Source organism: Paenibacillus sp. 01T424 (assembly GCF_056398745.1).
The window spans coordinates 1-115,343 of sequence record NZ_JBFTPZ010000027.1; the positions used below are offsets into that span (position 1 = coordinate 1).

Consider the following 115,343-nt stretch of genomic DNA (forward strand, 5'->3'; position numbering starts at 1 on the left):
GCCATAGAGCCAAGTTCACCACTTTCGATCTCTCCGATTATGGTAAGTTTCTCTGATGCGGAATATTTAACTTTAGACATGAAAATGCTCCCCTCATAGCAACAGGTTTTTTATTATTTCACCTGTCTACTATTTGGGGAGCATATCAACCTTGTGACAGCCTCTCTGCTATCTCGAATCGTTATGCTTCTTCTGCAGTGCGTGGTTTGCGTTTACGGTTCAAGAACTCATAAACGATAGGTACGATAATGAGCGTGAGCAGTGTTGAGCTCGTCAAGCCGCCAATTACGGTAACCGCCATACCTTTAGAAATCAAACCGCCTGATTCGAATCCAAATGCAAGCGGAAGCAATGCACCAACGGTTGCAATCGCCGTCATTAGAATCGGACGAAGACGTGTACCCGCTGCTTCAATAAGTGATTCGCGGACGGAAAGTCCTTCTCTCTCTTTTTGAATAACACGGTCAACAAGGACGATCGCATTCGTGACCACGATACCAATAAGCATCAGGGCACCGATCATTGCGGTAACGCTCAGTGTTTCTCCTGCAATTAACAGTGCTACTAGTGCACCGATAATCGTAAACGGAAGGGAGAACAGAATTGCGAATGGTGTAAGTCCTCCACCAAATGTAATGACAAGCACAAGATAAACGACAGCAATCGCTGCAAGCATTGCTAAGCCTAGCTGCATAAATGACTCATTGATCTGCTCCGTTACTCCGCCCATTTCGATATCGACGCCAGCAGGAAGATCAGTCTCATCAATCATTTTCTGCAATTCTGCCGAAACCTTGCCGACGTCAGATGAAGTTGCATCTGCTGAAATCTCAGCATACATACGACCATCACGTCTTGTTATCGTATTCGGCGATTCACCTTCTTCGATAGTCACGACATCTTTCAAAGCAACTTCAGTACCTAACTGAGTAGTCAATTTTACATTCTCTAGATCTGATTTATTCGTATAGGTTTTTGTATCAACCTTCACATAAACGTTAAATTCCTCGCCATCCACTTCTACTGTCGTCAGAACGGGACGCTCGCGAACCGGACTAAGTGCCATTGCAATCTGGCCTGCTGTTAATCCGTTTTGACTAAGCTTCTCTTGATTAGCTACAAGGCGATACTGCTCATACGTTTCTGATAAGCTGGAATCAATATTTTTCAAATCCTTATGATCTGCAAGCTTCTTCATAAGGTCATCCACGATAGGTTGAACCGTGTTCATATCCGGACCATACACAAGCATCGATATGCCCGATCCGCCAAGACCTCCGCCTCCGAAATCCTGCTGTTTCCATTCGCCTTTGCCGCCTAGCTCTTGCAGCATAGGTACAATTTTTTCTTTCTCAGCAGTAAAACCAGCATAATTCTCATCATAGCTCAAGTTAAACAACGCTTGTTTTGAAGCTCCTGGGCTAAATGGATTTTGGCTGCCGACTGCATATTGCACGACTGTAACACCTTCACGATCGAGCAATTTCTTTTCAGCTTCAAGAGCCATTTTCTCTACCTGTTCAAGTGTTTCTCCAGGTGCTGGATTATAGGAAACAATCATCATTTTCTGTTCGTCGCCAGCGATGAAGCTCGTTCCAATCACTGGGAGCAGGAACAAACTTCCGATAAGTAGAAGTGTTGCTAAACCAAAAGTAACCAATTTATGATCAAGCGACCAGCGAAGTGCACCTTTGTACCATTCCGCTAAGCGGCCCGGCTTATCGTGATGCGCCTTGCCAGCTTTCATCCCTTTGCGGAACATCATATGCGCCAGCATTGGTACAACCGTAATGGCAACAAGCAATGATGCTAGTAGAGCAAATACAATCGTTAATGCAAACGGCAGGAACATTTCACCAATCATGCCCGAAACAAGTCCAAGAGGCAAGAATACGGCTATCGTTACGATTGTGGAAGCCAAAATCGGTACGAACATTTCCTTCGTCGCATCAAGAATTAATTCCTTGCCCTTCATCTTCTCTGTAGGGAGCGCCATTCGACGATATACATTCTCGATAACGACAATCGAGTCATCGATTACCCGCCCAATCGCGACGGTCATCGCACCAAGTGTCATAATGTTCAGTGTAATATCCATCCGACTCAAAATCAGAAGAGCGATCAGGATGGAAAGTGGAATCGAAACAACAGCAATAATCGTGGAACGAATATCGCGCAAGAAAATCATAATGATAATGACAGCGAACAATGCGCCAATTACCGCCTTGCTTAACATCGTGTGAACGGAATCCTCGATCGGCTTGCCTTGATCAAGTGTCGTTACAATAGACAAACCATCATTATTGCCTTCAAGCTCTTTTATTTCTGCTTTTACATTATTAACAACGTCAACCGTATTGGAATCAGCCGCTTTGACTACGTTAAACCCAATGGAGTCTTTGCCATTCGTACGAGAAATAGACTCTGCTTTGCCTACGATGCTTAAATCAGCAACATCGCTAAGCTTAACACCTGGCACGATGACTAAGTTTTTCAAATCACTCTCTGTCGTTATGTTTCCATCAACGACCAGCGCCTTCTCTGTCTCGCCAAATTCATAAATACCTAGCGGTACAGAAATAGCTGACGCTTGGATGATGCCTTTCACCATCTCTTCGGTTAAGCCGATTTGCTTTAGCTTATCCGTTTTGAAGGATAGTTCACCTTCCTTAACATTTTGTCCAGAAACTTGAATGCTCGCTACACCTTCAATACCTTGAAAGCGCGGCAACACATTTTCTTCTATTTCCTTCGTAAGCTGCTCCAAATTCATCTTTTCATTGGAGATACTCATCGCAAGGACAGGGAATGCATTCAAGCTGATCCGTGAAACGGATGGGGTTTGCGTTCCTGTTGGAAGCTTAATCTCGGAGAGGATATTTTTAACTTCCGCTTCCGCCTTTTCCATATCTGTCTCATAGGAGTACTCAATAACGACAGATGAAGCATTCTCATAGGATGTTGAGCTAATGACTTTAACACCTTTAAGATTGCGAGTCCGCTGCTCAATCGGCTTCGTAATTTTCTCCATAACCTCTTCAGGTGCAGCACCCGGCAATACAGTTGTGACGCTTACGATTGGAACCGTAATATCGGGCAATGTTTCCATTTTCATATTCATTCCTGAATAAAGTCCAGCAAATAACACAAGCAGCGTCAAAATCCACAAAGCAAATTTGTTATTAAGCGAAAATCGGATGATGCTCTTCAATCTCTCCCACTCCTCATCTTCTATCTATACTTTAAAACGGTAGCCCACTCCCCAAATTGTTTCTATATATTGAGGTTTGGATGGGTCATGCTCAATTTTCTCACGCAGCCTCCGAATATGAACCGTAACCGTAGCTGCGTCTCCATTTGAATCAAGCCCCCAAATACGTTCAAACAACTCTTCTTTCTCAAACACGCGATTAGGGTGTGAAGCTAAAAGCAGCAGAAGCTCATATTCCTTTGAAGTAAGCATCGCTTCCTGCTCATGTATCATGACTCTTCGTGAAGGCTTATCGATAAACAATCCGCGTATGCGAATATGCTCGCCTCGCTCCCCTTTGTCAGCTGTCAAACGCTCGTAACGAGCCAAATGAGCTTTCACGCGTGCTACCAGCTCACTTGGACTGAAGGGCTTGGTCATATAATCGTCAGCGCCAAGTCCTAATCCTCGTATTTTATCAATATCCTCTTTTTTCGCGGTTACCATCAGCACTGGAATATTGATCGTTTGTCTAATTTGACGACAAATTTCAAAGCCGTCGATTTTAGGAAGCATTACATCTAATATGATAAGATCAAACTTTCCTTCGAGCGCTTTCTCAAGTCCTATATCACCTCTCCCTTCAATTTGAACGTTAAAACCGTAACTTTCCAAGTAATCTCGTTCCAGCTCGGCAATGGCTTTCTCATCTTCAATAATTAGTATGCTCTTCATGACCACCCACCGTTTTGACGGATACTGACTTAGGCAATTTTAGACAGAACAACGCACCTCCATGCTCTGCATTTTCCGCCCAGACCGTACCGCCGTGCCCTTCAATAATTTGTTTGACGATTGCAAGACCGAGACCACTTCCACCTGTCTCTAAATTGCGTGATTGCTCCGCGCGATAGAAACGATCGAAGATATAAGGCAAATCATCCTTCTCAATTCCGGGACCTGAATCCTCAATTTCAATCAGAGCGTGCTCCTCCAGTTCTGTTACTCGAACAACGATGTTATGTTTTTCGAGAACAGAAGATTGTCCCATATACTTGACACAATTGTTCAGTATATTAGTTAAAACACGGCTTAGCTTGTCAGGATCGGCTGCGATCATCAGCGGATCAGAACCATGCTCGATATATTGCAATCCTACCCCTGATTTTTCCAGATCAAATCGCTGCTCATCCAAAAAATATTCTAAGTAGCGTTTAATGTCCATCACTTTAAAATCAAAGGCAACCGTTTGAAGATCAAGCTTCGAGAATAGGAACAGCTCATCAATTAATTGATCCATATCTGTAGCTTTACGATAAATCGTCTCCATGTAGCGCTTCCGCTTTTCATCCGTGTTCGCGATACCGTCCATGATCCCTTCAACATACCCTTTAATCGCAGATATTGGCGTTTTCAAATCATGCGAGATATGAGACAGCAGCATTTTACGGTTTTCTTCATACTGAAGGCTTTGATCAATCGACTGCTTCAATCTTACCCTCATATCCTCAAACGCGATGCTAAGCTGTCCGATTTCACCTTTCGTCGTGGCCTCAACCTTGTGCGACAAATCGCCATCCTTAATTTGTAGAGCTGCGGCTTCTAGTTTCTTAATGGGACGAATGATGCTTCTTGATACAAAGTAAGTAAGCAGCAAGCTCGTTAATCCAATAAAAGCTAAACTGAAAGCTGTGCCGACCGGCCTCCAATAGATAGGAACCGTATCATTTCGCCGGAACAGAACAGCACGACCCTCTCCCCCATCAGGATAAATAAAATCGACGGTACTCGTTTCGAATCGAAATGAATTAAATGCAACCTTCGAAGGCGGCTCGTCCAATAATTGCTGCCAATCAGCATGAACAGCTGACTGCTCCAAGAAAGGCGCTACAGAAGTAATCTTTCCATCCCTGGAAATAAGAAGTCCTGCCCATAGCTTGCCTAACCGCTCTTGAATTTCGGCTACGTATTCCTTCTTCTCGAGCTCACCGGAATCATTGCGAAGCACATAGGATAATTCGCCATACACCAAGGCTTGAAGATAAGGCTCTCTGTTCTCATTTTCATAATAATGACGAACATCCTCAACTCCGCGAGCATAAAAGATAAATATCATAAAAGCACTCATTAATATGATCGGTACAAAAATCATCGCCAAGTATGACATATACAGCTTTACTCGAATGGACAATCCTGTTCACGCCTCGCTGCTGCTTTTTTGTTAAGTGTGTTTCTGTCGTTGTTTCTATGGTTAATCATAACGGCTATTTCTAAACGAATTTGTAACCATTTCTTACAAAAGTATTACGTTTGATGATTTTGTTTATTTAATTAATGACGTTTTTATTTAATGCTATAAAATAATTATTCGCTCAGTGTACCGAACTTAGGCAGCGGCCAAATACGGAATACGGCTTTGCCTTCGATGCTGGATCTAGCAATTGGACCAAGTTCACGGCTATCCATACTATGCTCACGATTGTCACCCATAACAAACAGCTGTCCTTCTTTAACTGTAAAAGGCACTAAAACACTGCCAGCTACTGTCTGACCCTTAACATATTGCTCTTCGATTTTTTCGCCATTCAAATATACTTCCCCGTTTTGTATATCAACCACGTCTCCAGGCAAGCCTACGACACGTTTAATTAAACGCAAATCGCTCTCTGGTCCGCTAATAATAACGATGTCGCCGTGACGAGGTTCATGAAGCCGGTAAGACCATTTGTCTTCGATTAATCGTTGTCCAGCGACAAGCGTATTTTGCATAGATACATTATGTACTTCCGATTGAGCATAGACATAGTTTTGGAAAAGCAGCGCTACAACGACGGCAATTCCAAGCGAGACGACCCATTCTCTTACTTCCTTCATCCAGCTTTTTGTTTTGCGTTTTTCTGTTTGCATGAACATTCTCCTCATCAGTAAGTGTTTTTTTCTTGTAAAAATAATAATAATTGTCTACCTAATACGTTCTTTGCTGTACAAAGTTTTCATTATAGCGCCCAAAATAGGAAGTGACAACCGAACCAGACTTGCGATAAAGTGAAAGCGAAGGGGGCTTCCACAACGATGAATCAAATCTCTGGAGCACAAAGATTGCTTTTTACCACTATAACCATTTTATATTGGACTTCCATGTATGTATATGTCCCTACGCTTTCACCTTACCTTAGTGATCGGGGATTGTCCTTGCCTTTTATCGGCATCGTGCTTGGAAGCTATGGTTTTGTCCAAATGTTCGTAAGATTTCCGCTCGGCATTTTGTCAGATCGTTTCGGAAAGCGCAAGCCTTTCATCCTATTAGGAATGTTAACCGCGGCAATAAGCTGCTTGCTGTTCCTCATCCCTGATTCATGGGTTTGGCCGCTTGCTGGCAGATTGATGGCAGGCGTTTGCGCATCTACTTGGGTCGCGTTCACCGTGCTTTACGCCAGCTATTTTGGAGCCGGGCAGACAGGTCGTGCAATGGGCAATATTAGCGTGATGACGGTATCCGGACAAATGATCGGCATGCTCTTTAGCGGATGGTTAACGGATGGTTTTAGCTCAAGTGCTCCATTTATTGTAGGCGCTGTCATTGCTGTCCTTGGTCTAGTGCTCGCTTTCATGCTGAAAGAGCCTCGCTCGGAGCTGAAGGAACAGCCAGGAATGTCGTTTGCCATGATCAAAAATGTGGTAAAAACTAAAACATTGCTGCAGGTTTCTTTGTTGTCCATCCTTGCTCATGGCATTCTTTTTATAACGATGTTCGGATTTACACCACTCAAAGCTCAAGAAATGGGTGCAGACGGTCTGAAGCTCACCTTGCTCGTATTTTCTTTTATGCTCCCCCATGCTTTTGCCTCACTCGTTACAGCGAGGTGGTTTACGCCTAAATTCGGCTATTGGGGTACTATTGGCGCTGGTTTTATATTGAGTACCATTTGCACAGGAGCAATGGTGTTTGCGGATTCTTTTGGCGTTCTTGTCGCAACGCAGGCGATTAATGGTTTTGCGCAAGGCTTACATATGCCGCTTCTGCTGGGACTGGCGATTCGAGATGTCGAGCTTCCTGGCCGTGCAACAGCAATGGGCTTATATCAAGCGCTATATGCCATTGGAATGTTCTCTGGACCATTCCTTGCTGGTTGGCTCAATGAAAGCTGGGGATTGAACGGAGGTTTCCTATTTGGCTCGCTGCTTGGAGCTGTCGCATTTGCACTTGTAATCAAGTGGGCGATGTCAGATCGCAAAGCTAAGTTTGTCGCGCGCACGAATCATGCAGAGGAGGTAAGCGGATGATTAAGCCGCAGCTCGTGCTAGATATTGGAGGCGTGCTGGCGACAAACCTGTCGCCGCTCTTCTGGCAGCTGCTAGCTGCGGAAGCGATCGTTTCTGAAGAACAACTTTACTCCGAATATAAGCAGCAAATTAGCGAGCGGCTATGGACAGGCCAAATAACAGAGAAACAATTTTGGAGCTGGATTGCTGAATATACGCCAAACTTAACTAGTGCGCTAGCCAGAAGTTTTATCGATAGATGCCTACTGCCGCTTCCTGCCCTTTTAGAAATCGGCAATTGGAATGCTGTTGCTGATATTCATGTGTTAAGCAATCATTTACCTGCATGGGTTGAACCCATCATTACTCCTATCAAGCCTTATTTGAAAAGTATCACGATCTCAAGTGAAGCAGCACTCCAAAAACCTCATCCAGCTATTTTTGACAAAGTAAATGAACAGCTGCCGCCTGACAGCTTTGTTTTATTTGTTGATGATCATCCTAAAAACACAAAGCAAGCAGCGCTGCACGGATGGCATACGCTGCTTGCTGATGAAGATGGACGTTGGATTTCGCAGGTTCTCCCTTTTTTAAAACAATACAGAAATAAGAATTAGCAATGAGCCTGCTGCTGCTGCAATGCTCATTAGACGAGCATCTGCTCGTCCGAAGCGAAGCCGAAAGCTATAAGTCGGCTTTCGCTTCGCATAACCAAAGCCGCGTGCTTCAAGCGCATCCGCCATTTGCTCCGCAAGACGCAATATTGAACGTACGTAGGGAATAAGAATCGGTAGAAGCCTTTTCATCGGTACCGTCTTAAGAGGCGTAACCGCCTTTCCTCTTGCATGAGCCAGCTTCGCAAACCGCTCCCATTCTCCTGTTAGTAAAGGAATAAACCGAAAAATAAGTGTGACGATGATTGCAAACGAATGAATGGGCACCTTCAGCTTCTCTAGGAAACCGAAGGTTTGCTCAAGCGAGCGTTGAAGTCGTAGAGGCGTCATCAGCTTTAGCATTGGGAGGCCTAAAAGCATAATCATCAAAAGCTTGCCTAATCGGATAACTATTGGCCAAACCTTGTCCAAATCAAAGGAAAGCGGACGAATGCCAATTCCTGCTATTACGCAAAAAATAATAATCATAATGGCATACGCGCGAATGACTCGTCTCCAAGGCCAAATGAGTGTACGAAACGGAATTAAAAGCAAAATCGTTGAAACAGCTGCGACCGTTAGCTCCAATGCTGTTTTTTGCGCAAAAATGCTCGCAGATAGAAATAAATAAACGAGTACAAGCGCACGAGGATCAAAATAATTTGAACGCAGCAGAACCGATGGTTTGGCGGCTCCTAATTGAGAAACCTCTGTTATCGTTTTTTCAGCGAGTTTACCTTTTGGTTCTTCTTTTGGTTCTTCTTTTGAAAACGTGTTTGGCTTGTTGTGCTCAGTATCTATGCTGCTTACTATACCATTTGCTATAACAACGGCTGCTGCTCCTGATTTCTGGACGGCTCGACTCGCGAGTGCAATGGAAATCGCCGCAGCTAGTTCTTGCGGCGCCGGCCAAGGCGCCTCATCCGCGTCTGCGTGCTGGATGAACTGCTCCAGCGGCATAGCCGCTTCCTCGCGCAGCGCCTCCAGCGCGCGAAGCGCCTGCGGCGCAGAGGCGGCATGCGCTATCGCCGCCGCCTTAGCCGCTGCGCGGACCGTGCCGCCGTCAACGACGGCGACCGCGTCCGCCAGCGGCAGCAGCGCGTCGAGGTCGTGCGTTGCCACGACCGCTCCGCGCCCAGCCGCCCTGTGCGCTTCCAGCACCGCGCACAAGCGGCGAATACCTCCGGCGTCTAACCCCGCCGTCGGCTCATCCAGCAGCAGCCAATCCGGCTCACACGCCAATAAGCAGGCGAGTGACAGCCGTCGCTGCTGACCGCCGCTGAGCGTCCATGGATCACGCTCCAACAGCTCCACTGGAAGCCCTACTCTCGCAAGAGCTTCCGCGATTCTCTCCTCGATTATGGATGAATCGAGCTTATATGGCTTGAGAGAATAAACCATTTCTTCTCGTACAGATGACGCAAACCACTGTGACTCCGCATTTTGCATCGATATGCCAAGCTTAAGCACCACTTCTGGATTTAGACGGCTGCGGCGGCCATTCTCCATCCATAGCTGATCGGTGCCCAGCTCAATATTTCCGCTTTGAATCGATCGTATGCCCGCCAATGTCTCAAGCAGCGTTGACTTCCCAGCACCATTTCGCCCGATTAAAAGTGTGATTTCACCTGCTTTAAAGGACGTATGTACTTCTTTTAGCAGCTGTTTTTCATTGTCATTCTCCGCGTGCACGCTAACGCCGTTTAACTGCCAGTCAGCGCCCATATTGCTTCACCGCCTCTGCCAGCATAGTTGCTGTGAACGGAAAAGGCGAAAGCTTCACACCCTGCTCCTCTAACTCCCATGCCACCTGAGCACAATAAGGAGCCTCCAAACCAAGCTGCTCACAAAAACTATCCCTTGCTCCCGCAGCCGATCTAGCAAACCAGGCTTCTACCCCGCCATCGTACATAATCGTACCGGCATTCATCGCAACGATTCGATCTCCCGCCTGCAGCTCCTCCAGCTTCTGCGTAATCCAAATGACCGTAATTCCGGCTTGCTGCAAACTTCTTGTTTGCTCCAGCACAGAGATTGCTGCTTCTGGATCCAGCATCGCTGTTACCTCATCAAGCACAAGCATGGGCGCTTTTAATGCCAAACACCCCGCAATCGCAACGAGCTGCTTCTGCCCTCCGGATAAGGTTTCAATCGGTTGATGCATTCTCTCACCCATGCCTACTCTTTGCAGCGCGTGCTCGGCTTCAGATCGAATACTGGCCGCTTCCTGCTCATTCTGCTCCAGCATGACAATAATATCCTCGAGCGGCGTTGCCCCGATCATCGCTGCCTCAGGTTGCTGCATAACAATTGGAATCGGCTTCCCCTTTGCAGCAGTATGAATGTTCCTTAAGACTTGACCGCTGACGCCTGCTACCCGAAAACCAGCAGCTACTTTCGCAACTGTGCTTTTCCCGCTTCCATTGCAGCCAAGCAGAGTAATCCATTCTCCCTCTTTTATAACAAACGAAATATCTTTTATTATTGGTTTCCGTTTTTGTCCTTCACCTATTGCCGGAGGCGTAACGGTAACCTGCTTCAATTGTACCTGATTGCTCTGATTCAAAAAATTTCACCCAACCTCTTCCCGAAAACGATAGGCTATGCTACAATTCGATTTGTTAACCTGTTTTAAATATAAATGGTTAACAATAATATCGCAAGTACATAAAGGAGACTAACATCATTATGCAAACCAGCAACATTCGCTCACTCGTCTTTATTTCTTTGTTCGCAGCTTTGTTTATCGTCATGAGCTCTTTGACAATTAAGTTCGGCGGCTCATTTGTCCCGATTACGCTTCAAACCTTGGCTGTTGGATTAGCCGGTCTCTTTCTGACGCCGCGCAACGCTTTCCTCAGCATATTCATCGTCATTTTGCTTGCTGCTATCGGTCTGCCCCTATTTAGTGGGCAAGGCGGTATCCCTCATCTAACAGGACCTACTGGCGGCTTTATATTCGCCTTCCCGTTCTGTTCGTTATTGGTTAGCCTAGCGATTGGCGGATTTCTACGCAGTAAAATGTCCAAGGGAAATAAAGCCTTAGCTTTTATTGTTTTTTTCATCATTTTCGAGCTATTCAGCTCCATCACCTCATACATTCCAGGCATTCCATGGCTTATGAGTTCTCTGGACCTTTCGTTCCAAAAATCGATGACGGTCGGATTCTATCCGTTTATTATCGGTGATGCACTTAAATCATTGGCAGGCGCTATTTTAGCAACCTCTTTAACACCTTACATTGTCCACATACGCTCGTCAACCGTAAGAAATAGCGAAGAGAAAACAACTTTTAATGTTTAAAACCGCTGTTCTATGAAAGCAAAAAACCGCTTTATCCGATTATGCATCTTGAATCGGAATATAGCGGTTTTTGTTTTAGACATCTACTTCGATATGCCTCGCGAGTTACTTTCCTAAAGTTCTTAAAATGTTCCCGCGATATTCAGTATCCTTTTCTTTCAATTCAAAAACCTTATTCTCTACCGATATATTCTTATATATTTCGCAATACAAATCAAGTTCATTATGATCATCGAAAAAGACCTTAAACTTAATATCTTCATTTGCAATGTTTCTAGGGTCACCCTCTAGTGCAAAACATGTAAATGAGATTTCATCATCACACTTTAATTCTCCCTCATAGCCATAAAGCTCCAACAAAGCCGTAATGAACGCATCTGATTCTTTACCAATTGATTTAAGAGTTATTCCCTCAAAATAAAATGCCTCTTGATTGATTTCTCCCTGATTCCATCCAGGAATCATATCCTTGTTTATTAGCACTTCAAAGCCAACAATTTCATTTCCATATTGACCATGAACAAGAAAATAATTTCGATGTTTTATCACATGACTTTCAATGATATCGAATTCTAAATCTTGAAAATCTTCTTCAGTGTTTTGGTTTATTTGTCTATATTTCATTTGGATTTATCCCTTCCGCCAGTTATGTTAATTTGAAAAAAGTTACAATTCATATGTAAAAATGAAAGCCGCATGTCTGCATCCCAAAAACGGAACTGCAATACATACGGCTTATAACGCTAGTCTAGCTTATTTTAGTCGCTGCACTCTTCAGGGGCTGGCTCTGACGCATCCTCAACGTTGATTTTCTCAGACACTGTATCACGGATGATCGAAATAACGAGCTGAAGCAAATAATTGATGTCGCTTTGACTTTGTTGGAACTCGGACACGATAGGAATGCCATCAAGCTCGTCCTGCAGCTCTTCCATTTCGCCTTCGATCTTTTTAACCATGTCTGCATTTTTGAAAGTAGTTTCGAAAGCAACAACTTCCTTTTGTTTTTTCTTAATTTTTGTAATCAACTGCTGCACACGCTCATTGCCGTTAATTTGCAGCTCTGCGCGGCGGTAGTGCTGTACTTCCTCTGAAGTAAAGATGAGATTTGCTAATTCTTTCGCTTTTTTCGAAATATCTTCTCGAACGATCAGATCGCGAGTATGGAAACTCGGAATTCCACAGCCTTCGCCATGCTCATGATCATGGTCACATTGCGCTGCTTGATTATCTGCTGTATGCTGCTCTGCCATTTGTCATCTCTCCTGTTTTACCGTTAGCTAACGGCTTCTTGTGCATCCTGTTCTATACTTTCGGCTTTGATATACCAAGTTTGTGCCTCGGTAACCTTAGCCATAATAAACTGGCCAACCCATTCCTTTGGACCTTCCAAATGCACTAATTTATTCGTACGCGTCCGTCCGGAAAGGACGTTAGCGTTGTTTTTGCTTTCGCCTTCAATGAGAACCTCGACAATTTCACCACGAAGCTGCTCATTCTTTTCTCTCGCATTTGCAGCAAGCTGTGCATTGAGACGCTGTAAACGAGCTTTTTTCACCTCTAGCGGAACATTATCTTCCATACTAGCGGCAGGTGTACCCTCACGCGGAGAGTAAAGGAACGTATAAGCCGAATCAAAGCCAACTTCTTTCACCAGCGTCATCGTATCCTCGAACTGCTCGTCTGTTTCACCAGGGAAACCGACGATTATATCTGAAGTGAGCATCGCGCCAGGTATTGCTTTTTTAATTTTAGCAACCAGCTCTAGATACATCTCGCGAGAATACTTGCGGCTCATTCGTTTCAATATTTCGGTGCTGCCGGACTGTACAGGCAAATGAATATGCTCAACCAAATTGCCGCCTGTTCCAAGCACCTCAATCAAATGATCGTCAAAATCACGCGGATGACTCGTCATAAAGCGAATACGCGGAATGTCAATTTTGGACATATCATGCATCAGATCGCCAAAGCGATAGTTGATGTCCTCAAAATCCTTGCCGTAAGCATTAACATTTTGCCCAAGCAATGTAATTTCTTTAAATCCTCGTCTAGCTAAGTCGCGCACTTCAGCAATGACATCTTCTGGACGTCTGCTGCGCTCTTTCCCGCGTGTATATGGCACGATGCAATACGTACAAAACTTATCGCATCCGTACATAATATTAACCCAAGCACGCATTCCTTCGCGTTTCTTAGGCATATTTTCGATAATATCGCCTTCCTTGGACCATACCTCAACGACCAGTTCTTTACTGAAATAAGCATTTTGCAGCAAGTACGGAAGTCTATGAATGTTATGCGTACCAAAGATCATATCTACAAACGAATGCTTTTGCAAAATACGTCCTACAACCGATTCTTCCTGTGACATACAGCCGCAAACACCTAACAGCAAATCCGGTTTCTCCGTCTTCAGCGCTTTCAAATGGCCAAGCTCTCCAAACACTTTATCTTCAGCATTCTCACGAATGGCACATGTATTAAGTAAGATCACATCTGCAAGATTTCGATCCTCCGTAGCTATATAACCCATTTCTTCGAACATGCCCTTCATGACTTCGGTGTCATGCTCGTTCATTTGGCAGCCATACGTTTGGATTAAATAAAACTTGCCTATACCCATCGATCGAAGCTCAGCAGGAATCGCAAAGTCATAATGCACCTCGATATCCTCTTTGCCCCGCTTCTTCTCATCCTTGTGATTGGGAGCAGAGTTGATTTGTATATTCCGACCTTTAATTCGAACGGTAGTCATGCCATCTTCTTCTCGTAAAATCTTTGCATCCGAAAAATCGAAATACTTGGAGTAGTCCTTAACACCCGTGCCAGATTTTAAGTCTGGTGTGCTTTTGGTCTCCTTCGTCATAGGGATTCACTTCCTTTATCTGCAATTTCCATAATCAATTATATTTATTCATTTGAACATATCAATTAGAAATTATATCATAACGCCCCCGCCTAATCCATCACAAGCAAATCAAAAAAAAGCTTATAGAAATGGTTTCTTTCTTTTACTATCATTTTTATTGATATGTATAGTCAAATGGCAGTCATACAAATGGACATTGATTAATGTTTTAGAACCCACATTGCAATGTCATAATTTACATGCTAAAGTTAATATATAGATTATTGATTAGAGTAACCTTATTCAAATGAAAAAGGAGTAGTTTTATGGCTGGAAAAAAGATTAAAATTGCTGTGCCCGACGAAGAAGGACAGGTTTCCATCATGTTTTCCCGTGGAGGACCTCGTGCTGGAGCCGGAAGAAAGGGATTTGGGGAGACTAAAAAAATTTCGTTAACGCTCACCAATGAGGTCTGGAGCGAGCTTGAAAATCGGTGCAAAACATCTGGTCTCTCCCGATCTGAAGTAATTCGCGGAATAATAGAGTCATCATTAAATACACACGACAAATTATTGTAAAGACGGGTGACAATCATGCTTGTTGAAGTGAGACAGCAATCGTTGCATATTGGACTTCAGCATATTGCTGCTGGTTTGGCATTAAGAGCAGTTTCCCCTATTCTTTCAGGCATTAAAATGCAAGCCGGAGCCCATGGTCTTTCTCTCACAGCCTGCAATACATCTATGACTCTTCAATATATTATCCCTTGTCATTGTGACCACCTTAAAATTGATAAAGAAGGAAGTACAGTTATCCCCGCTCGTCTTTTGCTCGATATTGTCCGCAGTTTTTCAACTGAAAGCAAAGTAAAGCTCGCAGAGTTAAAACATAATTTTATACATATTGAATCAGATCATTCTATTTACAGTCTGGCTACAATGGATGTTTCACAATTTCCAGATATGCGCAGCTTAGAGAATACAGCTAAATTTCAAATCGATAATATAGCGTTTAAAAAGATTGTGAAGCAAGTTTCGTTTGCAGCTTCCACTTCTGAAGTGAAACCGATATTGACAGGCATTTCTTGTCAAACCATTAATGGAAAGCTGAGGCTTTCTGCTACCGATGGCGTTCGGCTTGCTACAAGCACCTCAAATCTAAGTGAAAACAGCTCTGATTCAGTTCCGTTTGTTATTCCAGCAAAACATTTGTCCGATTATTCTAAAATGTTGTCAGATGGATCTAGCAAAACACAAATTACGATTTCAGACCAGGTCATTTCCTTCAACACATTAAATTTCAGTATGCAATCGCTGCTTATTCAAGGCACATTTCCTGTAGTTGAAAGATTGGTGCCACAAACCTTTTCAACCGAAATAACGATGAACACTGCCCCTTTTCTTCGGGCCGTCCAACGCGTCAGCTTGCTCGTTAGTGATACACATGCCATCGGGATGCGCATTTCATCTTGTGAAATCGAATTATTTGCAGCAGCAGCTGAGATAGGCGATGTCTCGGAAAAGTTCGCTATTAACCCTATTTTTGGTGAGCCGCTTATTGTTTTTTTCAATGGAAAATATATGAGAGATATTATGCAAGCGATTGACAGCACACAAGTGTTGTTGCGATTTACAGGAAAAAATAAACCGATCTTAGTTAGGCCGACCAACAACGAAGATACACTATACATTATTTCTCCAGTGCTGACTGCACATCAGCTATAATTTCAAGACAAATAAAAGAGAGGACAGCATATACGCTGTCCTCTCTTTTACATTACTAATCAATTATCGAAATAAAGGATCAATAAATGTCTTGCAAAACCGGTCCTGTATTTCTTCACAAGTGTAGCCCATCACGTACCGCAATTGCCTAAACGTATGCGGGGATTGAATGGATATAAAGGAATGAGCAGCATAACAAGGATCAATAGGCTTAATTTGCTCTTTCTCCATTGCTTCCTCAAACAAGCTGCGCAGGACAGTATGCAAATAAAGATAAGGGGGTGATTGGAAAAAATCACCTTTAGGATGTTCAAGTTCGATTTTATTAAAAGATTGCATCACGCCAAGCCATTTCGATTCCTTATCGATAAACGCTATAATTTTGCGCATAACTCCGCTCAATCGCTCATGTACGGACAGCATAGCCTCTTCTGTCAAATACGCGTCGATCTCATTGATGAAAATTTCAAAATTCTCTTTCATCATATCCATACACAAATCACCTTTGTTTGAATACCTCCGGTACAAGGTGCCTTGTCCAATACCGACTGATTTGGCGATTTGATGCATACTGACCGATTCTACCCCATGCTCCGTAAACAAGTGATTAGCCGTACGCAAAATCGCTTTGCTGAGCGCTTGTTTCGTTCTGCTGTTTTCTGGTGCAGTCATCGTTCCTATCTCCTTTTTCCGCGTTTACAAATCTTACGATTGACAATTGCCCCATTCGTCTTTATTATTCAGTAATGCGGACAATTGTCCGCTCATAGAAGCGGTCACCTTTTATTGTAGCCTGCTGGTACACAGAGGTCAACAATAGTTGGATAGACCCTCATATTTGGATAGGAGGAAATAAAATGGCTTCAGCTTCAAAAAAAGCAGCACCTGCTGGTGATCCGATGTCCATGCGCAATATTATTGCACCGCTGATTGCCATTATCGTCGGTATGTTCATGGTTATTTTGGACGGCACCGCAATGAATGTCGCTATGCCAGGTTTAATGGCCGACTTCAAAAGCTCGATGTCGCTTGTGCAGTGGACCATTACGGGTTATGCACTAGCACAGGCTGCTGTTATTCCGCTTGCGGGATGGATGTCAGATCGTTTTGGCGCCAAACAAGTCTTTTTGTTCTCAATCATTATGTTTACGATTGGTTCCGGTCTTTGTGCATTAGCAACAACCGCTGAACAGCTTATCGTATTCCGTATCATTCAAGGTCTTGGCGGCGGTATGGTTGCTCCAATCGCAATGGCCTTTACCTTTAGACTCAGCCCTCCTGGCAAACAAGGAGCAGTTATGGGTATGATCGGTATTCCAATGCTGTTAGCTCCCGCTCTTGGCCCTGTAGTAGCAGGCTGGCTCGTTGATTATGTATCTTGGCATTGGATATTTATTATCAATCTTCCAATTGGTGTCATTGCCGTTATCGTAGGGCTTCGCACCTTGCCAAAAATTGAACGCAAACATGTTCCTTCCCTAGACTTTTTAGGTATGATTTTCGCCCCACTTGCTTTTGCCAGTCTTGCTTATGGCGTAAGCTCTGCTGGCGGCGGTGAAGGCGGCGCAGGCAGCGGCTGGACCTCGCCTGAAGCTTTGATCGGTATGATAGTAGGCGGTATTTCGCTTATCCTCTTCATCATAATAGAACTGAAGCGCAAGGAGCCTTTGCTTGAGCTTCGCGTCTTTAAATCAAGCAATTTCACACGCGGCATTATTTTGCAGTGGATTGTTCAAATCGCATTATTCGGAACATTATTCTTAATTCCGATTTTCTTGCAAATCGCCAAAGGTTACTCCGCATTTGATACTGGACTTATTTTGCTTCCACAAGCTTTAGCAGCAGGTATTTTCATGCCGATCGGCGGCAAGCTGTTTGACCGCTTCGGAGCTCGTCCAATCGTCATTGCCGGTTTATCCATTGTTACGATTGCAGGCTTCATCCTTAGCCAGCTTTCAGCGGACACGACTCTTCTCACTCTTATGATTCCGATTGCTCTTCTCGGTGCAGGTATGGGCTTGTCGATGATGCCGCTTAACACACATATTATGCAATCCGCTCCTAAGGAGCTCGTTAGCCGCGTAACCTCGCTGACCGCAGCTGCGCAGCAGGTTATGACTTCCTTTGCAATCGCCGGCTTGTCGACGATTCTCGCTAGCAGAGTAGAGCATTACAGTGTAACTAACCCAGGACCAAATGTAGTGTACTCCTCTTACGGGGATACGTTCTTCATCTTGGCATCCATTTCAATCGTTGGCGCCCTCACAGCCTTCCTGCTTCGCAGACCGAAGCAAGAAGATGGCACCAATGCTGAGAATAAACCTGAAGTATCCATGATGATGGGACATTAATTCCATCTTTCCAAACAAAAAAAACAGCTTCCTCATCGTCTCTGACGACAGGGAAGCTGTTTTTTTTATTGACTAATCTATGATTTCAGCCATATCTCCGTTTTTCACGCCTGCTGCATTTGCTTCATCTGTATCAATATGCATATCAAGTGCGAATTGATCAGATACACGTGCAACAACATTTTCGAATACGACACCGCGCTCGCCAGCGAAACGAACCCGCAGCGACTGCTTGTCCGCAATACCAAACCGCTCAGCATCGCTTGTGTGGAAATGAATATGACGAGCCGCTACAATGACGCCCTCTTCGATTGTAACCTCTCCAGCAGGCCCTTGAAGCTTAATGCCTGCAGAGCCTTTTGTATTACCTGATTCCCGAACTGGCGGGTTAACGCCTAACGCAAATGCGTCCGTACGCGATACCTCGAGCTGCGTCTCTTTCCGTGCAGGTCCGAGAATTCTTACTTTTCCAAATGTTCCTTTTGGACCAACAACCGCTACCGTTTCATTCGCAGCGTATTGTCCTGGCTGAGACAATGGTTTCATTTCAGTTAACGCATAACCTGCCCCAAACAATATTTCAACATGCTCCTGTGATAAATGAATATGTCTTGCAGATACTCCGATTGGTACTCCTCTATGTATCATGTTGTCACTCTCCTGATTTAATTTTGTTGTTTTCCACAGAGTTGAAAGAAAAAGCATACGGCCTTTTGGCCGCATGCTTATCATACCACTTATTTAAATTCGGCAACAAGCTTATCGAATTCTTCTGGGGTGATTTTGATATTTTGCTTAGCTAGAGCCTCGGGCTTGAAGCCTGTAATCAAATCTTCATAGGCTTTTCGCGTTTTATTCTGATAGATTAGTCCTGTGAGCATGCCGTTTGTTTCCATAATCTTGTTCATCGCCTGCACGCGGTTTGTTGGATCGTAATCAGGGAATTGCTCCAAGTTCACGATATTTTCCTTAAACCAGTCGTACGTATTGATTTTGTTGAAGGTAACACATGGGCTGAACACGTTAATCAAGGAGAAACCTTCGTGGTTGATTCCCTCTTCGATTAATTTCGTCAGCTGCTTCAAATCACTCGAGAATGATTGAGCAATAAATGTTGCACCCGCAGATAACGCAATCTCAAGCGGTGACAGCGTCGACTCAATCGAGCCTTCCGGCGTCGATTTTGTTTTGAAGCCTTCCGCGCTGCGCGGTGAAGTTTGACCTTTGGTTAAGCCATAAATTTGGTTATCCATTACGATATAAGTCACATTCAGGTTGCGACGGATCGCGTGAACCGTGTGCCCCATACCAATAGCGAAGCCGTCTCCGTCTCCGCCTGAAGCGATTACGGTAAGCTCGCGATTAGCAAGCTTTACACCTTGTGCGATAGGCAGCACGCGGCCGTGTATGCCATGGAAGCCATAAGCGTTAATGTAGCCAGAGATCCGGCCTGAACATCCAATACCTGATATAACCGCTAGGTTCTCAGGTTCTAGTCCTACGTTAGCTGCTGCACGTTGAATCGCCGCTTGAATAGAAAAGTCTCCGCAGCCCGGGCACCAGTTAGGTTTTACATTATTTCTAAACTCTTTGAACGTTGCCATCTAAACTCAACTCCTTACATGCTTTGTGAACGTCGGAAGGTAAAAATGGGTTACCGTCGTATTTAAGCAAGCTATCGATTTTTTCTGCAAAACCAGCATGCATTTTAATTTGTCCTGCCAGCTGTCCGGTTGCATTATTTTCGATGACAATTACTTTTTTCGCATTTTGCAAGTAAGGAAGCAGAGGTTTAGTTGGGAACGGATGAATTTGACGAATCGTGATATGGTTCGTTTTCACGCCATCTAGAGTCAGCAAGCTTCTAGCTTCATCAATCGTGCCGCCAGTAGAACCCATACCGATAATAAGCAAATCAGGCGTTTCATGAGGCGCGTCAACACGAATAGCTTCACGAATGTACATATCATTCAGCTTATTCAATCGCTTATCCATCATGTGCTGACGGTTCATTGCATTCTCCGATGGACGTCCAGTTTCATCATGCTCTACGCCGGTCACATGATGCAGACCGCCCTTCTCGCCAGGCAATACACGAGGGGAAATGCCGTCTTCTGTTAGCTCATAGCGTTTAAACAAGTCGTGGCCTTCAAGGGCAGGCACATTCTCGACTAGTTTGCCGCGTTTGATTTCAATTTTGCTGTAATCAAGCTGATCACAGGATTGTTTGCCGAGCGACAGCTGCAAATCGGTCATCAGAATAACCGGTACTTGATATTCCTCAGCCAAATTGAACGATTCAATCGTATCGTAGAAGCAGTCTTCAATCGATGCAGGAGCAATGACGATTTTTGGAATCTCTCCATGTGTGCCATAAACCATTGCGTTCAAGTCCGATTGCTCTTGCTTCGTAGGTAGACCCGTTGAAGGACCGCCACGCTGCGTATTAACGATGACCAGCGGTGTTTCTGTCATGCCTGCAAGACCAATAGCCTCCATCATTAGGGACAGTCCAGGACCCGCAGAAGCGGTCATTGTGCGTACGCCAGCATAGTTTGCACCAATCGCCATCGTTACCGCTGCAATTTCATCCTCCGTTTGCACGACTGTTCCGCCGAATTTCGGAAGCTTTTTAATTAAATATTCCATAATCTCGGAAGCTGGTGTGATCGGGTAAGCCGCCATCAAACGGCAACCAGCTGCCAAAGAACCTAGACCGATTGCTTCATTGCCAATCATGAACAGCTTCTGCTGCCCATCCGCCTCATCTAGCTTAAATTCGTCAAGCGGTCCGCCCGCTTGCTCCAGCACAAACTCAGCGCCGCTTTTTACCGCTTCGATATTTTTCTCTACAACAGCTGCGCCTTTGCGTCCAAACTCTTCTTCAACCGCTTTATTGAATACTTCAAGCGGAAGACCAAGAAGCGCCCAAGAAGCGCCGGAGGCAACCATGTTTTTCATTAATGAAGTGCCTAGCTCCTCAGCCATCTTCGTAATCGGAACAGCAAACAGTCTAGCATCTATGCCTTCAGGAATCGTTGGGTTAAACTTTGCATCTGCAACGATAACGCCGCCTAGACGCAATTCCTTCGCATTCAAATCAATGCTTTCTTGGTCAAAAGCAACCAAAATATCCAAATCATCCGAAATAGCACGAATCGGCTTCGTGCTTATACGAATTTTGTTATTCGTATGTCCGCCTTTGATCCGCGAGGAGAAATGACGATATCCATATAAATAATAGCCTAAACGGTTTAGCGCCGTGGAAAAAATCCGGTCTGTACTTTCGACGCCTTCACCTTGTTGTCCCCCGATCTTCCAAGACAATTGACTAATCAAAATGCCCAACTCCTCTTTGTCTAAAACGTGCAATATTCTATTTCATCAAGTAATTATATAGTATAATTCATAACAGTCACAACAAGTTTAAAGCGCATATCTATAAAAATCAAGATGTAAACGCTTAATATAAGCATAGTTTGTTTCGATCAATCCCATACCGCAAATAGATCGAATTCATTTTAGTTAAAAGGAAGATTTTCCCGAAGGAAACGAAGAGCATTACCGGACATAAACTGTTCGGTTTGCTGCTCAGAATATCGTTTAAGAAGTGCCTCTTGAAGATTAACGAGTTCTCCAGGATGCGTTAATTGTTTCATATAACTATCAATTCCGTCAAAATCAGAGCCGAGCATAATATGCGATGCTCCGCCCAGCTCACAAATATGCTCAATATGACGCAATAAATCATCGATGACAACGACTTCCGCGCTGGATACAAACCAAGGCACAAAAGTAACCCCTACTACTCCTTGCATCTCAATTATTTTTTCAATTTGGGCATCCCTCAAATTTCGCGGATGATCGCAGATTGCTCTTGCATTTGAATGAGAAGCTAGGATCGGTTTCTTGGAAAGCTCAGCAACATCCCAGAACGCACGTTCAGATAAATGTGATACATCTATTAGTATATCCAAATTATTGCATTCTTCTACTAGCAATTTCCCTTTTGCGGTCAAGCCCCCGCCGCGCTGCTCCATCGCTCCGTCCGCAGCCCAATTCGCATGATTCCATGTCATTCCAGCTGCACGTATGCCTAATTGATGCATGATGCGAAGCAGTGACATTTGTCCTTGAAGACCATCAACACCTTCAAGCGACAGTAATGCTCCGATTTTTCCATCCTTAATACAAGAATCCAAGTCATGGGTTGTCCTTACCCACACCATGTCCTCGCAGCTTAATACCATCTGGTGGAAACGATCTACACTCTCCAAAATCGGCTCTAGTCGACCATTCATTGATTGTGGAATATAGATTGCAAAAGTTTGCAAGATCGTTCCTGCAGCCTTTAAACGCTCGTATGTAACATCTAATTTGCCGGGCTTATTGCCTTGAAAATATAAATTTTCATCAATCAACAGTTTGCATAGCACATCGCAATGGAAATCTACCACTTTCATAGACGCACCTCACCGTTTATAATTTGCAGCAAAAAAACCTGTCTACGACGTAAACAGGCGAACGATTGTTTTTTAATCCAATTGGCTTACATCTTAACGCCGCTTGGACTTGCTACCGAGGTTCAACAATCAATTTGATTGCTGTTCGATCCTCCCCATCGATAACAATGTCAGTAAAAGCCGGTATGCAAATTAAATCCACCCCGCTGGGAGCGACAAATCCACGAGCAATCGCAACTGCTTTGATCGCTTGATTTAACGCACCAGCACCAATGGCTTGCAGCTCCGCACCACCACGTTCACGAAGAACGCCAGCTAGCGCACCTGCAACGGAATTTGGATTGGACTTTGCTGAAACTTTTAATACATCCATAAAAAGAACCTCCCCTTGGACTGTTGGATGGATTCCACTTTTAAATAGTATTCGAGGGAGTTTAAAAAATTCCTGCTTTTATTCCGCATATTAACAAACTGTTCTGAATTGTCAGAACTTTCACTAGAATCATAGCATTACATCAGAAGCCATTCATCTTCCGTAAGACGAATTTTCTCAATTTTCCGTGCCTGTCCCGTCGCATCATCGATTTGAACAGATATCGCATGCAAATGCCACTTTCCTTCATCCACTACAAAACGAACCGGCAGCTGCGTAATAAATTTATGCAAAACGGCGTTTCGCTCCATGCCAAGCACCCCTTCTTTAGGGCCAACCATGCCAACATCTGTTATGTAAGCCGTGCCCCCAGGCAGGATCGTATCATCATTCGTTTGTACGTGCGTATGCGTGCCAAGCACGATAGAAGCTCTGCCATCGAGATGCCATCCCATTGCGATTTTCTCCGAGGTTGCTTCCGCATGAAAATCAACTAGGATATTGTTCGTTTGCTCTTTTGCCTCTTCGATCAATTCGTCTGCTTTGCGGAATGGACAATCGATTGGCGGTAAAAAGGTGCGGCCTTGCAAGTTAATAATAGCAAGCTGCTTTCCGCCAGCCTTAATAAAAGCCATGCCTTGTCCAGGAGCGCCTTCTGCATAATTTGCTGGGCGAACCAAGCGCGGCTCGTCGTCGATCCATTCAAAAATATCTTTATTATCCCACGTATGGTTGCCCATCGTTATGCCATGGATTCCCCATTCGAAAAATTCTTTAGCAATGGTTGCTGTAATCCCACGACCAGCAGCGGCATTCTCGCCATTCGCAATAATAATATGAGGGTTATATTTACTTTTAAGTGCTGGCAGTACTCGTTTTAACGCGCTTCTTCCTACATTGCCTACGATATCGCCGATAAATAATACGTTCATTCATTACACTTCCTTTTTTGTACGCCTGCAAACAGAAAAGTGGCTAACTAGCAGCCACTTTTCTGAAAAGCTTATATTTTTTTGTTTACTTACTTTGCATATTCAACCGCGCGTGTCTCACGAATAACCGTAACTTTAATATGTCCCGGATAATCAAGTTCGCTCTCGATTTTCTTCGTAATATCACGAGCGAGTCGGAATGCTTCTGTATCATCGATTTTCTCTGGCTGCACCATGACGCGCACTTCGCGGCCAGCTTGGATCGCGTATGATTTTTCAACGCCTTCAAACGATTCGGAAATGTCTTCAAGCTTCTCCAGACGTTTGATATACGTTTCAAGCGTTTCACGACGAGCTCCAGGGCGTGCAGCGGACAATGCATCTGCTGCTCCTACGAGCATCGCGATAACGGAAGTGGCATCCGTATCACCGTGATGGGAGGCAATACTGTTAATAACGACAGGATGCTCCTTGTATTTCTTAGCGAGCTCAACGCCGATCTCAACGTGTGATCCTTCAACTTCGTGGTCAAGTGCTTTACCGATATCATGCAGCAAGCCTGCACGCCTTGCGAGCGTAACATCTTGACCAAGCTCTGCTGCCATCAATCCAGTCAAGTAAGCGACCTCCATTGAGTGCTTCAGCACGTTTTGACCATAACTTGTCCGATATTTCAATCGACCTAAAATCTTGATTAAATCCGGATGCAAGCTATGAACGCCAACCTCGAAAGTAGCTTGCTCACCGTATTCACGGATACGCTCATCCACTTCTTTACGAGATTTTTCAACCATTTCTTCAATGCGGGCAGGATGGATACGACCGTCAGCCACAAGCTTTTCCAAAGAAGTGCGGGCAATTTCGCGTCTTATCGGGTCGAAACCAGATAAAATGACCGCTTCCGGTGTATCGTCGATAATAAGATCGATACCAGTCAATGTTTCCAAAGCACGGATATTACGGCCTTCACGCCCAATAATACGGCCTTTCATTTCTTCATTAGGCAAGGTTACGACGGAAACCGTCGTCTCAGCCACATGATCTGCCGCACAGCGCTGAATAGCTAGTGATATAATATCACGGGCTTTCTTATCGGCCTCTTCTTTCGCTTGCTGCTCGATCTCTTTAATCATCTGTGCTGTCTCATGTCGTACTTCCTGTTCAACATTGGATAAAATGATCGATTTCGCATCTTCCGTTGTCAGACTCGATATACGTTCCAATTCACTTAACTGTTGCTTGTAAATGGAGTCGATCTGCTCTTGCGTTTCTTCGATCCGTTTTTCTTTGTTGGCTACAGTTTCTTCTTTGCGTTCTAGCGCTTCTAACTTTTTATCCAGCGACTCCTCTTTTTGGAGCAAACGTCTTTCCTGACGTTGAGCCTCGTTGCGACGTTCACGAATGTCTCTCTCGGCTTCGGAACGAAGTTTGTGGACTTCATCTTTTGCCTCTAGCACAGTTTCTTTCTTCTGAGCTTCCGCTTCTTTTTTCGCATTTTCTACGATTACAATAGCAGCTTGCTCAGCACTTGAAATTTTGGCCTCGGCAATCGACTTTCGAATAAAATAACCAATCCCAAAGAATATTGCGCCAACAAAGAGACAGATCAAGATCCAAATGATCTCATTAGGCATCTTGTTCACCTCCTTGTTGCATACACCAAGGCACTGCTTGGGATGATATTAGGTTTTCAACCGGCTTCAAACCGTTTAAACATTTACTAATTTGACGAAAATAATCGTATTGAATCAACTTTTGGAAGGAAAATTGATTCAATAATGAAGGAATACAACCTCATTTTATCTTTTCGTAAAATCAATTGTCAAGCAAAAGCCCATCATCTTCCTCGAATGAGTCTTCTTCCCCATCCAGATCGATCGACTTTATCACGTCTTTCACGATATCTCCCGGAAAGCCGCTGCGCATTAAATACCCCATAAGCTTACGTTTTTTCTCAAATGGTTCGCCTTTTAAAGATCGCCATTTCTTCTCCGCAGCCTTCTTAGCAGATGCTAATTCCACTTTCTGGTCCAGTGAACCGATTGCTTCTGCTGCGGCTTCTTTCGACACGCCTCGCTGTTGCAGCTCTTGCTGAATGAACCGTCGACCCTTTAAGCGATTCTTAAGCCGGCTGGTCGCAAATTGGCGTGCATATTGTTCATCATCCACAATATGCTCTCTTTCTAAACGGTCAAGGGCATACTGAATATTGTCAGCTTCAAAAAACTTGCGATTCAAATATTGCTCAATCTGCTTTCTCGTTCGCGGTCTAGCTCCCAAATATGCGATAGCCATTATATATCCCCGATAACGCTCATCTTCCATTCGTATTTCATCGGCCTGAGCTTCGGTTACAACTTGTCCCTTGGTCAATCGATAACGAATCAATATATCTTCATGCACGGACAGAATAGCTTTCTCTGACTCGGCAAAAAGATGGTATAACTTCCGTTCTTTTTTGTCTTGCTTAACGGATAATATCATCCATTCTTCTTCGGTTCTTGAATGGCTTTCGGTCATACGGTACATCCTCTCTAAACACAGCTTCGCCGTCCCTAACAGGACGGCGAAGCATCAACACGTATAATTGCCGGACAATTTATTCTAGATCTTCGAACTCTTCATCGTCTTCATCAGGTTTGAAATTAGCCTGAGTTGCTGCTGCAGACAAGTTGCTCGCATCGCGAATTTGCTTTTCAATAACTTCGGCAACATCCTTGTGATCTTTCAAATATTGCTTCGCATTCTCACGACCTTGGCCCAGACGCTCGCCATTGTAAGAGAACCATGCTCCGCTCTTCTGAACGATATCCATCTCAACACCGATATCAACAAGTGTACCTTCTCTGGAAATACCTTCGCCGTACATGATGTCCACCTCAGCTTGCTTAAACGGTGGAGCAACCTTGTTCTTAACAACCTTAATACGAGTACGGTTACCTATCATGTCATTGCCTTGCTTCAGCGTCTCAATACGACGTACGTCAAGACGTACGCTTGAGTAGAATTTCAATGCGCGTCCGCCTGGTGTTGTCTCGGGGTTACCGAACATAACGCCGACTTTCTCACGCAATTGGTTAATAAAGATCGCAATTGTTTTCGATTTGCTGATTGCTCCCGATAGCTTTCTCAAAGCCTGAGACATCAGACGAGCTTGAAGACCTACGTGAGAATCACCCATGTCGCCTTCGATTTCAGCTTTCGGTACGAGTGCCGCAACGGAGTCAATAACGATAATATCTACCGCGCCGCTTCTTACAAGAGCTTCGGCAATTTCCAAAGCTTGTTCGCCTGTATCAGGCTGCGAAAGCAATAGCTCATCAATATTTACACCAAGCTTGCTTGCATAAAGCGGGTCAAGCGCATGCTCGGCATCGATAAAGGCAGCTTGTCCGCCAATTTTTTGAACTTCAGCAATCGCGTGAAGCGCAACTGTCGTTTTACCAGAAGATTCTGGTCCATATATTTCGATAACCCGTCCACGCGGTAATCCGCCTATTCCCAAAGCAATATCTAGAGCAAGCGAACCGCTAGGCACGGTCTCAACTTGCATGTGTGTGGATTCTCCCAATTTCATGATGGAGCCTTTACCAAATTGTTTCTCAATTTGACGCAAAGCCATTTCTAGTGCAGCGCGACGATCCGACAAGAAACTCACATCCTTCTTTATTTATAATTTTATGATACCTTTTTTCCGGCAGGTTGACAAGCATTTTTTCGAACATACATTCGCCTTTTCGCTTCGCCCCCTTAAATGGACATAAAAAAACCGCAGCAAAGATAATCTTCGCTACGGTTCTTCCGATAACTAAGCTTTATTATAACGGTCAAACCGTCAATTGACAAACATTATTTATGGCAATCATCCATTTACCAAACATGCATCTGCCATTCCTAATCAGCAAAATTACCGTGCTTGCAGCGCAAGCCACAAACGATACAAAGCAGACTTTACTGCTCGCATTCTTATCATGCCTCTGCCGCCGCTCAAATTCAGCGTATGAACAGCGGTCGGTTTGCCGCGCTCGGCAATTCCTACATAGACAAGCCCCACTGGCTTGCCTTCTGATTGTGCTGGTCCAGCAACTCCTGTCAAAGAAACGCCAAAATCAGCATCGGAGAGTTCTCGAACCCGCTCTGCCATTAAAGCGGCAGTCGAATCGCTAATCGCTCCAGGAGCCCCTTCGCCTTCAAGTTGAGTCATCGGAATGCTGAGCATATGATGCTTCATTATATTGGTGTAGGTGACAACCCCTCCTACGTACTCTCCACTGCTTCCAGGAACGTTTGTAATTAGCTCGGCAAGCAAACCCCCACTAATGCTTTCCGCGCTCGCCAGCTTGCGTCTTGAGGCTCTCAGCAGTTGTATAACCTCCTCCTCAAGAGGGATATCCTGCTCTGCATACAAATACTCGCCTACCCGATTCTTAATCTGCTGCACACTTTTATCGATTTTCAGATCAGCCTCAATGGAAGAGCTCGCTTTGGTCGATACGCGTATCGAAACCTCGCCTTCCTTTGCATAAGGTGCGATCGTAGGATCAAGCTGCCCATCAATTAGATCCAGAAGCTTAGCTTCGAGGTTGGATTCACCTATCCCCGCAAACTTTAAAATGCGAGAATAAAGCGGATTGGCCTCTCCCAACATCGAACGCAGCCACCCTTCGCCGGCGCCTTCCATCATCGGCTTCATTTCACGCGGCGGTCCCGGCAGCAGCAAATAAAGTGTTCCATCAACAGACAAACCGTTGCCAACTGCTAAGCCTGTTGTATTTTCCAACGGAACCCCGCCATCGATCATCAAAGCCTGACGACGATTGCTCTCCACCATATGAATGCCGCGCGAGCTGAACATCTGCTCAATTGCTGACATAGACGGCTCATGAATACTCAGCTCACGGTTCAAATAATCAGCTAATACATCTTTTGTAAGATCATCTTGTGTTGGTCCGAGTCCGCCAGTAAAAACAAGCAAATCCGCTCGGCTTCTGCCGATCTCAATGGCTTGCCTCAGGCGAGCAGAATTATCCCCAACTACAGTCTGAAAATAGACGTCTACACCCAACTCTGCAAGCTTCTGCGATAAGTATTGGGCATTCGTATTAACAATTTGCCCGAGCAGCAGCTCTGTCCCGACTGCAATAATTTCTGCTTTCATGATTCAAGTTCTCCTTCATATTCAAATGTATGAGTAAATACAGGCATATAAGCAAAAGCATCTCCCCTTTTTGACGGAAAGATGCTTTACCATTATTCTACCGGAATCAGATGTTTGTTTTTCAAGAAATAATCAATGCCTGAGTAAACCGTAATAGCAGCTGCTACCCAGCTTGCGATAACATCGAATGGAAAATCAATAAAATTGAATGGGAAATTATTAATAAGGAGAGCGATAATCATCGTAATTTGAATCGCCGTCTTCCATTTTCCCCAAGTGCTGGCAGCCATAACAGAACCCTCTAAAAGTGCGATTTGACGAAGTCCTGTAACAGCAAACTCTCTACTGATAATAACAATGGCAATCAGCGCATTAAGTTTATCCATTTCAACAAGTGAAATGAGAACTGCCGCCACGAGAAGCTTATCCGCCAAAGGGTCAAGCAGCTTGCCGAGGTTAGTTACAATTTTGTTTTTCCTTGCAATATAACCATCTAGACCGTCTGTGCTTGCTGCCACAATAAAAATGAGTGCCGCTGCAATTTGATTGTATGTAATGGAGAAGTCAGAAATCGTGAACGACCCCAAATCCACTTTAATAAGCAGAAAAAACATAATAACCGGCACCAAAAATATTCTGGCTAGTGTAATGCGGTTCGCCAGATTCACGCAATTCCCTCCTCAGATCGATCTAACTCATAGGTGTGCGTTACGCGAACCCTTTGTTTGTAAAAAAAATCAGATTTTTGTCCCAGCTGCAATTCATTTGTTAAGCAGCTTTGAGTGACCGCATGTGTTTTTTCTCTCATCTATGTATCCCCCAGATCCAACTGTAAAGCTGTCTAAACAAGTATAATACATGCCATTACACGTGTCAAAAGCGGCTAAAGCCTCATTTTTCATCTACGGCTTTACCAAAACGAAAAGCCCCGTTTCTCGGAAACCGATGAAACGAAGCCTTTTTAAATATAAGAAAGTATATATTTTGCACCTACTCTTCTTATATTTCTTCGTCAAAGCTGCTTCAGCATCCAGAGGACGCTGAAGGCGTTTTTGCTTGTTAGGAACGATAATTAGTAAATTGAAGCTCTACAGGCAAATCCGCTTCCCTGAGCAGCTTCATAACAGCTTGCAAATCATCTAAGCTTTTTCCGGAAACGCGCAGTTGGTCGCCTTGAATCAAGCTTTTTACCTTCAGCTTTGAATCGCGGATAAGTATATTAATTTTTTTTGAAACATCCTGCTCAATACCCTGTCTTAGCTTAATGCGCTGACGAACCGTATTGCCGGAAGCACCTTCAATTTTTCCGTAGTCCATGTTTTTAATTGGAACTCCGCGTTTTACCATTTTGGATAATAAAATGTCCAGCACACTCTTAAGTTTATACTCATCTTCTGAAGCAACAACAAGATCTTCCTTCTCAAGTGCAATGGAACTCTTGCTGCCTTTAAAATCAAAGCGTGTTTCAATTTCCCGCTCCGCCTGCTTAATCGCATTGGCTAATTCTTGCATATCCACCTTGGATACAATATCAAATGCATTTTCTGATGCCAATTCAATCTCTCCTTTGTTACGGTAATCATTATTCCGTTTTCGTTTGATTCGTTCCCGTACCTGTACCTGTACCTGTGTTAGTGCCAGATTCAGTTCCAGTATCAGTATTTCCACCTGTTGGAGCGTTTTCGTCAATTAGAGGTTTAAGCAGCAGCTTCTTCGAGCCCGCTCTGTCCCCGTCAGGAACAATAACGCCATCAACCTTAATTTCCGTCAAATCTGCTCTACCAACATTGATATAAAGCGGACCAGTAAGTTCAAATGATTCTACACTGCCATCCTCAGCATTCGCAGAATAAAGCTTCTCGCCTTGATTGCTGTCTGAACGTACCTCTAACCAGCTTCTGCCGCCGCTCACTTTAACTTCAACCTTATGGGCAACGCCAACAGGACCGATATCATATTGATCCGCTTTGCCTACTTTGCTTCCGAAAGTAACCGTCGTTGGTGCTTGTGTTGGTGTTGGCGGCGTTGGATTGTCGGTTGGAGTGTTTTCGTTTCCACCCGCGGTTCCTCCCTCGTTCGTAGCTGGAGGTTTGGAAACTTCCGTGATATTGGTATTGTTGTCGGTTTGTTTGGCACCACCTGTGTCATTATTAATAACATACACCCAGATGACGACAACAATTAAAATAAGAAACGACCACATCATCACATTGAAGCCGATTTTCCCTAGTCTTTCTGAAGACTGGGACTGCACACGTCTTGGTGATCTTGATACAATCGGCTCAGATATTTGTTCTACCGGCGCTGCAGGCACCTCATGCTGATACAAACGAAGCACTTCGTCCGGATCAAGCCCAACAGCTTCTGAGTAATTTTTCACAAATGCTCGTACATAAAAAGGACCAGGCAAAACCGTGTGGTCTCCACTTTCAATCGCTTCCAAATACCGTTTTCTAATTTTCGTCGTTTCTTGAATATCGTCAAGCGTTAATCCACGTTGCTCTCTCGCCTTGCGAAGCAATTCTCCTAAGTCAGACATGAGACGGCCTCCTTCCGATTAGAAATCGTCTGTATAGTTAGTTGTAAAAGACTCATAAGAAATTTCTTCATCTGGGTTGTTCCGTAATTCAACAATTATATCAAAATGGCTATAATCGTAATTGGATTCCTTAATAAATATGTCCGGATGCTCAATTACTTTAGTTGATGGCATAGCCATAATTTCCTGAAGCAAGCTGTAGTGCTTTTCATTTGAACGAATCGTACTGACGATACCATCAATGATAAAAATCGTATTCGGCTGCATTTCGTCCTCTGACATCTGGCTTCTAACCGTCTGGCGCAATAAGGTGGAGGACACAAAGGACCATCTTTTGTTCGAGCATACGCTTCCTGCAATAATGGATTCCGTCTTCCCAACTCGTGGCATCCCTCTTACACCTATAACCTGATTGCCGTCTCGTTTAAACACTTCACCCAAAAAATCGACCAAAATGCCCAGCTCATCACGTGTAAAACGAAACGTCTTGCGATCATCAGAGTCACGTTCAATGTAGCGTCCATGGCGCACTGCCAAAATATCTACAATTGTAGGCGTTCTCAGTTTGTTAACAGTAATATTATCTACTTTTTGCAGCATTTTGCCAAGCAATTCAATCTTCTCATCATCGTCAGTTTGAAGCAGCATGCCCCTTGTTCTATCTTCCACACCGTTAATTGTCATAATATTAACCTCAAGCATACCGAGCAATGAGGCGATATCTCCAAGTAATCCCGGGCGGTTTTTATGTATTTTGTATTCCATGTACCATTGTTTCGATTCCAAAGCGGTCACCGTCCTAAACCTGTTCTTGTAGAAGTATGTAAAAAAAGATTACATACATCATGAAACATAATTCTACAAGTTTCGTCACAATCCTGCAACCCAAAAAGAAACATTGCAGAAAAGCCTCCTAGAGGAGGCTCTTCTGCTTCTGCTTCTGTTAAGGAAGATGACGATTTCGTACGATTGCTGCTAAGACTCCTGAACAAGCTTGACCATTAAGCACGCAAGTGTTTTGCGTTCTGCTTCATCGCCAGCGTCCCATAGCTGCTTCAATACGCGTTCTTCCTCATTTTTCGGATCGACCTTCTCGTCGAGAAAAGTACCGATTTCGTAAGCTAAGCTTGAAATCGTTTCTTCCGTCATGCCGATTTTTTTGGCTTGCGATACACGCTCTGCCAAAAATTGCTTCCATGTTGCAAAATTAGAAAGTACGGTTGACATGTTTCTTCGCCTCCTAAGGGTATAGAAAAAAATCATCAACAGTCATATGATGCGTAAACACTGTTCTAATTATGCAACAAGCTTGTCCCAAGAAGCAGCAGCCACCGACTACGTATGCCATCCGCCATTCGGACTAATGACTTGGCCCGTAATATAGGAAGATTCCGGCAGTGCAAGAAAATATACAAGTGAGGCAATTTCATCTGTTGAGCCAAAACGTCCAACCGGAATTTCCTGCTGAATAGCTGCCTTTTCCTCCGCATTGAACCCATCCATCATTTCTGTCTCAACTGCACCAGGAGCAACCGCATTAACAGTAACGCCTGTCGGCGCCAGCTCTTTCGCCAGCGCCTTAGTAAAGGCGTTCATGCCACCCTTCGTCGTGGAATAGAGAACCTCGCACGAAGCACCTGACATTCCCCAAATAGAAGAAACATTTATGATGCGGCCAAAGCGCTGTGCAATCATATTCGGCATAAATAGCTGCGAACAAAGGAACATTCCTTTTAGGTTGACCGCCATCACATCATCCCATTCTTCCTCTGTCACATCCATTAACATGCCATAATGTGAAATTCCGCCATTATTAACCAATATATCGGGAAGCATATTATGGCTCTCCAGCTTCTCCCGCATCCGCTCCAGCTGCTCCTTAGAGCGCAGATCAGCAGAAATGGTTAACACATTCGCGCCAAGAGCCATACACATCCGTGCCGTTTCATTTGCTGTCTCATGAGATTGCAAGTAATGGATAACGATATTTACGCCTTCCGCTGCAAATCGTTTAGCAATAGCTGCTCCGATGCCGCGGCTTCCCCCCGTAATAAGAACCGTCATCTGTTGGAGCGTCTTCATTTTGAAGGCTGTTCCACAATGGATACTGCAAGCTGATCGAAATCAAAATGCTCGCGGAGCCGTTCATTCACTTCTTCAAGTGTACATTTCTCATAGAAATCGAGGACGTCGAACATGTCGCTGTCACGGAATCGATATCTTGTAAATTCACCGGCAATTGCTTCTGGGGAGTTAAGCATACGCAAATATCCACCGATTTTTTTACGTTTGGATCTTTCAAACGCAGTAGGCTCAATACCGCTTACCAAAACGGCTTCAACCGCCGTTCGGATTTGCTTAATAAGCTCATCAGGATTTGGAGTATCTCCGCCGATAACGGAGAAAGCATAACCCGTGCTCGAATTATACTCGCTTCCAAATGAATCAGAGATCAGATCATTTTCATACAGCTGCTGATAAAGCTTAGAGCTAGGCCCAATCAAAGCATCCAACATCAGCTTGGTCGTTACTTCTTGACGAAGAAGCGCTTCCCCTTCAAGACCTGCCTGCTTTTCTTTGAAGCCCAGCATGCATTTAGGCAATGATACAGGAAGCTCCGTTACCTTACGCGCAATTTTTACTGTTTCCGGCTCTTTCTCAAAATAACGTTCAATCGGTCCTTGAGGTTCAAACGACTTACTATTTTGATTGTCGCGGACAAGCTGGAATACTTCCTCCGCCTTCACTCCGCCAACAACAAACAACAACATATTTGATGGGTGATAAAACGTTTCATAGCAGCGATATAGCGTTTCCTTATCTATTTGCCTGATGGACTCGACAGTGCCGGCGATATCAATATGAACAGGATGCTCATGATAAAGCGCATCAATCAATCCAAAATAAACTCTCCAATCCGGATTGTCGCGGTACATATTGATTTCTTGCTCAATGATCCCTTTTTCCTTCTCCACATTTGTATCCGTAAAATAAGGATTCTGAACAAAATTGATAAGCGTCTCTAAATTCGCGTTGATTTGCTCCGTAGCCGAAAACAAGTATACGGTTCGGTCAAAGCTCGTAAAGGCATTAGCCGATGCACCTTGAGAGGCAAATACTGCGAAAATATCGCCTGTAGGCTCTTCAAACATTTTATGCTCCAAGAAATGTGCAATACCGTCCGGCACTTTTACAGGCGGCTGGCTGCCAACTGAAAAACGGTTGTCAACGGAACCGTATTTTGTAGAAAATGTCGCGTACGTTTTATGGAAGCCTTCCTTCGGAAGCACGATAACTTCAAGTCCATTATCAAGCACTTCACGATACAAGGTTTCCTGAACATTTGGATAATTTAGGGTTTGCACCTTTTATGCCTCCTTTCGATCGCGCAAAAAGTAAATCGTATCGAGCTGTACTTGCTCTGCAACCTTAACGATATCCTCAGCGGTTACCGCTTGAACCTGCTCAAGCAGCTGCTCTGCACTTCGATCTTTACCCGTTAACACGCCATTAAAATCATAAGCAATCATCTCATACGCTGAGTCTTGAAGCTCACGGAGGTGATTGGATATCATCGCCTTGGTTTGGTTCATCTCAAGCTCCGAGAGTTTTCCTTGACGCATGCTTTCAAGCTGCTCTTTAATAATCACAACTGCTCGCTCGTAATTTGCAAACTCAATTCCGGATTGAATTGTGCATAACCCTTTATGTCCATCAAGACGGGATGCAGCGTAATAAGCCAAACTCTCTTTCTCGCGCACATTCAAGAAAAGCTTCGAATGAGGGTATCCGCCCAAGATGCCGTTGTACATTAATGCAGCTGGATAAGCATCATCAACATACCCGACTCCCGTACGAAGCCCTAAATTCAGCTTGCCTTGACTGACCTCCATCCGTTCTGTAACCTGTTTCACTTCCTTAACAGGGTGATGGATATTCGGAGTGGAATAAGCAGATGGTGAACCATCCTTCAACTTGAAGGCGCTCGCCACAAGCTTCGTTACTTCCTCAAGCGTCGTATCTCCAACGACATACAAGTCAAGTGCTGCATTATCCAGCCACTGCAAATAGGAATCATACAGTGAAGATGAGGTAATGGATTCGATTTCAGCAAGCTTGCCTAGTGGATGCAAACGATAAGGCTCATCCGCGCACATTTCTTCCAAGCAGCGCTCTGCGGCGTATCGAATTTTATCATTGACGATCGCCTCTAAACGTTTTTTGAGCGTCGTTTTTTCGGCATCTACATACTTCTGATGGAAACCATTCTGATCTATGAGCGGATCTGTTATTACATCACCTAGAAATTGCAGCGATTCTGCAAGAAGTGGAGTATCGGATGAAACAAACTCATCATTTATGACATCCATTCGAAATTGGACAATCTGAGAGTCGCCTCTTTTATATACATCGAACCCAAAGCCTGCTCCATATAAATCGTCAAGCTTCTCACGAAAAGTAATCGTTTCTGGTAATTTCGCCGTGCCTCTTCTCAGTACAAACGGAATAAGAGCAACCGGTGTTACTGTTGCTTCTTCAAGTGAAAGTCCCGCAAATAACGAAATGGCAAACGTTTTGAATCGTTTTGTAGGCAATACATGCAGACGAATGCGCTGCAGCTGCCCTCTTTCAAATGTGGACACACGGTTTGCTCCTTTCAACGGCGCGTTATAGAGTAAATCTATTCCATTAAACAAATCACTATACCATTCTAACCTATAGGAAATGGAAGAAGCAACCACTGCTGCACTAGGCAGTAACGGCTGCTTCCTTTCGAGAATGGCTTATAGTTACATACAGAATATATGCTTGCCGATTGTTTTAATTTGTGTTCTTGTCCAGATCCATTTCGAGGTTGCTGTTTCTGGATTGAAATAATAAAGACAACCGCCAGAAGGATCTTGGCCGTTAATGGCATCCATAACTGCCTCGCGCGCTTTCGCATTAGGCGTAAGCCAAATTTGCCCGTCAGCAACCGCTGTAAAGGCACCAGGCTGGAAGATGACGCCATAAATCGTGTTAGGGAAACTTTGAGACTTCATACGGTTAATGATAACCGCAGCAACCGCGATTTGGCCTTCATACGGCTCGCCTCTTGCTTCACCGTATACGGCATTAGCCATAATCTGTATGTCATTTTCCGACAAGCCTAATCGGTTGGAACCTCCAATGGGTGCCTTATTGCCGGAAGAACCAGCATCTTCTTTACCGCCAGAATTAGAACCGGAAGCAGGCGGGGCTGCTGCTGATGGCGTCCATTTTTTTGTTGCTTCCCAAAGCTTCAGCTTTGTTTTGGCACCGACAATACCGTCCGATTTAAGCCCAAACTTCCATTGAAACCATGTGACCGCATTTTTTGTGCTCGATCCAAACTTCCCGTCTATATCACCTTTAAAATAACCGAGGTGCTTTAGCCGTCCTTGCAATTCTTTTACGTCTTGTCCAGTTGAGCCAACAGTTAAGGTGGCGTTGCTGAACGTTTCCTTTACTCCGTCATGCTTTCCGCTCAGTAACGAAAAGGAACCGAACAACAACAGCACGATAATCGAGGTCACCAAAATCAAACGATTTCTCATGATGGGATCTGCCTTTCTCTTGCAAGTTAGTTCGCTTAAGGTAGCGTTACCTAACTTTAGTATGAGAAGTTGATCCCACTTCTATGCACTTCGTTCCGTTTTCTGCAAACTTCGGAAATTATGAGCTAGCTCTTCCAGCTTGAAATTGATCGAGTGTAATTAGCACTTCCCGCGGCTTACTGCCTTCATAAGGACCAACAATAGAGCGAGCCTCCATTTGGTCGATCAATCTTGCCGCTCTAGTATAGCCAATTCTCATTCGCCGCTGCAGCAAGGAAACCGATGCCTGCTTCGCTTCCAATATCACTTGTACCGCTTGATCATAAAGCTCATCCAGCATTTCGTTCCCATCCGTTGAGTCCTCTTCAACTTCCGGTACAAGATCCTCTTTATACTGCGCTTCGGCTTGACCGCGTGCGTAGTTTACTAATGATTCTACTTCTTGATCGGATAAAAAGGCCCCTTGCACCCTTATCGGCTTCGACATTCCAACCGGCAAGAAAAGCATATCACCGCGACCAAGCAGCTTTTCCGCTCCTACCATATCAAGAATGGTGCGAGAGTCTACCTGAGAAGATACACCGAAAGCAATACGGGAAGGAATGTTTGCTTTAATAACGCCCGTAATGACATCGACTGATGGCCGCTGCGTTGCAATGATAAGATGAATACCAGCTGCACGCGCCATTTGAGCAAGCCTTGCAATGGAGTCCTCTACATCGTTTGCAGCAACCATCATCAAGTCAGCAAGCTCGTCCACAATAACAACGATATAAGGAAGAACAGCTGCAGGATTATCGGCCATTAAATTGTTGTAGCCTTCGATATTGCGAGTTGCGGATTTGGAGAAAAGCTCATAGCGGCTTTCCATCTCAACAACAATTTTCTTTAGAGCCAGAGAAGCACGCTTAGGATTCGTAACAACTGGAGCGAGCAAATGCGGAATTCCATTGTATACGTTCAGCTCAACCATTTTTGGGTCAATCATAAGAAATTTAACCTCGTCTGGCGCAGCCTTATACAAAATACTCGTAATAATGCCGTTAATACAAACGGATTTACCCGAACCTGTAGCACCTGCTACAAGCAAATGGGGCATTTTGGCTAAGTTGCCTACGATCGTCTGTCCAGATATATCTCGGCCGAACGCGATAGACAATTTGGAGGCAGCATTTTGAAACGCAGTGGTTTCCATTACCTCTCGCATCGTTACGACGGAAACCTCCATATTTGGCACTTCTATCCCTATGGCTGATTTCCCCGGGATCGGTGCCTCCATCCGAATATCCTTAGCTGCTAACGCAAGAGCGATATCATCCGTTAAACCAACAATTCGGCTAACCTTAACGCCCGTTGCCGGCTGAACTTCATAACGAGTTACTGCTGGCCCGCGAACAACATCCAGTACCTTAGCACGTACGCCAAAGCTTTCCAGCGTTGCCTCCAGCTTTCGGCGAGAGTCGTACATGTCGGACGCATCAGCATTTTTGCTCATTAAATTCGGTTTAGTAAGCAGCGTAAAAGGCGGCAGCAGGTAAGGTTTAGGTGCGTTCTCTTCGGCAATAGGACGTTTCGGAATCGGTTGCTCCGTATCTTCCTCATATACAAGCGCTTCTGAAGAATTAGCACCAGCCGCGATTATTTCAGGCTCCAATAAATCCGTATCATCATCCTCAGCCTCTTCCTGAGTATCGTTAAGCAGCTCTGAATCGGCTAATTCCTGAATAGGATTCGTTTGGTTCCATGCTTCATCACGATTAGCTACAAGCGGCTCATGGTCGATTATAAGACCATCACCAGCATTTTCCCATGGCGGCGTGCTGTCATGCTCATCTGGAGTCAAATCTGTATGTAAATCAGCGCCGGATTTCTCCCAAGGCGGTTCGATATCATTTTGCCAGGCAGGCTTCGCGCTTGCAAGCGTATCCGTTCCATTTGGCTCGAACACCCATTCATCCTGCGGATGACTGGAAGTATCAGACTCTTCCTCATCTTGATCCTGTCTCCAAGAGAAAAACAAAGATCTTCTCTTCTTCTTCTTAGGAGGAGCAGCAACATAACTTTCATGATCGTCATCAATTGTTTCATCATCATCATCAAAATCAGCCTGTCCAACATTGGCACTCGCTTGTGCAGCTGCGGCAGCACGCAGAGAAGCTCTCTTCTCCCATTTAGCTGCAAGCAGCTTGAACATACGATTGCCACGGGTCGTAACCAATCTCCCTAACTCCACATACGACTTACCTGTCATAAGCATGATAGAGATCGCGAACATAACAAACATAATAAGCTTCGCGCCATAATACCCGAACAAAGAGAAAAATAATGAATATTGAATAGCGCCTACAAAACCACCGCTTATTTCTTTGTCTCTGATCGGTAAATCATTTTCGGCCGGTACACTTATTAAAGATAATTTTAAATCGCTGCTAAGCTGATTAAAAATCTTCGACCCTGTCAAATCAACCGTAGGGCTCAGCTTTTGATCAATTTCAGATATGGAGCTCATGAGTGTAAATGCAAGCACCATGATAAACAAGCCTGTTCGCTTGTTCGTCCACCCTTTAGGCCAAGCGCGTTTGATCATGACAGCAAGTCCAATGACAATCCCAATTAGTGCTAATACAAAATAAAACTTGCCGAGCACAAGCCCAAATAGCTTGGATAACGAGCGCCCGACAGCCGCCTCTCCAGAGAGGGCAATAATTGATATTGTAATAAGCAAAATTCCATATACTTCATATTTTAAGTTTGTGCCAATTGATTTTTTTCGTCTCTTTTTCTTTGCCAAATCCGTCACCTCTGGTAAAAGATTATACCATAGGTGGGCAAATGTTCCTATGAGACATTTGCACGAACATTTGTTTGTTCCTTATTTATAATTCACAATCGTGCCCGGCATTAAATTTGGATTGAGATAGTCGTCGAGGCTGCAATCTAATAATCGAATAATTTTCCCCATTCCCGGTGCGATGGGAGTCACCTGCATCTTTACACCATTTGACCATACCTCTTGCGATTGCTCCATTTCGTCATTAAAGCCCTCCAGCACAACCTCAAGAGGCATATTCGTATAAAGTGTCATTGGATATTCACCTCAATTCTGCCGAGCTTGGAAGCCTCAATTCTTCGGTTTAATTCCTTTAACGCCTCACCCAAGCCGCCAACGGCATCAATCAGACCATGCTTGACTGCATCAGACCCAATAACCGTAGTTCCTATATCCCGTGTAAGCTCCCCCGTCTTGAACATGAGCTCTTTAAATGTATGTTCCGTCACGTTCGAGTGCGAAGTTACAAATCGTACGACGCGCTCCTGCATTTTATCCAAATATTCAAAGGTTTGTGGTACACCGATTACTAAACCGTTTAGACGAATTGGATGTATCGTCATTGTTGCTGTTTCTGCAATAAACGACATATCGCCAGCAACGGCAATCGGAACGCCTATAGAGTGTCCTCCGCCAAGCACGAGCGTTACTGTTGGCTTGCTGAGTGATGAAATCATCTCAGCTATTGCGAGTCCTGCCTCGACATCGCCGCCTACAGTATTCAGAACGATAAACACACCTTCAATTTTATGATTTTGTTCAGCTGCTACGAGTTGTGGAATAAGATGCTCATATTTAGTCGTTTTATTTTGCGGAGGCAAAACGAGATGTCCCTCCACTTGCCCAATGATGGTCATACAAAAGATATTGGATTCCGTCAATGCAGGAGCCGCTGTCTGACCAAGCTGCTGAATCGTTTCGACAACAGCATTCGCCTTTTTTTTATCGTCTGGAATAGGTTGTTCAGGCTGCTCTGAAGTAAACTGCATGTTTGTGTGACCATTCATTTAAATATCCCCCTCTTATGTTGATGCTCGTCATAGTATGAGGTCTGGTCAAAAATTTATACAAAATACAGTCTAGATCTCTTGATTTGACAAACCAAGCAGAAAAGTCTTCTGTTCTTATATAAAAAAAGAATCGCTTGTGTCCGCCGCGGCAATTGCGGAAAGGACAAGCGATTCTATTCATTAATTATTTATATGTTAAACTTCCATAATGATTGGCAAAATCATTGGACGACGACGAGTCTGCTCGTACAAGAAACGACCAAGCGCATCCTTCACATTCGTTTTGAGCGATGCCCACTCATTTACTTTATCATTCATCAAACGTGTAAGCGTCGATGTCACGATGCGATTGGCTTCATCAAGAAGACCTTCGGATTCACGAACATAAACGAAACCGCGAGAAATAATATCTGGACCAGACAAGATCGCGCCATCTTGTTTGCTTAATGTAACAACAACGACCAAAATGCCATCTTGCGACAATAGCTTGCGATCACGCAATACAATGTTACCAACATCGCCTACGCCCAATCCATCAATCAATACGTTTCCTGCTTGTACTTTCGAGCCTTTGCGGCCGCTGCCGTTCTGGAACTCAACTGTATCACCGTTATCAATAACGAAGATGTTCTCGCGCTCAATTCCGATTGCTTCTCCAAGCTTCGCATGCTGACGAAGCATACGATATTCACCGTGGATAGGAATGAAGTATTTTGGCTTAATCAAGTTAAGCATAAGCTTAAGTTCTTCTTGGCTGCCGTGACCAGATACGTGAACGCCTGAAACGGAACCATTTCCGTAAATAACATTTGCACCAAGGCGGAATAATTCATCAACAGTACGACCAACATATCTTTCGTTGCCCGGAATTGGTGTTGCCGCAATAATAACGGTGTCGCCTGGTAAAATATCAACTTTGCGATGTGTCGAACGTGCCATGCGAGTAAGCGCCGACATCGGCTCGCCTTGACTGCCTGTACACAAAATAACAACACGATCAGCAGCTAATTTGTTTACTTCTTCCGGCTCAATAATCATTCCCTCTGGAATATTCAAGTAGCCAAGATCAGAAGCGATACCTACAACGTTAACCATACTGCGGCCAACAACCGCAATCTTACGTTTTGTTGCAATAGCAGCATTTATAATTTGTTGAATCCGGTGTACGTTGGAAGCAAAAGTTGCTACGACAACGCGTTGTGACGATTTGCGGAAAATATCCTCTAGATTGTCGCCAACTTGTGCTTCAGATGGCGTATATCCTGGACGTTCAGCATTTGTACTGTCTGACAATAGCGCCAAAACGCCGCGCTTGCCAATCTCAGCAATACGCTGCAAGTCAGCAAATTGCTCATTCACTGGCGTATGGTCAAATTTAAAGTCACCTGTATGAACGACAGTACCTTCCGGTGTATCCAAGCTGACACCAACGGAATCTGGAATACTGTGGTTCGTTCTGAAGAAGGATGCACGAATCGTGCCTAATTGAATTTCGCTATCTGCATTGATGAGAATACGTTTCGTTTCTCCGAGCAAGCCGGCTTCCTTCAATTTTCCTTCGATAAGTCCGAGTGTTAGTTTTGTTGCATATAATGGCACATTTAAGCTTTTTAGTACATAAGGCAAACCGCCAATATGATCCTCGTGACCATGTGTAATAATAATTCCGCGAACTTTGTCGCGATTTTCCGTTAGGTAAGAGATGTCAGGGATAACAATATCGATTCCGAGCATGTCCTCTTCAGGGAACTTAAGTCCTGAGTCAACTACAACGATATCATTGTTATATTGGATGACGTACATGTTTTTCCCGATCTCGCCAACTCCGCCTAGTGCAAAAATGAGCAATTTATCCTGGTTGTTCTTCTTAGACAAGTGTTTTCCTCCTTAAAATTTTGCGAAGCGAAATTCGCTTCGTAATCATTGGGTTAATTTTCGAAGCAAAATAGCTTTGTAAGCATTTTCTTAAATATTTCGAAGCGAACGGCTCCGTAAGCATCTAATTATTATTGCGAAGCTATAATGGCCTCGTAAGTATTGTCGTAATATGGAAAAGCAATATTTATTTTGTACGGATCCACAGGTAATTAATGCCGAACATTGTTTACCTATGCGTTGTTATCGTCAGATGCCGCTCTGACGTTAATTTCATTTCCAAATATTTGCCGCACCCAGTCACTTGAAATCATTATACATGAAGAAAAAGCTGGAATACAAGTGAAACACGATATTGCTATTATGCAATATGCTTCCCAAAAAAATAAAACCGATGCTGGATGCACCGGCTGCAATCAACGATTACGTGTATTTACACCAGTAAATTGCGTAAGAATGCGGCCTCAGCCTCGGTCACAGTAACAAGCGGAAGTCTAACTCCTCCAACTGGCAAACCTTTTAAGCCAAGTGCAAATTTCACGGCCACAGGATTAGGTACAGGATGAGGACAATAGAATAAACCTCTGAAAATTGGATGTAAAATACCATTTATTCGAGCAGCTTCCTGAACGTTCCCGTTCACATAGGCTTCGATTAATTGTTTCATTTGCGCGCCAACGACATGTCCCGCAACGCTAACGATTCCGTAAGCTCCAATAGCTAAAGCAGGAAGTGTAGCACTGTCGTCCCCGCTGTATACTTTAAATCCTGCAGGAGCACCACTAATAATTTGAGTTAATTGATCTGTTGAAGCACAATCTTTTGTCGCCACAACATTGTCGATTTGTGCTAAGCGAAGCGTCGTTTCGACAGAGATATTGACTCCCGTACGACCTTCCACATTATACAAAAGAATAGGCAATTTTGTTGCTTCAGCAATAGCCTTAAAGTGCTGATAAAGTCCTTCTTGACTAGGACGGTTATAATATGGAGCAACAAGCAAAATGCCATCAACGCCAGCTGCTTCTGCATCTTTTGTCAGATGGATGGAATGGGCTGTGTTGTTGCTGCCCGTACCAGCAATGATTTTGCAACGACCATTCGCATGCTTAACAGCAAATCGGAACAGTTCCAGTTTTTCTTCATCGGAGAGCGTCGGTGATTCGCCAGTCGTGCCTGAAACGACAAGACTATCGCTTTGCTGCTCCTCAATCAAATAATCAATTAATTTTGCTGTCGTTTCCCAATCAATATGACCGTCCGCATCAAATGGGGTTACCATTGCGGTAATTAGTCTTCCAAATTCCATCTGAATTCCTCCCAAAAAAGTTGCTCTATCGATGAAGCTCGAACTTCGCGTGCAGAGAACGAAGTGCCTCTACCATATCCGCTTCACGAACGAGCACCCATATCGTTGTATTAGAATCAGCCGATTGCATGATTGAAATGCCCTGCTCCGTCAGCGCTTCCACGATACGCGCCATAACGCCTGGCTCTCCATTCATACCACCGCCGATGACGGATACTTTAGCACAGCCTTTAATAGCTGAAGGTGCAAAGCCGCATTCCTTCAGTACATCAACTGCACGTTTAGCATCATGATCAAATACGGTATAAACTGCACCGCTTGGCGTTACATTAATAAAATCAACACTAATATGATGTTTAGCCATAGATTGAAACACTTGCAGCTGCACGTCATTTCGGCCTTCAATAGCCTTTACTGATATTTGAGTAATCCCTGCTGCATGGGCAATTCCTGTAACATGACGATCCTTAACCGCCAGCTCAGCCTTAAGCTCAGCAGAATCAGTTACTAATGTGCCTGTTTCACTTGAGAAGGTAGAACGAACACGGAGCGGTATACGAGCCTGCTGAGCAATCTCAACGGCACGAGGATGGATAACCTTAGCTCCTTGCCTTGCCATGTTGCATATTTCAGCATAGCTTACGACAGGAAGCGGTTTCGCCTCCTCGACTAATCTAGGGTCCGCCGTTAAAATCCCGTTAACATCCGTATAAATATCGACCATTTCAGCGCGCAGCGCAGCACCTAATGCTGTAGCTGAAGTATCGCTTCCGCCGCGGCCAAGTGTTGTCGTATCTCCTAATGCAGTGCTTCCTTGAAAACCTGTTACGATTACAACGGTTCCTTCACGTAAATGATGAAGCACCTTATCTGGCCGAATCTCTTTGATTCGGGCTTGCCCATACTGCTCGTCAGTAATCATGCCCGCCTGTCCTCCGGTTAGGACAACGGAAGGAATGCCGCTCGCAATGAGCAAGCTGCATAAAGCGGCTGCAGAAATAATTTCTCCGCAGCCTAGCAGCATATCTCGCTCACGCGCTGGCAGCCTGTCGCCATTATCACGTATAACCTGAAGCAAGGTATCCGTTGCGTAAGGATCGCCCTTACGCCCCATAGCAGATACGACTACGACTACAGCAAGGCCACTGCTGCGTTCTCTGGTAATATGACTAATTACGTGTTCTCTGGCATGATCGGTAGAAAGAGAGGTGCCCCCGAATTTTTGAATCAGGATGCGCATATTATAATCCTCCATGATCGATCCAGGGAAGAAGCAAGCTTTATTACCTTTTACTTAATACATTAACCTCTTGCGATATGTTCAGCGATTTGAACAGCATTCCATGCTGCTCCTTTGAGCAGGTTATCGGAGACGATCCACATATTAAGTCCGCGATCCGAACCAAGATCACGTCTCAAGCGACCAACAAATACATCCGGCTTACCGGCAGCATCAGTCGCAAGCGGGTATTGCTGATTAGCAGGATCATCAACGAGCGTAACGCCCGGTGCATCTGCAAGCAGCTGCTTAACCTCTTCCAAATCGTAGTCGTTTTTGAGCTCAACATATAGAGATTCCGAGTGACCGTAAACGACAGGAATTCGCACGCATGTAGCTGTAACCTGGATAGACTCGTCACCCATAATTTTTTTCGTTTCGCGAACCATTTTCATTTCCTCAAGCGTATAACCATTCTCTTGAAACTTATCAATTTGCGGAATCGCATTAAATGCAATTTGATGCTTAACCGGCAATGCGCCTACTGGAAGAATAGCTGGGTTTACCTCTTCACCCTGAAGTGAAGCTGTAGTTTGACGAAGCATCTCATCAATGGCAAGATTTCCAGCACCAGAAACCGCTTGATAGGTGGAAACGATAATACGCGAAATGCCAAAACGGTCTTGTAGCGGTTTAAGAGCTACTACCATTTGAATGGTCGAGCAGTTCGGATTAGCGATTATGCCCTTATGCTCGCTAACCTTCTCAATATTTACCTCAGGAACGACAAGCGGTGTGTTTTCGTCCATGCGGTATGCATTGGTGTTATCAATACATACTGCACCATGTTTAACCGCATGTGGAGCCAATGTTTTAGTAACATCGCCTCCTGCACTAAACAAAGCGATGTCGATACCTTCGAAGCTCTCCGGCTTTGCTTCTTCAACCGTAAGCTCCTGATCTTTAAATGTAATTTTTGTGCCGGCTGAGCGAGCAGACGATAACAGCTTAAGCTTTCGGATCGGGAAGTTTCTGGAAGCAAGTAATTTCAGTATTTGTTCTCCTACTGCGCCTGTTGCACCAACAACTGCAACGTTAAACAATTTCTGATACGACATCTGTTGTCGTCTCCCCTCTATCCGTGTGTCATGAATGACGTTCGACAAGCAGAGGCTGCAGCTGTTTGCCAGAGAGGGCAGCTTCGCATGCTTCCAAGACCAAATCCATTCTGGCAACAAGCGAATTAGGCTTCTGCACCGGGTTATCTTGGCCGAACGGTACAAAATAAATATGTTTAGCCACTAATAGCTTCGCTATGTTAGCGGCATTTAAACCAAGTCCATCATTTGTCGAAATAGCAAGAACCAGCGGACGGCCGTTGCGCATTTGGGCTTTAGCAGCCATAAGTACTGCGCTGTCCGTTATCGCATTTGCAAGTCGGCTTGTCGTATTTCCTGTGCAAGGTGCTATGACAAGAACGTCCAGCAGCTTAGAAGGCCCAAGTGGCTCCGCCTGCACAATGGTCGAAATAAGTTCATTTCCGGTAATCGCTTTTAACTGTGTTTGCCAATCCTCGGACTTTCCAAATCTAGTGTCCGTTGTCATAAGTGTATTCGAAACGATCGGCACCACATTGGCCCCCGCATCGACGAACCGCTTAATTTCAGGCATAACTTCAGCAAACGTACAATGTGAGCCTGACAATGCATAACCCACCGTAATCCCAGACCAATTCATATCCCATTCCCCCGCTTAATCGTATCGTCCAAAATCAACTGAGATAAGCAATCCGCTATGATACGTCCAGCTGTTTTCGGTGCGACGATACCGGGTAGTCCGGGTGCGAGCATCGCTTTAATGCCACGCTTCTCAGCGAAGCGGAAATCTGTCCCGCCAGGCTTCGATGCGAGGTCAATAATGACGGCTCGCGAAGGTAAATTTGCGATAATTTGTGCTGTGACTATCATAGTCGGAATTGTATTAAAAAGCAAGTCAATATTGCTCACATGATGCAATAAACCACTGATGTAGAAAGGCTCAAAACCCATCTCTGCCGCTCTTGCGAACTGCTCTGAACGCCGTACACCGACCTTCACTTTGGACCCCAAACCTTGAAGCGTTCGTGCCATTGTAAAGCCTGTTCTACCGAAACCAAGCACCATAGAAGAAGACCCATGAATCGTAATATCCGTATTCTGAATGGCCATCATTAAGGCGCCTTCCGCTGTCGGAATTGAATTGTATATGGCAACATCATCACGGTCAAACAGCTCAACGAGCGACAGTGAATGCTGCTCGCATAGCTGACGCAAATAAGGCTTCGCCATTCCTGTATATACTGTGCAATGTTTTGGCAGCTTTGCAAAATGGCTGTCTGCCAGCTGCATTTGTCGGTCACTAAAAACACTCTGGATGATCCCTTGATCATCAGTGCCTACGGCAGGCAACAACAACGCATCGACGGATTCAAAAAGCTGTTCCTCGAACTCCGCCTGTACCGCTCCGTCGAGTGACGAATGCAAGCCGTCAAAACCCGAAACTGTGACAGCAGCATCAAGCTCAGTCAGCTTTCGAATTACCTCCAGCTGCCTTGCATCACCACCAAGCAGCAGCACTTGAACGCCTGTTAGCATTAAGCTTCACTCCTTTCTTGCTAATAGCTCTAGATCATCTTATGCTTGCGCCCAGAGCGGGGTGAAAAAGAAAAAAAGATCGGGCATATGCCCGATCTTCTTAATACTCATTTATGAATTCAAATCGCTTAAACGCCAGTATGTCCAAACCCGCCGGCACCTCGTACGGTGTCAGGCAGCTCATCAGCTTCTATAATCGTAACTGCCGGCACGAGTTGGAATACCATTTGAGCTATTCTTTCCCCGCGCGTAATTGTAAACGGCTGATCGCCTAAATTAACGAGCAGCACTTTCACTTCTCCTCGGTAGTCCGCATCAATCGTTCCTGGTGAATTCAAGCAAGTAATGCCATGCTTATACGCAAGGCCGCTGCGCGGTCTAATTTGCGCCTCCAGCTCCCCGGGCATTGCCATTGCAAAGCCGGTAGGAATAAGCTTACGCTCGCCTGGCTGCAATACAACAGGCTCTCCTACAGAAGCTTGCAGATCAAAGCCAGCTGCCCATTCGGACATTTTTTTCGGTATGGCTATATCTTCATTTCCTTCTAATCGTTTAAACTGAACTTGATACAAATTGATCCCTCCTGAGCTCTGCTGCTGCTTTATCATTCGTTCCGACCATTGCAACGGAGAAAGGAGCAGCTAACATACGCTTCGTAACATCAACTACATCTGACATCTGCACCGAATCGATACGCTTCAACAGCTCATCAAGCGTGTAATGATGACCGAGCATCAACTCGTTTTTGCCCAATCGATTCATTCTGCTGCTCGTGCTCTCTAAGCTCAAAATCAAGCTGCCCTTCAATTGCTCCTTGCCGCGGTGCAGTTCATCCTCGCCTAATCCTTTTACGGACAGCTCGTTCATCTGCTCCATCGTTAAATCAAGTACTTCCTTCGTTTGCTTAGGCGCCGTTCCAGCATATAAAGTAAACAAGCCAGTATCCGCATAGGAAGTGTGATAGGAATAGACAGAATACGCGAGTCCGCGCTTCTCTCTTATTTCTTGGAACAGCCTCGAGCTCATTCCGCCCCCTATAGCATTGTTAAGAAGAATCATGGCATACAAATTTGAATCGGTAATCGAGCACCCCGGGAAAGAAACACATAGATGGTTTTGCTCTGTTTTCTTTTTGTAAAACAAATAATCGCCATGAAATGCCGGAGGCGTAATGATGGATGAGGCTGGCTTGCTATTCTTAAAGCTTCCAAAATATTGTTCCATTAACGCAAGCAAGCTCTGCTCTTCAACATTGCCCGCAACACTGATTACTACATTCTCAAGTGTATACGTATCATTCATATATCCGCGAAGCGTATCGGAGGTCATGGCAGTCAAACGATCCTCAAGCCCCAGTATCGAATAAGCAAGCGGGTGTTCACCGAATGCTGCACGAGAAGCTTCGTCATGCACCTTATCATCCGGAGTATCCTCATACATAGAGATTTCCTCTAGAATAACATTTTTTTCTTTCGCCAATTCTTCCGGATCGAACTGGGAATTAAAAAACATATCCGAGAGAGCGTCTACGGCAAGCGGCAAATGCTCATCAAGCACCTTGGCAAAATAACACGTATATTCCTTCGAGGTAAACGCATTGACATTTCCGCCTATACCGTCGAATAAATCCGCTATGTCCTTTGAAGTACGGCTTTCTGTGCCTTTGAACAGCATGTGTTCAATGAAATGGGAGATGCCGTTATTTTCAGGTGTCTCATTGCGTGAGCCCGTTTTGACCCATATGCCAAACGATACTGATCTTACTGTCGGTATGTATTCAACGACAACACGCAATCCATTGCTAAGTGTGTATTTGTTCATCAGTAGTCCTCCTCATGTTTTGTGCAGCAAAATGATCATAATTATACGTCTCATCATTTTGCCTTACAAAACTGACATCATATACATGTGACTCTAAACATGAATGTTTTTACTATAGCAGAATCAGTCCGCTCCCTCAACTTCATCGGGAATCCGCTTGGAGGAAAGCGTCTCACTAACCGTTCCTATCGCGTAGCCTTTTGATTTAGCTGTAGCAATTATGCCAGGCAGCGCATCTCGTGTTGTGGCTGTAGGATGCATTAATATTAGCGCTCCAGGCTCTAATTTCGCTGCAATTTTGCGCACAACGGCATCTGCCGGCGGTTTCTGCCAATCAACCGTATCAATGGTCCACAGCACCGTTTTTAACCCCTGCTCCTCGGCGATCTGGACAGTAGCTTGATTAAAAGAGCCCGAAGGCGGAGCAAACCATTTGTTGTTTACGTTCAAGCTCGATTTTAATAAAGCTTCGGTTTTGGCTATTTGATTGTATTGCGCTTCCCTGCTAATCGCACTCATATCAGGATGAGTATACGCATGATTAGACATTTCATGTCCTTCAGCTTGTATTTGCTTAGCAACATCAGCGTTTTTACTTAGCCAACTGCCATCAAGGAAAAAGGTAGCTTTCACCTTTTCACGTTTAAGTGTTTTTAAAATGGAATCTATGTACTCATTGCCCCAAGCAACATTGATCATAAGCGATATCATCTTTTTGTTGGGATTGCCGCGAAAGATCGGATGTGGACCAAGATCATTAAGGCTAATTTCGGGTTCAACCTCTTTATATACATAAGGAATGGTTTGAGAAGGCGGAGCGAGCAATGCAGCTTCGAGTGTTTTATCCACATCGACTTCCAAGCCGTTATACCCTGGAATAGCTCTCCAAACACGATCAATCCGCGCGTCTACTGGTGCAATATTCAGCTTATCTGCTTCTTCTGAAATCATGTTCAGCAGCCTCTGCTTCTCCGATTGCGTATAAGAATATTGTGCATAAACCATTTTATTATCATATTTTAAAGAAGAGAGAAATTTTGATATGTCGTCGTTCATACTGACGAATACAAGCACTAGAAGCATGCTTGCCACAATTGCAGCTGATTTTCTAAGCATCATTATTCCCACTCCCATATAAGTCCTCGCACGCTTCCTAAGCTTGACCTTATTTCGGCATGTTAATTCATATGTATGAAAAGTAGGACGAGAATATGCAGCGGATGGGCTAGATGGTGACCCGATGTCGCTTAAAAAAACAAAAAGAGCCAGATCAAATCTGTCTCTTTTCTTCTTATTAATATGACCGCCAAGCCTTAAAAGCTTATTGCGGCGATGCTTCTGGCGTCATCAAAATTTTGGCAGACAAGTTAATACGGCCTTGTCCGTCAATTTCGGTTACTTTAACTTTGATTTGGTCGCCAATGTTAACGACATCCTCTGTTCTTGCAACACGTTCATTTGACAATTGAGAAATATGGACAAGTCCATCTTTGTTCGGCAGAATTTCAACAAAAGCACCGAACTTCTCAACGCGCTTAACCGTACCCATATAAATTTCACCAACAACCACTTCTTTAACAATACCTTCGATAATCGATTTAGCTTTTTGGTTCATCTCTTCGTTTGAAGAAGCGATAAATACCATTCCGTCTTGCTCGATATCGATTTTCACGCCAGTTTCTTCAATGATTTTGTTGATGATTTTTCCGCCTGCGCCAATAACATCACGGATTTTGTCCGGATTAATGCGAAGCGTCAAAATTTTCGGTGCATACTTCGATAAGTTTGGACGAGTAGTCGGCAAGCTTTCGAGCATTTTACCTAGGATGAAAATACGGCCTTGGCGAGCTTGTTCAAGCGATTGCTCCAAAATAGCGCGGTTGATGCCGGCAATCTTGATATCCATTTGAATAGCTGTAACGCCTTCAGCTGTACCTGCAACTTTAAAGTCCATATCGCCGAGATGATCTTCCATCCCTTGAATATCAGAAAGAATTGCAAAGTGATCGCCATCTTTAATGAGACCCATAGCAATACCAGCTACTGGCGCTTTGATTGGTACCCCTGCATCCATCATAGCAAGTGTGCTTGCGCAAATGCTTGCTTGTGAAGAAGAACCGTTAGATTCCAAAACTTCCGAAACAAGACGAATCGTGTAAGGGAATTCAGCTTCAGATGGAATAACTTTGGAAAGTGCACGTTCTCCGAGAGCACCATGCCCGATTTCACGACGGCCTGGCGGACGAAGCGGACGAGCTTCACCAACGCTGAACGGCGGGAAGTTATAGTGATGCATGAAACGTTTTGTTTCTTCTGGTGAAATACCATCCAAAATTTGAACGTCGCCCATTGCGCCAAGTGTACAAATACTTAGTGCTTGTGTTTGTCCACGAGTAAACAGCCCTGTTCCATGTGTGCGAGGCAAAATTGCCACATCACAATCGATTGGACGAATTTCATCAAGCGAACGGCCATCTGGACGAACTTTATCATGAGAAATAAGACGACGTACTTCTTCCTTCACGATGTCATAAAGAACTTCTTTAACATCAGAGAGAAGTTCTGGCGTATCGATATATTGCTCTTCAAAGTGAGCAACTGCTGCGCTGTTAACAGCGTCAATTGCTTCTTGACGAGCATGCTTTTCTTCAACCTTAATCGCTTCAACCAAACCAGCAGAAGCATAAGCGCGAACATCAGCATTCACTTGCTCATTTACAGTATGTAGCTTAACTTCCATTTTCGGTTTGCCGGCTACAGCTTGCAGCTCTTCTATTTTTGCTACGATCTTTTTAATTTCGTCATGACCAAACATAATCGCTTCAAGCATTACTGCTTCAGAAACTTCGTTTGCTTCTGCTTCCACCATCATGATCGCATCTTTCGTTCCTGCGACAACTACAAAAATATCCGTTTCTACGCTTTGCTCTACCGTCGGATTAATAATGAATTCGCCATTAACACGTCCAACGTTTACTCCGCCAATTGGACCGTCAAAAGGAACGTCAGAAATGGATAGTGCAGCAGAAGTACCGATCATAGCCGCAATTTCTGGCGAACAATCCTGATCCACGCTCATTACAATGTTCATGACTTGAACGTCATTCCGGAAACCTTCTGGGAATAACGGACGAATAGGCCTGTCCGTAAGTCGGCTGGACAAAATCGCCTTCTCGCTTGGACGGCCTTCACGTTTAATGAATCCACCTGGAATTTTACCAACAGCATACAAACGTTCTTCATAGTTAACAGTCAATGGGAAGAAATCCAGATCCTTCGGACCTGCTGACGCTGTTACCGTACACAATACGACAGTATCACCATACTGAACAGTGACTGCTGCATTCGCCTGCTTCGCAAGGCGGCCAGTTTCAATGGATAGCGGTCTTCCGCCTACCATCATCTCAATTCGTTGTACCATTTTATCCCTCCTAATAGTTATTCGATTAGTCTATTTCACTGCTAATGGGCAGTTTATTCCGAGTGTTTCCCTATTACAAAAAGCAACCCGAATCCGCTCATCCGTTATTCCCGGACGGCTGGACAACCAGGTTGCTTTTCTTTACGCATGTTTTAGCGGCGTAGGCCGAGTTTTTCGATCAATGCGCTGTAACGTCTAACATCATTGTTTTTAAGGTATGCAAGCAGCTTACGGCGCTGACCTACCATCTTGAGCAAACCACGACGGGAATGATGATCTTTCTTGTGCTCCCGCAAATGTTGAGTCAAGTTAACGATGTTTTCAGTCAGGATAGCCACTTGAACTTCCGGGGAACCCGTGTCAGTTGCATGTGTCTTATGCGTCTCAATCAGTTCGTTTTTACGTACTTGTGTAATTGCCATCCTAATTCACCTCCTTCTTGATAATCGCCATTAGCCTCGAAGCCGTCGGTGAGATCGGACATCCAAGCTAAGGTTAAGTTTGTCCGTATGTCACACAAAATGTATGACTACTTACAACGTTGTATAGTATAACACATAAGGTGGACGAATGTCGAGGATCATAAATAAAGAATGCCCAACATTCGTTTACACACGAATGGATGATACGATCAGTTAGTTGTAACCATGGATCGCCTTCGCTTGCTCAGAATCAGATCCAATCTGCTCAACAAGCTCGGCAATGGAATTGAATTTTTTCTCCGAACGGATAAACGATAGCAATTGCAAACGCATATGCTCACCGTATATATCGCTGTTGAAGTCAAACAAATGAGCTTCCATTACAGGTTTCAGCTCATCTTTATTAAAGGTTGGTTTTAAGCCATAGTTTAAAACACCAGGGTATGCGGTATCACCAACCCAAGCCATTACCGCATAAACGCCAAGTCTTGGCGCGATATATGGGGCATTAAATTGCAGGTTTGCTGTTGGGAACCCGATCGTACGACCTCTTTTGTCCCCATGAACAACGATCCCTTCAACTTCATATGGCCTGCCAAGCAATCGTTCTGCCAGTTCAAGATCACCTTGCTCAAGTGCTTCACGGATATAAGTACTGCTTACTTTTACCCCGTTCTCGATCAAAGGCTCAATGATATGAACAGAAATATCAGGCTCTGCCAGCTGCTTCAAAGTCTCTGCATTACCTGAGCCTTTGTGGCCGAAGTTGAAATCAAAGCCTACAACGACCTGCTTAGCACGGAGTGTGCGCAGAACCTCATTGACGAAGCGCTCAGGTGATACTGAAGCAAACTCAAGATCAAACTTCATTATGAATACAAGATCTACGCCAAGCTCTGCAAATAACGCTGTCTTCGCATCAAAAGGCGTAAGGCAACGATAATATTGCTCACCTTGTCCGAGAACTTCCTTCGGATGAGGATCAAATGTCAAAACCGCTGATAGCATCTCGGATTCCTTCGCCGCATTTACAGCTTGGCGAATCACGTTCTGATGTCCACGATGAACCCCGTCAAAATGACCGATTGCTATGGAAAGCGGTTTGTCCAGCGACAACGTGGACAAACCGTTTAAAGGAAAACTTAATGGAATAATTTCCAACGCTGAAGCACCTGCATTTCCTATTAACTTTCTACAACGATAAGCTAAGCTGAAAACACTTTGATTGGCTTGAAAACATTTGTATTCAAATCAATCTGAAAAATACCTAGAAACGAGCTTTGATCATTATAAAGACGTATAAGTTGTCCATCTAAAGTCAATGCTTCATGTTCCACTGAATGGCTGAGACTAACTTTCTGTCCTTGCAGTGCAAGTTTCCCAAACGATTCTGGAATCGTCACACGATCCAAATGTGTAATGGCTTCATCGGCGGAAATGATATGTCCGCTTAATTCACCGGATTGCTGCAATTGCTCGATTTGCTCAAGCGTCAAGCAGCTTTCCTTTGTAATGCCGCCTGACATCGTTCGCGTCAAATGGGCCATTGTAGCAGGAACACCTAGTGCTTTGCCGATGTCCACACATAACGTGCGAATGTATGTACCTTTTGAACAAACGACAGAAAACGAAATCTGAGGCTGATCAAGATCGAGCTGAGTGTCAATGAGATCTATTTGATGAATCGTTACTTTTCTCGATTTCCGCTCAACGGTCTTTCCTTCTCTAGCTAACTCGTACAATCGCTTGCCATCAACTTTGACAGCGGAAAACATGGGAGGTACTTGATCAATCTCGCCTAAAAACTGCGACAGTGCAAGGCGAACATCCTCTTCTGTAACCGATATTGGCGATTGCCGCGCAATAACTGTACCCGTTATGTCCTCTGTATCTGTTGCAATTCCAAGCTGCAATACGGCTTCATATGACTTAGGCCGCTCTTGCACATATTCGACTACTCTCGTTGCACGCCCAAGACATAGCGGCAATACACCCGTAACCATAGGATCAAGCGTTCCTGTATGACCAATTCGCTTCATCTTTAGCACTCGGCGTACTTTTGCAACCACATCATGAGAAGTCCAGCCTTCAGGCTTCCAAACTGCCAAAATGCCGTCCATCGCTTAAATCAACGCCTTTCTGACTGCTTCCACTAGCTCTTCAATCGAGGTCGTTAAAGAACCTTCAATCCGGCATCCTGCTGCACGCACATGACCGCCACCACCGAATGCTTGCGCAATTGCGGCTACATTGGCTTTGCCTGCTGAACGCATGCTTGCTTTGACTGCACCTTCTTCTGTTTCTTTAAATAGAATGCCGACTTCAACTCCATCTACATTAAGCGCATAATTCACGATTCCTTCTAGATCTTCAGGAACAGCACCTGTATTGCGCAAATCATCTTTGCCAATATAGACCCAGCCGATCTCTAAGTTATCCGTAAATGTGAGGCGATTGAGTGCGAGCTGGAGAAGCTTGAGCTTCGCCATAGTCATTTTCTCTAGAAGATGATCAGCGAGCTCATTGCCGGACACACCTAAAGCGAGCAAATGCGAGGCAATCTCCATGACACGCGGACTCGTGTTGGAATAACGAAACCCGCCTGTATCGGTCAATAAACCAGTGTAGATTGCTGTTGCACAATTCACATCTAATGCGATTTCTGCTCTCTCGATTAAATCATACAATATTTCAACAGTAGCCGCAGCTTCTGCCTGTATAACATTTATGGTGCCAAATCCATTGTTTGTTGGATGATGATCGATATTAAGCAGCTTTGCATCTGGTGCAAAGCTGCTCGCTACCTCTCCAATACGTTTGAAATCCGCACAATCGACCGAAATAATGGCATCAAATGTTTGCTGATTTACATCGCGCTTGTAATTGAGAATTGAATCAAATTGATGTAAGAAACGAAGTCTGGACGGTAGCTCGCTTTCATTAATCAGTACTGCCGACTTCCCAAGTTTCTCAAGCATCCAGCCTACGACAACAGTAGAACTAATAGCGTCACCGTCAGGCTGTACATGTGATACGACCAAAAAATGATCGTAAGTTTTCATGAACGCCAGCGCTTCATCTAGCTGCATCGAATAGCTGCTTTGATTTATCATCGAGCTGAATTCCCATTGTTGATGTTTTCAAGCAATGCCTCGATGCGGCTGCCATATTCAATACTGCTGTCAAACTTGAACAGCAATACGGGTGTATGGCGAAGGCGCATGCGCTTGCCAAGCTCTGTACGAATAAATCCTGTTCCGCTCGCTAGTGCCTTAAGCGTCGCTTCCTTCTGCTCTTCGCTGCCAAGCACGCTTAAATACACTTTTGCTTGTGAGAGATCACTTGATGTTTCAACACCTGTTACAGTAATGAATCCGATTCTAGGATCTTTCAACTCTGTTTGTATAATTTGGCTCAGCTCTTTTTTAATCTGTTCGCCGACCCGCCCTACTCGGATTTTTGCCATGCTTTACTCACCTCTCTACTGATTCCATGACAAATGCTTCGATAATATCGCCTTCACGAACATCGTTGAAACGATCAAGCGTGATACCGCACTCATAACCTGCTGCAACTTCTTTAGCATCGTCTTTGAAACGTTTTAGGGATTCAATTTTGCCTGTGAAGACAACGATACCGCCACGAACCAAACGTGCTTCAGCGTTACGAGAAATTTTACCGTCAGTAATCATACAACCTGCAATTGCGCCAACTTTAGTCACTTTAAATACGTTACGAACTTCAGCGTGGCCAATAACAACCTCTTTGTAGATTGGATCAAGCATGCCTTTCATTGCTTGTTCAATCTCATCGATTACGTTGTAGATAACGCGGTGCATACGAACGTCAACCTTTTCTTGTGCAATCGTTGCTTCTGCTTGTGGATCAGGACGAACGTTAAATCCGATTACGATAGCATTGGAAGCTGACGCCAAAATGATATCCGATTCTGTAATCGCGCCAACACCGCTGTGGATGATTTTTACGCGAACGCCTTCGATTTCAATTTTTGCGAGCGAGCCTTTAAGTGCTTCGGAAGAACCTTGAACGTCGGATTTGATAATAACGTTCAGATCTTTAATTTCACCATCTTTGATATGGTTATACAGATCATCAAGCGTTACGCGTGTATTCGCACCCATATCCGATTGACGCTGTTTAATGGAACGACGATCAGCAATATCACGGGCTTTGCGCTCATCTTCAAATACCATGAACGGATCTCCAGCTAATGGAACTTCTGTTAGACCAGTAATTTCTACTGGCGTAGAAGGACCTGCTTCTTTTAAGCGACGGCCTTTATCATTAACCATTGCTCTAATACGGCCGAAGCAGTTACCTGCAACAAAAGCATCTCCAATTTTCAAAGTACCGTGTTGAACGAGAATACGTGCAACAGGACCTTTACCTTTATCAAGCTCAGCTTCGATAACAGTAGCGCGAGCGCGTTTGTTCGGGTTAGCTTTGTAGTCATTCATCTCAGCAACGAGCAAAATCATTTCAAGAAGGCCTTCAAGACCAATTCTTTGTTTAGCGGAAACTTCGACGAAAATAGTGTCGCCGCCCCACTCTTCCGGAACGAGTTCATATTCAGTCATTTCTTGTTTAATTTTCTCTGTATTCGCTTCTGGTTTATCGATTTTGTTAACCGCTACGATAATAGGAACGCCAGCTGCTTTTGCATGGTTGATGGCTTCAACCGTTTGCGGCATGATGCCGTCATCAGCTGCTACTACGATGATCGTAATGTCCGTTACCTGCGCACCGCGTGCACGCATAAGCGTAAACGCTTCGTGACCAGGTGTATCGAGGAACGTAATTTTTTTATGGTTAATTTCAACTTGATAAGCACCGATGTGCTGTGTAATTCCGCCGGCTTCTCCGCCTGTAACATTCGTTTTGCGAATGGCATCAAGCAAAGTTGTTTTACCGTGGTCAACGTGACCCATAATGGTAACAACCGGTGGACGTGTCACCAAATTTTCATCTTCGTCTGTTTCTTCTACAGTTTCGAAGGAATCTTCCTCAACAGGAATTTTCACTTCAACCTCTACCCCGTAGTCTGTTGCGATCAAATGAATCGCATCCATATCGATTTCTTGGTTGATCGTAGCCATTACGCCAAGGAAAATCAGTTTTTTAATAACTTCTGATGCATCCTTATGCAGTAATTTTGCCAATTCGCCAACAGTCATTGTACCGCGTACAATAATTTTCTTTGGCGTATTGTCAATTTTCTCGCGTGGCGGTTGTTGTTGGAACTTGCCGCCGCGACCTTTTTGACCACCACGGCCATTGTTGCCTCTGAAGCCGCCTGGTTTGCCGTCTTCAAATCTTTTTTGGCCAGGTCTTGCGTTTCTGTTGTCGTTACCGCGCGCTTGTCCTTGTGCTGGCTTAGAGTCGAAACGACTTTGGCCTGATGGTGCTGGACGGCTGCTTGCGTCTGAACGCGGAGCGCTTGGACGGCTGCCTGTATTGCTTTGTCCGCCTTGTGAAGGACGGCTTTGTCCAGATGATGCTGGACGACTGCTTTGACCGCCTTGACCTTGTGATGGACGGCTTGAACCCGCGTTAGAACCCGCTGGGCGATTACCTTGTCCGCCTTGTCCTTGGCTTGGACGGCTCGAATTAGAACTGCCTTGTGAAGGACGGTTGTTGCTTGATTGTGATGCTGGACGACTTGATTGTTGTCCTGCTGGTCTTTGTTCTGACTGCTGTTGGGTTGTTTGTGGTTTCGTATTAATAGAATTCATAGGCCCCTGTCTGTCTTGATTCGTATTTTTATTTTCTTGTACTGGCTGCGGCTTCTTCTCCTGCAGTTGTGGCTGCTGCGATTGCGGCTTGTTGGCAGTAGGTTGAGCGGAAGAAACCGTTACATTTGTTGTTTCTTGCGCGCGCTTTGCAGCTGCATTTTGTTTAATATTGCGGAAAAAACCTTCAACCTTATTTACCATTTCGTTTTCCATGACACTCATATGGTTATTGACTGGCAAATCAAGTCTTTTTAGGATCGTTATGATTTCTTTGCTGCTCATATTAAGTGACTTGGCATACTCGTAAACGCGCAGCTTATCTTTATTGTCCTTGCTGTCTTGTTTATTGTCCAATATGATCCACCTCCGTATTATGGCTCAGATGACTCGCAATCATTTTTCCGAATTGCGCATCGGTTACCGCTATTACAACCCGTTCTGGCTTACCAATCGCCTTTCCTAGTTGCTCACGGTCGAATGCTTCGGCGAGTTGTATTCCGTAGGTGTTGCATTTGTCACGAAACTTTTTTTTCGTATTGTCTGAAGCATCTCCTGCAAGGATAACGAGATGCACTTGTTTATTTCTTACAGCTTTGAGGACAATTTCATCGCCTGTAATCAGCTTTCCGGCACGCATTGCCATGCCAAGCTGTGATAAGCTCTTATTCTGCTTCATCGCTTATCAGCTCCTTACCAGCAATAAACTGTTCCTCTACCGCTATAAAATCCTGCTCAAGTTGATCGTAGATGTGTTCACCAACATGCTGCTTCAGTGCTCGATCAAGCGCCTTGGATTTCTTCGCTAATTTAAAGCAACTGACTTTACCGCATAAATATGCACCGCGGCCAGCTTGTTTGCCTTTCAGGTCAATCTGCACCTCTTCGGCCGGTGTCCGCACAATCCGAATGAGTTCCTTCTTCGGCATCATGTCCTGACAAGCGACGCATTTGCGAAGCGGTACTTTTCTCGGTCTCATTGTACACCCCTCCTCTGCCAGCTGAATTGACGCGTATCTGTTGAAAAATTCAGATTAGTCGATGGATACTGAATCCTGATGCATGACCGTAGTCATTGATTTCGGACGTCCATACTCCTGCTCTGCCTGCGTTTCGCTCTTGATATCGATTTTCCAGCCAGTCAGCTTGGCAGCAAGCCTTGCATTCTGACCTTTAATACCGATCGCAAGCGATAGTTGGTAATCCGGCACGATTACTCTGGCCATCTTCTCTTGTTCGAATACGATAACCTCTAGCACCTTTGAAGGGCTAAGAGCATTCGCAACATATTCATCCACGCTTTCAGACCAACGAACGATATCGATTTTTTCACCTTTAAGCTCGTTTACGATCGTCTGAACGCGCAGTCCTTTTTGGCCAACACATGAACCGACTGGATCAACCTCGGAGTTACGGGAATGAACCGCAATCTTTGAACGGAAGCCAGCTTCACGAGCAACCGAACGAATTTCTACTACTCCGTCATAGATCTCAGGCACTTCAAGCTCGAACAAACGTTTTAAAAGGCCAGGATGCGTGCGGGATAAAATGATTTGAGGACCTTTAGTCGTGTTCTCAACTTTCGTGATATACGACTTCACGCGGTCACCATGCTTAAACTTATCAGTTGGCATAAGTTCAGTCAAAGGCAATACAGCCTCAACCTTGCCTAGATCCACAAATAAATTGCGAACATCCTGACGTTGAACAATACCGTTAACGATATCTTCCTCTTTATCGATAAAAGCATTATAAATCAGTCCGCGCTCAGCCTCACGAATACGCTGAGTAACAACCTGCTTCGCTGTTTGAGCAGCGATACGTCCGAAATCACGCGGCGTAACTTCAATATCCGCAATATCGTCAAGCTGATAATGAGGATTGATTTCTCTTGAAGCCTCCACTGTAATTTCCAGACGCGGATCTAGTACTTCATCAACAACAGTCTTGCGGGCGTATACTTTGATAACACCAGTATGACGGTTAATATCGACGCGTACATTTTGAGCGGTATTAAAATTTCTTTTGTAGCTGGAGATAAGAGCAGCCTCAATGGCTTCAAGGAGCACATCCTTGGTAATCCCTTTGTCTCTTTCTATTTCTTGTAGTGCTTCAATAAAATCCATACTCATTGGACTGGATTTCCCCCTTTCAATATAGAAACGAATATTTAGAACACGATTGCGAGTCTGGCGCCAGCCACCTTATCGTAAGGAATGCTATATTCCTTTTTGGCTGTACGAACGACTGCATTTTCTCCATCAAATGCAAGTAGCAGCCCCTCAAATTCTTTAGCGCCGCTAATCGGTTCATATGTCGTTATGTAAACGTGCTTACCGATTGCTTTACGTACTTCATCTTCATTCCGAAGCGGTCTTTCTGCTCCTGGGGAAGATACTTCCAAGAAATAAACATCTGTAATTGGATCGTTTTTGTCCAATTGCTCACTTATGAATTCGCTGATACGACCGCAGTCATCGATGTCGATGCCGCCTTCTTTATCTACGAAAATACGAAGGAAATAATTGCTTCCTTCTTTTACATACTCAATATCAACCAGTTCAAATCCATTGCTGCTGAGGTATGGTGAAACCATTTCCTGGACAGCGGCTTTGATTTTGGATGTACTCAAATTCAGTTGACCTCCTGTTTATACGCACTATGCCATTTTGCCATTAACAAAACGTAAAGAGTGGGTTTCCCCACTCTTCTGCATCAAAGTCTTTATAATCATCATTGCCAGAAAAATTATAACATAACCGCACTATAGTGACAAGAAATCTTTTCTATTCAAGCCGCTTCTAGAACAGTGAAAGCTGATTAGATTCAGGTAATCCACGGAAGCAGCCCATGTTTCCAAGAACCTCAATAATCGTTTTTGTCGCCTTCGATTTCATTTGGAAATCCTCGATTGACAAGTACTCGCCATCGTCTCTTGAGGCTGCGATATTACGTGCGGCGTTATCGCCAATTCCCGCAATGGCAGCAAACGGCGGAATAAGGGAATCCCCATCTACAAGAAACTTCGTCGCGTCAGAACGATATAGATCGATCGGCTTAAAGGAGAAGCCGCGCGCTGTCATCTCAAGTGACATTTCCAGCTGCGACACCATGTTTTTCTCTTTAGGGAGGGCATTAAACCCTTTGGCTTCGATCTCGATCAGCTTACGCAAAATCGCATCATATCCTTGGCAAAGCAGCTCCAAATCAAAATCGTCCGCTCTTACTGTAAAGTAAGTAGCGTAATACTCTATTGGATGATAAAGCTTGAAATAGGCGGTGCGAACTGCCGATATGACGTAGGCCGCGGCATGTGCTTTCGGGAACATATACTCGATGCGCAGGCAAGAATCAATGTACCACTGCGGCACCTTACATCGCTTCATCTCTTCGATCCACTCTGGCGTCAAGCCTTTACCTTTACGTACACTTTCCGTAATTTTAAACGCGAGTCCAGCATCCATTCCAGCTTTATAAATCAAGAACAACATGATATCATCCCGGCAACCAATTACCGTCTTGATGTTGCAAGTGCCGTTCTTGATCAGCTCTTGTGCATTTCCTAGCCAAACTCCCGTGCCATGAGACAATCCGGAAATTTGCAGCAAATCGGCAAACGAAGAAGGCTGCGTCTCTTGAAGCATTTGACGAACGAACTTCGTTCCCATTTCCGGCACTCCGTAAGTAGCTACCGAAGAGCGAATTTGCTCGCCAGGCACGTTAAGTGCTTTGGTGGAGTTGAACATACTCATGACTTTAGGATCATTCATCGGTATTGACGTTGGATCAACGCCGGTCAAATCCTGCAGCATCCGCATCATTGTTGGATCATCGTGCCCCAGAATATCGAGCTTAAGCAAGTTTTCATCAAACGCGTGATAGTCAAAATGAGTTGTCTTCCATTCCGCATTCACATCGTCTGCTGGAAATTGAACAGGCGTTATATCTTCAACATCGATATAATCGGGAACAACGACGATGCCGCCTGGATGCTGTCCCGTGCTTCGTTTTACGCCCGTACAGCCACTAGCAAGTCTGGCAAGTTCAGCACCGCGCCATTTCTTGCCATGCTCTTCCTCATACTTCTTAGTGAAACCATAGGCCGTTTTCTCTGCAACCGTACCAATCGTTCCTGCACGGAACACACACTTCTCGCTAAACAATATTTTTGTATAGTTATGAGCTATCGGTTGATAGTCTCCGGAGAAGTTCAAATCGATATCGGGAACTTTATCGCCTTTGAAGCCCAGGAAGGTTTCGAACGGAATATCCTGTCCTTCACCCTTCATCGGCTTCTCGCAGTTCGGACATAATTTGTCCGGCAAATCGAAGCCGCTCGGAATGCTTCCGTCCAAAAACCATTCGCTATGCTTGCAATCCGAGTTTTTGCACAAGTAATGGGCAGGCAGCGGATTAACCTCTGAAATACCCAGGAATGTGGCAACGACTGAGGAACCAACCGATCCCCGTGAGCCGACCAAATATCCATCTGCGTTCGATTTCTTAACAAGCTTCTCCGAGATCAAGTAGTTGGCAGAAAACTTAAATTTGATAATAGGAATAAGTTCTTTCTCCAGCCTGTCGATAACGACCTGAGGAAGATCTTCCCCATACATCGACTTTGCTGTGTCATAACAGGTGTTGCGAATTTCCTCGTCGGCACCCTCAATAATTGGAGCAAATAGTCCCGTAGGGAACATATCATACGGCTCAAACCGATCAGCAAGCTCTACTGTATTCGTAATGACGACCTCACGAGCTCTTGCTTCCCCTAAAAATGCAAATTCCTCCAGCATTTCTTCCGTTGTACGGAAGTGAGCATCTGGTTTGCGTATACTCTTAAGCGGGCTAAAACCAGTGATCCCATGAATCGTTATGTCACGATACATTTTGTCGCGCGGATTCAAGTAATGAACGTTTCCTGTAGCAATAACCGGCTTGCCCAGCTCATCCCCGATTTGGCAAATCCGGCGATGCGCCTGCTCAATTTCCGCACGGCTGCCTACTAGCCCCTTCTCAACTAAGTGCATGTAGAAATCAATCGGCTGGATTTCAAGGACATCATAGAAACGTGCAACCTCCAGCGCTTCTTCGTACGATTTATTTAGAACCGTTTCGAAAAATTCACCTTTCTCGCAACCAGAAATAACGAGCAAGCCTTCACGGTGTGCAACAAGCTTCGTTTTTGGAATTGTTGCTACCCGTTTGAAATGCTCTGTATGCGAGATGGAAATAAGCTTGAATAAATTTTTCTTCCCAACAGCATTAAGTGCATAAATATTGCTGTGGAAAGGCCGAGAATTAGATAAATCAATGCCCACATAGTCATTTAACTGATGTAGATTCGTAATATTTCGCTCAGCTGCATCTGCAATCAAGCCATACAAAACGCCGCCAAGAGCAAGGGAATCGTCTACAGCGCGGTGATGGTTGTCGAGACTAACCTTATATTTATCTGCTAATGTATTCAAACGATGATTTTTGAGCGTTGGAAAAATAAATCGAGCAAGCTCCAGCGTATCGAGCACTGGATTTTTTACTTCCGGCATGCCAAAAGCTTTGCAGTTGGCTTGAATAAAGCCAATATCAAATCTTGCATTGTGGGCGACAAGAACATCATCACCAATGAATTCAATAAATTCTCTAAGCTTAGGCTCAATATCCGGCTGCCCTTTTACCATATCATCATTGATGTTAGTCAACTGCGTAATGTGGTAAGGAATTTTTTCATGCGGATCAATAAGGGTAGAGAAACGATCAATCTCTTTGCCATCACGCATTTTAACGCCGGCAAGCTCAATAATTTTGTTATTAATAACGGAAAGGCCCGTTGTCTCTATATCGAAAACAATATAAGTTGCTGTCGCAAGCGGTTCAGGTCTTGATTCCAGCACCATTGGCACTGCGTCGTTCACGATGTTCGCTTCAACACCAAAAAGCACTTTTATGCCGTGTTTTTTGGCTGACTTATTCGCATCCGGATAACATTGAACATTGCTATGGTCCGTTACTGCAATCGCCTTATGTCCCCATTTGGCAGCCGTCTTTACATAGACATCTACCGGAGTTACCGCATCCATAGCGCTCATGGTTGTATGGAGATGAAATTCGACGCGCTTTTCCTCCGCTTTATCCATACGCTCAGCAGGTGTTCTGACCTCATGCAAATCATTCGGCATCATCACAAGCTCCGGTTCTTGCATGAAGCGATCATATTCTATGCGGCCGCGAGCTTTGACCCACTTGCCATTGGCAAGCTGGTTCAATATTTTTACATCGTCCTTCGTCTTCGCAAACATCTTCATCGCGATAGAATCGGAGAAGTCAGTCACGTTGAACGTAAACAATGTGCTTCCGTTACGAAGCTCTTTCACTTCGAGGCCGAATACAGCGCCTTGTACTGTAATTTTTTTCTCTTCTTCGATGATATTCATCAATGGAACCGGCTCTTCCCGAATATCATAACCAACCGCTAGCTTGATTTCACTCTCATCGACGAGCTCAGACTCTGATTGCGCGCTCGCCATCAGCTCCTGCACATATTCCCGTTCTTCCTGCACCATCCGAAGGGAGAATTCATCCAAGATTTCTTGCCTGGATTCGCTGACGATCATTTTCACTTTGCATGCGCGCTGGAAATTTTCATTAAAGAAACGAATAATTTCATCATCCAATCGTTTCTTCCGAGCGAGATCCAATCCCGTATTGTCTAGAAGAGATAGAGTTAGTAAGTCTCCTTCAACCGTGATCGAAGATTTCTGCAGCCATCCATTTACGGAAGCGATCTCGCGCTGTGCCCACTCCATGAACAAACCCCAGTATTGCAGCACAATGGATTCAGTCTCTACAACAGGATCATAAATCAGCAAGAAACTGACTGCAGCGATAGACTCAAACTTCATTCTAGCCGCCTGGCATAGCCCATTATAGGCCTGTAAAGGCACCATGGACGTTTTGCGGATGCAAAACGTCCATTCTTGATTGCTGTTGCTAACGATAACTTGATCTATATATCCATCTTGAAAATAGGTTTGTATAAGTTCTTGCGGCAGCTGAATATGCTGTAAAAGCATTTCAAAACTCTGCCGTTTTTTTGCGGTTTGGCTCATAAAATACCACTCCTTAAGATCCGAACCGAACTAGCTTCAGTCCTTAATAAGCTCTTGCAAATACAACAGTATGTTTGGATGGATCTCCACATACGAGACATGTTTCTTTGTGCGATTCAGGGGCAAATGGAATATTCCGGCTTGTCGCTCCAGTTTCTTCCTTGACCTGCTTCTCGCAAGCAGCAGAGCCGCACCAGCCAGCTTCTACGAAGCCGCGCTGTTCTTCCAAAAAGCTTTTCATTTCATCAAGCGTTTCAACCGAACGAGAGTTGTCAATACGGAACTGCTTCGCACGATTAAACATTTCTTGATGCGTTTCTTCAAGCATAGCTTCAATTTCTGCTAGAAGATTAGCTTGCTGTACAATACGCTTCTCTCCAGTAACTCTGGAAACAAGCACAACTTGTCCATTTTCCATATCACGCGGTCCAAGCTCAAGGCGTAGTGGAACACCGCGCATCTCATATTCGTTAAACTTCCAGCCTGGGCTCACGTCAGCACGATCGTCCACGCGTACGCGAATACCGGCTTTCTTAAGCTCTGCATAAAGCTCATCCACACGGCCAACAACCTGCTCGCGCATTTTTGCAGGGCCAATTGGAATCATAACCACTTGTGTTGGAGCAACTTTAGGAGGCAGCACCAGACCACGATCATCGCCATGAACCATAATAAGGGCGCCGATTAGTCTTGTGCTCACGCCCCAAGAAGTTGTATGAGCGAATTGCAATGTATTCTCACGATCAAGGAATTTAATATCAAAAGCAACTGCAAACTTCGTACCCAAATAATGCGATGTTCCGGCTTGAACAGCCTTCCCGTCCTTCATCATCGCTTCGATCGAATACGTATCAACCGCACCAGCGAACCGCTCAGAAGGCGTTTTTTCACCTTTAATTACAGGGATAGCAAGGAATTCTTCAACGAACTGCGTGTAAACATCAAGCATCTGCATCGTCTCTTGACGCGCTTCCTCTTCTGTTTCATGCGCAGTATGGCCTTCTTGCCACAAAAACTCACTCGTACGAAGGAATGGCATTGTGCGCTTCTCCCAGCGAACGACGTTTGCCCATTGGTTAATGAGCAGCGGAAGATCGCGGTACGATTGAATCCATTTGGAATACATGTGTCCAAACATCGTTTCCGATGTTGGACGAATTGCAAGGCGTTCTTCGAGCTTCTCGCCAGCTGCTTCAGTTACCCAAGGCAGTTCGGGATTAAAACCTTCAACATGCTCTTTTTCTTTCTGGAAAAAGCTCTCTGGAATAAAGAGCGGGAAATACGCATTGCGATGTCCCGTCTCCTTAAAGCGGCGATCCAGATCACGCTGAATATTTTCCCAAAGCTCATAGCCCTCAGGACGGAACACAATACAGCCTCTTACAGGCGAATAATCCATAAGCTCGGCTTTTTTAATAACATCAATATACCATCTGGAGAAATCCTCGCTTTGAGGCGTGATTTCTGTAACAAACTGTTTATCCTTAGACATAAGCGACTATTTACTCCCCTTTTACCAATCGTAAAATATCATTATAAGTTACTACGAGCATTAATAACATGATGAGCGCGAAACCGACAAAATGTACCATGCTCTCACGGTTCGGATCAATCGGCCGGCGTCTAATCGCTTCAATTCCGAGGAATATGAGGCGGCTTCCATCAAGGGCAGGAATCGGCAGCAAATTAAATATTCCTAAATACAAGCTTAGCAGTGCTGTCCATGATGTTAACTGAGCAATGCCTTGCTGAGCAATCTGGCTTGTTACTTCTGCTGTTCGCACAGGTCCGCCAAGATCATCAAGCTTGAACTCTCCGAAAATAAGCTTCTTGAAGCCTTCAAAAATGCTTACTGTCATGTTTTTCATGAGCTTGCCTGCGCCTGTGAACGTTTCAGAGAAAGTAGCCGGACGTGTTGGCAATGCGGCACTGATCCCAACCTTGCCTACACCCTCTTTATTCGGTTCAGGTGTTATAACAACTTGCTGAGCTTTGCCGTCACGAATAATATCCATTTTAACAGGAACATTTGGTGATTTACCGATAATCGCGATCATTTTATCAAAATCAGCTCCGATTTTGATACCGTTGACTGCATCGATGACATCGCCCTTTTTCAAATCTACTTTATCAGCTGGCATGCCTTCTGATATTTCATTAACAAGCAGCTTATCAGGCGACTCAACAGGAACACCTGCTAACTGAATGTAGGTAGCAAACAATACAAATGCAAGCACAAAGTTCATCATAGGGCCAGCAAAAATAGCAAGTGCACGCTGCGCTACTGTTTTGCTGCCAAATTGTCTGTCGAGCGGCGCGATTTGTGTTTCTTTGCCTTTTGTGATCATTAAAGCAGTAGGGTGTACCGAGAAAATCTCGTTTTCCCCTTCTACGTCAAGTGTAACAGATAGCTTGCGCTCAAGATCGATCGCCACGATTTCTCCGCGAATAACACCGCTGCGGTCATCAAGACGATCCAAATAAAGTCTAGTCACTTTATTGTCTTTCAGACGAACCGCGATCGTTTGACCGGGCTGGACATCAACGATTTCTGGATCTTCTCCCGCCATTCGAACGAAACCGCCGGCAGGTATTAATCGAAGCGTATATCTCGTCTCGCCACGTTTTACCGAAAAAAGCTTCGGCCCGAAGCCAATTGCGAATTCTCGCACCAATATGCCTGCGCGTTTTGCGAAATAGTAATGACCCCATTCATGGATCGTTACGATCACGAAAAAAACGAGTATGGTCAAGAAAACAACTTGAATCATGTGCATTAAGCTGAAGCCTCCTGTTCGTTACGGCCTGTACATAGATTATCATTATTCTCCCGTCCGATACAAGAGAACCGGAATTTAACCGATATTATACGGATTGGGCCAGCTGTCTTGCCCAAGCGTCCACTTCTGAGATCATCTGCAAATCATTGATATCAGCTGCTTCGTGCTTGCCAACGACCGTTTCCAATATCCGTTCAATGTCAAGAAACGTAATTTCACCCTTCAAAAACCGTGCCACCGCAACCTCGTTTGCAGCATTGTATACTGCAGGAGCTGATTGACCTAGCTTCCCGCACTCGAATGCCAGCCTTAGACATGGATATCTTTCAAAATCCATCTCGCGAAAATGCAGCTTTCCGATTTGTGCCAGGTTCAGCCTGCTTGTCGGGGTTACATTCCGTTCCGGATATGACAACGCATATTGAATCGGTACTCGCATATCCGGCATTCCAAGCTGCGCGATTATGCTGTGATCGGTAAACTCCACATAAGAATGAATGATGCTCTCCGGATGAATAATGACACCTATTTGATCGTATGTAACATCGAACAGCCATCTTGCCTCAATAACTTCTAGCCCTTTATTAACCATAGTCGCTGAATCAATCGTAATTTTTGCGCCCATCGACCAATTGGGATGATTTAGCGCTTCAGCTACTGTTACACCCTCAAGCTGTTCTCTTGTGCGATCACGAAAGGAGCCGCCAGAGGCTGTTAATGTAATTTGATTGATAGATTTGCGATCTTCGCCGTTTAAGCATTGAAAAATCGCCGAATGTTCACTGTCTATCGGCAAAATCGATACTCCGCGCTGTTTCGCACGTTCCATTACGATATGACCTGCCGTTACGAGTGTCTCTTTGTTCGCCAAACCAATCATTTTCCCCGCATCAATCGCCGCCAATGTTGCCGGCAGCCCTCTGCTTCCCATAATTGCAGTCACAACGACATCAGCGTCCGTCCCAGCGGCTACTTCAACAAGTCCTTCTTCGCCATAGACAACCTTTGTTCCAGGCGGCATATGGGGACGAGCGGCTTCTGCGTCTGCTTTGGAAGCCAAGCTAACGAGCGAAGGTTTAAATTGTTTGGCTTGCTCTATAATCAAATCGACATTCGCACCAGCGGACAAGCCAACAACCTGATAACGATCAGGATCATGGGCAATAACGTCCAGCGTTTGTGTTCCGACTGAACCTGTCGAACCTAATATACTTATTTTTTTCACACAAAATCCTCCTGACTTATACAGGCAGCAGCCCGGTAAGCACTAACAGCGGAAACACAATTAGCCAGCTATCGCATCGATCAAGCACTCCGCCATGTCCTGGCAGAAGCGTACCTGTATCCTTTATATCTCTCACACGTTTATAAGCAGATTGAATCAAATCCCCAAACTGTCCAGCTACAGCGGCAATTAAACCGATTAGCAAAGCTTTTGGCAAATCAATAAAATCGGGCATCGTGAGTGCGAATACTGCCGATACGATTAAGGATAACAATACGCCGCCTAAGGCGCCTTCGATCGTTTTGTTCGGGCTGATTGAAGGCCATAGCTTCGTTTTCCCAATGGCTCGTCCAGTAAAATAAGCACCGATATCCGAAGCCCAAATACAGCCAAAGGACAAAAACGTCCACAATAGGCCATGCTCCTCAATTTGACGAGCTTCGCCCATTGCTGAAAAGCCGTAACCTACATATAAAGCGCCTAGCAACATAAGTGCGGCGCCATCAATTGTCGTTTTATTTTTGGTAATCACGGTTAGGGCAAGCAGCAAGAAGGCCAGCATCCAAACAATAGTCAGGAAAGATGGAATAACAATACCCCAATCAGACCATGGTAGCACAAACAGTAGCACACCCGCATATCCGAGCAAAGTTGACGGATGCGACCATGCTACACCATTCATTCGCGCATATTCAGTAAAACCAATAATAGCTAGCAATACGAGGAGAGTTGTATATAACCATCCGCCTGCTATTGTTAAACCTATGAAGCCTGCACCTGCTACAATTCCAGTAATCAATCGTTGTCTCAATGAAAAGTCACACTCCGTCGCTTGAAGCTACAATCCACCATATCGACGCGCGCGGCGCTGATACTCCAAAATCGCTTCTTGAAAATGCGCTTCCGTAAATTCAGGCCAATACACATCCGTAAACCACAATTCACTATAAGCAAGCTGCCACATCATAAAATTACTTAATCGCAATTCACCGCTTGTACGAATGAGCAAATCTGGATCAGGCAATCCACTTGTAAGCAAACGATCGGCCATTACTTTATCATCGATATCATCGATTGCAAGATTTCCTTGCTGAACCTCAGATGCGATGCTTTTCACAGCTTCAAGCATTTCCTTACGGCTTCCATAGTTTAAGGCAAAGTTTAGAACTAGCCCTGTATTGTTAGCGGTCTTTATAATGGCTTCTTCAACTGCACTGATCGTAAATGAAGGCAAATCCTCTTTATGTCCCATCATGCGAACCTGCACGTTGTTGGCTATCAATTCTTCTAATTCAATTTCAAGAAATTGCTGCGGAAGCTTCATAAGAAAATCCACTTCAGCTTTAGGTCTCTTCCAGTTTTCCGTTGAAAACGCATATAACGTCAAATATTTGACGCCTAACCGATCCGCTGCAATGGTAATACGTTTGACCGCTTTCATGCCGGAATGATGACCAGCCATACGTGGCAATCCACGATCTTTAGCCCAACGGCCGTTCCCATCCATTATAATTGCAACATGCTCAGGCACATTTTCTGAGGCCACAGAATCAGTCGGCTGTAAGGACGATTTGCCTAATTTGGCCCAAAGTCGCTCGATCATCTTACTTCCTCCCAACCGAAATCAAAACCAAACCCCACCTATCGGAGGGGCCCAGAGATTATTATACTTCCATAATTTCTTTTTCTTTGGCAACAAGCACTTTATCTACTTCAGCAATAAATTTATCAGTTGCCTTCTGAATATCCTCTTGGTGACCACGTGATTCATCTTCAGAAATTGTTGTTTTCTCAAGTTTTTTCACGCTGTCGTTAGCATCCCGACGAATATTGCGAATAGCTACCTTTGCTTCTTCGCCAAGCTTTTTCGAAGTTTTCACAAGCTCTGCCCGGCGCTCTTCTGTAAGCGGTGGGATAGAAAGACGAATCGATGCACCGTCATTGGAAGGTGTCAGTCCAAGATCCGATTTCATAATCGCTTTCTCGATTGCCGACATCGACGATTTGTCCCATGGTTGAATGAACAACGTACGAGAGTCTGGCGTACTGATGTTAGCAAGTTGATTGACAGGCGTCATTGCGCCGTAGTATTCCACTTGAATACGGTCAAGCAAAGATGAATTAGCTTTACCAGCGCGCAAAGACGACAAATCACGTTTTAGCGCGGAAATCGCTTTATCCATACGTTCTTCTGCGTTTTTTTTCAGCTCTTGTGGCATTATTTCGCACTTCCTCTCACTATCGTTCCGATTTTCTCACCCAGCACGACGCGTTTAATATTCCCTTTCTCTGTAATCGCAAATACGATAAGAGGAATATTATTATCCATGCAAAGTGAAGCTGCGGTTGAATCCATTACGCCTAGATTACGGTTAAGCATGTCGAGGTATGTAAGCTCCTCAAATTTCTCAGCTGTGCTATCTTTAAATGGATCAGCAGAATATACGCCATCCACTTTGTTTTTCGCCATTAATATTACTTCTGCTTCGATCTCAGCTGCGCGAAGCGCTGCTGTTGTATCTGTTGAGAAAAATGGATTACCAGTTCCTGCAGCAAAGATTACGACGCGTCCTTTTTCCAAATGACGGATAGCACGACGTCTGATGTACGGTTCAGCGATTTGTTGCATCGCGATCGATGTTTGTACGCGAGTAGGTACATCGATTTGTTCCAGTGCATCTTGAAGTGCAAGTGAATTCATAAGAGTAGCCAGCATTCCCATGTAATCAGCTGTTGCACGGTCTATGCCTTTTGCAGAACCTGCAATTCCACGCCAAATGTTGCCGCCTCCGACAACGATGGCCACTTCTATGCCAAGTGCTACGACTTCCTTCACCTGATCAGCAATTGAAGATATGACCGTCGCTTCAATGCCATAACCTTCCTGACCAGACAATGATTCACCGCTTACTTTCAAAACGATACGTTTATACACAGGATGCTCCAACGTTAATACCTCCATCATGCACCTCAGTAAATGAGGTCCTTCAAATATGTTCTAATCATACAAGCAGGCGGGGCGGACGCCCCGCCCCGCCTGTGCGTTCGGATTAATGTTTAACTTGAGCCATAACTTCTTCAACGAAATTGTCAACTTTTTTCTCTAGACCTTCACCAAGCTCATAACGAACGAAGCGACGGATGGAAATGTTTTCACCAATTTTGCTGATTTTTTCATTAAGCAATACGGAGATTGTTTTGTCTGGGTCTTTAATGAACGATTGCTCAAGAAGACAGAACTCTTCGTAGTATTTCGAGATACGGCCTTCAACCATTTTTTCAACGATTTTTTCAGGCTTGCCTTCGTTAAGTGCTTGAGCTTTCAAAATTTCGCGCTCTTTTTCAAGCTCTTCAGAAGAAACCTCGTCACGGCTAACGAATTTAGGGTTAGCTGCAGCGATTTGCATAGCTACGTCTCTTGCAAACTCACGGAATTGATCCGTTTTTGCAACGAAATCCGTTTCACAGTTTACTTCAACGATAACGCCGATACGGCCGCCTGCATGAATATACGATTCAACTACGCCTTCGGTTGCAATACGACCAGCTTTATTTGCTGCTGCCGCCAAACCTTTTTCACGAAGTACTGCAATTGCTTTTTCAACGTCATTGTTTGTTTCGTCCAAAGCTTTCTTGCAATCAAGCATTCCAGCTCCAGTTCTTTCACGAAGCTCTTTTACCGCGCTAGCACTAACTGCCATTGTAAGCCCTCCTATAGGTTTCACGAAGTCTATGTAGCTTCGAGAATCATTAATTGTTTTTTTTAGTGATTTACATTCAAAAAAAGGGCAGTGAGAGGTTTATCACCATCTGACCACCCTTTGTTGACTAATTAAAGCCTTTAAATTAAGCCGTTGTTTGTTCGCCTTGGTTAGCTTCAACGATTGCATCAGCCATTTTCGAAGTCAACAACTTAACGGCACGAATTGCATCATCGTTACCTGGGATTACGTAGTCAATTTCGTCTGGATCACAGTTCGTATCAACGATACCAACGATTGGGATACCAAGTTTGCGAGCTTCTGCAACAGCAATACGCTCTTTGCGTGGGTCGATAATGAACAACGCGCTTGGCAAACCTTTCATTCCTTTAATACCGCCAAGGAATTTTTCCAAACGGTCTTTTTCTTTGTTAAGGATGATAACTTCTTTCTTAGGTAGAACCTCGAAAGTGCCGTCTTCAGCCCATTTTTCAAGTTGTTTCAAACGATCAATACGTTTTTGAATCGTTTGGAAGTTAGTCAAAGTACCGCCCAACCAACGTTGGTTGATGTAGAAGTTGCCGCAACGCTCTGCTTCTTCTTTAACGGAATCTTGAGCTTGTTTTTTCGTACCTACGAACAGCATAGTGCCGCCGTCTGCAGCGATCGATTTAACAAAGTTGTACGCTTCGTCAACTTTTTTCACCGTTTTTTGCAAATCAATAATGTAAATCCCGTTTCTTTCTGTGAAGATATAACGATCCATCTTCGGGTTCCAACGACGAGTCTGATGACCGAAGTGTACCCCAGCTTCTAGTAGCTGTTTCATGGAAATAACCGCCATTTCTCCAACACCTCCTATAATGGTTTTTTTAGTGCTCCTCCGCTAGTCGCATCTTTCGCCAAAACTTCCGCCGGGCGGAAGCACCGTTTGACAAAATTGACCTGCGTGCGTTTTTAACACCGTGAATTAATATACCATAAATACACATCGCATGCAACAATCGTTTCAGAAAAGATAGGATAGCTATTTTTTGTTGGCAGTTAGAAGATTTACTTCTGAAGATGTTAAAGGCTCGCCGGTTACGATCCGAATGGCTTCTTCAACCGTTATCTCCTCATGAAACAAAAAATAACCGGCGCGAACCAGCTTCTTTGACTTTTTCATTTTTGATACAAAAGCGGTTTTATCTTTAATAATATTATTCGAAGCAAGCAGCTCTGCTGTATTCGTCAGACTAGAGCCTGCTTTAATTCTTATAACATGCTTGATCTCAGACTGTTCCTGAACAGGGACTGCCGTAGCCGTAGGCGCAGCTTTATCAGTCTTCGCCTCGCTTGTCTGCTCCTTAGCTTTGTCAGAATCAGCAGCAGGCTTAGTCTCCTGTCCCCCTGTGTTGTCCTTATTAAGCTGAAGCGAGTCTTGATTTGCCTTTAACAAAGCATCAACTTCTAGTTGAGTGTAAAGCTTCTCATCTGACTCTTTTCCTAAGTCACTTAGCCTTTGCCTGCTTTGCTCGCCAGAGAGCATCAGCTGGAACAACAAAGCGCCAATGATGATACCTGCACCTAATCCCATAAGAAATACTCGACTTTTAAGCATGGACAGAATCCTCCTGCTTAGCAAGCTGTATAATAAGCTGTACCTCACCTTTGTTCATACCAAGCTTTTTGGATATCGCTTCAATCGATTTCCCTTGCTCATAAAGTGTAAACAGCTCTTTATATCTGTCCTGGATGGTGTTCATCCGAACTGTCTCTTCTATAATATGTTCAACAACAGGCGCATCTTTAACAAGATGTTCATTCGAATTTAATGAGACCGCTGGCAATGGGGTTTCCACTGGACGAATATAGGCCGTGGACTTGGACATTTTCTTTTGCAACTGCTCTGTGAGCTGTTCGAATTTCCGCTCCAATTCTACAATACGCTGCTCCTTGCGATCCGCATCTAATTTCGATTCTTGCTGAGCAGTTCTAACGAGGAGCACGAGATCCTCATTATCCTTCTCCATGTTCTCCATAAACTGCTCCAGCGCGGTTTCCATGTTTTGCATCGATTGTGACGGTAGAGCTGTATCCTGCTTCTTACGAGGCATTACAAAGGCACCGACAATAACAACCGCTCCTAGTAATACGATATATTGCAAGTATGGCTGCATCGTTCATAGCCTGCCTTTCATATGATGCCTTCATTTTATAACTTAATATCAAGCCTATGGCCTTTGTACGGATGTGTAGGAGCCGCCTCCTGTTCATCAACATCCGAGGATAACTGTGTACGCTTACGTTTTGCCTGCTGATAAGCGTTACCTTGCTGACCTTCTTGATCACTGCGAATATGAAGTCCGTTTGATTGCTCGATCGCTGTGTTTTTCCCTCTTAGAAGCTCTGTTTGTTTGGCAGACTGATTGGCCAACATATTCTGATCAGCTACAGGTTTATGCATCGCTTGTCCATGCATGCCGCTGAATTCTTGCGTTCGTGGTACAGACATCTGCAAATCAATGGATTTGAACGTCATATCTGCTCACCCCTTTGCGCCATTCATCAATTTCAACCGTTATTTGGTATAAGGAATTAAGACGATATCCCCTTCGGAATAACGGAAGGTCACCCGCTGCGCTGAATCTTTCACAAACTTTGTGTACCTGCCAATTACAATTTTTGTTCCGCCAAATACAATATTGCTGACATCGATCTTCGATCGATCTGTGTTCTCCAGCGTTTTCTCTATCTCAAGAATACGGCTTCTCGTCTCATCATTCTCAAGCACGGTCTGACGTTTTGTGGCGGTCAGCTTAACGCGCAATGCCAGCTTCTCAGGAGTTAATTTCCCTGTCACAGCTAATTGATCCAAAATAACAAGCGCTTTATCCGTTTTATCTAAATTATCCATGTTCTGCCTTAACCTCGTTCTTAGCTCGAGCAGCTCCGAACGATATTCAGGGTTTACGCCTACTTCAATGGTTGTGGCTGTGGACATCGAGTTACCAATCGTTCGCGCGCTGACAAGGTCACCTGCTTGTACAAGTCCGCCTACGATCAATCCTTTAGCGCCAGAGCACACAACATTTTTCCCGGCTTTTACATGCGAATGCATGATGCTCTGAGATACCAGCACCTCTTCGCCCGCGATAACATTGCCTTCTTGTATAAATGAGCTCCGGACGTTTCGTCCAGCTTTTACAAAACCTTTGTTGCTTCCCAATATTCCGCCTGTAATTTCAACAGAGCCTTCTGATTCGATTTCTGCCCCTTCAACTCCGCCAATAACTCGGATATCGCCCGAAGCTTTAACCCTGAATCCGCTAAGAACATTGCCTCTGATGACTACTGTACCAACAAAATCAATATTGCCGACACTATAATCCACATCGCCGTTTACTTCGTAAACAGGAAACACATTAATTTTTTCTTTTTCAGTAAGCGAAATCAAGCCGTCAATTGCCGAATACATAGCCGTCTGCTCGTTGTTCAAAACGACATTTTTGCCTACTTTAAATCTAACGTGCTTGCCGAGCCTAGGTGCAATTTCTTCTCCCGTTACCGTCCTGCCAACAGGACCTGCTGTAGGCTCGAATCGCTCAGCAATCAATTGTCCACGCTTGACATTTTTCAGCTGAACAACTTCTTTAAAGTCAACCTTCCCATCTTCGAGCTCCGTTGGGGCGTTCACATTTTTATCCATATCATAAACTAGCTTCACATATCCGTCTTTACCAGGTGTAGGAGACTGCCCTTGCGCAACAAGTGTTTGTTCTTTGAAATATGCGAGAGGATTAGTGCCAATCTGACTCAGAACTTCTTTACGAAGGCCAAAAACGATCCCCTTGCTATGCAAGAATCGTTCTAGCTCATCGCCGTTACATTCGAATTCGTCCGAAATCCTGCTAAAGGTTAAAAATGCAGACAAATTATCGGCAGATGTCTGTATGCGTAGGTATGATTCTAATTGAAGATTTTCCACGTAGCTCCCCCCTTTTAATGTTGCATGAGTTGATCTTTATGCTTAGCCAAAGCTCCTCGCAGCCTCAAAATCGCTTTAGAATGGAGCTGGGATATTCTCGACGGTGATAGTGACATTACTTCAGCAATTTCACTTAATGATAGTTCCTCATAATAGAAGAGAGAAACGACTGTTCGTTCCTTTTCCGTAAGTCTTTCAATCCCTTTAACCAATGATTCTTTCAAATAAAACTCATGAACCTTATGATCCGGGTTTTTCGCCTTATCGTCCACTAGCAAAGACATTCTTGTCTCCGATTCCTCTTCACGAATCGGGTCCTCCAATGAGCAGACCGTTGTTACCGCAATATCTTGCAGCATATTAATGAATTCTTTCTCCGTTACATCAAGATAGCGGCTAATTTCTGCATCTGTCACAGAACGCAAGTACTGCTGCTCTAAATGCTGATATGCCTCTTCTACTCGTTTGGCCTTCTCTCGCACAGAACGCGGGACCCAGTCACCTTGTCTTAAGCCATCTATAATAGCGCCGCGAATGCGCCATGAGGCATACGTTTCAAACTGCAAGCCGCGGCCGTAATCAAATTTTTCAATAGCATCAATAAGACCCATTACGCCATTGCTTGCAAGGTCATCTCTAATGACGTTTTTTGGGAGTCCAATGGCCATTCGATTCGTTACATAATCAACCAGCGGCAAATATTGTTCAATCAACGTTTTTTTCGCTTCCAAATCGCCTTGTTCTCTCCAGGCTTGCCACATCTGCAAGTTTGTCAAATGAGGGGTCTTCTGCTCAATCATCGACTCACTCTCCTGTCAGGTGACGAATGGCTTTAACCAATTCTTCAGGCTGTGTATTTTTTGTATTTAACAATTGCGGAGGATTTAACGGACGAAAATCGCTTGCATCATCTTTCTGACTTTCGATTGCCTGCTTGCCAGCACCATCTTTAATCTGTGATTTCAACAATTGATTGATATCTTCTGATTCATCAGGTGTCTGTAAATCTAGCTGACTGCCTTTTCCTTCTTCATCTTCAATTTCCGAGCCTATTAGTGCTGGCGGTTGAAGGATGTATGCCAATATTGCCCGTACTCCATACGCAAGAACAAAAAAAGCGATGAAAGCATACATACTTCTAAGCAGCATAACAGTAATCGGATTGTTACCGATTGAGAAAGCTACCGTAAGCACGGTGCCGAAAATTCCAAATACGACATTCCATCGCCATGTTCCGAACATTTTAAATCTCCTTTGTTCCAAATTGCACACTTCTTATGGAAAGCATTCCGCTAGTACTGTCAAACTCTATCGTTCTACCAAAATTTCCGCCCGTATCTTGAGAAATAATCGGAATTTTGAATCTTCTAAGCATTTCTGTACAGGATTCAACATTGCGCGGGCCAATTCTTAGCGAATCACTGTGTCCAGACATAGCAAACATTTGAGCTCCACCAGCCATCTTAGCTTTCATGCGTTCAATGTGTGCACCTGCTGCAATCATCCGATCAAGCAGCTCGGGTATGGCTGTATCTGCATATTTAGCTAGATTCATTTTGGTCTCACGGGCGATGTCTGAAGATGGCAGCATGACATGTGCCATACCGGCTATTTTTCGCGTTGGATCATACAAGGTAAGTCCAACACATGAACCTAAGCCGGTCGTTTTGAGTATCGCCCCATCCGTTGCAATATTTAAATCTGCCATGCCGACTTTGACCAAATTTTGTTTTATAATTCGCTAACGACTCCCAAAGCCCTAAAAATTTTCTCGAACGACTCTGGATCTGGAATGAGGAAAAAATGTCCTTCAAGCGACTGACAATCCTCCAAAAAGGTCGTTTCAATAAGTAGGGCCGAGTCCCCCATCTCTCCGTATTGCATTAAACCGTAGCTAAGCACGGCACCTGCCATATCTACTGCTATAGCGGGTACGGAGGGGGCCATTGCTAAATGAGTGAAATCAGCTAATGAAGATAAATAAGAGCCTGCTAAAATATTGCCAATTTCACAAAGAGCAGACAGCTCCATTTCTGAATAACCGTCCTGCTCTTCAATATTTAAGGAAAGCAGCTGACGCAACAATCGCCTTGCCGAATCTTCTTCAATGATAAAAAACATGTTGCCGGGAGCTTCTCCTTCCACTCGAAGAAAAACAGCAATGACGATTTTTTCGGAACCGCCAACACGCTCTGCAACTTCTTCAAATGGAAGCAAACTTACCTTCGGCACCGCCATATCAACTGGCTTATCTAACAAACGGGATAATGCAGTAGCAGCATTGCCTGCTCCAATATTGCCGACTTCTTTCAATACATCTAATTCAAATGCTTCAAAGCGGCTAAAAAGGTTCACAAGTTATACCTCAAGCTGCTCAAGTTGAATAATTTCATTCTTGTTGAGCACTTCGGACAAGTTCAGCATGATGAGAAGTCGACCTTCACCAAGCTTTGCAATGCCTCTTAAGTATTTAGCTTTAATGCCTCCAACAATTTCGGGCGGCAAATCAATCGTATCTGTATCAATGTCGATGACATCATTCGCCGAGTCTACGATGAATCCAACTTCGATGTCAGCCACTGAAACAACAATAATTCTTGAGTTTTCTGTAGTTGCCGTTTCCGTTAGATTAAATCTGCCTCTTAGGTCAATGACAGGAACGACCACACCGCGAAGGTTAATAACCCCTTTAATAAAAGTAGCTGTTTTCGGAACGCGTGTAATTGGAGATAATCTTTCAATCGTACGGACCTTATCTACTTCAATTCCATACTCTTCGCTGCCTAGTGCAAACACGATAACCTTTAATTCTTCTCCCATCGTAAAAACCTCCCTATTTGATAAGTGCATTCGGATCGATAATCAATGCGACATAACCATCGCCAAGTATCGTTGCGCCGGAAATTGCTTTAATATTCGTTAAATATTTGCCCAGCGTTTTTAGCACGATTTCACTTTGACCAATAAATTCATCGACCATTACAGCTGCCCACTTCTCGCCTTTTCGAACGACTACAATTTCCGTTTCAAGCTCGTCATTCTCATTAAAATCAGGAGAGTCAAGCACTTTGCTTAGCGATACTAGAGGTATGATGGTATTTCTGAACTCTATCATTTTGTTGCCATGCACTTGAAGAATTTGTTCTTTGCGGATAATGCCTGTCTCAACGATCGAAGACAATGGGATAGCATACTTCTCCGACCCCAGCTTGATCAGCATTGCGGAAATAATGGATAGCGTAAGCGGCAATTGAACAGAAAACTTCGTTCCTCTACCAAAAGCAGAATCTATCGTTACGTTTCCGCCTAGAGAAGTAATTTTTGATCGAACGACGTCTAGACCAACACCGCGTCCGGATATGTCCGAAATTTTATCTGCGGTACTGAAGCCAGCCGCAAAAATAAGCATATTAATTTCATCCGGCGTCAGCAGTTTTGCTTCGTCAGCCGTGACGACGCCATTTTTAATGGCTGTTTTTAGTACACGTTCATGGTGTATGCCGCGGCCATCCTCTTCCACTTCAATGAAGACATGATTTCCGCTATGGAACGCGCGCAAGAAAATCGTACCGGTTTCTGGCTTGCCTGCTGCAATTCTCTCTTCCACCGTTTCGATTCCATGATCAACCGAGTTGCGCAATAGATGAACAAGCGGATCTCCAATTTCGTCGATAACCGTACGGTCAAGTTCCGTATCGGCTCCAGTAATAACAAGATCGATTTTTTTGTCTAGCGATTTAGCTAAATCTCTAATCATACGAGGGAAACGATTGAATACCGAATCCACAGGTACCATGCGAAGCTTAAGTACAATACTTTGAAGATCAGAGCTTACGCGTGCCATATGTTCCACAGTTTCAGTCAAATCACTGCGTTTGATTTCACTAGAAAGCTGTTCCAGCCTAACACGGTCAATAAGCAATTCGCTAAACAAGTTCATGAGCGTATCGAGCCTCTCAATGTCTACACGAATCGTCTTCGACACATTAGCTGGTGTGCTGGCAGCAGGTGCCGATCGAGCTTGTCCTTTTGCTGCTTCAACAGATGTAACTGCTGTTTCGGTTTGCGGCGCAGCCGTTTCAGCAACTTCGACAACCTCTACTGCCGCAGCTGCGTTAGATTGGCCAAGCACGGCTAATGACTCTGCATCCAAAGAAGTTACAACAGCGGATTCAATTTCTGAAATATTAAGCAGCTGCGCTTGAAGATCTTCCTGCTGCAAGCGTGAAATCGTAAATACCGTAAAAGTGAAATTGAATTTTTCTTGTTCAATGTCTTGAACGGATGGATCTGATTTAATAACTTCACCATTGCGCTCTAGCAAATCAAATACCATATAAGCACGAACGGCTTTTAGCAAGCAATTATCGCGAATAGCGATTTGAATATGAAAAACGTTATGTCCTGTTTCTATCGATTGAAGCAAAATCGAAGATTGAAACTCGTCAAGCAGCATCGCCCCTGATGCGCTTGATTCTGCAGCACTTGGTGCATTTGCCGCTACGGTTGGAGCCTGAATCGCTTTGCTTGCGCTATAATCACTTTTCAAGATGATTTGCAGCGATTCAACGATCGAGGTAACGTCCGCTTTCCCTGTACCGCCGTCCACAATATCCTGAACCATTGCTTCTAGCGCATCTAACCCTTTAAACAAAGTGTCAAAAATAAAGCTGTCCATTTTTAACTTGCTGTTGCGAACGAGGTCAAGCACATTTTCCATTTCATGCGTCAGCGCTGCTAAATCTTCAAAACCCATCGTAGCTGACATTCCTTTGAGCGTATGCGCTGAACGGAATATATTTTGAACGATACTAAGCTCCTCAGGCTCGCTTTCCAGACGAAGCAAATTTTCATTCAAGGATTGCAGGTGATCATTAGATTCATCGATAAACATCGATAAATAGGCATTCATATCCATTTCCTAGCACCTCCTGTTAGTATGGTGAAGCCATTCTAGCCTATCTATTTCATCACTGCTTGCTTCAGTTGCGATGCAATATGCTGCAGTGGCAATACTTTACTCACACATCCAGCTTCAACAGCCGTTCTCGGCATCCCATAAACGACACAGGTTTCTTCAGCTTCTGCTATGGTCGTTTCAATTCCACATTCGAATAACAGCTTCATTCCCTTCGCCCCATCGCTGCCCATGCCTGTCATTATGACCGCATGACGCTTCAGTTCGCGATATTCAGCCAAGGATTCAAACAATACATCTACAGAAGGACGATGTCCGTTTCGCTGCGGCTGTTCAGTGAGCGCAATCGAGTAGCTGGAAGCATCTTTGACAAGCTCCATATGATAGCCGCCAGGTGCGATATAGGCAACGCCAGCAACTACTTTCTCTCCCTGCTCTGCTTCTACGACATGAATCTCGCTAAAGCTATCTAGCCGCTGTGCCAACGATTTGGTGAACTTGGGAGGCATATGCTGAACAATAAGCACCGGTGCCGGGAAATCAGCTGGCAAAGAAGTGATTACCTCATGCAAAGCTCTAGGACCGCCTGTCGAAGTTCCAATGGCTACGATATGTTTAAAGGTAGAAGCTGTCTGGACTGTCTTTGCTTTTTTTGTTGAAGGTGGCTCAGAGAAATGAGATTTAGGTTCAGCCTGCGGTGCCTTTTCGACTGATTTGCGAGGTGCAATCTTAGATTTGGCATCGTTAGGCTTTGCTTCATCTTGCATATTGCTTGTAAGCTTATTATGTAAAGGGGGAACCGAGCGCTGTTGCCCTTGTTTATCTTCCGCTTTCTTGAACGGCAATTTGTTCCGATCTTTAGCAGGAGTAGACAAAGCTTCAAACGGCAGCTCCTCATGGTGTAAAATGTTGTTCGAAACTACTTCTTTTTTCGCTTTTGGCAAGCTGCTATCATCTGCTTTTGTTTCTTGTTTCTCGCTAATCGTAATTACTGGCTGATAACGCTTCGTTAATACTGCGATACGCAATTTCTCAAGCAGAACCTCTCCAACTTGGCGAATATCATTAGAAATCGTTGCTGAAGGTTTTCTAATGAAGTCGAATGCACCAAATTGCAGTGCTTTAATCGTTTCTCTTGTATTGTCTTCACTTATACCCGAGAGCATAATGACAGGAGTTGGATGATCCTTCATAATAATCTGCAATGCGTCAATTCCGTTCATTAACGGCATTTCAAGATCTAAGGTAACGACATCCGGTTTCCATTCACGCACCGCTTCAATGGCTTCATGACCGTTTTTAGCTGTGGCTACGATCTTGAACTGTGAATCCTGAATGATTAAATCACTAATGATCTTTCGCATAAATGCGGAATCATCTACAACTAGTACGCGATAAGGAACCATTCCATTTCCTCCTCACTTCCAAAGGATTATCTTGAGAGTCTGAACATTTTATGCAGAAATCCTTTGACACCGCCGTTAATTGCAGTATTCTGTGGTATTTCAAGAAATTGCTTTGCGATCCGGTCAATAGCAACGGATGCTTCGCTTCCAGGATAGGCTACAGTAAAGGGCACTTGACGCTTCACGGCTTTTGACACATTTGGGTCATCCGGCAAAATACCAAGATGAGGCAAATCGGATTGAAGAAACCTGTGTGCAACCATGCTAATTTTATCAGCGGTTTGTTTTCCTTCACGGAAATCAGCGGCTCGATTGACAATTAACTTGAAGTGAACATCAACCTCCATCGCTTTAACCATCTTAATTAAGGCGTAAGCATCTGTAATTGAAGTAGGTTCGGGCGTTGTCACAACGATTGTTTCTTGCGCTGCAGTTATAAATTTAACCGTTTCCTTCGATAGGCCTGCGCCAGTATCAAACAGTATCACATCATACCTGCCATGCAGCTTGCTAATCTCATCAGCGAAACGGTCAAGCTGCTCTGTAGACAAATCCATCAAATCTCTAAAACCAGATCCACCTGCAATAAAGTTCAGCCCTTCCGGACCTTCCTGCACGATTTCCCAAATTGTTTTCTCCTGCTTAAGCAGATGATACAAATTGTACGTGGACGAAACGCCCATAAGCACATCAATGTTGGCCATTCCGATATCTGCATCAAAAACGAGCACTTTTTTACCCAATCGTTGGAGCGCTAATGCAAAATTCAAGCTGAAATTCGACTTTCCAACTCCGCCCTTACCGCTCGTTACCGTCACTACACGAGTCGTGCGGCCTTCATCTTGAAGCTCCTGCTGCTTGACTAAATTACGTAATGCTTCAGCTTGATCCATCATAAACTATTGCTCCCGAGCAGCTGCTTAACGTATGAATCCACTTGAAACTTCTCGATATCGTCTGGAACGGTCTGACCACTCGCCATATAGGTAGGAAGCAATTCAAAATTCATAATTAGATTAAAAATTGCTCCGTAAACCGATGTTTCATCAAGCTTTGTAAACAACACTTTTCGAACGCCGTATTTGCAAAAATGATTGGCTACTGCTGACATATCCTTCGTCTTGCCAGTCATGCTAAGCACAAGCACCGTTTCGTTAGCCTCGGTCGTTTGAAGCAAGCTGTTGACCTCTGATACATGAAGCTCGCTGCGGAAGTTTCTCCCAGCTGTATCCATATAAATGAGCTCTCGTTCTTCAAGCTGCTTGAAAGCACGGGGCAAATCCATCTGCGAAAAAACGACCTCTAGCGGCACGTTCAAGATGTTGGCATAAGTTCTGAGTTGATCCACGGCTGCAATTCGGTAGGTGTCTGAAGTAATGAACCCCACTTTCCTGCCCTGCTTGATTGTTTGTTCAGCTGCAAGCTTCGCAATAGTCGTCGTCTTGCCAACTCCGGTTGGACCAACAAAATGAACCACTCTTACATGACTGCTAATACTGCTGCCACTATAGGGTTGCAGCCACTCTTGCAGCAGCTCTGCCGCATGCTCCCAAATTTGTTCCTTTGAAAAAACGATTTTTTCTTCGGATTCTTTGTCAGAAATAGCTTGTATCAAACGCTCGATCCACTGCAATTCCATTTCTTGTTCTAGCAAGTGTTCTCTCAGTGCAATCAAGTGCTCTGATATAGAAATTAGATTGTTTTGCTGTTTCGAGAGTTTTAACATGTATTCTCTTAAATCTCGAATCTCATCGATGATGAATTGTTCTCGTTCTATTTTGTCCTTCTGAAGCTCTGCAATCGGTACTGAAGAAACTGCTTGAACGCTTGGCGGCTCCATTACAGCCGTTGCTGTTCGCTGCGCCGTTTGCAAAATTTGCTCAACGACCGCATCCACTTGAGGATCCGGGTTTCGCTGAGGTTTTGCTTGGGGATTCGATTGATTCGCTTGATTCGATTCGATAGCGGCGATAACCTCCATCTTTTTCTTACGAAACATCCCCATAAAGCCGCCTACTTTAATTTCCTTCGTATTCAATATAACTGCATCTTTCCCAAGCTCGCTTCGAATCAGAGAGACAGCTTCTGGCAATGCACTGACGACATATCGTTTTACTCTCATAGATTCACCACCCCGACACTCTGAACTTCAATATTTGGTTCAAGCTCACTGTAAGAAAGAACGGGTACATCCTGCATCGTTCTCTCCACAATTTGTCTCAAATACATCCGAATGGTAGGTGATGCGAGTACAACAGGCTGTTGGCCAGCTTGAATCTGACGATTTACATGCTCATTGAGCTTCTGATAAATCTGTTGAGTGGAAACGGGATCTAGTGCAATATAGCTGCCTTGATCCGATTGCTGCACCGATTCAGCGATTTTTTTCTCAAGCTGCGGTCCTACTGTTATCACTCGTAACGTATCGCTACCAGATGAAAACTGCTGCGTAATTTGTCTTGATAGCGACTGACGTACATACTCTGTCAATATATCAGGGTCTTTCGTATAATTTCCATGATCCGCTAATGCTTCAAAGATGGTAACTAGATCTCGTATAGACACCTTTTCTCTTAGAAGCTTCGACAACACTTTTTGTACGTCACCAATAGTAAGAATAGACGGTATAAGTTCATCAATAAGCGCAGGATAAGACTCTTTTACATTTTCTACGAGCTGCTTCGTTTCTTGGCGTCCAATCAGCTCATGTGCATGTCGTTTAATAATCTCAGTTAAATGTGTAGCAACGACTGAAGGCGGGTCAACGACTGTATAGCCTGAAAGTTCGGCACGTTCCTTCATTTGCTCATCAATCCAAATTGCAGGCAATCCGAAGGCTGGCTCTGTTGTTTCAATACCAACGACCGAATCGTCCTCAAATCCAGGGCTCATGGCCAAATAATGATTAAGCAGCAAATCGCCGCGAGCGACAGTGTTGCCTTTAATTTTGATGACATACTCATTTGGCTTCAGTTGAATGTTATCCCTGATCCGAATGACTGGTACGACGAGCCCAAGCTCCAGTGCACATTGCCTGCGTATCATGATGATTCGATCAAGCAAATCTCCTCCCTGTTGCGTATCCGCAAGCGGGATAAGACCATAACCAAACTCAAATTCAATCGGATCGACCTGCAAGAGGCTAATTACACTCTCTGGACTGCGAACCTCTTCAATTTGCTGTTCTTCGACAAGCATTTCCTCTTGCTCTTGTTGCTTATGTATAGCTTTCTGCATATACCAGCCGCCAAAGGCCAGCATAATAGCGAATGGCCAAGTTCTTAATGGACCGATTGGTGTAAGGCCTAGCAAAGCGATTGTTCCAGCTGCAATAAATAGCAGCTTCGGGTATTTGAATAGCTGAGCGGTTACATCCTCTGCCAAGTTCCCCTCTGATGCCGCTCTAGTTACGATAAGGCCAGCAGCTGTGGAAATAAGCAATGCAGGTATTTGACTGACGAGACCATCACCAATCGTAAGGATCGAGAACGTTGAAAGCGACTCGCCAAAGCTCAAGCCATGAATCGCCATACCAATGATAAATCCGCCAACTAAGTTGATGACTAGAATGATAATGGAAGCAATTGCATCACCCTTTACAAACTTGCTGGCACCATCCATTGCCCCGTAAAAGTCCGCTTCACGTTCAATTTTGGAACGACGTGCTTTTGCTTGATGTTCATTAATCAAACCAGCATTCAAATCTGCATCAATACTCATTTGTTTACCTGGCATCGCGTCGAGCGTGAATCGTGCTGCAACTTCCGCTACCCGTTCAGAACCTTTCGTAATAACGATGAACTGCACGACTACGAGAATTAGGAAGACGATAAATCCAATTGCAATTTCTCCACCGCCAACCCAGCTGCCAAACGTAGCTACGACTTCCCCTGCTTCCGCATGTGACAAAATATTTCTAGTAGTAGAAACGTTCAGCGCAAGTCGGAATAAGGTAGTGATTAGTAGAATTGCCGGAAATATAGAGAAATCAAGAGCTTCCTTTGTATTCATTGCAATAAGTAATATCATCAATGCTATCGAAATGTTTAAAATGATGAGTATATCGAGTAGTAGGACTGGGATCGGGATTATCATCATGAGTACAATTCCAATTACGCCAAATAGTATTACAAAGTCCTTTGCTTTCATGACGCCTCCACCTCCCGTAGTGTTATGATTTCAATCGGCCTTTCATCTTATATACATATGCGAGCACCTCAGCCACAGCTTGGAACAGATCTGGAGGTATGACATCCCCAATCTCCGCTCGTTCATAAAGCGCTCTGGCAAGCGGTTTATTTTCCATTGTCACAACACCGTTTTCTTTCGCTATTTCTCTAATGCGAAGCGCGACATGATCCATACCTTTGGCGATGATTCTTGGCGCTTCCATTTTGGTTGCATCATATTTCAATGCAATAGCGAAGTGTGTAGGGTTGGTAATGATGACATCCGCTTTAGGAACCTCTTGCATCATACGCTGCATGGCCATTTTGCGTTGACGCTCACGAATGCGGCTCTTAATGATCGGGTCACCTTCAGATTTTTTGTATTCATCCTTAATATCCTGCTTAGACATTCTCAAACTTTTGTTATGCTCATAACGCTGATAGAAAAAATCTGCTAATGCGAGTACGGCGAGCACCACACCAATTTCTATACCTAGTTTTATCGTTAAACCAGCGGTAAAACTAAATATTTGTTGGATTGGCAAGCTAGCAAGCACTAATATACGGTTCCATTCTTTGGATATGGTCATATATACGAGAACTGCTACAATAAGCAGTTTTAAAACACTTTTCAAAAATTCGACTACTGTTTTAGCTGAAAAAATTTGCTTAAAGCCGTTGATCGGGTTCAATTTGCTTAATTTCATTTTTAGAGGATCACCGGTTAGCAAAAAACCGTACTGTACAACGTTGCCGAGGACACCGACAAGAACGGTTACCGCAAAGATTGGCAGTAAGATTAGCAGCATTTCAATTGCCACATCATTGAAGAGCGACATAATGTTGCCTGTCGTAACTTCCATCAACAGCCAGTCTTCAAACAGATTGCCGAAGAGCATCATGATATGTGTCTTGAAATAATTGCCCATCATAATGAAGCTCATAAAAACAAAAATTAATATTAATGAACCCGGTAAATCAGCCGATCTCGCAATTTGACCCTTTTTTCTTGCTTCATCCTTTTTCTTCGGAGTTGCTTCCTCAGTCTTCTCTTGACTGAAAAGCTGCAAATCAAGCTCTAGACGGTAATTTCGCATGGGAAGCTTCCTCCTATTTCACGTCAGGCGGCGGTCCTTGCACGATACCGAATAACTGCTCCAAAGCATCAAACATGATGGAAAACAATCTTTCGAATATGCCAGCAAGACTTGGCATTAACAACACTAGCAAAATCATGCCTATAATTAGCTTTAGAGGTATCCCAATTACAAAAACATTGAACTGAGGAGCGGTTTTGGTTAAGAAGCCTAATCCAACATCCGTCAGAAACATCGCTACTACTAACGGCGCTGACACTTGAATGGCCAGCAAAAACGTGTTTGCGAATGTTCTTGTTAAAAAATCAGTAATGCTGCCGCTCATTATTCGGCTAAATAAATCATTGGACAAAGGCATCCATTCGTAACTGTCCATAAGGCCTGTTAATAAAAAATGATGACCGTTCATCATTAAGAAAACAACTAAGATCATCATGTATTTAAAATTGCCGAGCAATGGGGCTGACGTACCTGTATGGGGATCTACGATATTTGCCATTGCAAAACCAACCTGCAAATCCATTAAGGCTCCCGCGGTCTGAACGACCGTGAAGAACAAGTAGACTACATACCCAAGCAGTACGCCGACCAATATTTCTCGAACCAGAACCAAAATATATTCAGCGTCCGGAACCATCGTCTGCTTCACACCGTACGTTAAGAAAACGATAAACGAGATAAAAAATCCGAGCCCAATTTTAAAAACATTCGGCACGCCTCGCGACGAAAAAACAGGCGCTACGACGAAAAACGCAGTTATTCGACAAAAGATTAACAAAAAAATAGGGAAACCCTGTACGATCGCGTTCATACACTCACAACCTAACCGATGTAATTATGAAGATTGTTCAGCAGATTGTAAGTGAAGTCGATAACCGTATTTAGAATCCATGGGCCAAAAATAATGATGGACACGAAAACCGCTACAATTTTCGGAACAAATGCCAGCGTCTGCTCCTGAATCTGTGTTGTTGCTTGAAATATGCTGACTAGTAACCCTACGACCAAAGCAAGAACGAGCATTGGTGCACTGGCTTTCAAAACAACGAATACGGCCTGGCTGGCCAACCCGATTATGAAATCAGTACTCATCAAAAGTCCCTCCCTGCTAGTATCACGTGTTGAAACTTAATAACAAAGATTTTACGATCAAATACCATCCATCTACTAATACAAATAGCAATATCTTAAACGGCAAGGAAATCATAACAGGAGGCAGCATCATCATCCCCATTGCCATCAATGTGCTTGCGACAATCATATCGATGACTAGAAACGGAATGAATATCATAAATCCCATTATAAAAGCTGTTTTCAACTCGCTTATGGCGTATGCAGGTATTAGTACTGTGATCGGAATCTCTTCAAATGAAGCCGGCTTCTCTGTTTTCGTATAATTCATAAAAAGCATTAAGTCCTTTTCCCTCGTATGAGAGAACATAAACTTCTTCATCGGAACGGAGGCTTCCTTAAAAGCTTCTGTTTGAGAGATTTGACCTTTTAAATAGGGCTGCAATGCAACATCATTTACTTGAGAGAACGTTGGAGCCATGATAAAGAAGGTAAGGAACATTGCCAGTCCAATCAATACTTGATTGGGCGGCATTTGCTGTGTTCCAAGCGATGTTCTTACAAAGCCTAGAACGATAACGATCCTAGTAAAGCTTGTCATTAGTACCATAATCGCTGGCGCGATACTTAGTACTGTAATTAATAGAAGAATGGATAATGCGCTAGTATCGGGCGTGTCACCGCTTCCGTTGCCAATATTGATGGATACGTCGGGTAACGGCTCCGCAAATGCTTGATTATGTAATAACATCGCAAGCAATTGAACAACAACGATTGATATCCACCACTTATTTTTCATCATCCATCAACCGTTCATTTGATTTAGATTCATGCAATAACGATTCCAATTGCTGCTTGCGGTCAGCTTGCTGACTAAGCTTATTTTGCAACAAATCCTGAAAGGAAGACGTCTTGTTCCACTGCTCGTTCGTAGGATCAGAGCCATTCGGATTGTTGCGATCTTTGAACTTCTTAAGTATTTGTGAGACTAAATCCTTTGACCAAGCCGATTCCTGTTGACGCTCCAGTGCTGAAATAACAGCACTTGCTTGCTCAGGATCATCTAGCTTGTCAATTAGAGTTATGTTCTCGCCGACGCCAACGATATAAATCCGACCTGCAATCTCGACGACCTGTAACGAGTTATTCTGTCCTAGCGCAATACCGCCGAGTGAACGAAGCGATCGATTCGTTCCCCACATGCGATTGCGCTGCGACAACCATTTAATGACTAAAATAATTAATACGATAACGATGGCAAGCGATACGATAACCCAAATCATGTTGCCCGCAAGATCATTTGTTCCGGTAAACATCATTTGTCCTTCATCGTTTGCGCTGCTGCCGCCTTGTGCCGCAGCAGCCGCAAATTGTGGCCCAATCGCCATCCCAAGAGCAGACACCATTGAAATGCGCGAAGCTATGTTAAACATAATGTCTAACCGTTATCCGAGTGTTTTCTTGATCGCTTCAATTACACGATCAGCTTGGAACGGTTTGACGATGAAATCCTTTGCGCCTGCTTGAATCGCATCAATTACCATTGCTTGCTGACCCATTGCTGAACACATAATTACTTTAGCATTGCTATCAATTTTTTTAATTTCTTTCAGAGCGGAGATTCCGTCCATCTCAGGCATCGTAATATCCATTGTTGTCAAATCAGGTTTCAATTCCTTGTACTTCTCAACTGCTTGTGCGCCGTCTTGGGCTTCACCGACGACTTCGTAGCCGTTCTTTGATAAAATGTCACGAATCATCATGCGCATGAAAGCTGCGTCGTCTACGATAAGAATGCGGTTTGCCATCTTTTTATCCTCCTAGGATGCTATTGTAATTTTTGAATGCGGTCCCATTGGCTTACGATATCCGTTACACGAACACCAAAGTTTTCATCTATGACAACAACCTCGCCTTTTGCGATCAGCTTGTTATTCACTAGGATGTCGACTGGTTCGCCAGCTAGCTTGTCCAGCTCAATAATAGAACCTTGCGACAGCTCCAAAATATCTTTTATCTGCTTTTGGGTCCTTCCTAATTCTACCGTGACCTTAAGCGGTATGTCGAGAAGTAAATTGAGGTTTGTCTCATCTGGCTGAATAATTGGCGCATTGCCAAAATTAGCAAATTGCACAGGCTGTACATTAACATTTCGACTAGCTGCATGACCATATGTATGAGGCCCCGGCGGCTGCATCGACATGTCGTAGCCAGCTGCAGGTGTTTGATACGGCATAGAAGGCATTTGAGGCGCCTGTGAAGCCATATTCATTTGCGGCGGCACAGCGTTCAAATGAGCTGCTGCAGCCGTTTCTTGCATTGCCATAGCTTGTTGTGCTGCCGGCGCTGCTGCAGCCGTTTGAGGCGCTGGAACAGCAGGCTGAGCTGGCTGATCATCTACCACTCCCATTAATATATCAACCATTTGTTTCGCAAACGGAATGGGCAGCAGCTGCATGATTGTTGAATCTATGAGATCTCCAATCGTAAGCCGGAATGATATTTTTATAAACATATCTACCGGTGGCAAATGCTCCATGCCATCACCGTTATTAACATCTAGAATGTCAATGCCCGGCGGCGAAATATTGACAAAACGATTAAATATCGTTGACATCGACGTAGCAGATGATCCCATCATTTGATTCATCGCTTCTTGAACTGCACTAATGTGAATTTCATTAAGCTCTTCTACAGTGATGTTGGTGCCTTCACCGCCAAGCATCAAATCAGCAATGATTTGGGCATCTTTTGTTTTTATGACAAGTGAATTAATGCCTTGAAAGCCGTCTACGTATTGCACGCTAACTGCAACATGAGGCTTAGGGAAAATGTCAGCAAGCTCATCTTTTCTTACAATAGTAACTTGTGGTGTAGTAATATCTACTTTCTTGCCAAGCAACGTTGACAATGCTGTTGCCGCGCTGCCAAATGTTATGTTTCCAATTTCACCCAGAGCAGACTGTTCCATATCGGATAAAAAGTCTGAAAGTTGTGTTCCGACTTCAGTGTGCTGCTCCGGTTCCGGCTCACTGGAGGATTGACGTAGCAATGCATCAATTTCCTCTTGTGACAAATAGTCCTTACTCGTCATAATCTTCTTCCACTCCTTCAGTGACAATCTCATCTACTTGAACAGCTAGCCGATCCTTAACAGAGCCTGCACTGCCAATGAATTTAAGCTTGTCTCCAACTTTAATGTTGAGACCATCATTAACTGATTTATTCAATGAAATAACATCACCAATATTCAGTCCTAGAAACTCTTGAATGGTTAGCGACGACTCGCCAAGCTCAGCTACGATAGGAAGCTTCGCTTTATTTACTCGCTGCTCCAATATTTCAACTTCCTCTGGCGCGCGAGCTTTCTTTTGCGATACAAACCAGTGATGAACAGACAGCCTGGACATAATCGGTTCAATAACGACATGCGGAATACAAAGGTTAATCATACCCGTCGTATCGCCGATTTTGGTGCTGAATGAAATGAGAGCGATCGTTTCATTGGGCGATACAATTTGCATGAACTGCGGGTTCGTTTCCAATGCTTCCAGCCTAGGAGAAATATCGATTACTGTTTTCCAAGCCTCCTGCAAGCCTTCAAACGTTCGACTGAAAATTTTCTCCATAATAATGGTTTCAATTTCAGTTAAGTTGTTGATTTTGGATGGCGCTATGCCTTGTCCGCCTAACATTCGATCCAGCATTGCGTACGCTACGTTTGGATGAACTTCAAGCACCATACGACCTTCCAGCGGCTCCGCTTCAAAAATGTTCAATATCGTCATCTTTGGTATCGAACGAATAAATTCATCGTAAGGCAATTGCTCGACCTGCACGACATTAATTTGAACAAATGTGCGAAGTTGTGCTGAGAAATAGGTTGTCAAATACCGTGCGAAGTTTTCATGAATCCGCGTCAAACTTCTAATATGATCCTTCGAAAAACGTACGGCGCGTTTGAAATTATACACACTGACTTTACGCGTCGTTTCTTCCTTCTTTAAATCCTCTGCATCCATTTCACCGGAATCCAAGGCAGCTAGTAGCGCATCAATTTCATTTTGCGATAAAACATCAACCAAATATCTCACCTCCTTCGAGGAATGTCTGCGTAGTCAGTTAAAGTGGAGCAAGTGTAAAGTCTGTGATTTCTACCTTAATCAACTTACCTTTAGGAATAATAGGATTGATTAAGTTGAGAAGCTTCGACTCAAGTGCGTCTTCACCTTGAGAACCCTGCAGCTCATCTGCTGTCATATCAGCAATAACACGGTTAATAATTGGGCGAACTTCAATCTCAAGCAGTTTATCAAAATCTTCTTTTGTTTTCTTCTTGTCGAGCTGGAAAGCAAAACTCAAAATAACGACATATTCACGATCTTTCAGATTTCTTCTGAATTCCTTTAATTCAGAAGTTACGGCCACACGCTCATCAGCCGATAAAGCTTTAACCTCAATCGTTTTTGTCTCCGTCGCCTGCTCCTTAGGGTCAGTAAAAAACGACTTGAACAAGATGATTGAAACAATGGCGATTAAAGTTATGGATAACAAAATCGTAATTAACCAAGGTAGCATTTTCTTCATGACGATGGACCCTCCGTTTGCTCACTCTTTTGGGCCGCCGCAATAAGGCCAATTGTGCGAAGATACTGCCCATTAAGCTGCAACAGTTCCGTTGTTTTTTCTTTTACAACCAGCTTCTTGCCCGTCGTAAGTGTAATCACCGTATCCGCTGATTCTTCAATCATTTCAATTAATAAAGCATTTATTGTGACCTTTGTTCCGTTCAACCGCGTTACGGTAATCATCAGTTGCCCCCTCACACCTAGGGGAGGCGTTAAGCCTCCCGCTCGTTATGACTTACTTATCGTTTTAGATTAACTACCTCTTGCAAAATTTCATCAGAAGTTGTGATAATACGTGAATTCGCTTGGAAACCACGTTGTGCAACGATCATTTCTGTAAATTCAGCAGTTAAGTCAACGTTAGACATTTCCAGCTGACCGGCAATGATTGCGCCTGTACCGAATTCAGGATCAGTCGCGAACGTCATGAAATCCTCAATAGAAGCATCCGGATTAGCATTCGCTGTAACACGGTACATATTGCCGCCCAGTTTCTCAAGACCACTTGGATTTACAACTTTGGCTACGCCAAGCTGTGCAACGGCTTCCGTACCATCCGCTGTTACACCCATGATCGTTCCGTCTTGACCAATGGAAAACGCCGTAATTGCTTCATCAAGTACGATAGGCTCTTGATCAACGCTTAGTACGAAATAGCCATCGCCTGTAACAAGCTGTCTATTTGAATCAAGCGTAAAGTTGCCCGCACGTGTTAAAAGCATTTCAGAATCTTCGCTCGCTCTAACTACGAAAAATCCGTCTCCGTCAATACGAAGGTCTGTCGGTTGGTTCGTTGTCATTGCGCTTCCTGCGGTATGTACGGTATCGATAGAGCCGATAGACACGCCGAGTCCGATTTGTTTTGCGTTAACGCCGCCGCGTACGCCTTCCTCAGGTGCGGTAACGCCCGCAACCGTTTGGCTCAAAATATCTTTGAACATGACGCGACCTGCTTTAAAGCCAACCGTGTTCACGTTCGCAATATTGTTACCAATAACGTCTAGCTTTGTTTGGAAGCCGCGCATACCGGACACGCCCGAATACATCGATCTTAGCATTTTCGTAATTCCTCCTAGGGAATGGATTAAAATCTTATGGGCTTCAAAAAAATGTTAGCACTATCATAAACTGCTTCAATCGGTCCACAGCTTGAGGCTCCCTGATAGGTCCAGCCTTACGATAATATAATAGCGCTGTCTATTTGCGTAAATACGTTGCTTCGCATTTGCGCGCCATCCATTGCAGTCACAACTGTACGGCTTGGGACATTCACAATCATGGCAATGTCTCGGAAAACGATTAATGAATCCTGAGCGCCTTTGGATGCAGCCTCTTCGACCGCATTCATTATTTTGGTTAATGACTCTGGTTGCAAGTTAATGCCTCGCTGCTGCATTCTAACCTCGGCATGATGGCTAAACTTTAAAACCTTGCCATTAAGTATTTCTTGAAATTCAGATGGCTGAGCTGAACGGTTGGCAACTGTCTTGCTAGGCGTTGTTTCCGAGATAGAGTTGACATAATCAAGAGCAATCTCGGCTCCGCCTACCCTTGCATAAAGGAGACCATCCTTCGAGATAATGGAATCAACTACGCCTTTGGCGGTCTTGATTGCACCAGCATCATCATATTCATTCCATTCAATCGTTTTACCGATTAAGCTGGATGCTGAACCAATGTTTTGACGCATTAAAGATAGCTCGGTGGACATATTCATCAGCTGCTCTACTGAAGTAAATTGCGCCATCTGAGCGATGAACTCTTTATCCTGAAGCGGCTGCATAGGATCCTGGTTGCGAAGCTGCGTAACTAGAATACTTAGAAATTGATCTTTTCCAAGCGTATCCGTGTTTTTTTTGTTTGCTGCAGCTTGTACATTCTCTTTGCTGTAATTCGGCCAAACTACGCGAGTAGAAACGCTATCTGCCATTTCCGATCACCTCCGATCTCTCTAACCCTCTACTAACTCCACTACGCTTTAACGTTTATGCCTCTGCCAAATCCAAGACCCTGAATTGTCGCTTGTTGAACCATTTCGGTTTCAAATTGAGACTCATTCACAGTTTCGTCAGTGTTCACAGCATTACGATTGGATGACTGCTGCTGATTGCTTCCTTGTCCATGCTGCTGTTGAAACAGCTGCGCAGCTGATTGACCTTGCGAAACCTCAAGCTTATCTACCATAAGGCCTTGTGCTTGAAGCGCTGACCGCAGTTGAGCCATTTGATTATCCAGCATGTCCTTGGCCATTGCCGTATCCGTTTGGAAGATCGCGGTTAGAAGTCCATTTTGCATCGTTATTTTAACGTCTACTTGCCCTAAATGCTCAGGGTATAACATGAGCTTCGCTTCTGAAACGCCATTCAATGTTGTAAGATCAAATTTTTGTACGATCATACCTGTCATGGATTGGGCAAATTCATCAGCGACAACAAATGAAGTAGCTGCTGCTGCATTAGCAACAAGTGAAGTAAACGTCCGCATTGTATCCGGATTGTTTGTTCCAAGCTGCATTTGCGGAATCAATTCAATTGAAGAGTCAGATACATCTGATGCGATTGCCTGCTCCACACCCTGAACTGCAGTTGTTAATAATGCAGGATGGGCGGTTTGCTGTGACAGTCGTTGCAATAGCGTACTAACGTCAGCTTGCTGTACATTTTGAGCCGTAAACAGTTGTTGTGTAAAAGCGGTCGATTTCGTATGAGTCTTAGTCGTATCCACCGGCTCGCCTTCCAAAATCGCTGTTAACGCCTTAAGCTGTTGTGCAACCAAAACCGTTGGCTCTTGCTGTCCAACCAATTTTGTTGTTCCCTGCTGCAGCATCACTTGCATTTGCAGCAACGTATCCTGCAGGCTTGATTTGATATTTACTGCATTTTTCCCCTCTAATGAAATAGAGGAATCTTCCTCACCGCTAGTCGGTTGACCAATCGGTTGCTGAATGACAGGCACTGGAATGCCAAGCAGAGCAAGCAAAGCATTCATTTGATCAAGCACGTCTTCCAACTGTTGGAGCTGCTGATCATCTTCAAGAGGAGCCTTGCCGTCTTCACCATTAGTTGCATCCAATTGCGCTAGCAAACCATCGATGATTGACATGAGGTCAGATAATGTTGGTGCTGCAGCAGCGCCATCCACCCCTACCATAGCTTCCTTAGATACGTTTGCAACTAAAGGTGCAGCTTGCGTCTGACTGCTGCTGCCAGCAGTTTCACTATTAATTTGCTGCACTAACGTTTTCTGAAACGCTGCTCCGCTTGTATTGCCGCTTGCTTGTCCCGTTGTTGTACCTTGTGCTTGCGGTTGTACTACAGCAACTTGTGAAATGTTCATTTCCATTTTTCTCACCTCCTTTCAAATAGAGGGAAAACATTAGGTCAGACATTAACTTCCTGTCATTAATTTAGCTACAATTTTCGCTGTAGTCGTTTCATTAATTCCAGACATTTCCGCAATAATGGCTGATCTTGTTTGATTATCCACCGCATTTAAAATCCGAAGCACTTTGCTTGGACTCACATCTATCATTTTGATAAGAAGCTCTGCAGCGCTCTTTGCATTCATAGCTGTAAACGTTGCACTTAATTGCTCTTGATCAAGAACAGAGGTAGCAGGCTTCGTAGTTGGCGATTTCTGCGAATCAAGTCTTGCTTGAAGCGCGGCAATTTGCAAATCCTTTGCCTGCACGTTATCCTTCAGCTTCATCGCTGCATCAGCTGCCGTCTGAGGATTCATCTTCTCCATAATGCGCACTCGATCGTCAGGCCGCATATTTGCAAATACGAGTACCATTTCATCTAAAGTCATACTTTGCAAGATTGGAGCAGCTTTACTTGGCGTAATTTTGGAAAACATGCTTGCCAGCTCTTGAATTTTCGCTTGATACTGCTCATCCTCAAGCAATTGATCATCGTTTACACCTTTAAGCTGGATGTTATCACTTTCCAAGTCCTTTACTTCTTGCTCAAGCGTCGCTTTCGTTTGATTCGCAGCTGCCAGTTCGCTTTCAATTGCAGTAAGCTGTGTTTGCAAATCTGCAATTTTTGCTGACATATTCGCTGTCTTCAAAGCATCATCATTTCCAGGCCCGCCTGCAACCTTTGGCTCGGGAAGCACGTCTTTTAGAAAGGGAACTGAGTTTCCGGCTTCCAGCATTTTATTGCGGAAATCAATATTGAACAAGGTGTACAAAACACCGAGCAATACAATTGCGAATAAAATTGGTGTCATCAAAAACATAATTCTCTCTAGCGTGCTATAGCCTTGCTTTTCATTATCCATACCCGCCAATTCCACTCACTCCCTCTAGCCGGTGTCACGCATCACTTTATGGGGTTGGTATCATGAAACGGACGCTTGCCATCTCATCTAGTTCGTTCTGCTCTTTGATTTGCATCGCATACTGGAACCGATCACGCGCATGATCTTTTGCTTTAAGCCACACTTTCTCATCTTTCATCTTGTCTGAGAGCTTAAGTCGGCTTTGCTCAACCGCCTTCTGTGCATGCAACACATCTTTCAATTTGCTTGTAATGCAAGTGACCAAATAGTCCAAATATTGCTGAATTACTTGAAGCTCAGATAAAGGAACAGCAGTCTGTGAAGATTCAAGCAGCTTGCTTTCCCATTCTTGCTGCTTCGCACGCAATTGCTCTAACGACAATTCTTCAGCCGCTAGAGCACCAATGGCCGATGAAAGAATCCATTCCGCCTGTGTTTTTTCACTAGATTTTAAATCAACAACCTTTTGAAAAGTATAACGAAACGATGCCATCTCGTGATTCAACTCCTGTAGAAGTCATTAATTAAACGACTTTGCGCTTCCTCTAAGCTCACCTTTTCATTGGTCTTTTGCTTTGTGTAGCTTTGAATCGGTTCAATAAATTCTAGCGCCATATCAATTTCTACATTTGATCCTCGTTGGTACGCCCCTATATTGATCAGGTCTTCCGAATCTTTATATGTAGCTAGCATTTTTTTTAGTTCATTCGCCGCATCTTGCTGTTCTTCTGTGACAATTTCCTTCATAACACGGCTGACAGAAGCTAAAACATCGATGGCAGGAAAATGACCCTTATGCGCTAGCTGACGACTTAAAACGATATGACCATCCAATATTCCGCGGACAGCATCCGCGATAGGTTCATTCATATCGTCACCATCAACAAGAACGGTGTAGAAGGCGGTTATTGAGCCTGTTGGCCCTGTCCCTGCACGTTCTAAAAGCTTTGGCAGTGCAGCGAATACAGAAGGTGTGTAACCTCTAGTAGCAGGCGGTTCACCAATAGCCAGACCTACTTCACGAAGAGCCATTGCATACCTTGTAACGGAATCCATCATCAACATAACGTCCAGACCGCGATCACGGAAATATTCAGCAATGGATGTCGCAATTAATGCGCCCTTCATGCGAATGAGTGCTGGTTGATCTGAAGTTGCAACAATAACGACCGAACGGGACAAACCTTCTGGGCCAAGATCCTTCTCGATAAATTCAAGCACTTCACGACCACGCTCGCCGATCAACGCAATTACGTTAACATCAGCTGAAGTATTGCGAGCAATCATACCAAGCAGTGTACTTTTCCCTACACCGGATCCGGCGAATATGCCTACACGCTGACCACGCCCGACGGTAAGAAGCCCATCGATCGCTCTTACACCGATACCGAGTGGTTCAACGACGCGCGGCCGTTTAAGCGGATTGCTTGGTTCATTATAAGTAGAATAATGCGGCATACGCCTTGGCAAAAATGAACCATCCAGCGGGTTTCCAAGTCCATCGAGTACTTTACCGAGCAGCTCTGATCCGACTTGAACAGTCAAAGGTTTGCCTGTACCTACAACATCACAGCCCGGGCTAATGGACTGAAGATCACCGAGAGGCATTAATATTACTTTATTATCACGAAAACCAACGACCTCTGCCTTGATAGGCTTTGCGCCTTTGGAAGGATAAATAAAGCAAACATCGCCAATGCTCGCATCAGGTCCTTCTGACTCCACGGTTAGGCCGATGACCTGAGTAACTTTGCCATTGACCCGAACGGGATCAAGCGGCTGCAAATGCTCGATATACTTAAGCACATCTAGATTATTCACTATCATAGGTTTGACCTCGTTCTTCGCCGCTATGATGAGCAAGATGTATTAATTCTTTTTTGATCTCAGCAAGCTGCGTGTCAATTCGAGCGTCTATGCTGCCAAATGAAGAGCGAATAACACAACCGTTGTCTTTAACCGTCGAGTCAGGCAAAATTTGCAATTCCGCTTGAGAATCGATGGCCATATGAAGCTCTTCTCTAGCTGCTTGCACGAATGCAAGCTGCCCAGGTGCAACACATAGAGTAATAACTCCTTGCTCTCTGCGTCTAGACAATGATTTGCGAATGAGCTCGATTGCCATTTCAGGAGCCGTTGATAGCTGCTGCCCAATAATTTTTTCGGCAATCGCACAGCTTAGTTCAACAAGAAAGGGTTCTGCTTCCTGAATGATTTGTTCTCTCATTTGAAATGCAGTTTTTAGCACATCCGATGCTTCAGCCAGCTTTTGCTCCCAGATCTCACGCATTTCCTTTTCGGATTGCGCGGCTCCTTCGGCATAACCAAGCTCATAGCCTGATTGCCTGGATGCTTCTGATGCTGATTCATCTTCTGTACGTTTTTCGAGCCACCATACATCGATTTGCTGCTGTGTATCAGCAAGAAGCTTTTCACTTTCTTCTGCTGCATCACGCAGTCTCTCTTCTGCATATAGCTGAGCATCATTTAATATTTGATCTCGCAAAGTTATCGTTTCTTCATCAGGAACGGGTTCCATATCCTCTTCCTGATCCAGCGATTCATTGATTTCAAGATTCCGTTGATGCAGCCATTCGAGCTGCTTCAATTGATCAAGAGTAATCACACTCGAAGATTTGATCAAATTAGACAATGATATCGTCTCCTCCACCACGGGCGATGATGATTTCACCTGACTCTTCTAATCTGCGAATCGTAGCAACAATGCGTGTTTGCGCTTCTTCAACATCACGAAGCCGCACTGGTCCCATAAATTCCATTTCTTCTTTGAATGTTTCGGCCATACGCTTCGACATATTGCGGAAGATCGCTTCTCTAACTTCTTCACTTGCCACTTTAAGCGCAAGCTGAAGATCGGAATTCTCGATATCGCGAATGATTCGTTGAATGGAGCGATTGTCGATATTGACAATGTCCTCGAACACGAACATCCGTTTTTTGATTTCTTCTGCAAGCTCTGGATCTTGAATTTCAAGCGCGTCGAGAATGGTACGCTCCGTCCCGCGATCGACACCGTTCAATATTTGAACGATAGAGTCGATACCGCCAGCATTCGTGTAATCCTGGGTAACGGTTGCGGACAGTTTTTGCTCAAGCACTCTTTCTACCTGCGAAATGACTTCTGGCGATGTGCTATCCATCAGAGCAATTCGCCTCGCAACCTCTGCTTGTTTCTCTTGCGGCAGCGATGAAAGAATGTGCGAAGACTGCTCCGATTGCAAATACGATAATACCAAAGCAATCGTTTGCGAGTTCTCATTTTGAATAAAGTTCAAAATTTGTGTAGGCTCCGCTTTTCTAGCGAAGTCAAATGGTCTTACTTGAAGCGTTGCCGTTAACCGGTTAATAACTTCAAGAGCTTTTTGTTCACCAAGCGCTTTCTCCAAAATGTCTTTGGCATAAGAAATGCCGCCTTGCGTGATATACTCTTGAGCCATACAGATTTGGTGGAACTCGCTTAAAATCGTTTCACGATCACTACTGTCCACTTTACGGACATTTGCGATTTCAAGTGTTAGCTGTTCAATTTCTTCATCTCTTAAATGCTTGAATATTTGAGAGGATACATCAGGTCCAAGCGTAATAAGTAAAATGGCAGCTTTCTGTCGACCAGATAATCCTTGCATTGATTTTGACACATGAACCACCTCTATTCATCCACAAGCCATGTGCGAAGAAGGTTAACGAACTCATCCGGTTTTCGTTTGGCAAGTGTTTCAAGATTTTTTCTAGCCTGACTGTCGTTGTTGACACTTTCCAAATCAAGAGTTGGATATTCCACTTTAGCTGGAGCAACCAATTCGATTTCTTCCTCGGCAACCTTCTTGCGTCTGCGTGCTAACATGTAGATGAGTCCGCCAATGATAGCAAGAGCAGCAACACCAATTCCGATAATCCAAGGTGTTGATAGTAGGCTCGATTCCTTAGCAGAACTGCTTCCAGAAAATGTTCTTGCAATAAGAGCAACTTTTTTCTCTATCAATGCGTCATTGGTTACATCTTGACCAGAATCAGCTAGTTGTGCGCGCACCAATGCAGTCAAATATGTCATAATGGCCGTTCTGCTTGCTTCATCATTCATTTGTGACTGTTCGATGCCGATACTAATAGAAAGGTCTTTTAAAACAAAAGGTCCGGATTCGATGTTGTTGTTGATTCGAGTCACATCATAATTCCGAATGGTCGAGTTCGATTCTGAAGAATTGCTGCCCGTCGCAGCCGCTTCGTAGCCTGGTACGTCAGTTTCTCCAGTTCCAGCAACACCGCCAGCGTCTCCTGAATTGCCAGTCGAAGTACTGTTATTCAGCTGTTCACTAATGATAATGCCGTTATTGTTGTTATTGTCTAGCGGCTTCACAACAGATTCCTGCGATGTCTTCTTATCGAAGTTCATGCTGCTAGAAACTTGAACGACTAAATTATCAGCTCCAACGATTGTTCCTAGAAACTGCTGGATATTTTTCTTGAGCTCAGCCTCATATTTGCGCTGAATGACGAATTGGGACTCAACCGCATCTGAATTATTAGCTATTCCGCCAGCAACATCAGAGTAGATTAATTCGCCTTGAGGACTTGAGATCGTAATATCCTTAATTGCCAAATCCGGAACCGCTGTTTTTACCAGGTTGTAATAGCCGTCGATTTCCTTCTGACTTGGACGATAGCCAGACACGAATTTCATCATAATCGATGCTGATGCTTGCTCCGCGTCTTCTGCAGATAGAAATACACTTTCTTTTGGCAAGTTAACCAAAACCTTCGAACTGTCCACACCTTGCATCGCATTCAGCAACTGTTGAACTTCACCGTTCAAAGCATTCAAATATTTTACATTGAATTCATTTTCGGTTGTGCCAAACTGGCTTGAGCTTGCATTAAATGCTTCAAAACCAATGGAACCGTTTTGAACTAAACCTTGAGAACCTACATCTACTTTTATTCGTGCTGCATCTGTGCTCGGTACTGAAATGCTTTTCCCATTGTTGCTGAGCTGGTAAGGTATTCCGCTTCCGTCTAAGTAAGTCATAATAGCAGCTGCGTCTGTTGTATCCAAACCTTGAAAAGCAATTTCGTATTCCGTTCTCGTAAATACAATCGTTAACAAAATAATTGCTAACAATAGTCCACTAATAGATGCCCCCAACCAAATTTTTTGTTTTCTGCCCGTCTGGCTCCATAATTGTGTAAGCCTACCTCGAAACTGGGCGATTCTCTCGTTCACATTTTCACCTCACCCAAATACTATGCTAGGTCTTCATGATGGTTAAATTTGCATCCGCATCATTTCTTGATATGCCTCGACCATTTTGTTGCGGACTTGTGAGGTAAGCTGCAAACTTAGTTGCGCCTGCTCAGAAGCAATTAAAACCTTTGAAACGTCAACCTGACCTATTAAGTATTTGTCGTTAAGCTTATGAACGTTCTTTTCCTGATCACTTACATTATTAATTGCCGTTTCTAGATATTGACCAAATGATTGCGTCAATTGTGCCGGAGTCGCTTCTTGAACCGATTTAGTTTCAATGAGTTTGGTTGGCTGAACCGGGCTAAGCGACATCGCTTGTATCATCATTACTCCCCCAATACTTCATATGGAATTGTTAATCAATTACTTTCCTATTTCTAGTGCCTTAATAAACATTGATTTGGTAGCGTTTAGCGCGGTTACGTTTGCTTCGTAAGATCTTGTAGCTGCAATCATATCTACCATTTCCTTCGTTACATCCACATTCGGCATATTTACATAGCCGTTTGCATCAGCATCAGGATGCGTTGGATTATAAATGAGCTTGTTTGGCGATTGATCCTCTTTAATTCTCGTTACTTTAACTCCTTGAGCAGCGGAGTTTTCATTCATTTGCTGAGAAAGCACATTTGAGAAGGACTGCTGCAGAGGTTCAATGACAACCATCTTTCGCTTGTAAGGCTGGAATTGTCCATTTACAAAACTGCCTCTCGTCGTTTCAGCATTCGCTATATTAGAAGAAATTACATCCATCCGCAGTCTTTGTGCTGATAGAGCCGAAGCGCTGATATCAAACCCTGTGGACAATTTCATCGTTAAGCTCTCCCTTCAATCGCTGTGCGCATCATTCTTACCTCATGATTAATCTGTTGGACATAAAAGTTGTAGCTTAATTGGTTTTTAGCTAGCAAAGACATCTCACGATCGACATCAACATTATTTTCATTGTTGTTCATCGAAGTTGTTTCATCGGTAATAAGTTTGGGTATAGGTACATTAGAAGAACCTGCTCCAATAGCAATATGCTTTTGATTCGTTCGTTTGCCGATCAATTGCCCTTGCGTATTTCCCATGGATTGCTCTAATAATTCCTCAAACAAAACCTCTGACCGTTTGAAATGCGGCGTATCACCGTTTGCCACATTGTTAGAAATGACGCGCTGCCGCATTTCAGCTGCTTGAAGCGCACCTTCCATTCTTCCAAATGCTGCGCCATTCAACAAATTCACGTAGTTTCACCACTTTCACATAGGGGATCTTCTTAACGTATTCAACAGATTACTGCTCATTCCTTCTTTGTTCGACAGTAAATATTAAAAAAATGAGATACATGTGTCGATTTTTGCCGACATGATAATATTCAACAATTTCCTAAATTATTACAATAAGAAAAAAGCCCTATCTTTAAAATCAGATAGGGCAAAAATGGTCTAAACGTCCTATAATTATCGCTTCATCTTATCTAATTCTTGCAATAATTGGTGATTTAATATTTTAATGTATGTGCCTTTCATGCCTAATGACCTTGTTTCTATGACACCAGCACTCTCCAGCTTCCTAAGCGCATTTACAATAACTGAACGAGTAATTCCTACTCGGTCAGCGATCTTCGATGCGACAAGCAAACCTTCCTTGCCATCAAGCTCCTCGAAAATATGCTCGACCGCTTCTAATTCGCTAAATGACAACGAACCGACCGCAACGGCAACGACTGCACGACTGCGAACCTCTTGCTCAATCTCATCCGCGCGCTCCCGTAAAATCTCCATGCCAACAATCGTTGAACCATATTCAGCTAAAATAAGGTCATCGTCATCGAAAGTACCGGATAAACGGGTCAGGACCAACGTACCTAGACGATCTCCTCCGCCAATAATAGGTACAACCGTCATAATTTCTTGATCACCTAACCGCGGAAAAGTTTCGTAAATTCCCGAATCTGGCTTCACATTCGTCATCGATTCCTGCATATCAAGAAACCGAACGTTGCTCTCTTGCGGGAAACGAAGCTCATCAGCTGATAACGTTCGCATGAAATCGTGATCAAACGCATCTACTGCGGAGCAGCCAAGTATTTTACCTCTCCGGCTGACGACAAACACATTGGTTTGAATCGTTGTACAAAGTACTTCTGCCATTTCCCTGAAACTCAGCGCTTTGCCAGCTGCGCGTTGCAACAACCGGTTCAGCGTTCTAGTCTTCGTTAGTAAAGTCATTCTAATGCCTCCCAAAACTCATAACAACTACAGTATATATTGACTCAAATCGCGATTTTGCGCAATGCTTCCGAGTTTTTCTCGAACGTATTCCGGCGTAATCGTCATTTTTTCGAGCGACAACTCAGGCGCTTCAAAAGATAGATCCTCCAGCAGCTTCTCCAAAATCGTATGCAAGCGACGCGCGCCAATATTTTCAGTATTGCGGTTAACATCTGCGGCAATGGACGCAAGCTCACGAATCGCCTCATCAGTAAATTCGATCTGAATGCCTTCCGTTTCAAGTAGAGCTGAATACTGCTTCGTTAAAGCATTTTTTGGTTCTTTCAAAATACTTACAAAATCGTCCAAGCTAAGACTAGTCAGCTCTACCCGGATCGGGAAACGACCTTGAAGCTCTGGTATCAAATCCGAAGGTTTGGCAACATGAAACGCGCCAGCAGCGATAAACAACACATAATCCGTTTTAACGGGACCATATTTTGTCATGACAGTAGAGCCTTCAACGATAGGCAAAATATCACGTTGAACACCTTCCCTAGATACATCTGGGCCAGATCCACGTGATGGGCTCGCAATTTTGTCAATTTCATCTATGAAAATAATGCCAGATTGCTCAGCTCTTGTAATCGATTCGGTAATGACATCATCCATATCGATTATTTTGTTAGCTTCCTCCTGCGTCAACACCTTGCGAGCTTCCTTTACAGGCAGCTTGCGCTTCTTCGGCTTCTTCGGCATTAATTGACCGAACAGCTCCTGCATATTCATGCCCATGCCCTCTGGGCCCTGGCCTGAAAGCATATCCATCATATTAGGTGAGGAGTCCTCTACCTCAATTTCAATGATTTCGTTTTCCAGCTTGCCAGCCGCGAGCTGCTCTTTAATTTGCGAACGTTTTTGAAAGAGCGCATTTTCCACTTCCGGCTCTTCCTTTTGCTCTTCTGATTGCTGTTGATTGCCAAACAACATTTCAAATGGATTTTTTTGCGATTTAGCCTTAGCCGTTGACGGAGCAAGCAAAGAAACGATGCGATCATTAGCTAGCTTTTCTGCTCTGTCTTTTACTTTTTCCGTTTTTTCTGTTTTCACCATACGTATAGCTGTTTCCACTAGATCGCGGACCATTGATTCAACATCACGGCCTACATATCCGACCTCAGTAAATTTCGTCGCTTCTAGTTTCACAAATGGTGCCTTAACCAGCTTTGCCAAGCGGCGTGCGATTTCCGTTTTACCTACTCCGGTAGGTCCGATCATCAAAATATTTTTCGGAACGATTTCATCGCGCAGCGTTTCATCGAGCAAACTTCTCCGATAACGATTGCGAAGCGCAATGGCTACAGAACGTTTCGCTGGTTTTTGCCCAACAATATACTTATCAAGCTCCGCTACGATCTGACGAGGCGTCAGTGCATCATTTCCCATTATAAAATCCCTCCGATTTCTATTCTTCGCTAAGACTTTCCGAAGTTTGGCCTTCTATCCAAAATCCTGTTACTCGATTTATACGATCTCTTCAACAATAATATTATGATTCGTGAATACACAAATTTCTGCCGCTATTTCTAGCGATGAACGTGCGATATCCTTTGCTTCCATTTGAGGTGCATGACGCTGAAGCGCTCTTGCTGCCGATAATGCGAAGCTGCCGCCTGAGCCGATTGCTAGAATGCCGTCATCTGGCTCAATGATCTCACCGTTGCCTGAAATAAGCAGCAAGCCGGTTTTGTCCATAACGAGCATCATCGCTTCCAATCTACGAAGGACACGGTCTGAACGCCATTCCTTGGCAAGCTCAACAGCTGAGCGCTGCAAGTTGCCGTGATGCTCCTCCAGCTTTGCCTCAAACTTCTCGAACAAAGTAATGGCATCTGCAACTGATCCTGCAAAACCTGCGACGACTTGACCGCGATAAAGCCTTCTTACTTTTTTAGCAGAGTTTTTCATGACCATGCTATTCCCAAAAGTGACCTGACCATCCCCGGCAATTGCACCTCTTCCCTCATGACGAACTGCGCAAATCGTTGTAGCGTGAAATTGCATTTCCATTGCTTTGCCTCCTCAAGGTTCCAAATAATTAAATTGCCATGCCTTCATTACGCAATATTATTGCAAATGTTCCTTTTTAAATTGCTCAATACCTTCCAAAGCGCGATTCGCAATCATTTCGTTCTTTTCTTTTTTGCTGCGGATCTTCTTCTCAAGCGGTGGAAATAAACCGAAATTAGCATTCATCGGTTGGAAATGCTTGAAATCGGCTGTTGTAATATAATGAGCCATACTGCCAAGCGTAGTTTGCTCCGGCAATACGAGTGGTTCAAGATCTCGAGCTAATCTTGCAGCGTTGATTCCAGCAATCAAGCCGGAAGCAGCAGATTCCACATAACCTTCAACACCGGTCATCTGGCCTGCAAAAAATAAGGTCTCGCGGTTGTTAAGCTGATAGGTAGGCTTAAGCAAACGAGGTGAATTGATAAACGTATTGCGATGCATAACGCCGAAACGAACAAACTCAGCATTTTCCAGACCTGGTATTAATGAGAAGACGTGTTTTTGCTCTCCCCATTTGAGATGAGTCTGGAATCCAACTAGGTTGTATAATGTTCCTGCAGCGTTATCCTGACGAAGCTGAATTACAGCATGTGGCAGCTCACCCGTGTGCGGATTTACAAGTCCAACTGGCTTCATAGGTCCAAACAATACGGTTTGTTTGCCTCTGCTTGCCATAATCTCGATCGGCATACAGCCTTCAAAGTAGACTTCCTTCTCAAAATCTTTTACTTCTGCTTTCTCAGCTGTTGTCAGCGCTTCGTGGAAAATTTCAAATTCTTCTTCTGTCATTGGACAGTTCAAATAAGCAGCCTCACCTTTATCGTAACGGGAAGCTAAATAAACCTTGCTCATATCGATCGAATCTTTTTCAACGATTGGCGCTGCAGCATCATAGAAATAAAAATACTCTTCGCCCAGCAGCTCTTGAATTTGCGAAGACAAGCCCGGTGCTGTCAGTGGGCCTGTAGCAATAACAACAATTCCATCCTTCGGAATTTCTGTTACCTCTTCATTCCGTACTTCAACAAGTGGATGCTCATGCAGTCTGCGAGTAACTTCACCAGAGAAACCGTCGCGGTCAACCGCCAGCGCTCCTCCCGCAGGTACAGCGTGCTGATCAGCGCAGCTCAAAATAAGCGAGTCTAGTCTTCGCATCTCTTCCTTTAATACTCCGACAGCATTTGCAAGACCATTAGAACGCAAGCTATTGCTGCATACAAGCTCTGCAAATTGATTCGTATGATGAGCAGGTGTTTTTGTGACTGGACGCATTTCATACAAAACGACAGGTACTCCTTGTGATGCTATTTGCCATGCTGCCTCGCTGCCTGCTAGTCCTGCTCCGATGACGGTTACTTTTTGTGGTTGTGACAAAATATATTCAATCCTTTCAGATATAGTTCACGTAGGTTGACCTTTGGCGCTACTACCTTGCCTTCAAAGGTTTTTTTATTGTAAATTAATAATTTCAAACCTTCCAATAATTTCAAACATTTTGAATGTTGTGAAGTTTTTCAACTTTAAAACTTTATAAAGAGCTTTTAGAGCCTTTCAAGCTTTACAAAACTTTTAAAACACTTTTTGTATTTTAAAACACTTTTACAACAATTTTACAACACTTTTACAAGCATTTTAAAACATTCAATTCCTTTTTAAACTTAAAAGCCTTTTAAAGCTTAAAACCCTTATAAAACTTCAAATCCTTTTAAAACTTAAAACCCCACAAGCTTTTCGAACCCACCCAAACCCTCCCTTCCAAGGGAGGGCCCCAAGGACTGCGTCCTCTGGACACCTGCAATTGGACTAACCTCTGTGTTAATCAGTCGGTTATCCATCCCATTGCCGTAAGATCGCTTCCGTCACTTCGTGACACGCTTCCAGCTTGCGCAAACAAAGATCTCTTCCATCAGCATCAGTTAATGATATGAGTTCAGCTTGCACAACCTTTAGTATCACATAACTGAAAGACAGTAGAAGCTTTGGTGCGATTTGAGCGATTTAAGCCATTTGAAATATCAGAATGATTGAAACCATTATAAATCGATTACAGCAGCTTAATAGCCCGTTTAACAACGGTGTCCCCCCTTTGTGAAGGGAGGACGGGTAAGGCGGTTGTCATTCGATTCTGTAGTATGGTTGCTAATGCTAGCTCATGCTTAATTAATCCGTATCGGTACCTTGCTCGTCTTCATCCAATACCTCTTCGGAATAATCACATGTTGGGCAAAGCAGCTTTGCTCCGCTGCGATTGCGCTTTTCAACAAGCTTGGACTCGCCGCATTGCGGGCAAGGTTTGTTCGTCGGTTTATCCCATGACACATAATCACAGCCGGGATATTGATCACAGCCATAAAATATACGTCCCTTTTTGCTCCGACGCTCAATGATTTTGCCTTCTGCGCATTTCGGACATGTCACACCGATATCCTTGACGATCGGTTTCGTATTGCGGCAATCCGGGAAGCCCGAGCACGCAAGAAACTTGCCAAATCGGCCCATCTTATAGACAAGGTGGCGTCCGCACTTCTCACAAAGCTCATCGGACACTTCGTCTTGAATTTCGATTTCCTTCATTTCATCTTCGGCAACTTCTAATCTTTTCTCAAAGGATTCGTAAAATGTAGCGAGCACCTTTACCCAATCCTCTGTGCCTTCTTCCACATGGTCGAGATTGCCTTCCATGTTCGCTGTAAACTCCGCATCCAAAATTTCAGGGAAAAACTCTTCCATGAGCTGAATGACAAGATCTCCAAGCTCAGTTGGCATAAATTTTTTCTCTTCCATTGCAATGTATCCGCGCTTCTGAATCGTTTCCAGAGTTGGCGCATACGTACTTGGACGACCTATACCGAGCTCCTCAAGCGTCTTTACTAGTCGCGCCTCCGAAAAACGTGGCGGCGGCTGCGTAAAATGCTGTTTTGGATCTATCGATTCTGATTGAATGACATCTCCAGCGGCTAGCGGCGGCAAAAACTTATGCTCTTCAACCGTGCCGTCATCGTTGCCTTCCACATATACCTTCATAAAGCCGGCAAATTTCACTTTAGAACCAGTAGCTCTAAACGTTGTATCGCCTGCCTGCAAATCCACGGTCATCGTGTCGAGCACTGCCGATTGCATTTGACTCGATACGAAACGTTCCCATACGAGCTTATACAGTCGCAGCTGATCACGACTCAAGAACGGTTTCATTGATTCGGGATCTCTTAATATGGACGTTGGCCGAATCGCTTCATGCGCGTCTTGAGCGTTGCTGTTTTTCTTTGTGTAAATGCGTGGTTGTTCAGGCACAAAAGCTTCGCCATACTTCTCAGAAATGAATTCTTTCGCTTCTTCTTGAGCGATAGGCGAGATGCGCGTAGAATCGGTTCTCATATAAGTAATTAAACCGACTGTACCTTCTTTACCCAGCTCAACGCCTTCATACAGCTGCTGTGCTACTGACATCGTCTTAGAAGCCCGGAAGCCAAGTTTCCTTGCCGCTTCCTGTTGAAGGGAGCTCGTTATAAATGGAGGCGCTGGATTGCGTAGACGCTCCTTCTCTCTCACGTCAGAGACTGTGAGCTTGCTGCCCTTCATCGCTTGTAGAACTTCCTCAACGTCAGCTTCCTTGCCTAACTCACGTTTTTCTCCAAGAATGGAATGATATTTCGCATCAAAAGGAATTCCTGCATGAGTCAGCTTCGCAGTGATGGACCAGTATTCCTCAGGGATGAATGCATCGATTTCGTTCTCACGATCGATGATGAGCTTAACGGCAACCGATTGAACTCTGCCGGCAGACAAGCCCTTCTTCACTTTTTTCCAAAGAAGCGGACTAATCTTGTAACCAACCAATCGGTCCAAAATCCGTCTCGCCTGCTGCGCGTTAACTAAATCCATATTAATTTTGCGCGGTGTCTTAAAAGCATCCTTCACGGCCTGTTTCGTAATTTCATTAAATACAACGCGGCAAGTATCGGTCTCATCCAGCTCCAAATAATGCGCCAAATGCCAAGCAATCGCTTCACCTTCGCGATCCGGATCGGCTGCTAGAAAGACGTGTTTCACTTTTTTGCTGGCATCCTTCAATTCCTTGAGAATGCTGCCTTTGCCGCGTATGGTTATGTATTTAGGATTAAAATCATTTTCAACCTCGACGCCGATCTGGCTTTTGGGCAAATCGCGAATATGTCCCATAGAAGCTTTAACGATATATTTACTGCCAAGATATTTACCAATCGTTTTGGCTTTCGCGGGTGATTCGACGATAACTAAAGAATCTGCCATGTAAGGCGCCTCCTCTCTCCATTGCAAGCTATAAAGCAATATATATTGATCCGGGCTGCAATTCAATTTTGCGTTTTATACATAAATTTAGCAGAAGTGCGTTCAAATGTCCAAACGGGAAGGCGGAGAGCTCGTGCAACTCATTAATAGATAAGGGCTGATCTCGCAAAAAAGCAATCAATTTACTCTCCTCAGGCGTGAGCTCTGGCTTATTTAATTCCTGTTCGGACTTGCTCGCTGCATCTGCTTCCTTGTAAGCTTTAAGCGCTTCCGGCAGCCAATTCAGCTCATCGATAATATCTTCAACGCAGCTAATAAGCTTTGCTTCTCCGCGTTTGATGAGCGCATTTGGCCCCTCACTCTTAGGCGATGAGTTTGGACCGGGTACAGCAAACAACTCCCGAGACATGTCCATCGCATGCTGTGCTGTTATCAGAGAGCCACTCTTCGTTGCGCCTTCCACAATAACCGTTCCTACAGATAATGCCGCAATAATACGATTGCGCTGTGGAAATTGTCCAGGATGCAGCGGAGTACCGATCGGCGTTTCTGAGACGAGCAAGCCATGCTCGGCAATTTTGTGAAACAATGATAGATTCTCAGTTGGATAACACTTATCAATAGGCGTAGGCAGAACAGCAATCGTTCCTCCCGCTCCGTACAACGCTGCTTCATGAGCTTTGCTATCGACACCTTTGGCTAGGCCGCTAACCACCGTCAAGCCAGCAGAGGAAAGCTCCTGTGCCAGCGTAGTCGCTGATTGCCTGCCATATGCGGTCGGCACTCTTGTACCTACTACTGCAATTGCTGGACGCTGCAGCAGCTCAAGACGTCCTCTAGCATACAAGACCCAAGGCGGCTGTGCAATCTCTCTTAAAATTTTCGGATATTCGGTATCATAAGGCGTTAATGCGATTGCATTTACTACAGCAACTGCTTCTGACGGATCTTCTGTCAAAATCCATGGCCGCTCTGCATAACGTTCAGCCGCTGCTTTCGCTTGACCACGATGCAGGCCTATAGCAAGTAAATCTTCTATGCTCCATGATCGTTTATTCCAAAATTCATGGTGAACAGCCTTCTGAATTGCATGCCATCCGATGCCAGGAATTTCGTGAAAGGCAATAACCATTTGTCTACGAATATCTTGTTTTTTAGTCATCAGTACCAAGCCCCTTCTCTACTCGGGCTGGCCTACATACTTATCTATTGTGCGGTAGATAGCATAAGAATGCAAGTCAGCCGATAAAATAATGGCAATCCGCAAAAAAAAAAGCAACCTTCCAACTCCCGTTATCGGGTCGTTGAAAGGTTGCTTACCTTAGATCAAACTATATAATTATTTGCGAGTGATACATTTTTCAAGAAGGCCTTGCTCTTCAAGAACACTCACAAGCGTTGAACCCATCTCAGATGGTGTTGGAGCTACTTTAATGCCGCAAGCTTCAAGCGTTGCGATTTTTTCAGCAGCTGTTCCTTTACCACCGGAAATGATTGCGCCAGCATGTCCCAT

General features: G+C 44.2%; 112 protein-coding genes (1 of these 112 running past the window's edge). 6 read left to right on the plus strand and 106 right to left on the minus strand.

Going from position 1 to position 115,343, the window contains the following annotated elements; genetic code table 11:
* Nucleotides 1-181: 181 nt before the first annotated feature.
* The 4 genes from AC1DPK_RS19615 to lepB form a co-directional block, all read right to left on the minus strand.
* Entirely contained in the window at nt 182-3,211 is a 3,030-nt protein-coding gene (locus tag AC1DPK_RS19615; RefSeq protein ID WP_477511391.1) for an efflux RND transporter permease subunit, read from the minus strand.
* A 24-nt stretch (nt 3,212-3,235) separates the two neighbouring features.
* Complete coding sequence (locus AC1DPK_RS19620; RefSeq protein WP_076269246.1) at nt 3,236-3,925, minus strand: response regulator transcription factor; 690 nt, start codon at nt 3,923-3,925, stop codon at nt 3,236-3,238.
* Complete coding sequence (locus AC1DPK_RS19625) at nt 3,903-5,381, minus strand: sensor histidine kinase (protein ID WP_477511392.1); 1,479 nt, start codon at nt 5,379-5,381, stop codon at nt 3,903-3,905. Before AC1DPK_RS19625 ends, AC1DPK_RS19620 begins: the two co-directional genes overlap by 23 nt.
* Nucleotides 5,382-5,554: 173 nt before the next feature.
* Nucleotides 5,555-6,097 carry a signal peptidase I gene (gene lepB, locus AC1DPK_RS19630; protein ID WP_477511393.1) on the minus strand — a complete coding sequence of 181 codons (543 nt, stop codon included), beginning with the start codon at nt 6,095-6,097 and terminating at the stop codon, nt 5,555-5,557.
* A 165-nt stretch (nt 6,098-6,262) separates the two neighbouring features.
* Between lepB and AC1DPK_RS19635 the strand changes: the two genes are divergently transcribed.
* Both AC1DPK_RS19635 and AC1DPK_RS19640 read left to right on the plus strand, forming a co-directional pair.
* Entirely contained in the window at nt 6,263-7,474 is a 1,212-nt protein-coding gene (locus AC1DPK_RS19635) for an MFS transporter (protein ID WP_477511394.1), read from the plus strand.
* Nucleotides 7,471-8,070 (plus strand): HAD family hydrolase, encoded by a 600-nt coding sequence (locus AC1DPK_RS19640; protein WP_477511395.1) that lies wholly within the window; start codon nt 7,471-7,473, stop codon nt 8,068-8,070. Before AC1DPK_RS19635 ends, AC1DPK_RS19640 begins: the two co-directional genes overlap by 4 nt.
* Here the strand turns inward: AC1DPK_RS19640 and AC1DPK_RS19645 are convergent.
* Entirely contained in the window at nt 8,044-9,831 is a 1,788-nt protein-coding gene (locus AC1DPK_RS19645; RefSeq protein WP_477511396.1) for an ATP-binding cassette domain-containing protein, read from the minus strand. The two genes, AC1DPK_RS19640 and AC1DPK_RS19645, sit on opposite strands and share 27 nt — an antisense overlap.
* Nucleotides 9,821-10,672: an ATP-binding cassette domain-containing protein gene (locus AC1DPK_RS19650; RefSeq protein WP_477511397.1), complete on the minus strand. Its 852-nt coding sequence runs from the start codon at nt 10,670-10,672 to the stop codon at nt 9,821-9,823. The genes AC1DPK_RS19645 and AC1DPK_RS19650 overlap by 11 nt, the downstream gene beginning before the upstream one ends.
* Before the next feature lie 122 nt (nt 10,673-10,794).
* On the opposite strand from AC1DPK_RS19650, the gene AC1DPK_RS19655 reads away from it, so the two are divergent.
* Entirely contained in the window at nt 10,795-11,409 is a 615-nt protein-coding gene (locus tag AC1DPK_RS19655) for a biotin transporter BioY (protein WP_477511398.1), read from the plus strand.
* A 105-nt stretch (nt 11,410-11,514) separates the two neighbouring features.
* On the opposite strand, the gene AC1DPK_RS19660 is transcribed toward AC1DPK_RS19655, so the two are convergent.
* The 3 genes from AC1DPK_RS19660 to miaB form a co-directional block, all read right to left on the minus strand.
* Entirely contained in the window at nt 11,515-12,033 is a 519-nt protein-coding gene (locus tag AC1DPK_RS19660; protein ID WP_477511399.1) for a hypothetical protein, read from the minus strand.
* Nucleotides 12,034-12,167: 134 nt separating this feature from the next.
* Nucleotides 12,168-12,662, minus strand: coding sequence for a YlbF/YmcA family competence regulator (locus AC1DPK_RS19665; RefSeq protein ID WP_076269237.1), 495 nt, complete (start codon nt 12,660-12,662; stop codon nt 12,168-12,170).
* Between the two features lie 23 nt (nt 12,663-12,685).
* Nucleotides 12,686-14,278 (minus strand): tRNA (N6-isopentenyl adenosine(37)-C2)-methylthiotransferase MiaB, encoded by a 1,593-nt coding sequence (miaB, locus tag AC1DPK_RS19670; protein ID WP_477511400.1) that lies wholly within the window; start codon nt 14,276-14,278, stop codon nt 12,686-12,688.
* Nucleotides 14,279-14,586: 308 nt separating this feature from the next.
* Between miaB and AC1DPK_RS19675 the strand changes: the two genes are divergently transcribed.
* Together AC1DPK_RS19675 and dnaN are read left to right on the plus strand one after the other, a co-directional pair.
* Nucleotides 14,587-14,838: a ribbon-helix-helix domain-containing protein gene (locus AC1DPK_RS19675; RefSeq protein WP_441884742.1), complete on the plus strand. Its 252-nt coding sequence runs from the start codon at nt 14,587-14,589 to the stop codon at nt 14,836-14,838.
* Nucleotides 14,839-14,853: 15 nt separating this feature from the next.
* Nucleotides 14,854-15,984 carry a DNA polymerase III subunit beta gene (dnaN, locus tag AC1DPK_RS19680; RefSeq protein WP_477511401.1) on the plus strand — a complete coding sequence of 377 codons (1,131 nt, stop codon included), beginning with the start codon at nt 14,854-14,856 and terminating at the stop codon, nt 15,982-15,984.
* 63 nt (nt 15,985-16,047) lie between these two features.
* Here dnaN and AC1DPK_RS19685 read toward each other — a convergent pair whose 3' ends face one another.
* Complete coding sequence (locus AC1DPK_RS19685) at nt 16,048-16,656, minus strand: TetR/AcrR family transcriptional regulator (RefSeq protein WP_441884746.1); 609 nt, start codon at nt 16,654-16,656, stop codon at nt 16,048-16,050.
* Nucleotides 16,657-16,841: 185 nt separating this feature from the next.
* Here AC1DPK_RS19685 and AC1DPK_RS19690 point away from each other — a divergent pair, with 185 nt between their 5' ends.
* Nucleotides 16,842-18,335, plus strand: coding sequence for a DHA2 family efflux MFS transporter permease subunit (locus AC1DPK_RS19690; protein ID WP_441884748.1), 1,494 nt, complete (start codon nt 16,842-16,844; stop codon nt 18,333-18,335).
* Nucleotides 18,336-18,407: 72 nt separating this feature from the next.
* Here AC1DPK_RS19690 and pduL read toward each other — a convergent pair whose 3' ends face one another.
* The 96 genes from pduL to sucD all read right to left on the minus strand — a co-directional run.
* Nucleotides 18,408-18,983, minus strand: coding sequence for a phosphate propanoyltransferase (gene pduL / locus AC1DPK_RS19695; protein ID WP_372239009.1), 576 nt, complete (start codon nt 18,981-18,983; stop codon nt 18,408-18,410).
* Nucleotides 18,984-19,072: 89 nt separating this feature from the next.
* Nucleotides 19,073-19,939, minus strand: a complete 867-nt coding sequence (locus AC1DPK_RS19700) for a 2-oxoacid:ferredoxin oxidoreductase subunit beta (RefSeq protein WP_076269213.1) — start codon at nt 19,937-19,939, stop codon at nt 19,073-19,075.
* Nucleotides 19,917-21,674: a 2-oxoacid:acceptor oxidoreductase subunit alpha gene (locus AC1DPK_RS19705; RefSeq protein ID WP_339208989.1), complete on the minus strand. Its 1,758-nt coding sequence runs from the start codon at nt 21,672-21,674 to the stop codon at nt 19,917-19,919. Before AC1DPK_RS19705 ends, AC1DPK_RS19700 begins: the two co-directional genes overlap by 23 nt.
* Before the next feature lie 182 nt (nt 21,675-21,856).
* Nucleotides 21,857-22,798, minus strand: coding sequence for a dipeptidase (locus AC1DPK_RS19710; RefSeq protein WP_477511402.1), 942 nt, complete (start codon nt 22,796-22,798; stop codon nt 21,857-21,859).
* A 112-nt stretch (nt 22,799-22,910) separates the two neighbouring features.
* The gene (locus AC1DPK_RS19715) at nt 22,911-23,171 is read right to left on the minus strand and encodes a stage V sporulation protein S (RefSeq protein WP_006036664.1); all 261 of its coding nucleotides are present in this window, start codon (nt 23,169-23,171) and stop codon (nt 22,911-22,913) included.
* A 137-nt stretch (nt 23,172-23,308) separates the two neighbouring features.
* Complete coding sequence (locus tag AC1DPK_RS19720; RefSeq protein WP_339208984.1) at nt 23,309-24,103, minus strand: TIGR00282 family metallophosphoesterase; 795 nt, start codon at nt 24,101-24,103, stop codon at nt 23,309-23,311.
* 89 nt (nt 24,104-24,192) lie between these two features.
* Nucleotides 24,193-25,737, minus strand: a complete 1,545-nt coding sequence (gene rny, locus AC1DPK_RS19725) for a ribonuclease Y (protein WP_477511403.1) — start codon at nt 25,735-25,737, stop codon at nt 24,193-24,195.
* 181 nt (nt 25,738-25,918) lie between these two features.
* Nucleotides 25,919-26,623 (minus strand): regulatory protein RecX, encoded by a 705-nt coding sequence (locus tag AC1DPK_RS19730; RefSeq protein ID WP_477511404.1) that lies wholly within the window; start codon nt 26,621-26,623, stop codon nt 25,919-25,921.
* 79 nt (nt 26,624-26,702) lie between these two features.
* Nucleotides 26,703-27,752: a recombinase RecA gene (gene recA / locus AC1DPK_RS19735; RefSeq protein ID WP_054028920.1), complete on the minus strand. Its 1,050-nt coding sequence runs from the start codon at nt 27,750-27,752 to the stop codon at nt 26,703-26,705.
* Nucleotides 27,753-28,010: 258 nt separating this feature from the next.
* The gene (locus AC1DPK_RS19740) at nt 28,011-29,261 is read right to left on the minus strand and encodes a competence/damage-inducible protein A (protein ID WP_477511405.1); all 1,251 of its coding nucleotides are present in this window, start codon (nt 29,259-29,261) and stop codon (nt 28,011-28,013) included.
* A gap of 92 nt (nt 29,262-29,353) precedes the next feature.
* Nucleotides 29,354-29,929: a CDP-diacylglycerol--glycerol-3-phosphate 3-phosphatidyltransferase gene (gene pgsA / locus AC1DPK_RS19745; protein ID WP_138751526.1), complete on the minus strand. Its 576-nt coding sequence runs from the start codon at nt 29,927-29,929 to the stop codon at nt 29,354-29,356.
* Nucleotides 29,926-30,069: a hypothetical protein gene (locus tag AC1DPK_RS19750; RefSeq protein ID WP_179089831.1), complete on the minus strand. Its 144-nt coding sequence runs from the start codon at nt 30,067-30,069 to the stop codon at nt 29,926-29,928. The genes pgsA and AC1DPK_RS19750 overlap by 4 nt, the downstream gene beginning before the upstream one ends.
* A gap of 251 nt (nt 30,070-30,320) precedes the next feature.
* Nucleotides 30,321-30,815 (minus strand): YajQ family cyclic di-GMP-binding protein, encoded by a 495-nt coding sequence (locus AC1DPK_RS19755; protein WP_076269206.1) that lies wholly within the window; start codon nt 30,813-30,815, stop codon nt 30,321-30,323.
* 28 nt (nt 30,816-30,843) lie between these two features.
* The gene (locus tag AC1DPK_RS19760) at nt 30,844-31,800 is read right to left on the minus strand and encodes a RodZ domain-containing protein (RefSeq protein ID WP_477511406.1); all 957 of its coding nucleotides are present in this window, start codon (nt 31,798-31,800) and stop codon (nt 30,844-30,846) included.
* 18 nt (nt 31,801-31,818) lie between these two features.
* On the minus strand, nt 31,819-32,586 hold the full coding sequence (locus tag AC1DPK_RS19765; protein ID WP_076269204.1) for a DUF3388 domain-containing protein: 768 nt from the start codon (nt 32,584-32,586) through the stop codon (nt 31,819-31,821).
* 189 nt (nt 32,587-32,775) lie between these two features.
* Nucleotides 32,776-33,027 carry a DUF3243 domain-containing protein gene (locus AC1DPK_RS19770; RefSeq protein ID WP_076269203.1) on the minus strand — a complete coding sequence of 84 codons (252 nt, stop codon included), beginning with the start codon at nt 33,025-33,027 and terminating at the stop codon, nt 32,776-32,778.
* A 108-nt stretch (nt 33,028-33,135) separates the two neighbouring features.
* Nucleotides 33,136-33,882, minus strand: coding sequence for an elongation factor P 5-aminopentanone reductase (gene ymfI, locus AC1DPK_RS19775; protein WP_076269202.1), 747 nt, complete (start codon nt 33,880-33,882; stop codon nt 33,136-33,138).
* Nucleotides 33,879-35,165 carry an EF-P 5-aminopentanol modification-associated protein YfmH gene (gene yfmH, locus AC1DPK_RS19780; RefSeq protein ID WP_477511407.1) on the minus strand — a complete coding sequence of 429 codons (1,287 nt, stop codon included), beginning with the start codon at nt 35,163-35,165 and terminating at the stop codon, nt 33,879-33,881. The genes ymfI and yfmH overlap by 4 nt, the downstream gene beginning before the upstream one ends.
* A gap of 3 nt (nt 35,166-35,168) precedes the next feature.
* Nucleotides 35,169-36,443 carry an EF-P 5-aminopentanol modification-associated protein YfmF gene (gene yfmF / locus AC1DPK_RS19785; protein ID WP_477511408.1) on the minus strand — a complete coding sequence of 425 codons (1,275 nt, stop codon included), beginning with the start codon at nt 36,441-36,443 and terminating at the stop codon, nt 35,169-35,171.
* A 147-nt stretch (nt 36,444-36,590) separates the two neighbouring features.
* Nucleotides 36,591-37,376 carry a spore cortex-lytic enzyme gene (gene sleB, locus AC1DPK_RS19790; protein ID WP_076269200.1) on the minus strand — a complete coding sequence of 262 codons (786 nt, stop codon included), beginning with the start codon at nt 37,374-37,376 and terminating at the stop codon, nt 36,591-36,593.
* A 118-nt stretch (nt 37,377-37,494) separates the two neighbouring features.
* A complete protein-coding gene (locus AC1DPK_RS19795) occupies nt 37,495-40,167 on the minus strand; it encodes an FtsK/SpoIIIE family DNA translocase (protein WP_441881229.1) in 2,673 nt (890 codons plus the stop codon).
* 81 nt (nt 40,168-40,248) lie between these two features.
* Nucleotides 40,249-40,461, minus strand: a complete 213-nt coding sequence (locus AC1DPK_RS19800; RefSeq protein ID WP_076269198.1) for a YlzJ-like family protein — start codon at nt 40,459-40,461, stop codon at nt 40,249-40,251.
* Nucleotides 40,458-41,195, minus strand: a complete 738-nt coding sequence (locus AC1DPK_RS19805) for a ClpP family protease (RefSeq protein ID WP_430055122.1) — start codon at nt 41,193-41,195, stop codon at nt 40,458-40,460. Before AC1DPK_RS19805 ends, AC1DPK_RS19800 begins: the two co-directional genes overlap by 4 nt.
* 216 nt (nt 41,196-41,411) lie before the next feature.
* Entirely contained in the window at nt 41,412-43,091 is a 1,680-nt protein-coding gene (locus AC1DPK_RS19810) for a ribonuclease J (RefSeq protein WP_053375776.1), read from the minus strand.
* A gap of 433 nt (nt 43,092-43,524) precedes the next feature.
* Complete coding sequence (gene dapA / locus AC1DPK_RS19815; RefSeq protein ID WP_076269197.1) at nt 43,525-44,400, minus strand: 4-hydroxy-tetrahydrodipicolinate synthase; 876 nt, start codon at nt 44,398-44,400, stop codon at nt 43,525-43,527.
* A gap of 25 nt (nt 44,401-44,425) precedes the next feature.
* Complete coding sequence (gene dapG / locus AC1DPK_RS19820; protein WP_339208970.1) at nt 44,426-45,640, minus strand: aspartate kinase; 1,215 nt, start codon at nt 45,638-45,640, stop codon at nt 44,426-44,428.
* A 62-nt stretch (nt 45,641-45,702) separates the two neighbouring features.
* Nucleotides 45,703-46,737, minus strand: coding sequence for an aspartate-semialdehyde dehydrogenase (asd, locus tag AC1DPK_RS19825; RefSeq protein WP_441881232.1), 1,035 nt, complete (start codon nt 46,735-46,737; stop codon nt 45,703-45,705).
* A gap of 28 nt (nt 46,738-46,765) precedes the next feature.
* The gene (locus tag AC1DPK_RS19830; protein WP_076269194.1) at nt 46,766-47,356 is read right to left on the minus strand and encodes a dipicolinate synthase subunit B; all 591 of its coding nucleotides are present in this window, start codon (nt 47,354-47,356) and stop codon (nt 46,766-46,768) included.
* On the minus strand, nt 47,353-48,252 hold the full coding sequence (gene dpsA / locus AC1DPK_RS19835; protein ID WP_441881236.1) for a dipicolinate synthase subunit DpsA: 900 nt from the start codon (nt 48,250-48,252) through the stop codon (nt 47,353-47,355). Before dpsA ends, AC1DPK_RS19830 begins: the two co-directional genes overlap by 4 nt.
* A gap of 128 nt (nt 48,253-48,380) precedes the next feature.
* The gene (dut, locus tag AC1DPK_RS19840) at nt 48,381-48,824 is read right to left on the minus strand and encodes a dUTP diphosphatase (protein WP_339208965.1); all 444 of its coding nucleotides are present in this window, start codon (nt 48,822-48,824) and stop codon (nt 48,381-48,383) included.
* Nucleotides 48,805-50,073, minus strand: coding sequence for a M16 family metallopeptidase (locus AC1DPK_RS19845; RefSeq protein ID WP_076269191.1), 1,269 nt, complete (start codon nt 50,071-50,073; stop codon nt 48,805-48,807). The genes dut and AC1DPK_RS19845 overlap by 20 nt, the downstream gene beginning before the upstream one ends.
* 123 nt (nt 50,074-50,196) lie before the next feature.
* The gene (locus AC1DPK_RS19850) at nt 50,197-51,192 is read right to left on the minus strand and encodes a polysaccharide deacetylase family protein (protein ID WP_441881239.1); all 996 of its coding nucleotides are present in this window, start codon (nt 51,190-51,192) and stop codon (nt 50,197-50,199) included.
* Nucleotides 51,193-51,394: 202 nt separating this feature from the next.
* On the minus strand, nt 51,395-53,494 hold the full coding sequence (gene pnp / locus AC1DPK_RS19855) for a polyribonucleotide nucleotidyltransferase (RefSeq protein WP_477511409.1): 2,100 nt from the start codon (nt 53,492-53,494) through the stop codon (nt 51,395-51,397).
* A 152-nt stretch (nt 53,495-53,646) separates the two neighbouring features.
* Nucleotides 53,647-53,916, minus strand: coding sequence for a 30S ribosomal protein S15 (gene rpsO / locus AC1DPK_RS19860; protein WP_053375765.1), 270 nt, complete (start codon nt 53,914-53,916; stop codon nt 53,647-53,649).
* 213 nt (nt 53,917-54,129) lie between these two features.
* Nucleotides 54,130-55,077, minus strand: a complete 948-nt coding sequence (locus tag AC1DPK_RS19865) for a bifunctional riboflavin kinase/FAD synthetase (RefSeq protein ID WP_441881242.1) — start codon at nt 55,075-55,077, stop codon at nt 54,130-54,132.
* 44 nt (nt 55,078-55,121) lie between these two features.
* Entirely contained in the window at nt 55,122-56,036 is a 915-nt protein-coding gene (truB, locus tag AC1DPK_RS19870) for a tRNA pseudouridine(55) synthase TruB (RefSeq protein ID WP_441881244.1), read from the minus strand.
* Between the two features lie 3 nt (nt 56,037-56,039).
* Complete coding sequence (locus AC1DPK_RS19875) at nt 56,040-57,029, minus strand: DHH family phosphoesterase (RefSeq protein WP_441881246.1); 990 nt, start codon at nt 57,027-57,029, stop codon at nt 56,040-56,042.
* Nucleotides 57,026-57,382 (minus strand): 30S ribosome-binding factor RbfA, encoded by a 357-nt coding sequence (rbfA, locus tag AC1DPK_RS19880; protein ID WP_054028943.1) that lies wholly within the window; start codon nt 57,380-57,382, stop codon nt 57,026-57,028. The genes AC1DPK_RS19875 and rbfA overlap by 4 nt, the downstream gene beginning before the upstream one ends.
* A gap of 7 nt (nt 57,383-57,389) precedes the next feature.
* Entirely contained in the window at nt 57,390-60,023 is a 2,634-nt protein-coding gene (gene infB / locus AC1DPK_RS19885) for a translation initiation factor IF-2 (protein WP_477511410.1), read from the minus strand.
* Complete coding sequence (locus AC1DPK_RS19890) at nt 60,013-60,345, minus strand: L7Ae/L30e/S12e/Gadd45 family ribosomal protein (protein ID WP_054028945.1); 333 nt, start codon at nt 60,343-60,345, stop codon at nt 60,013-60,015. The genes infB and AC1DPK_RS19890 overlap by 11 nt, the downstream gene beginning before the upstream one ends.
* Nucleotides 60,332-60,646, minus strand: a complete 315-nt coding sequence (rnpM, locus tag AC1DPK_RS19895; RefSeq protein WP_076269184.1) for an RNase P modulator RnpM — start codon at nt 60,644-60,646, stop codon at nt 60,332-60,334. Before rnpM ends, AC1DPK_RS19890 begins: the two co-directional genes overlap by 14 nt.
* A gap of 54 nt (nt 60,647-60,700) precedes the next feature.
* On the minus strand, nt 60,701-61,798 hold the full coding sequence (gene nusA / locus AC1DPK_RS19900; RefSeq protein WP_054028947.1) for a transcription termination factor NusA: 1,098 nt from the start codon (nt 61,796-61,798) through the stop codon (nt 60,701-60,703).
* A gap of 38 nt (nt 61,799-61,836) precedes the next feature.
* Nucleotides 61,837-62,298, minus strand: a complete 462-nt coding sequence (gene rimP, locus AC1DPK_RS19905) for a ribosome maturation factor RimP (protein ID WP_477511411.1) — start codon at nt 62,296-62,298, stop codon at nt 61,837-61,839.
* Between the two features lie 169 nt (nt 62,299-62,467).
* Nucleotides 62,468-66,775 carry a PolC-type DNA polymerase III gene (locus AC1DPK_RS19910; protein WP_477511412.1) on the minus strand — a complete coding sequence of 1,436 codons (4,308 nt, stop codon included), beginning with the start codon at nt 66,773-66,775 and terminating at the stop codon, nt 62,468-62,470.
* 43 nt (nt 66,776-66,818) lie between these two features.
* Nucleotides 66,819-68,267, minus strand: coding sequence for a proline--tRNA ligase (gene proS, locus AC1DPK_RS19915; protein WP_076269181.1), 1,449 nt, complete (start codon nt 68,265-68,267; stop codon nt 66,819-66,821).
* Nucleotides 68,268-68,277: 10 nt separating this feature from the next.
* Entirely contained in the window at nt 68,278-69,552 is a 1,275-nt protein-coding gene (gene rseP, locus AC1DPK_RS19920) for an RIP metalloprotease RseP (protein ID WP_076269180.1), read from the minus strand.
* Between the two features lie 88 nt (nt 69,553-69,640).
* Nucleotides 69,641-70,780 (minus strand): 1-deoxy-D-xylulose-5-phosphate reductoisomerase, encoded by a 1,140-nt coding sequence (locus AC1DPK_RS19925; RefSeq protein WP_441881256.1) that lies wholly within the window; start codon nt 70,778-70,780, stop codon nt 69,641-69,643.
* Nucleotides 70,781-70,796: 16 nt separating this feature from the next.
* Nucleotides 70,797-71,591 carry a phosphatidate cytidylyltransferase gene (locus tag AC1DPK_RS19930; RefSeq protein ID WP_430054928.1) on the minus strand — a complete coding sequence of 265 codons (795 nt, stop codon included), beginning with the start codon at nt 71,589-71,591 and terminating at the stop codon, nt 70,797-70,799.
* A gap of 27 nt (nt 71,592-71,618) precedes the next feature.
* On the minus strand, nt 71,619-72,383 hold the full coding sequence (locus tag AC1DPK_RS19935) for an isoprenyl transferase (protein ID WP_076269177.1): 765 nt from the start codon (nt 72,381-72,383) through the stop codon (nt 71,619-71,621).
* Nucleotides 72,384-72,444: 61 nt separating this feature from the next.
* Nucleotides 72,445-72,999 (minus strand): ribosome recycling factor, encoded by a 555-nt coding sequence (gene frr, locus AC1DPK_RS19940; protein ID WP_339208952.1) that lies wholly within the window; start codon nt 72,997-72,999, stop codon nt 72,445-72,447.
* Nucleotides 72,999-73,727 (minus strand): UMP kinase, encoded by a 729-nt coding sequence (gene pyrH / locus AC1DPK_RS19945; protein ID WP_053377774.1) that lies wholly within the window; start codon nt 73,725-73,727, stop codon nt 72,999-73,001. The genes frr and pyrH overlap by 1 nt, the downstream gene beginning before the upstream one ends.
* Nucleotides 73,728-73,830: 103 nt before the next feature.
* Entirely contained in the window at nt 73,831-74,505 is a 675-nt protein-coding gene (tsf, locus tag AC1DPK_RS19950; protein ID WP_339208950.1) for a translation elongation factor Ts, read from the minus strand.
* Nucleotides 74,506-74,626: 121 nt separating this feature from the next.
* On the minus strand, nt 74,627-75,325 hold the full coding sequence (gene rpsB, locus AC1DPK_RS19955; RefSeq protein WP_054028957.1) for a 30S ribosomal protein S2: 699 nt from the start codon (nt 75,323-75,325) through the stop codon (nt 74,627-74,629).
* Nucleotides 75,326-75,508: 183 nt separating this feature from the next.
* On the minus strand, nt 75,509-76,084 hold the full coding sequence (locus AC1DPK_RS19960) for a hypothetical protein (protein ID WP_477511413.1): 576 nt from the start codon (nt 76,082-76,084) through the stop codon (nt 75,509-75,511).
* Nucleotides 76,077-76,643 (minus strand): DUF6115 domain-containing protein, encoded by a 567-nt coding sequence (locus tag AC1DPK_RS19965; protein WP_477511414.1) that lies wholly within the window; start codon nt 76,641-76,643, stop codon nt 76,077-76,079. The genes AC1DPK_RS19960 and AC1DPK_RS19965 overlap by 8 nt, the downstream gene beginning before the upstream one ends.
* Before the next feature lie 35 nt (nt 76,644-76,678).
* Nucleotides 76,679-77,005 carry a hypothetical protein gene (locus tag AC1DPK_RS19970; protein WP_477511415.1) on the minus strand — a complete coding sequence of 109 codons (327 nt, stop codon included), beginning with the start codon at nt 77,003-77,005 and terminating at the stop codon, nt 76,679-76,681.
* Nucleotides 77,006-77,044: 39 nt separating this feature from the next.
* Nucleotides 77,045-78,451 (minus strand): DUF342 domain-containing protein, encoded by a 1,407-nt coding sequence (locus AC1DPK_RS19975; RefSeq protein WP_477511416.1) that lies wholly within the window; start codon nt 78,449-78,451, stop codon nt 77,045-77,047.
* 14 nt (nt 78,452-78,465) lie between these two features.
* Entirely contained in the window at nt 78,466-79,251 is a 786-nt protein-coding gene (locus AC1DPK_RS19980) for a FliA/WhiG family RNA polymerase sigma factor (RefSeq protein ID WP_054028962.1), read from the minus strand.
* 4 nt (nt 79,252-79,255) lie between these two features.
* Nucleotides 79,256-79,693, minus strand: coding sequence for a hypothetical protein (locus tag AC1DPK_RS19985; RefSeq protein ID WP_477511417.1), 438 nt, complete (start codon nt 79,691-79,693; stop codon nt 79,256-79,258).
* Between the two features lies 1 nt (nt 79,694).
* Nucleotides 79,695-80,159, minus strand: coding sequence for a chemotaxis protein CheD (locus AC1DPK_RS19990; protein ID WP_477511418.1), 465 nt, complete (start codon nt 80,157-80,159; stop codon nt 79,695-79,697).
* A gap of 23 nt (nt 80,160-80,182) precedes the next feature.
* Entirely contained in the window at nt 80,183-80,806 is a 624-nt protein-coding gene (locus AC1DPK_RS19995; RefSeq protein ID WP_477511419.1) for a chemotaxis protein CheC, read from the minus strand.
* Between the two features lie 3 nt (nt 80,807-80,809).
* Complete coding sequence (locus tag AC1DPK_RS20000) at nt 80,810-81,271, minus strand: chemotaxis protein CheW (protein WP_076269167.1); 462 nt, start codon at nt 81,269-81,271, stop codon at nt 80,810-80,812.
* Between the two features lie 13 nt (nt 81,272-81,284).
* Entirely contained in the window at nt 81,285-83,369 is a 2,085-nt protein-coding gene (locus AC1DPK_RS20005; protein ID WP_477511420.1) for a chemotaxis protein CheW, read from the minus strand.
* Between the two features lie 44 nt (nt 83,370-83,413).
* Entirely contained in the window at nt 83,414-84,775 is a 1,362-nt protein-coding gene (locus AC1DPK_RS20010; RefSeq protein WP_477511421.1) for a protein-glutamate methylesterase/protein-glutamine glutaminase, read from the minus strand.
* A gap of 26 nt (nt 84,776-84,801) precedes the next feature.
* Nucleotides 84,802-85,671, minus strand: coding sequence for a MinD/ParA family protein (locus tag AC1DPK_RS20015; RefSeq protein ID WP_339208931.1), 870 nt, complete (start codon nt 85,669-85,671; stop codon nt 84,802-84,804).
* On the minus strand, nt 85,668-86,897 hold the full coding sequence (gene flhF / locus AC1DPK_RS20020; protein WP_477511422.1) for a flagellar biosynthesis protein FlhF: 1,230 nt from the start codon (nt 86,895-86,897) through the stop codon (nt 85,668-85,670). The genes AC1DPK_RS20015 and flhF overlap by 4 nt, the downstream gene beginning before the upstream one ends.
* A complete protein-coding gene (flhA, locus tag AC1DPK_RS20025) occupies nt 86,894-88,924 on the minus strand; it encodes a flagellar biosynthesis protein FlhA (protein ID WP_076269162.1) in 2,031 nt (676 codons plus the stop codon). Before flhA ends, flhF begins: the two co-directional genes overlap by 4 nt.
* Before the next feature lie 22 nt (nt 88,925-88,946).
* The gene (gene flhB, locus AC1DPK_RS20030) at nt 88,947-90,041 is read right to left on the minus strand and encodes a flagellar biosynthesis protein FlhB (protein ID WP_477511423.1); all 1,095 of its coding nucleotides are present in this window, start codon (nt 90,039-90,041) and stop codon (nt 88,947-88,949) included.
* A 13-nt stretch (nt 90,042-90,054) separates the two neighbouring features.
* The gene (fliR, locus tag AC1DPK_RS20035) at nt 90,055-90,852 is read right to left on the minus strand and encodes a flagellar biosynthetic protein FliR (protein WP_076269160.1); all 798 of its coding nucleotides are present in this window, start codon (nt 90,850-90,852) and stop codon (nt 90,055-90,057) included.
* An 11-nt stretch (nt 90,853-90,863) separates the two neighbouring features.
* Complete coding sequence (fliQ, locus tag AC1DPK_RS20040; protein WP_054028974.1) at nt 90,864-91,133, minus strand: flagellar biosynthesis protein FliQ; 270 nt, start codon at nt 91,131-91,133, stop codon at nt 90,864-90,866.
* 22 nt (nt 91,134-91,155) lie between these two features.
* Nucleotides 91,156-91,863: a flagellar type III secretion system pore protein FliP gene (gene fliP, locus AC1DPK_RS20045; RefSeq protein ID WP_372239010.1), complete on the minus strand. Its 708-nt coding sequence runs from the start codon at nt 91,861-91,863 to the stop codon at nt 91,156-91,158.
* Between the two features lie 37 nt (nt 91,864-91,900).
* Nucleotides 91,901-92,545 (minus strand): flagellar biosynthetic protein FliO, encoded by a 645-nt coding sequence (locus AC1DPK_RS20050; protein WP_477511424.1) that lies wholly within the window; start codon nt 92,543-92,545, stop codon nt 91,901-91,903.
* 12 nt (nt 92,546-92,557) lie between these two features.
* Complete coding sequence (locus tag AC1DPK_RS20055) at nt 92,558-92,920, minus strand: response regulator (protein ID WP_076269158.1); 363 nt, start codon at nt 92,918-92,920, stop codon at nt 92,558-92,560.
* A gap of 20 nt (nt 92,921-92,940) precedes the next feature.
* The gene (gene fliY, locus AC1DPK_RS20060) at nt 92,941-94,206 is read right to left on the minus strand and encodes a flagellar motor switch phosphatase FliY (protein ID WP_475449022.1); all 1,266 of its coding nucleotides are present in this window, start codon (nt 94,204-94,206) and stop codon (nt 92,941-92,943) included.
* Nucleotides 94,196-95,197, minus strand: coding sequence for a flagellar motor switch protein FliM (gene fliM / locus AC1DPK_RS20065; RefSeq protein ID WP_054028979.1), 1,002 nt, complete (start codon nt 95,195-95,197; stop codon nt 94,196-94,198). The genes fliY and fliM overlap by 11 nt, the downstream gene beginning before the upstream one ends.
* A gap of 37 nt (nt 95,198-95,234) precedes the next feature.
* Nucleotides 95,235-95,699 carry a flagellar basal body-associated FliL family protein gene (locus AC1DPK_RS20070; protein WP_076269156.1) on the minus strand — a complete coding sequence of 155 codons (465 nt, stop codon included), beginning with the start codon at nt 95,697-95,699 and terminating at the stop codon, nt 95,235-95,237.
* Nucleotides 95,696-95,923: a flagellar FlbD family protein gene (locus tag AC1DPK_RS20075; protein ID WP_054028981.1), complete on the minus strand. Its 228-nt coding sequence runs from the start codon at nt 95,921-95,923 to the stop codon at nt 95,696-95,698. Before AC1DPK_RS20075 ends, AC1DPK_RS20070 begins: the two co-directional genes overlap by 4 nt.
* Nucleotides 95,924-95,979: 56 nt before the next feature.
* The gene (flgG, locus tag AC1DPK_RS20080) at nt 95,980-96,798 is read right to left on the minus strand and encodes a flagellar basal body rod protein FlgG (RefSeq protein ID WP_076269155.1); all 819 of its coding nucleotides are present in this window, start codon (nt 96,796-96,798) and stop codon (nt 95,980-95,982) included.
* Between the two features lie 116 nt (nt 96,799-96,914).
* Nucleotides 96,915-97,670, minus strand: coding sequence for a TIGR02530 family flagellar biosynthesis protein (locus AC1DPK_RS20085; protein ID WP_477511425.1), 756 nt, complete (start codon nt 97,668-97,670; stop codon nt 96,915-96,917).
* Between the two features lie 41 nt (nt 97,671-97,711).
* Complete coding sequence (locus tag AC1DPK_RS20090; protein WP_477511426.1) at nt 97,712-99,082, minus strand: flagellar hook-length control protein FliK; 1,371 nt, start codon at nt 99,080-99,082, stop codon at nt 97,712-97,714.
* 45 nt (nt 99,083-99,127) lie between these two features.
* Nucleotides 99,128-100,024, minus strand: a complete 897-nt coding sequence (locus AC1DPK_RS20095) for a MotE family protein (protein WP_477511467.1) — start codon at nt 100,022-100,024, stop codon at nt 99,128-99,130.
* Between the two features lie 46 nt (nt 100,025-100,070).
* Nucleotides 100,071-100,517: a flagellar export protein FliJ gene (fliJ, locus tag AC1DPK_RS20100; protein WP_076269151.1), complete on the minus strand. Its 447-nt coding sequence runs from the start codon at nt 100,515-100,517 to the stop codon at nt 100,071-100,073.
* A gap of 8 nt (nt 100,518-100,525) precedes the next feature.
* Entirely contained in the window at nt 100,526-101,851 is a 1,326-nt protein-coding gene (fliI, locus tag AC1DPK_RS20105) for a flagellar protein export ATPase FliI (protein WP_076269150.1), read from the minus strand.
* Entirely contained in the window at nt 101,838-102,677 is an 840-nt protein-coding gene (locus AC1DPK_RS20110; protein ID WP_477511427.1) for a FliH/SctL family protein, read from the minus strand. Before AC1DPK_RS20110 ends, fliI begins: the two co-directional genes overlap by 14 nt.
* Entirely contained in the window at nt 102,670-103,671 is a 1,002-nt protein-coding gene (gene fliG, locus AC1DPK_RS20115; RefSeq protein WP_179089844.1) for a flagellar motor switch protein FliG, read from the minus strand. Before fliG ends, AC1DPK_RS20110 begins: the two co-directional genes overlap by 8 nt.
* Before the next feature lie 23 nt (nt 103,672-103,694).
* A complete protein-coding gene (gene fliF / locus AC1DPK_RS20120) occupies nt 103,695-105,266 on the minus strand; it encodes a flagellar basal-body MS-ring/collar protein FliF (protein WP_076269148.1) in 1,572 nt (523 codons plus the stop codon).
* Nucleotides 105,267-105,308: 42 nt separating this feature from the next.
* On the minus strand, nt 105,309-105,614 hold the full coding sequence (gene fliE / locus AC1DPK_RS20125; protein WP_076269147.1) for a flagellar hook-basal body complex protein FliE: 306 nt from the start codon (nt 105,612-105,614) through the stop codon (nt 105,309-105,311).
* 39 nt (nt 105,615-105,653) lie between these two features.
* Nucleotides 105,654-106,103, minus strand: coding sequence for a flagellar basal body rod protein FlgC (gene flgC, locus AC1DPK_RS20130; protein WP_441881295.1), 450 nt, complete (start codon nt 106,101-106,103; stop codon nt 105,654-105,656).
* 2 nt (nt 106,104-106,105) lie between these two features.
* Entirely contained in the window at nt 106,106-106,519 is a 414-nt protein-coding gene (gene flgB / locus AC1DPK_RS20135) for a flagellar basal body rod protein FlgB (protein WP_339208914.1), read from the minus strand.
* A 216-nt stretch (nt 106,520-106,735) separates the two neighbouring features.
* The gene (gene codY / locus AC1DPK_RS20140; RefSeq protein ID WP_076269144.1) at nt 106,736-107,506 is read right to left on the minus strand and encodes a GTP-sensing pleiotropic transcriptional regulator CodY; all 771 of its coding nucleotides are present in this window, start codon (nt 107,504-107,506) and stop codon (nt 106,736-106,738) included.
* A gap of 27 nt (nt 107,507-107,533) precedes the next feature.
* A complete protein-coding gene (gene hslU, locus AC1DPK_RS20145; protein ID WP_441881297.1) occupies nt 107,534-108,934 on the minus strand; it encodes an ATP-dependent protease ATPase subunit HslU in 1,401 nt (466 codons plus the stop codon).
* Nucleotides 108,935-109,012: 78 nt separating this feature from the next.
* A complete protein-coding gene (gene hslV, locus AC1DPK_RS20150; RefSeq protein ID WP_477511428.1) occupies nt 109,013-109,558 on the minus strand; it encodes an ATP-dependent protease subunit HslV in 546 nt (181 codons plus the stop codon).
* Nucleotides 109,559-109,615: 57 nt separating this feature from the next.
* Nucleotides 109,616-110,935, minus strand: a complete 1,320-nt coding sequence (trmFO, locus tag AC1DPK_RS20155; RefSeq protein ID WP_477511429.1) for an FADH(2)-oxidizing methylenetetrahydrofolate--tRNA-(uracil(54)-C(5))-methyltransferase TrmFO — start codon at nt 110,933-110,935, stop codon at nt 109,616-109,618.
* Nucleotides 110,936-111,721: 786 nt separating this feature from the next.
* Entirely contained in the window at nt 111,722-113,830 is a 2,109-nt protein-coding gene (topA, locus tag AC1DPK_RS20160; protein WP_441881301.1) for a type I DNA topoisomerase, read from the minus strand.
* A 28-nt stretch (nt 113,831-113,858) separates the two neighbouring features.
* Entirely contained in the window at nt 113,859-114,992 is a 1,134-nt protein-coding gene (dprA, locus tag AC1DPK_RS20165; RefSeq protein WP_477511430.1) for a DNA-processing protein DprA, read from the minus strand.
* A gap of 177 nt (nt 114,993-115,169) precedes the next feature.
* Nucleotides 115,170-115,343: the 3' portion of a succinate--CoA ligase subunit alpha gene (sucD, locus tag AC1DPK_RS20170; RefSeq protein ID WP_053375706.1), read on the minus strand. 759 nt of this gene lie beyond the right edge of the window; only the last 174 of its 933 coding nucleotides appear in the window; its start codon lies off the right edge, out of view; its stop codon occupies nt 115,170-115,172.

Bases quoted from the DNA above. Each gene is read 5' to 3' on its own strand.
- AC1DPK_RS19620 (WP_076269246.1), bottom strand. From the start codon at position 3,925: ATGAAGAGCATACTAATTATTGAAGATGAGAAAGCCATTGCCGAGCTG.
- lepB (WP_477511393.1), bottom strand. From the start codon at position 6,097: ATGCAAACAGAAAAACGCAAAACAAAAAGCTGGATGAAGGAAGTAAGA.
- AC1DPK_RS19635 (WP_477511394.1), top strand. From the start codon at position 6,263: ATGAATCAAATCTCTGGAGCACAAAGATTGCTTTTTACCACTATAACC.
- AC1DPK_RS19640 (WP_477511395.1), top strand. From the start codon at position 7,471: ATGATTAAGCCGCAGCTCGTGCTAGATATTGGAGGCGTGCTGGCGACA.
- AC1DPK_RS19645 (WP_477511396.1), bottom strand. From the start codon at position 9,831: ATGGGCGCTGACTGGCAGTTAAACGGCGTTAGCGTGCACGCGGAGAAT.
- AC1DPK_RS19655 (WP_477511398.1), top strand. From the start codon at position 10,795: ATGCAAACCAGCAACATTCGCTCACTCGTCTTTATTTCTTTGTTCGCA.
- AC1DPK_RS19660 (WP_477511399.1), bottom strand. From the start codon at position 12,033: ATGAAATATAGACAAATAAACCAAAACACTGAAGAAGATTTTCAAGAT.
- AC1DPK_RS19665 (WP_076269237.1), bottom strand. From the start codon at position 12,662: ATGGCAGAGCAGCATACAGCAGATAATCAAGCAGCGCAATGTGACCAT.
- miaB (WP_477511400.1), bottom strand. From the start codon at position 14,278: ATGACGAAGGAGACCAAAAGCACACCAGACTTAAAATCTGGCACGGGT.
- AC1DPK_RS19675 (WP_441884742.1), top strand. From the start codon at position 14,587: ATGGCTGGAAAAAAGATTAAAATTGCTGTGCCCGACGAAGAAGGACAG.
- dnaN (WP_477511401.1), top strand. From the start codon at position 14,854: ATGCTTGTTGAAGTGAGACAGCAATCGTTGCATATTGGACTTCAGCAT.
- AC1DPK_RS19685 (WP_441884746.1), bottom strand. From the start codon at position 16,656: ATGACTGCACCAGAAAACAGCAGAACGAAACAAGCGCTCAGCAAAGCG.
- AC1DPK_RS19690 (WP_441884748.1), top strand. From the start codon at position 16,842: ATGGCTTCAGCTTCAAAAAAAGCAGCACCTGCTGGTGATCCGATGTCC.
- pduL (WP_372239009.1), bottom strand. From the start codon at position 18,983: ATGATACATAGAGGAGTACCAATCGGAGTATCTGCAAGACATATTCAT.
- AC1DPK_RS19700 (WP_076269213.1), bottom strand. From the start codon at position 19,939: ATGGCAACGTTCAAAGAGTTTAGAAATAATGTAAAACCTAACTGGTGC.
- AC1DPK_RS19710 (WP_477511402.1), bottom strand. From the start codon at position 22,798: ATGAAAGTGGTAGATTTCCATTGCGATGTGCTATGCAAACTGTTGATT.
- AC1DPK_RS19715 (WP_006036664.1), bottom strand. From the start codon at position 23,171: ATGGATGTATTAAAAGTTTCAGCAAAGTCCAATCCAAATTCCGTTGCA.
- AC1DPK_RS19720 (WP_339208984.1), bottom strand. From the start codon at position 24,103: ATGAACGTATTATTTATCGGCGATATCGTAGGCAATGTAGGAAGAAGC.
- rny (WP_477511403.1), bottom strand. From the start codon at position 25,737: ATGCCTAATGAGATCATTTGGATCTTGATCTGTCTCTTTGTTGGCGCA.
- AC1DPK_RS19730 (WP_477511404.1), bottom strand. From the start codon at position 26,623: ATGACCGAAAGCCATTCAAGAACCGAAGAAGAATGGATGATATTATCC.
- AC1DPK_RS19740 (WP_477511405.1), bottom strand. From the start codon at position 29,261: ATGAAAGCAGAAATTATTGCAGTCGGGACAGAGCTGCTGCTCGGGCAA.
- AC1DPK_RS19750 (WP_179089831.1), bottom strand. From the start codon at position 30,069: ATGAGAGAAAAAACACATGCGGTCACTCAAAGCTGCTTAACAAATGAA.
- AC1DPK_RS19760 (WP_477511406.1), bottom strand. From the start codon at position 31,800: ATGTCTGACTTAGGAGAATTGCTTCGCAAGGCGAGAGAGCAACGTGGA.
- AC1DPK_RS19770 (WP_076269203.1), bottom strand. From the start codon at position 33,027: ATGTCAACCGTACTTTCTAATTTTGCAACATGGAAGCAATTTTTGGCA.
- ymfI (WP_076269202.1), bottom strand. From the start codon at position 33,882: ATGAAGACGCTCCAACAGATGACGGTTCTTATTACGGGGGGAAGCCGC.
- sleB (WP_076269200.1), bottom strand. From the start codon at position 37,376: ATGAGAAATCGTTTGATTTTGGTGACCTCGATTATCGTGCTGTTGTTG.
- AC1DPK_RS19800 (WP_076269198.1), bottom strand. From the start codon at position 40,461: ATGACACTTTATACGAATATGCCTCTTGAGGTTGTGCTGGAGGGCTTT.
- AC1DPK_RS19805 (WP_430055122.1), bottom strand. From the start codon at position 41,195: ATGCAGTTTACTTCAGAGCAGCCTGAACAACCTATTCCAGACGATAAA.
- dapA (WP_076269197.1), bottom strand. From the start codon at position 44,400: ATGGAATTTGGAAGACTAATTACCGCAATGGTAACCCCATTTGATGCG.
- dapG (WP_339208970.1), bottom strand. From the start codon at position 45,640: ATGCGCATCCTGATTCAAAAATTCGGGGGCACCTCTCTTTCTACCGAT.
- asd (WP_441881232.1), bottom strand. From the start codon at position 46,737: ATGTCGTATCAGAAATTGTTTAACGTTGCAGTTGTTGGTGCAACAGGC.
- AC1DPK_RS19830 (WP_076269194.1), bottom strand. From the start codon at position 47,356: ATGAATTGGTCTGGGATTACGGTGGGTTATGCATTGTCAGGCTCACAT.
- dpsA (WP_441881236.1), bottom strand. From the start codon at position 48,252: ATGCTAACAGGCGTTCAAGTGCTGCTGCTTGGTGGTGATGCAAGGCAG.
- AC1DPK_RS19845 (WP_076269191.1), bottom strand. From the start codon at position 50,073: ATGAACAAATACACACTTAGCAATGGATTGCGTGTTGTCGTTGAATAC.
- AC1DPK_RS19850 (WP_441881239.1), bottom strand. From the start codon at position 51,192: ATGATGCTTAGAAAATCAGCTGCAATTGTGGCAAGCATGCTTCTAGTG.
- pnp (WP_477511409.1), bottom strand. From the start codon at position 53,494: ATGGTACAACGAATTGAGATGATGGTAGGCGGAAGACCGCTATCCATT.
- rpsO (WP_053375765.1), bottom strand. From the start codon at position 53,916: ATGGCAATTACACAAGTACGTAAAAACGAACTGATTGAGACGCATAAG.
- truB (WP_441881244.1), bottom strand. From the start codon at position 56,036: ATGGACGGCATTTTGGCAGTTTGGAAGCCTGAAGGCTGGACTTCTCAT.
- AC1DPK_RS19875 (WP_441881246.1), bottom strand. From the start codon at position 57,029: ATGATAAATCAAAGCAGCTATTCGATGCAGCTAGATGAAGCGCTGGCG.
- rbfA (WP_054028943.1), bottom strand. From the start codon at position 57,382: ATGGCAAAAATCCGAGTAGGGCGGGTCGGCGAACAGATTAAAAAAGAG.
- AC1DPK_RS19890 (WP_054028945.1), bottom strand. From the start codon at position 60,345: ATGAAGCAGAATAAGAGCTTATCACAGCTTGGCATGGCAATGCGTGCC.
- rnpM (WP_076269184.1), bottom strand. From the start codon at position 60,646: ATGAGACCGAGAAAAGTACCGCTTCGCAAATGCGTCGCTTGTCAGGAC.
- nusA (WP_054028947.1), bottom strand. From the start codon at position 61,798: ATGAGTATGGATTTTATTGAAGCACTACAAGAAATAGAAAGAGACAAA.
- AC1DPK_RS19910 (WP_477511412.1), bottom strand. From the start codon at position 66,775: ATGAGCCAAACCGCAAAAAAACGGCAGAGTTTTGAAATGCTTTTACAG.
- proS (WP_076269181.1), bottom strand. From the start codon at position 68,267: ATGTCTAAGGATAAACAGTTTGTTACAGAAATCACGCCTCAAAGCGAG.
- rseP (WP_076269180.1), bottom strand. From the start codon at position 69,552: ATGCACATGATTCAAGTTGTTTTCTTGACCATACTCGTTTTTTTCGTG.
- AC1DPK_RS19935 (WP_076269177.1), bottom strand. From the start codon at position 72,383: ATGATCGAGCGACTTTGGGCCAAATTAGGCAAATCGTCCTTACAGCCG.
- frr (WP_339208952.1), bottom strand. From the start codon at position 72,999: ATGCCACAAGAGCTGAAAAAAAACGCAGAAGAACGTATGGATAAAGCG.
- rpsB (WP_054028957.1), bottom strand. From the start codon at position 75,325: ATGGCGGTTATTTCCATGAAACAGCTACTAGAAGCTGGGGTACACTTC.
- AC1DPK_RS19960 (WP_477511413.1), bottom strand. From the start codon at position 76,084: ATGCTTAAAAGTCGAGTATTTCTTATGGGATTAGGTGCAGGTATCATC.
- AC1DPK_RS19965 (WP_477511414.1), bottom strand. From the start codon at position 76,643: ATGCAGCCATACTTGCAATATATCGTATTACTAGGAGCGGTTGTTATT.
- AC1DPK_RS19970 (WP_477511415.1), bottom strand. From the start codon at position 77,005: ATGACGTTCAAATCCATTGATTTGCAGATGTCTGTACCACGAACGCAA.
- AC1DPK_RS19980 (WP_054028962.1), bottom strand. From the start codon at position 79,251: ATGATTGAGCAGAAGACCCCTCATTTGACAAACTTGCAGATGTGGCAA.
- AC1DPK_RS19985 (WP_477511417.1), bottom strand. From the start codon at position 79,693: ATGTTCGGAACATGGCGATGGAATGTCGTATTTGGAATTTTCGGCACC.
- AC1DPK_RS19990 (WP_477511418.1), bottom strand. From the start codon at position 80,159: ATGGCAGATTTAAATATTGCAACGGATGGGGCGATACTCAAAACGACC.
- AC1DPK_RS20000 (WP_076269167.1), bottom strand. From the start codon at position 81,271: ATGGGAGAAGAATTAAAGGTTATCGTGTTTGCACTAGGCAGCGAAGAG.
- AC1DPK_RS20005 (WP_477511420.1), bottom strand. From the start codon at position 83,369: ATGGATATGAATGCCTATTTATCGATGTTTATCGATGAATCTAATGAT.
- AC1DPK_RS20010 (WP_477511421.1), bottom strand. From the start codon at position 84,775: ATGGTTCCTTATCGCGTACTAGTTGTAGATGATTCCGCATTTATGCGA.
- AC1DPK_RS20015 (WP_339208931.1), bottom strand. From the start codon at position 85,671: ATGATGGATCAAGCTGAAGCATTACGTAATTTAGTCAAGCAGCAGGAG.
- flhF (WP_477511422.1), bottom strand. From the start codon at position 86,897: ATGAGAGTAAAACGATATGTCGTCAGTGCATTGCCAGAAGCTGTCTCT.
- flhA (WP_076269162.1), bottom strand. From the start codon at position 88,924: ATGAAAGCAAAGGACTTTGTAATACTATTTGGCGTAATTGGAATTGTA.
- flhB (WP_477511423.1), bottom strand. From the start codon at position 90,041: ATGCGAAATTACCGTCTAGAGCTTGATTTGCAGCTTTTCAGTCAAGAG.
- fliR (WP_076269160.1), bottom strand. From the start codon at position 90,852: ATGAACGCGATCGTACAGGGTTTCCCTATTTTTTTGTTAATCTTTTGT.
- fliQ (WP_054028974.1), bottom strand. From the start codon at position 91,133: ATGAGTACTGATTTCATAATCGGGTTGGCCAGCCAGGCCGTATTCGTT.
- fliP (WP_372239010.1), bottom strand. From the start codon at position 91,863: ATGTTATTACATAATCAAGCATTTGCGGAGCCGTTACCCGACGTATCC.
- AC1DPK_RS20050 (WP_477511424.1), bottom strand. From the start codon at position 92,545: ATGTTTAACATAGCTTCGCGCATTTCAATGGTGTCTGCTCTTGGGATG.
- AC1DPK_RS20055 (WP_076269158.1), bottom strand. From the start codon at position 92,920: ATGGCAAACCGCATTCTTATCGTAGACGACGCAGCTTTCATGCGCATG.
- fliY (WP_475449022.1), bottom strand. From the start codon at position 94,206: ATGACGAGTAAGGACTATTTGTCACAAGAGGAAATTGATGCATTGCTA.
- AC1DPK_RS20070 (WP_076269156.1), bottom strand. From the start codon at position 95,699: ATGAAGAAAATGCTACCTTGGTTAATTACGATTTTGTTATCCATAACT.
- AC1DPK_RS20075 (WP_054028981.1), bottom strand. From the start codon at position 95,923: ATGATTACCGTAACGCGGTTGAACGGAACAAAGGTCACAATAAATGCT.
- flgG (WP_076269155.1), bottom strand. From the start codon at position 96,798: ATGCTAAGATCGATGTATTCGGGCGTGTCCGGTATGCGCGGCTTCCAA.
- AC1DPK_RS20085 (WP_477511425.1), bottom strand. From the start codon at position 97,670: ATGGCAGATAGCGTTTCTACTCGCGTAGTTTGGCCGAATTACAGCAAA.
- AC1DPK_RS20090 (WP_477511426.1), bottom strand. From the start codon at position 99,082: ATGGAAATGAACATTTCACAAGTTGCTGTAGTACAACCGCAAGCACAA.
- AC1DPK_RS20095 (WP_477511467.1), bottom strand. From the start codon at position 100,024: ATGGATAATGAAAAGCAAGGCTATAGCACGCTAGAGAGAATTATGTTT.
- fliJ (WP_076269151.1), bottom strand. From the start codon at position 100,517: ATGGCATCGTTTCGTTATACTTTTCAAAAGGTTGTTGATTTAAAATCT.
- fliI (WP_076269150.1), bottom strand. From the start codon at position 101,851: ATGATAGTGAATAATCTAGATGTGCTTAAGTATATCGAGCATTTGCAG.
- fliG (WP_179089844.1), bottom strand. From the start codon at position 103,671: ATGCAAGGATTATCTGGTCGACAGAAAGCTGCCATTTTACTTATTACG.
- fliE (WP_076269147.1), bottom strand. From the start codon at position 105,614: ATGATACAAGCGATGTCGCTTAGCCCGGTTCAGCCAACCAAACTCATT.
- flgC (WP_441881295.1), bottom strand. From the start codon at position 106,103: ATGAAATTGTCCACAGGGTTTGATATCAGCGCTTCGGCTCTATCAGCA.
- codY (WP_076269144.1), bottom strand. From the start codon at position 107,506: ATGACTTTACTAACGAAGACTAGAACGCTGAACCGGTTGTTGCAACGC.
- hslU (WP_441881297.1), bottom strand. From the start codon at position 108,934: ATGGGAAATGATGCACTGACGCCTCGTCAGATCGTAGCGGAGCTTGAT.
- hslV (WP_477511428.1), bottom strand. From the start codon at position 109,558: ATGGAAATGCAATTTCACGCTACAACGATTTGCGCAGTTCGTCATGAG.
- topA (WP_441881301.1), bottom strand. From the start codon at position 113,830: ATGGCAGATTCTTTAGTTATCGTCGAATCACCCGCGAAAGCCAAAACG.
- dprA (WP_477511430.1), bottom strand. From the start codon at position 114,992: ATGACTAAAAAACAAGATATTCGTAGACAAATGGTTATTGCCTTTCAC.